This is a genomic window from Geomonas azotofigens, assembly GCF_018919395.1.
Classification (GTDB): Bacteria; Desulfobacterota; Desulfuromonadia; order Geobacterales; family Geobacteraceae; genus Geomonas; species Geomonas azotofigens.
Window position 1 is genome coordinate 460,354 of record NZ_JAHLME010000003.1, and the last position, 115,343, is coordinate 575,696.

A 115,343-nucleotide genomic window follows, 5' to 3' on the forward strand; every position below is an offset into this window, starting at 1 on the left:
GCGCTCCTCGTCGGGGCGGTAGAGCAGGGGAGGGGGATGGCCGGCGTTACTGTAGCGCAGTCGGCCGGAAGTCCTGTGGTAGCTCAGGTAGGACATGGTGATGAAGAGTTCGGCGCGGGAGAGGTCGTCGTGCAGTATCTCGTTTAGGGCCGCCACCACCTGTGCCGGACCGTCCAGGGCCGGCATCTGGGCCCGCAGCACGCTGCGCGTCTCGACCATGATGAGGGCCGCCCCGACGCTGTGGCCGGAGACGTCGGCGATGACCAAGTCGAGCCGTTCGCCGTGGAGCAGTATGTCGTAGTAGTCGCCGCCGATGTGGCTGGCCGGCACGCAGCGGCCGGCGCAATCGATTCCCGTCAAAAGCGGCGGGGCGGCCGGCAGCAGCGAGAGCTGGATCTGCCTGGCGATCTCCATCTCCTTGCGCATGCTGGTATTTTGCAAAAGCGCCTGTTCCGCGACCTTGCGCTCGGTGATGTCCTGCTTGATGCAGATGAAGTGCCTGATGTGGCCGTCCTGGTCGAGGACCGGCGTGATGGTCTGTTCCTCGGGGTAGAGCTCGCCGTTCTTGCGCCGGTTCACCATCTCCCCCTGCCAGGTCTTGCCGGCCATGATGGTGGCCCAAAGGTCCTGGTACAGTTCGGGGCCGTGCTGGTCCGATCTCAGAAAGCCCAGGTCGCGCCCGACAGACTCCTCGAGGGTGTAGCCGGTCATCCTGGTGAAGGCCTCGTTGACCGAGAGCACGATGCCGTCACTGTCGGTGATGACGATGGCGTTGGCCGCCGCCTCCAGCGCGGCGCTTTGCACCCGCAGCGATTCCTCGGCCTGCTTGCGCTCGGAGATGTCCGAGATGAGGCCGTCGTAGGCGATCAGCTCTCCCTGTTCGCTGTAGCGCGGCACCACGGTGTTGATGACCCAGCGCAGCGAACCGTCCTTGTGCCGGATCCTGTGCTCGACCGAAGGGATCTCCTTGCCGGCGCGCAGCTCCTCGGTCAGGCTGGTCACCGCCGGGCGGTCCTCCTCGTGGATCATCTGGTACCACAGGAAGGGGTTTTGCTGGTACTCCTCGTCGCTGTAGCCGGTGACCGAGAGGCAACCCGGGCCGTGGGAGGTCTTGACCACGCCCCCCTCGCTGATGGTCACCGTGTAGATGTAGTCGGTGACCGCCGCCACGAGCCTCTTGTAGCGCCGCTCGCTTCTGACCAGCGCCGCTTCCGCCTCGCGCTTCTTGCGCCGCACCTGCGCTTCCTGCATCTCGCGCTCGATGGCCGGGATCAGCCGCGAGGTGTTTCCCTTGATCAGGTAGTCGTTGGCCCCTTCCTTCATGGCGCCGACAGCCGTGTCCTCGCCGATCTTGCCGGAAACGATGATGAAGGGGATATCCAGGCCCGACTCGCGCAGGACCTGCAGGGCTTCCAGACCGGTGAAACCGGGGAGGACGTAGTCGGAGACCACCAGGTCCCAGTCCTCCTCCTCCAGCGCCCTGCGCATGGCCTCGGCGGACTCGACCCGTCTCGAGACCGGCGCGTAGTTGCCGCGGCGCAACTCGAAGATGAGGAGCAGGGCGTCGTCCTCGGAGTCCTCAACAATCAGCACGCGGAGCGGTTTACCCATGAAAACACCTTCTATGGCAACTACATTATCCGCCGGGGTGGTCGGTGGTGCCGTGTCGTGCAAAATGCCCAGTGAGGCTGGGCGCTTACAGTATAGCACACTTCCTTGGCGGGAAAGGGGCGGGAATCTAATTAGATGGGGCGGGGGTGTCCGAAGCGTACTCGAGGCTGAACTCGCGCAGCCAGCTCTCGAAGATGCGCACCTTTTCCTCTCCGAAGCGGAGCAGGTCCGACCTGACCTGGTCCGTGCTCTTCTCTCGATCCAGTTCCCCCCCCTTCTTGGAATAGAAGAGGTCGGCCAGGGCCACGATCCGCTCGCAGTCGGTCACCGGCGACATCTCGCGCAGCGGCAGGCGCAGCCTCTGTTCGGCGATGTCCAGGGCGGTGAGACCAACACCGATGTGGCGTTCGCACACCAGGGCGTGCTGGAAAAGCCCCTCGGACTCCAACATCTGCCGGCCGATGAGGCCGTGGCAGATGTAGGGTGCCTTGCCGAAGCAGTTGAGCTTGGGGGCGTAGGTACGGGCGACGCCGATGTCGTGCAGCAGGGCCGCCTCTTCGATGAACAGCAGTTCCGAGTCGTTTCTGCCGGCGCGCTCGGCGATGGCGAGGGCCTTGTCGGCCACCTTGCGGCTGTGCCGGTAGACGATCTCGAGCCCCTGCTCGTTGTCGTGGAAGTACTTCTCTAGGAGAGCTCTAGGATTCACGATGCGCCTCCGAATGGATGTGGTCCGACTCAATGGTATAGATTATGCTGATTCGTCCCCGGATTGCAACCGTTCCGAATTCAGCATTTTCGAAGCGAGCCAAGAAAGAGTTGAATATCGGTTCGCGAGCGGATATGATGTGAAACCTTTAAATAGATACTTCTATCCTGGAAGGTGAGATGACAGCCAAAACAACGACACCACAACGCACCCTGCTCGTGGACGACGAACCCGGTATCCTGACCGAGGTGTCGCTGCTGCTCGCCTCGAGCGACATTCCGGAGGTGGCCACCATATCGGATAGCCGGCAGGTGATCCCGTACGTGCGCGAGCACAGGGTGAATGCGGTGATCCTCGACTGGGTGATGCCCAACGTGACCGGGGCCGAGATTCTGCAGAGCCTGACCGTGGAGCACCCGGAGATCCCGGTGATCGTGATGACCGCCATGGGTGACGTCGAGACGGCGGTGACCAGCATGCGCCAGGGAGCATTCGATTTTCTCACCAAGCCGGTGGACCCCAACCGCCTGGTGGCGAGCGTCAAGAAGGCGCTCCAGGTGAGCGAGCTGGGACAGCAAAACCGCAAGCTCAAGGACTACCTGCTGGCGGACACACTCGGCAACCCCGACGCCTTCGCCGGGATCATCACCACTTCCAAGAAGATGCGCGGCATTTTCCAGTACATCGAGGCGATCGCCAGTTCGCGGCTGCCGGTCCTGATCACCGGCGAGACCGGCGTCGGCAAGGAGCTCCTGGCGCGCGCGGTGCACGACGTATCCGGCGTCCCCGGCCCCTTCATCTCGTTGAACGCCGCCGGGCTCGACGATTTCATGTTTTCCGACACCCTCTTCGGCCACAAGAAGGGGGCCTTCACCGGCGCCGACAGCAAGCGTGACGGACTCATCAGCGCGGCCGCCGGCGGAACCCTCTTTCTCGACGAGATCGGGGACCTGAACCTCGCCTCCCAGATCAAGCTGTTGCGGCTATTACAGGAACGCGAGTACTATCGGCTGGGGTCGGACCTGCTTTTGAAGAGCGACGCTCGCATCGTGGCCGCCTCCAACATGGATTTCGCCGCCCTGCGCGCCGCCGGGACGTTCCGAAACGACCTCTACTACCGTCTCTGCGCCCACGAATTCCGCGTCCCTCCCTTGCGGGAGCGCCTTGAGGACGTGGAGGCACTGGTCGAATATTTCGTTGGGCAGATCGCGTCGCAGCAGGGGAAACCGGCTCCCAAGGTGCCGCAGAACGTGATCGCGGCGCTCAGGCAGTGCAGGTTCCCCGGCAACGTGCGCGAGCTCTACAACATGGTGCACCACGCAGTCACCTGCAACGAGGGGGCGCCCCTGTCGGTCGACGACTTTCCCGGGGTCGCGGCGGCGCCGGTGCGGGCGGCGCAGCCCGTGGACTGCGCCAACCCGTTGTTTTCGCTGTTCGGGAAGTTTCCGACCGTTTTGCAGGTCGAGGAGTACCTGATCGCCGAGGCCATGAAGCTCACCAGCGGCAACCAGACCCAGGCGGCGGAGCTTTTGGGACTGACCCGGCCGACCCTGAACAAGCGGCTCAAGCAGGAGCGTCAGTAGGAGGGTGCCGCCGGCTGGGAGGCAATGCCCTGCGTGACGACCTTTTTCCTGGAGGAAAGGTAGGTGAGGTTCTGCAGCACGGTCTTTTCCAGGGTGGCGTCGTAGAACTTGCGTCGACAGTCCACCTCGGTCAACGCCTTGCCTTGCAGCTTCATGACGAAACGGCAGCCGCCGAAGCAGAGCGGGAGATAGCTGCACTCCAGGCAGGTGTCCACCTGCCAATTCCCGATCCCGTGAGAGGCCCGGTAGTCCTTCAGTCCCTCGGACAAACTGCCGACGCTCAACTCTTGCGTGCCCATGAATGCCGGGCACTTGTAGAATCTCCCCGTGCAGTCCACCACCAGGTTGTCCTTTAGTTCCACGATGCACGCAGACGGCTTTAGGGTAGGGGCGCGGTAGCCCCGGGCGAGCGTGGCCTCGCGCAAAAACGGGACCGCCTCCATGAGCCACGGTTCCTCGGACAGCGCGCAGCCGGAGTTGACGTCGGAGCAGCCGCCCGCGGAAACTACGGGCGTGAACATCACCACCGCGAGCTTGTCGGGGGTGATGCCGTAGCGGGGGAGCTGGTCCAGCAGCCGTGGGAACTCGCGGTAGTTTTCCGGCCGGAAGTTCGCCCCCAGCTGGATGGAAATGAGGTCGCACACCTGCACCAGGTTGTCCACGATGATGTCGAAACTGCCGGCGCCTGACGCGTACGGACGCTGGACGTCGTGAATCTCCCTGGGGCCGTCCAGGGTGAACTTGGCGCCAAGCAGCCCCAGGGGGAGCAGCTGCAGGGCCGTGTTGCGGTCCAGCAGCGTGCCGTTAGTGACCAGGTTGAAAGCGTACGTGACCCCGTGGCTTTGGGCCGCGGCCCGCAGCGGTTCCGAGATGCGCCGGATCAGGTCCTGGGACAGCAGCGGCTCCCCGCCGTAAAACGATATCGTGACATCCCACCCCTGCGCGATCCTCTCCCGTATCAGTGCCTGCACCAAAAGGTCCGCGGTCGCCTCCGACATGTAGTGCCCGCAACGGAACTCTCCTTCGAAGCAGTAGCCGCAGTCCAGGTTGCAGTCGAGGTTCAGCACCACCGAGATCTTGAAGTGGCGTGCCTCGCCGTTGGCGCGCGTGATGAGGCCGCGTAGCTGCTCTTTCTCCAGGTCGGGATCCTGAACCACGATGCCGATCCTGGCCAGTGCCGCGCACTCCGCCTCGGGGAACGTGCCGTCTTGCAGCGCCGAAAGTTTTTCGAGAGGGACCGATGCCACCGAGCCGCGCAAGGTTGAGTAGAGGATGAAGTGACCGGGACGGTCGGGGGAGGGGAAGACCTTCAGGTAACGCGAAAGTTTCATGGGATGGTACCTATGGTGAGACCACTTGTTGTCGCAGTCATACTTGTCATGGGTAACGGATCTACTTTAGTGTCGCCTTCCCGGCTGCTGGAAAGGCGACACTCGTTCCATGTCATATCTTGCTTGCCCAGAGGTACACGTAGATACAGCAGCCAAGTCCATCCATGTCTTCCATGCCGGTTCCTTCATCAAGAATTTCCAATGCCACGTTTTCTTTTGCCATTGCGCTCTCCTCCTTTGGGTTGGTGAAAACCTTGGACTTTTTTAACAGGCCGTGGTACATTAGCATAACCTTATTTGGCCCGCAATGATAAATTTGTTTTTTTTTATGAGGAGGGGGTGTGAGGAAGACGTCCGCAGTTATGTCAGTGTATGCCACAGTCAGATTGATGCTGTTGACTGTGGCGCTCTGCATGCTGACAGTGGGGCCGGCGAGGAGCGACGACGACCTGAGTTCACTGGAGCTGTTCAGCGGGGAAGGGGCTGAGCTGGTCTCCGCGAGCCGGTCCCCCCGTCCCGCCTCCCAGACAGCGGAAAATATAACGGTTGTCACGGCTGAAGAAATCAAGGCGCTGAACGCGCACACCCTGCCTGATATCCTTTACGCCGTCACCGGCATCCAATCGGAGGTGATCGGTACCCCCGGCACCATCACCAACATCGAAATACAGGGCTCGGACTTCGACCACGTACTGGTCCTGATCGACAACGTCCCAGTCAATAGCCTATCCGACAATTTTCCTGACCTGGCCGCCATCCCGGCGCAGATCATCGACCGGATCGAGATCGTGAAGGGGGCGGCATCCAGTTCATGGGGGAGCGCCCTGGGTGGCGTCATCAACGTGATTACCAAGATGCCGCAGCAGGACCGCGCCATCGACGGCACCGTGACCGGCTCCTATGGGACCAGGGAGACGGCGGACGGTCGAATCGAGGCGACCGGCACCGTGGACCGACTGGGCTATTACCTGACTGGAGGCACGCTCAGTTCGGACGGCCTACGCAGCAATAACCAGTCCGATCTCAAGAACCTTTACGGCAAGCTGCACTATGAGCTTCCGGTACGGGGGGGCGTGACCCTCTCCACCCTTTACAGCTACAAAAAAACCGGACTTCTTGCCCTTCCCGGCATCGACATCAATGACCAAAAGCACGAGCTCGTCTCGTCGCTCGCCCTGCAACTGCCGCTGGACAACCGGGTCACCCTGGACGCCGCCCTGCGGACTCGACAGAGCGACACGGAGATGTTCGTAATCCGCAAACCGGATGCAGCCCTCCTGCAAAGCGCACTCGAGGAGGACCACAGCAGCGGCGGAAGCGTCAAGCTTTCGTGGCTGGGCGAATGGCAACTGGTCGTGGCCGGCGTTGACTACGACCACGTCAAGGTGAAGCTGCGGGGAGGCGCGTCACCAGGCGAGGAGTCTAAAGGCGCCGACCGCCTCGGTGTCTACCTGAACGACACCTTCACTGCCGGCAACTTCGCGATAACCCCCAGCGCCCGTTTCGACTGGACCGGCTTCGGGGGAAACCGTTTCAGTCCCAGCTTCGGCATCACCTACGCCTTGAGCGAGAACAGCCTGCTGCGCGGCTACACCGCCCGGGGCTACAGCCTCACCTCCCTGAACCGGGCCGACTCCACCGAGAAGGTGTGGACCTCTCAAATTGGCTACGAGTCCGGGGAAATCCCCTACCTCTGGCTCAAGGCGACCCTCTTTAGAAACGACACCTGGGACGTCATCAGCAACGAGTTCAGCACCATCGTCAAGAAGAGACAATTAAAGCAAGGCGGCGAATTCGAACTGCGCACCGTTCCCGTTTTCAACACCTCGCTCTCCACCGGCTACACCTACATTTACTCTACCGATGGGGGGGATGGGGCCGCGCTCAATTCGGTACCGAAGCACACCCTCAAGCTCGGGGTGCGCTACCGGGACCCGTCACGGCTGCAGGCGCAAATCACGGGACACTACATCGACTGGAACGCTACTGACGGCAGGAGCAGGGGCATTCTCTGGGACCTGCACCTGAGCAAGACCTTCGAGTATTCCGAATTCGGGTCGGTCGAGCTCTTCGGCTCGCTCAGGAACATCTTCGACGGTCAGCAGTACCTTTCCGAACTGTACAAGAACACGGGGCGCTGGGCGGAAGTGGGGGTGAGATGTCACTTCTAAAACTTCTGCTGCTGGTGCTCTTCACGCTGACACCGACGCTCGCCCTGGCCTACGACGTCCTCTTGCTCCAGTCCATGCACGACAAGGGGTACGACGAGGCGGTGCGCGGCTTCAAGCGCGACTGTCGCGGCTCGGTGCGCCGCATCGTCCTCGCCGATTACGCCGAGCTCGACCTCACCCGCATCACCCGCGAGGAACACCCGAAACTGATCGTGGCGGTGGGGGACCGGGCCCTGGAACTGGCGCAAAAGCAGCACGCCACGCCGGTACTGTACATGATGGCGCTTAACGCCAAGCCGCGCGGCGCCGTGGGCGGCGTCAGCATGCTGCTTGACCCGGGGCGCTACCTCTCCGTGTTCGGGGAGATGGGCGCGGAACGGGTGGGGGTGCTCTATGACCCGGCCAGAAGCGGGGGGTACGTGAAACGCGCGGTCGCCGCGGCCGCGCGCTGCGGAGTGAAGCTCGTGTTGCGCGAGGTGCATGCCCCCAAGGAAACGCCGGCCATGCTCGCCTCCTTGAAGGGTAAGGTCAACGCGCTCTGGATGCTCCCCGACACGACCGCGGTATCCCCGGGCTCCACCGAAGCCTATTTCCTCTTTTCCCAGGCGGAGCGGGTGCCCGTGGTCACCTTCGCCGACGTCTACCTCTCCATGGGAGGGGCCGTCGCCCTCACCATCGACCGCTACGACATCGGGCGTCAGGTCGCCGAACTGGCGCAGCGCGTGCTGGATGGGAACCCGCCCGAAGAGGGGGGGGAGCCGCCCAGGCGCGCGATCACCAGGAGCAACGACAGCGTGGTGCGCCAGTTGAAGCTGAACGGCGCGGTGGGGCACTGACATGAGAAGAAGGAAACTGCGACTCCCCCCCTACGCGAAGAGCTTCCGGTTCCGGCTCTACCTGATTTTCACCGTCACCATCGCGCTGCTCACCGCCGCCTTTGTCACCTTCTACGTCCTCACCGAGCTGAACGCCTTCCGCTCCAACATGGAGCGGGAGGGGAAGCTCCTCGCGACCGTCCTGGCCCAGAACGCGCGCCTGCCGCTCTTCGCGGAAAACAGGGAGGCGCTGGACATCCTGGCCGACGGGACCGCGCGCTACCCGTCGGTGCTTTCCGTTTCCATCGTGGACCGGGAGGGGAGGCTTCTCGCCCAGCAGGTGAAATCGCAGACGGTGCCCGGTGACGTGATCGACATGCGGGTGCCCGTCAGCTCTCCCAGCGGGGTACTCTCCCCGGAGTCGGCGCTGCTTGGGCAGCCCCAGGGGAACGAGCAGCGGGTCATCGGGGAGGTGCGCCTGAAGCTGGACACCTCGGCGGCGCGCGAACGGCTGGTCGCCCTGGTGGCGGCCTCGCTGGCCATCGGCATCCTGTTCTGGATCCTGGTTTCCCTTTTGTGCTACCAGATCCTGAAGAGGGTCACCAACTCATTCAACCTGCTTCTGGGCGGTATCGAGAAGATCGGCAACGGCACCCTCTCCGCCCGGGTGGGCCTGGACGGCGACGACGAACTGGGACGTGCCGCCAACGCCATCAACGCCATGGCCGCCTCGCTGGAGCTGCGCGAACTGGAAAACCAGGCGCTGCAGGATGAGTTGCTGCGCGCCATGCGGCTGGAGGTGCAGGAGGAGAAAAAACAGGTCATGGCGCGGCTGATCCAGACCAACAAGATGACTTCGCTGGGTCTGCTCCTTTCCTCCATGGCGCACGAGATCAACAACCCCAACGCCTCGATCCGTTTTTCGGGGCACATGATCGGCAAGATGCTCGCCGACGCCCTCCCCCTTCTGGACGGGGTATGGCAGGAAGAGGGGGAGTTCTACCTGGGGGGGGTGCCGTACCAGAAGGCGCGGCTGGTGCTCACCGAGAATGCCGGCAAGATCGTCGAGAATTCCGAGCGCATCGCCCAGGTGGTGCAGGGACTGCGCGATTACGGGGTAGGGGGAGGGGGACAGTTGCGCCAGAGGCTGGAGATAAACGGCGCCGTGTCGGCGGCCCTGTCGGTGCTGGCCTGCCAGATGAAACGGGACGTGCAGCTGCACACATCCCTGGGTACCTCGATCCCGGCCGTCGCCGGGAGCCAGCAGCAGATCGAGCAGGTGCTCATCAACCTGATCCTCAATGCCATGCAGTCCTGTGCCGGCCGCAGCGGCGAGGTCCATCTCAGCACCCGCCACGACGTCGCCAAGGGGGAGGTGGTGGTCGAGGTGCGCGACAACGGGGTCGGCATCACTCCCGAGACCAAGGAGCGGCTGTTCGAGCCATTCTTTTCCACCAAGCTGGAACTGGGCGGCAGCGGGCTTGGACTGTACATCTCGCAGTTCATCGTGTCCGAGCACGGCGGCCGGCTGCAGCTCGACTCCACGCTCGGCAAGGGTACCGTGGCGACCGTGGTGCTCCCGGTCGCCCCTGCCTCAGTGGTGGGCATGCTCCCCGCCCAGCTCGGTCAGCATGCCGCCGATCCGCTCCATGAGGTCGGTTAAGGCATCCCCCTGGGAACCCTCGCCGCAGATCCTGCGCATCTGGTTCAACAACCCCTCGAAAACGTCCTCTCCGCAGGCCCCCGTTACCATGTCGTTGGTGAGCCTGTCGTTCAAAAGCAGCCGCTTCATCTGGATCAGCTGAATCTCCACGCGCAGCTTCTTGATGGTGGGCAGGTCGCTTTGCTTGAGCAGCTGGAGGCACTGGTTGATGATGCTGTACTGGTGGTCCATGGTCTTCTCCCGATCGCGTTGACATTGAAACTAGATACGCTGCTTCCAATATCCGTGCCAAGTCTGGCGGGGAAAAGCGATGCAAGATCCGGCACTTATGCCACATCGATGTGGCGGGCGGGACGGGACGGAGTGTGCATTTTTTTACAGTTTCCGAAGCGCCGCGCGAAAAACGCCGGTGGCGGGAGACTTTACCGGCGCTTTGTAAAAAAAGGAACTGTTCGTTTTTTTACAGGTGGGCGCCGCCGCCTCACCTGCCCAATGCGGCGCTCACCGCCGCGGTGATCTGTTCCGGCGTGAAAGGCTTCAGGATGTAGCCGTTGGCCTTGGCCTCGTCCACCAGCTGGCGCATCTCGGCTTCGCTCTTGGAGGAGAGGAGCAGGATCGGGATGTCGCGGCTCACCTCGTTCTCCTTCAAAAGCTTCGCCTTCTTGTTGCCGTCCAGCATGGGCATCATGATGTCCATGATGATCAGGTCGGGCCTGTCCTTGGAGAAAATGAAACGGTTGGCCTCTATGCCGTTGGTGGCGGTGACCACCTGGTAACCGGCTTGATCAAGGGCGTCCTTGGCCATGGCTAGTACCAGTTCGCTGTCGTCGATGATGAGGATCTTTTCTTTCAAGGCACGTCTCCTTTCTGGGGTTGATGTTGCCGCGGATGAACGCCGGTCCCGGCTGCGGGGCGTTCCGCCACGAACAGTTCGTCCAAAGCGGCGGGAATGAGGTCCAGGGGGACCACCTGGTCGGCCGCGTCGAGGGTGATGGCGGCCTTGGGCATGCCGAACACCGCGCAGGAGGGCTCGTCCTGGACGATGGTGGTCCCGCCGGCCTCCCTGATATGCAGCATCCCCTGGGCGCCGTCGCGCCCCATCCCGGTCAACAGCACGGCCACCACCTGGTCGCAGCGCTGCCGCGCCAGCGAATCGAAGAAGACATCGATGGAGGGGCGACAGCAGTTTACCGCAGGGGCGTCGTTGAGCAAGGTGACACCGTCGGCGACGGTGAGGTGTCTGCCGTCGGGAGCCACGAGCGCCTCGCCGGCGCGGAAGGGGGCGCCGTCACGGGCGAGCCTGACCGGCAGGGCGCACTCCCGGTCCAGCCAGTTGGCGAAGCCGGCGGCGAACCCCTGCGCGATGTGCTGGACCACGAAGACCGCCCCGGGGAAGTCCGCCGGCAGGGCCTTCAAAAGCCGCATCACCGCCTTGGGGCCGCCGGTCGAGGCTCCGATGGCGAGGATGCTGTGTCCGGGGCCGCCGGGGAGCGTGGCGAGCGGCTCGTCCGGGCGCGGTTTGCGCCGGGGGTGCCGGATGACCCGGATCCTTGCGAGGAAAAGGACCTTCTCCCGCAGCGTGGCGGCGAACTCCGCCAGCGCCCCGGCGCCGTCCAGTCTCGGCTTCTCCATGACGTCCAGCGCCCCCCTCTTGATGGCGACGAAGGCGCGGTCCACCTCGCTGGCCTCCACCGCCGCCGAGAGGACCAGCACCGGGGTAGGGTGGAGGGCCATGATCTCCTCGATGGCGTCCAGCCCGTCCAGCACCGGCATCAGCAGGTCCATGATCACGAGGTCGGGCTTGAGCGCCTGGACCAGTTCGACCGCCTGCCTGCCGTCGCACGCCTCGCCGACCACGCGGATGTCGTGGCTTTCCTGCAGCATGTCCTTGAGCACCTGGCGCGCGAGGAGGGAATCGTCGGCCAGAAGCACCCTCGTGGTCATAGCAACTATCCTTCCTTTGCCTTCCTCGGCACGGCAACGGGCGTGCCGGCGTGAAGACGGTTTCTCAGCCGATCAGCATCTGCACCGTTTCCAGCAGCAGACCCTGGTCGAAGGCGCCCTTGACGATGTAGGCCTGCGCCCCGGCCTGCAGCGCCTGGCGCTTGTCCTCGTCGCGCGACAGCGACGAGACGATGATCACCGGCGTTTCCCGGTAGCGCTCCGAGGCGCGCAAGGCCCGGGTCAGCTCGAAGCCGTTGATCCCCGGCATCTCCACGTCGGAGATCACCAGGTCGAACTGCTCCTCGGCGCTCTTCTCCAGGGCGTCCTCGCCGGAGACCGCCGTCACCACCGCGTACCCCTGGCTGACCAGGATACTCTGCTCCATGGTGCGGGTGGTGATGGAGTCGTCGACCACCAGCACCTTTGGGCGGCGCTTCGCCGCCTGCGCCTCATCGGCCGAGAGGGTGGCGCGCTGCACGCCGCGACCGGACTCGAACAGGTCCGGGACGTTCAGGATCAACGCGGGATTGCCGTCCCCGAGGATGGTGGCGCCGAACAGGAACCTGACGTTTCGGAACTGCTTGCCCAGCCCCTTGACCACCACCTCGCTGTAGCCCAGGTGGGCCTCCACGGTGCAGGCGATGCGCTGGTCGCAATGCTTCAAGACCACCGCCGAGAGCGGCGCGTCGCCGGCATCGCGGCGCTCGGGGAGCCCCAGCATCCCCGGCAGACTGTACAGCGGCGTGGTCGCGCCGCGCACCTTGATCACCTCGCCGCTGCCGAGCGTGTCGATCTCGCTGGCGCGCACCTTGACGATCTCCTGCAGGTAGGTGGTGGGGATGGCGAAGGTCTCGCCGCCGCAGGCGACGATCAGCGCGTCCAGGACGGAAAGGGTGAGCGGAAGCTGCAGGGTGACCTGGGTGAAGCTCCCCGGCTCGCTGGCCAGGGTCACGCTCCCCTTGACCCGCTCGATGTTCTTCTTCACCACGTCCATCCCCACCCCGCGCCCGGAGATGTCGGTGACGATCTCGGCCGTGGAGAAGCCGGGACGGAAGGTGAGGTAGAGCGCCTCCTCGTCGCTGATGCCGTCCGCCTCGCGCGGATCGAGCACGCCGCGCGCGACCGCGGCCGCCCTGATGCTGGCCGGGTCCATGCCCCGCCCGTCGTCGCGCACCTCGACCAGCACCGAGTTCCCCTCGTGGCGGGCCGAGAGGAGCACGGTGCCCCGGCGCGGTTTCCCTGCGGCGGCGCGCGCCTCCGGGGCCTCGATGCCGTGGGAGAGGGCGTTGGTCAGGAGGTGGATCAGAATCGGTTTGAGCCCCTCCAGGAGCACCCGGTCGATCTCGATGGCCTGCCCGATGATCTGGAACTGCACCTCGCGCCCCAGCTGCTGCGCCAGGTCCCGCACCAGGCGCTCCAGGCCGTCGGAGATGGTCCGCAGCGGCAGCATGCGCAGCCCCATCGCCTTGCCGTGCAGCTCCTGGATCAGGTAGTCGAGGTAGAGGACGTCCTCCTCGAGCTCGCCCCGGAAAGTCGTCAGCGGCGCGCTGTGCTCGGCGGGAAGGGCGCAGGCGATCTCCTTGAGCTGCGCAAGCTTCGCCTCCAGGCGCTTCTTGTTGATGATCAGCTCCCCGACCAGGTTCACCAGGTGGTCCAGGGTCTTCACGTCAGCCCGCACCGTGTCCGAAGCCGCCTCGGGCTGGTGCTCCTTGGGCTCGGCGTGCAGGTGCTGCCCCAGCTCGCCCCGCTCGTACTCGGCGACGAAGCGCTCCACGTCCAGTTCCGGCGCCTCGCCGCGCACCAGCGCCGACGTGATCAGCGCCACCGCGTCGGCGCCGCGCAGAAGGAGATCGATGGCCTGGGCATCCACCTTGCGCTCGCCCCGCTCCATCCCCTTCAACTGCTCCTCCATGGTATGGGTGATGGCGCTGATGTCGGCGAGCCCCACCATGCGGGCGGACCCCTTCAGGGTGTGCGCGTTGCGCAGCAGCTCGTGCAACAGGTCGGTCCTGGCCGGATTTCTCTCCAGCACCAGCAGGCCGCTCTGCAGCGAGGCCAGGTGCTCCTCCGCCTCGCGGCAGAAGATCTCCAGGTAACGGTTCGCCATCTAGGCCTCTTCCTCGGTGATCTCCTTGAGGCGCTCGGCGAGCTCCAGGATCTCGGCGATGGCCTTCTCGGTCTCGTGCGCCGAGAGTGCCACCTGCTGCGCCACGTCGCGCACCTCGGTCATGGTCTCCGCCATCTGCTCGCAGGCGGAGGTCTGCTGCTGGGTCGAGAGGGTGATCTCCTTGGCGGTGCGGGCGGTCTCGTGGGCCGTGGACATGATGGAGGCGAAGGAGAACTGCACCTTGTCCACCAGTTGCGAGGCGGCGTCGACCGCCTTGGTCCCTTCCTCGGTGACCATGATGGTGTTGTTGGTGGCGCGCTGGATCTCGCCGATCAACCCCTTGATCTGGCGGGTCGCCTCCACGGTGCGGTCGGCCAGGCGCTTCACCTCCTGGGCCACGATGGCGAAGCGCTTGCCCGCCTCGCCGGCGCCCGCCGCCTCGATGGCGGCGTTAAGGGCGAGGAGGTTGGTCTGGTCGCTGATCTCGTCGATGATCTCCACGATGCCGCCGATCTTCTGGCTGTTGTCACCGAGTTCCAGCATGCTCTTGGCGATGCTCTGCACCTGGCTTCTCACCTGTCCCATCCCCTCGATGGCGTTGGTGACGTCCTCGCGCCCGCTGTTGCAGTTCCTCGTGGTGTCCTCGGCGACCGCCTCGACGCTCTTCGAGTTGCCGGTGATCATCTTGGCGGTGATGGCGATCTCCTCGCTGGTGGTGGTCACCTCCTGGACCGCGCTCGCCTGCTGGGTCGAGCCCGACGCCTGCTGGGCGCTGATGGCCATCATCTCGTTTGCGGCGCTGGAGAGCTGGATCACCGCCTCCTTCACCGAGGCGATCAGGCGCCCGGAGCGGCCGATCTCGTCCTTGAGGTCCCTGACGATGACCGTGGTCATCACGTTGAAGGCCTCGGCCAGTTCGCCTATCTCGTCGTTACTTTCCACGGGGATGGTCTCGTCGAGGTCGCCGCCGGTGATCTTGTGCGCTTTCTCGGTCAGCTTTCGTAACGGCTGTACCGCGCGACTCACCACCACCAGGATGGTGATGCTGGCCACGAGCAGCATGACCGCCATGCTCCCCACGATCTGGTTCCTGAGCTCGGCTCCCTTTTGCTCGGTCTTCACCATGGAGAAACCGATCCGGAAGGAGCCCCAGTGTTTCCCCTTCACGTAGACCGGGGCGGAGAGGTCCCACATGGTCTCGCCGGTGTCGCGCTGGTAGACCTGCTTCAGTATCGGCTCGGTGTTCTTTGAGGCCGCGACCCCCACCGGATCGCTGAAGATACGCTTGGTGCGGTTGTTCAGTTTGTCCTTCTCCCGGTCACCGGTCAGGGGGACCGAGTACCTGGTATTGTGAGTCGCGATGTAGCCGTTTCTATCGGTGAGGACCGCGAAGACGATCTGGTCGTCCTTCAGGAACTCGTCCTCCAGCGCCTGCACCGCCTGGTCCATGAAACGGTCGAACTGGGTGTGAAACTTCTGCGGCTCCGTGTTCGGGATCGGGATGTAGTGCTCGTCGAAGAGCTGCTCCTGGGTGAGGGTCCCGTTGGCCACCGCCTCCTCGAGAATCCGTTCCATGGACCGGGCGCCGGTCTGCGCCAGGATGCGCCCCTTGGAGAGGAGTTCCTCCTCCATGTTGGCGCGGCGCGAACGGACGAAGTACACCGAGAAGGCGGTCATGATGACCACCATGACCATGATCAGGACGCTGACGATCTTTACCGATAGCTTGTTGGACATGTCGAAACCCCAGTATCTAGTTTATGTTCGTAACTTCCTACTCTCTTCCAAGGCCCAGCGCCCGCCTCACAGCTCGCCCGCGACCAGCTCGGGGTCGGCCAGCAGCGCCTCCATGTCGAGCAGGATCACGCTTCCCTCCTCGACCGCGAAGTGCCCCCGGACGAAGGGGGCCTTGATGCCGGAACCCGTCGCGACCGGCTCGAAGCTGTCGAAACAGAGCCCCTGCACCCCGTGCGCCGCCTCGGCGAGGATGCCGGTGGCGAAGTTGTCGCCCCGCACCACGAGGATCCTCCCCGTCGGACCGATCTCGGGCTGGGGGAGCCCCAGCATGGGGCGGATGTCGATGGCGGCGGTGATCTCCCCGCGCAGGTTGAAGATCCCCCGGATCAGGCTCTGCACCGCGGGTACCCGCACCAGTTTGGGGACCCGGATCACCTCGCAGGCGTAGTGGGTCTCGAAGGCGTAGCGTTTCCCCCCCAGCGTGAAAACCAGGCACTCCAGCGTTTCCCTCGCCTCGCTCTCCTCCTCGGCGAGCGCCAGCCAGTAATCTTCCCGCATCTGGGTCAGGATGGTGCGGATGTCGTAGCTGTTGTCGTCTCCCATCTAGAAACCTCTCGTGGCTGGTTCGGCCGGCCTAGGCCACCCGTGCCAGCGTGCTCTGCAGTTGCAGCATGCAGACCGCCCTGGTGAGTCCCCCGGAGAAGGGGATGGTCTCCTCGTCGCGGCAGCGCGACAGGATCCTGATGCTGTTTCTGATCTCCCGCGTCCCCTCGGCGATCCTCCCCTGGCGCAGGTGCAGCCGCCCCATGTGGTAGCGCGGCATGATGAAGTCGTGGTCCAAAAGGAGCGCCTTGCGGTACTCGCCGGCGGCCTCGTCCAAGCGGTCCGCCGCGTCCAGGAGCACCCCCTTCAGGAAGTAGGCCTCCGGGAGGAGGTCGTTCAGGGCGAGCACCCGTTCGCTGGTCTCAAGCGCCTGCTCCAGCGCCCCCTTGCCGGCCAGGATGAACCCCTTGAGCACCAGGGCGTCCGGGAAATCGGGACGGCACCGCAGCACCAGCTCCAAAAGCTCCAGGGCCGGCTCGAACTCCTCACGGTCGAAAAGCTCCCGCGCCGCCTGCAGCAGGTCGGCCGCGTCCGACGCGCCGGCGGCGGTCGCGGCGGTCGCGGCGGTCGCGGGCTCAGCGGGCTCAGCGGGCTCAGCGGGCTCAGCGGGCTCAGCGGGCTCAGCGGGCGCCGGTACACCCCCTCTCCCTCCGGGAGAGGGGCGGGGTGAGGGGCGCCCCGGGCCAGCGGTGCCGTCCGCCCTCTGCGGCTCGGCGTCACCCTGCCACGGCGTCTGCTTGCTGAGCCACTCCGCCGCCAGCCGGAGCTGCTCCGCGCTCAGGGCATCGCCATCCTCCCAGGCCGGCGCCGCGGCGTCGCGGGGGGGGGCGGCGGCCGGTTCGCCGACGGTGCCCCCCTTCACGTAGTAAAAGCTTCGCTCCTTGCGCCTCAATTCGAGGTCGAGGCCGCGCTGCAGCAGGGTCTCCGAGTGCCCCAGGAAGAGCAGGCCCCCAGGCTTCAGCGCCTGGGTGAACCGCTGCAGCATCCCCGCCGCGGTCTCGGGGGTGAAGTAGATCAGCACGTTGCGGCAGAAGATGGCGTCCAGTTCGCGCAGCTCGTCGCAGACCGGCTCCCGGCAGGGGATCGAGAGGTTCAGGTGGGAGAACTGCACCAGCCGCTTCACCTCGTCCCGGATCAGGAAACTTTCGCCGACCCGCCTGAAATAGCGCGCCGACTGCTCCGGCGTCGCGATCCTCATCGACCACGGGGAGTACACCCCCTCGCGCGCCCTTTTCAGGGACCGGTTGTTGATGTCGGTGGCGATGATCCGGATGTCGCGCTCCCTCCAGTCGGGGAGCGTCTCCATCAGGGTCATGGCGATGGAGTAGGGCTCCTCGCCGGTGGAGCACCCCGCCGACCAGATCCGGATCGGGCAGGCGCTGGCATGGTGCTGGGCGAAGCGCTCCCTCAGGACCTCGAAGTGGGCGGGGTAGCGGTAGAAGTAGGTTTCCCCGACGGTGAGGAACTGCAAAAGCTTCTGGAGCTCGTGACGGTCCTCGCCGTGTTCCTTGAGGTACTGCAGGTACTCCCTGAAGTCGGTCAGGCGCAGGGCCGCCATTCGTTTCAGCAGCCCGCGCGTCAGCGCCGCCCGGTTGCGCTGGTCGAAGTGCAGCCCGCTGCGGGACAGGATGTGCCGGGAAAAGGCGGCGGCCAGCGGTGCGTCGAGCTCCTGGTCCTGGGGGGGCACTTCCTTTCGCAGCGCCACCGCGGTGACGTCTTCCAGCAGGCGCTTCACGTCCAGGGGCTTGCCGATGAAATCGAAAACCTGCAAAAGCTCCGCCTCGAGTCTCAGGCACTCGGAAATGACGATGACGGGAACCGAGCGGGGCCCTGACGGCGTCTGTACCCTGTGCTCGATGGCGAGGGGGGCGATCTTCGACGCCTCCAGGGCGAGGATGATCAGGTCCGGCTTCTGCCGCCTGATGGCGGGAAAGGCTTCCTTTTCCTGGGCGACGGAGCGGGTGATATGCCCGGCGCACTGCAACAGTTCACCCAGGTAGGTGGTGAAGGATTCGTTGTCGCTGATGATGAGGATTTGCAGTGGCAAGTGGCTGTCCCTCTTACTTGTATATCTTGGTAACAGGCTCGAAGCGTGACAAGTGGCGGTGAAACCTGTGTACGACAAAATAAAACGCTCTGGTAAAAGGTAATCAGCCGAAATCACATCAATACTATTGGTTTAGCCTGCGTAGGTCAACTAAAATTAATTTCATCCATAAAATCCTGTTTTGATGAATTCTCACCCTGCGGGATCAGGAGCGATTGCAATCGCCGGTGTCAATGTTAAAAACTTACAATGTTTTGCGGACCCCAATAAACCCCGGCTGCAGCCCCGCAACTCCCCGTCACCGCGGGCTGCTGATCGACGAGGAAGCCATGAACGTCCTGCTGGTTGCCGGTGCCAGACCCAATTTCATGAAGATAGCTCCCATCTACCGCGCCTCGCTCGCCTGCCGCTCCGTGCGCTGCAGCATCGTGCACACCGGCCAACACTACGACCAGGAGATGTCTGGCACCTTTTTCGAGGAGCTGGAGATCCCGCAGCCGAGCTACTCGCTCAACGCCGGTTCCGGCAGCCATGCCGCCCAGACCGCCACCGTCATGGTGGCCTTCGAGGAGGTCTGCCTCCGGGAGCGTCCCGACCTGGTCCTGGTGGTGGGGGACGTCAACTCCACGCTCGCCTGTTCCATCGTGGCCAAGAAGTGCGGCATTGAGGTTGCCCACGTCGAGGCCGGGTTGCGCAGCTTCGACCTCGCCATGCCCGAGGAGATCAACCGGATGGTGACCGATGCCATCTCGGACCATTTCTTCGTCACCGAGGAGAGCGCCGTCGACAACCTGCTCCGCGAGGGAAAGCCCGCGGGGAGGATTCACGCGGTGGGGCACGTCATGGTGGACAATCTCCTGCACCAGGTCGAGTGCCTCGCGCGCGAGGACCAGACCCGGCTCGATCGGTTCGCCATGAAGGAGCAGGCGCGCCCCTACCTGTTCCTCACCCTGCACCGCCCCTCAAACGTCGATTGCCGCGAGACCTTCTCGGGCATAGCGCAGGCGTTGAACCAGCTCGCCCAGAGCCGGACCATCTTTTTCCCGGTGCACCCGCGCACCAGGAAGATGATGCAGGCACACGGCGTGCACCTCTCGGAGAAGGTGGTTCTGCTGCCGCCGCTAGGCTACCGCGAGGCGCTGTTTCTGTGGAAGGATGCGGAAGCCGTGTTGACCGACAGCGGTGGTCTCCAGGAAGAGACCACCGCCCTGGGCGTTCCCTGCGTCACCATCAGGGAAAACACCGAGCGCCCCATCACCGTGGAGATCGGCAGCAACGTGCTTGCCGGCACCTCGCCGCGGGGGATCCTCGCGGGCTTCGAGCAAAGCCTGGCCAAGAAAAACAGCGCCCGGGTCCCGCCCCTTTGGGACGGACGAGCCGCGCAACGCATCTGGCACGTGCTGACCGAGGGGGAGGGGGCGTGATCATCCCTTGACATGGAGGTATCGCGGCTATAGTATATGCGAAAGTTTGCATATAAAAGAACGAGGAGAGCTGCCATGCCCATTTTTGAGTACGTTTGCAAGGAGTGCGGTACCCGCTTTGAGAAGCTGCAAAAAGGGGGCGCGACCGACGAGTGCAGCTGCCCGACCTGCGGTTCAGCGGCGGTGAACAAGGCGCTCTCTACCTTCGCGGCGGGGAGCGCGTCGGAACAAAAGTGCCACAGCGGCGGCTGAAGGTTTTAACCGGTCGCCCAGTTGGGCGCAGCATTAAAGCGAGAAGAGGGGGCCCCTGGCGGCCTCCTTTTTTTTGCTTGTTCTCCCGGCTGGGCCCCCCTCCGAGGGCCTCGATGCTGTAAACGGAGGAATTAGCTTGACATGCAAAAAGTCGAATGTGTATTGTGCGGTTGCGGCGCCTGACGCGTGAGAGTCCGGGGCGGCGCGCCTTTTGGGGAGGACGATGTGGAAAAGCTGAAACTGCCGGGATACGGGGTCCTGATTCCGGTCGCAGTGCTGCTCGGTTTCGCCCCGTTCGTTCCCGAGCCGCACCTGGTGGGCAAGGCGAGGATGCTCCTGTCGGGCACCCTGGTGCGGCCTTTGGATATCTTCGATCTTTTCTGGCATGCCTGGCCCTTCGCGCTCCTGGCCTGCCGGGTGGCCGTGGATATTCGTGACCGTGGGGGCGCCCGTGGCCGGTCGTGAGACGGCGTGATGCCAAAGCGCGACGCCGTCGGCCGCTGGAGGCCTCGCGCGGAGCGCAGAGACGAGACTCTGGAGGAGATGATGAACAAGAGGATAGTGGTGATCGGCGCCAACGCCGCCGGGGCCAAGGCGGCCGCCAAGGCCAGAAGAACCGATTCCCGGGCCGAAATCGTCGTGCTCGACCGCGGCAACTTCATATCGTACGGCGCCTGCGGCATCCCGTACTACCTGTCCGACATGGTCAAGGACCTGAACGAACTGATGAGCACCCCGGTCGGGGTGGTGCGCGACCGCAACTTCTTCAGCAAGGTCAAGGGGGTGTCGGTGCGGACCGGCACCGAGGTGACCGGCATCGACCGGCAGCGCAAGGTGATCCGCCTGCGTGAGGGGGACGGCGCCGAGAGCGAACTCCCCTACGACACGCTGGTGCTCGCCACCGGCAGCTCCCCCCTGGTGCCTCCCCTCGAGAACGTCTCCCTGCGGAATATTTTCACCGTGAAATCGATCGAGGATGCCGAGCTGCTGAAGGAAAAGGCGGTTCCCGGTGCGGTGGCCTGCATCATCGGCGCGGGCCTGATCGGCCTTGAGACCGCGGAAGCGCTGCGGGGCAAGGGGATGCAGGTGACCCTGGTCGAGATGCGGGACCAGCTCCTGCCGGGTGTGCTCGACCCCGAGGTCGCGTCGGTGGTGGAGAAACAGCTGAAACTGCAGGGGGTGACCGTGCTCACCGGCTGCGCGGTCACCGGTTTCGCCGGCGAGGGAAGGGTGCGGCAGGTGATCGCCGGCGGCCACGAGATCGCCGCCGACCTGGTGGTGCTCGCCCCGGGGGTGAGGCCCAACGTGGCCCTCGCCCGCGAGGCCGGGCTCGCGATCGGGGTGACCGGCGCCATCGCGGTGGACGAGCGACAGACCACGAGCGACCCCGACATCTACGCCTGCGGCGATTGCTGCGAAACCACCCACCTCGTCACCGGGAAGAAGGTGTTCATCCCGCTCGGGAGCACTGCCAACAAGCAGGGACGGGTCGCTGGGATCAACGCGGCCGGCGGGGTAGCGACCTTCGCCGGTGTCGTCGGCACCAGCATCCTCAAGGTGTTCAACGTCAACGCCGGGAAGACCGGCCTCACCGAGAGCGAGGCCCGTGCCCTCGGGTTGGACGTGGAGACGGTGCTCTCCCCGGCGCCGGACCGCGCCCACTTCTACCCCGGCGCCAAGCCGATCCTGCTGAAGCTGGTCGCCGAGCGCGGCACCGGCCGTTTCCTCGGGCTGCAGGCGGCGGGGGAGGGGGCGGTGGACAAACGGCTCGACGCGGCCGCGGCCGCCATCACCTTTAGGGCCAGCGTGGAACAGCTGTCCCAGTTGGACCTCGCCTACGCCCCCCCTTACAGCGCCGCCATGGACAACCTCATCGTCGCCGCCGACATCATGAAGAACAAGCTTGCCGGCCACGCCCGGGGCATCTCGGCGCGGGAGGTGAAAAGAAAGCTCGACGACGGGGACGACTTCATCCTGCTCGATGTCCGCTCCCCCGCCGAGCACGGCGAGATCGGCATCGCCGGCGCCAAGCTGATCCCGCTGGGAGCGCTGCGCGAGCGGCTGGAAGAGCTCCCGAGGGACAAGGAGATCGTCGCCTTCTGCAAGGTGAGCCTCAGGGGGTACGAGGCACAGAAGATTCTCGACGCGGCCGGCTTTGGCGACGTGAAGTTCATGGATGGCGGCATCATGGCCTGGCCCTACCGCCTCCGGGACCAGTGACGGCAAGCCACGTCGCCCGCTCGACCACGGGGACCGCCTGAGCGCGGTCCCTTTTCTTTTGGAGGCGGCTTCAGCGGGGAGTGAATCTGCTCCCTGCGGAGGGGCGGGGACGCCCGCCACCTGTAGGGGCGAATAATCATTCGCCCGTCCACTGTCCACGCTCCCCTGCGGAGATGGCGGCTGCCGAATATTCCGCAGTCTCAGGGAATATTCTCCACCGCTCGGAGCTGCCTTCGGAATCACGGCCGCTGAAAAGTGTCTTCCAATCAGCTGGTTAGCGGGGGGCGGCAAGGCAGGCACGCAACTTGATACTGGCTACTCGGCCGGCGCGGCACATCCTCTTTGATTGGAACCACGAGTGACACGCTACTTCCTATTCATCCTGACCATGCTTCTCTGCGGCGCACCGCTTCCCGTGCTGGCCGGCGCCTCCCTACCCGTGGACGGCGTGGTGACCTCGGGCACCGGCTGGCGGCTCGATCCCTTCGGGAGCGGCAAACTCGCCTTTCACCGCGGCATCGATATCGCGGTCCCGACCGGCACCCCGGTACGGGCGACGCGCGCCGGGACGGTGACCTTCGCCGGCGAGCGCCGCGGCTACGGCGCCACGGTGATCGTCGAACACGACAACGGCGACCGCACCCTGTACGGACACAACTCCAGGGTGAACGTCCATTCAGGCGAACTGGTCGAGGCGGGAGCGGTGCTGGCCTTCTCCGGCAACAGCGGCAGATCGACCGGCCCCCACGTGCATTACGAGCAGATACCGAGCGGCCGCCCGGTGGCTGGAGAGAGCGGGGAGGATGCGGAGGTTGCGGCGACCGCGCCGTCGCCGTCCCGCGGCATGAGCGCGGAGACGCGCCGGATCCTGGAAGAGCGGCTCGACGAATCGCTGCGGTCCCTGTTGCAAAACATCAAGTCCGATATCAACGGCGGCTAAACGGTGTTATTGGCACACCCCTTCAAACCTCCTCCGGGGTGTGCCCTTTTTTCGCCAAGCTGCGCAAACATACGAAAAAGGCCCGCCCCCTCACCGGGGCGGGCCTTTTTCTTTCAGGACCAGCGGTTGCGCCTCACCTTTTCGCGTTGCAGCTTCTCGGCGGGAAGGGGCCTTGGCTGTTCCGCGGGATGACCGATCCCCAGGATGCACTCGACCTTGACCGTATCGGGCAGTCCGAGCAGCGCCTGCACGTGCTGTTCGGCGCTCGATTGGGCGTTGTGATTGCGCTCGCGGATCTGCGCCCAGCAGCTCCCAAGCCCCAGCGACAGCGCGGTGCACTGGATCAGGATGGCCGCGATGGAGCAGTCCTCGATCCAGACGTCGGACTTGGTACTGTCGGCGCATACCACGATGGCGAGCGGGGCGCGGGCCACAAACTCGGAGCCGTGCTGTTTGGCCGCCGCCAGTTGCCGCAGCAGCTCGGGATCGTCCACGACGACGAACTGCCACGGGTTCAGGCTGCGCGAGGCGGGTGCTCTCAGGGCGGCTTCGATCAGTGTCTCGACGGCCTCGGCGGATACCGGCTCATCGGTGAATTTTCGGATGCTGCGGCGTTTGCGTAACAGTTCGATCATGGCGTTCCCTTCTTAAGTGAGATGGTCGGCTTTGTTGTGACAGAGGGGCAAATCTACTCCAAATCCTTTTCCCAGTCAAACCCGCTCCGGTGAGTGCTGCGCGCCGCCTGGTGCTTCATCTTTACCTGTTTTTAATCGTTTTTGCCGTTTTGACTTATTGACAGCAACAAACGGGGGGCATATAAAGGAATGAACGGTCATTCCGCACAAGGGGAAGAAGATGGAAAAAGCAGAGAAGTGTGACAAGCCTGACAAGTGCGCCGAAAAGCGTGAAGCTATCATCCAGGCCGCGCTGGAACTGGTGGCCGAGCAGGGGTTCCACGGCGCCCCCATGGCGATGATCGCCGAGAAGGCCGGCGTCGGCGCCGGTACCATCTACCGCTACTTCGAGAACAAAGACGACCTGATCCGCTGGATCTACAAGAACGTCGAGGAGCGGTTCGTCGAGGTGATGATGCAGGGGTACCCCGAGCAGGGGCCGGTGCGCGAGCGCCTGGTGCATATCGGCACCGCGCTGGTGCGCCACCTGATCAGCGAGCCGCTGCAGTTGCGCTTCGTCGAGCAGTTCCACAACTCACCCTACGGCGTCGACCACCGCAGGGAGAAGCTCTTCGGCGAGACCAGAAAGGACATCATCAGCGACCTGTTCCAGGAGGCGGTGACGCAGCAGATCTTCAAGCCGCTGGAACTGGCCATTCTCTTCTCGCTCTTTTTCGGTCCTTTGGTCGATATCTGTCGCGATCACATCCTGGGCTTCATCAAGCTGGACGATGCGCTGATCGAGCAGGTGGTGGGGGCGTGCTGGGACGCGCTGCGCCGCTAGCGTTGACTGATCATTCATTCCTAAAGTAACGCGAGGTTTTTCCGATGCTGATGAAACTCTGTCTGATTCTGTGCGCCCTGACCTGGGGCGGCATCGTCTTGATAGTTACCTTTAAACGCAAATAACGGGGCGGGCCGCGAGGCGCCGCCTGTACCTTTTTCACGGCAGCAACCAACCAAACGAGGTGTTTTCATGCAGATCAAGTACAGGGCACAGTTTTTATCCGTCGTGGCAGTTCTCAGCGGCTCCCTGCTTCTCGCCGGGTGCGGCAAGAAACAGCAGCAGGCCGGCGGCCCGCCGATGGGTCCCCCCGAGGTGGGTGTCATCGAGGTGAAGCCCCAGCGCATCGCCCTGACCACCGAACTCCCGGGGCGCACGTCTCCCTACCTGATCGCGGAGGTCCGTCCCCAGGTGAGCGGCATCATCCTGAAGCGGGTCTTCACCGAGGGGAGCGACGTCAAGGCAGGCCAGGTGCTCTACCAGATCGATCCCGCGACCTACCAGGCCGCCTACGCCAGCGCCAAGGCCAGCGAGGCCCGCGCCGAGGCCAACGTGCTCCCCGCCAAGCTCAAAGAGGAGCGCTTCCGCGAACTGGTCAAGATCAACGCGGTCAGCAAGCAGGATTACGACTCCGCCTACGCCGCGCTCAAGCAGGCCGAGGCCGACGTCGCCTCCGCCAAGGCCGCCGTGGAGACCGCCCGGATCAACCTGGCCTACACCAAGGTGACCGCCCCCATCTCCGGCCGCATCGGACGCTCCACCGTGACCGACGGCGCGCTGGTTACGGCGAGCCAGGCAACCGCCCTGGCCACCATCCAGCAGCTCTCCACCATGTACGTCGACGTGACCCAGTCGAGCTCGGACATGCTGAAGCTGAACCGCAGCCTCGCCACCGGTCTTTTGAAGCGTGACCAGGCCGGCCAGGCCCGCGTGAAGCTCCTGCTCGAGGACGGCACCGCGTACCCATCGACCGGTACGCTCAAGTTCTCCGACGTGACCGTGGACCAGAGCACCGGCTCCATCACCGTGCGCGCCGTCTTCCCGAACCCGAAGCAGACCCTGCTCCCCGGCATGTTCGTGCGCGCGGTACTCGAGGAGGGGATCAACGAGGCGGCGATCCTGATCCCGCAGCGCGGCGTGACCCGCAACGCCGCCGGCCAGGCCATCGTGCTCGTCGTGGGCGCCGAGAACAAGGTTGAGCCGAGGCCGATCCAGGTCGCCCGCACCGTGGGTGACGCATGGCTGGTCAGCTCCGGCCTGAAGCCGGGCGAGAAGGTGATCCTGGAGGGGCTGCAGAAGGCGCGTCCCGGCACCCAGGTGAAGGTGGTGCCGTTCCAGTCTCCCGAAGGTCAGGGCGGCCCGGCAGGTCAGGGTGGTCAGGCCGCGGCAGGGCAGGGCGGCCAGGGGGGCGCGGGCGCCAAGCCGGCAGCTTCGGCTGCGGCGGCCCCGGGCGCACCCGCAGCACCCGCGGCTGCGGCACCGTCCCAGAAGAAGTAATTGGCGAACCAACACAGGCGCACACAGCGGACGTCCGCGTAGCACGTCGAACACAGAACGCAGAACGTCGCTTTCAGATTTAAGGAGCTTATTCCATGTCCAGGTTTTTCATAAACAGACCCATCTTCGCCTGGGTCATCGCCATCGCGGTCATGCTGGGCGGCCTTCTGGCGATGAAGTCGCTGCCGGTCTCGCAGTACCCGCCCATCGCGCCGCCGCAGATCTCGATCAACGCCATGTACCCCGGCGCCTCGGCCCAGACGGTGCAGGACACCGTAACCCAGGTGATCGAGCAGAAGATGAACGGCATCGACAACCTGATCTACATGGCCTCCACCAGCGATTCCGCGGGTGCGGTCTCCATCAACCTGACCTTCAGGGCCGGGACCGACCCCAACATCGCCCAGGTGCAGGTGCAGAACAAGCTGCAGCTCGCCACGCCGCTTTTGCCGCAGGTGGTGCAGAAGCAGGGGATCCAGGTGGTGAAGTCGACCCGTAACTTCCTGATGATCGTCGGCATCGTCTCCGAGGACGGCAGCCTGAACCGCTACCAGTTGACCGACTACATGGTGTCCAACGTCCAGGACATCGTGAGCCGCATCGAGGGCGTGGGCGAGGTGACCGTGTTCGGTTCCCAGAACGCGATGCGCATCTGGATGAACCCCGACAAGCTGAACAACTACAAGCTGACCCCCAACGACGTCACCAACGCGCTGCAGGCCCAGAACGCGCAGGTCTCCGCCGGCCAGTTCGGCGGCATGCCCGCCATGCAGGGGCAGCAGCTGAACGCCACCATCACGGCGCGTACCCTCTTGCAGACCCAGGAGCAGTTCCAGGAGATCGTGCTGCGCACCAACCCCGACGGCTCCACCGTGAAGCTCAGGGACGTGGCCAAGATCGACATCGGCACCGAGAACTACGACACCCTGGCCCGCTACAAGGGGAAACCTGTCGCCGCCATGGCGCTGAGGCTTGCCGCCGGCGCCAACGCGCTCGACACCGCGGACCGCGTCAAGACCAAGATGGCCGAGCTGGAGAAGTTCTTCCCCGCCGGTGCCAAGGTGGTCTATCCCTACGACACCACCCCGTTCGTGAAGATCTCGATGGAGGAGGTGGTGAAGACCCTGATGGAGGCCGTCTGCCTGGTCTTCATCATCATGTTCCTGTTCCTGCAGAACATCCGCGCCACCCTGATCCCGACCATCGCGGTACCGGTCGTTCTCCTGGGCACCCTCGGCGTCCTCTTCGCCGCGGGATTCTCCATCAACACCCTGACCATGTTCGCCCTGGTCATCGTCATCGGCCTCTTGGTCGACGACGCCATCGTCGTGGTCGAGAACGTGGAAAGGATCATGACCGAGGAGGGGCTCTCGCCGCACGACGCGACGGTCAAGTCGATGGGGCAGATCACCTCGGCCCTCTGGGGCATCGCGACGGTGCTCTCCGCCGTCTTCATCCCGATGGCCTTCTTCGGCGGTTCCACCGGCGTCATCTACCGCCAGTTCTCCATCACCATCGTCTCGGCGATGATACTGTCGGTTTTCACCGCCCAGATCCTGACCCCGGCTTTGTGCTCCACCCTCCTTAAACCGGTCGTCAAGGGGCACGAGCCCTGCGAGTCCGGCTGGTTCTGCGGCTTCTTCCGCTGGTTCAACAGGGTCTTCGACAAGGCGCGCCACAAGTACGAGTCCATCGTGGGCAACTCCTTCGGGAAGCCCTTGCGCTACCTCGTCTTCTACGGCTGCCTGGTCGGCGCCATGGCCTTCTTCTTCCTGCGCCTCCCCACCGCGTTCCTGCCGGACGAGGACCAGGGCTTCATCGTCTGCCAGATCCAGCTCCCCGCCGGTGCAACGCAGGAGCGCACCATCAAGATGCTGGAGAAGGTCGAGAAGCACTTCCTGGAGAACGAGAAGAAGAGCGTCGACTCCCTGATCACGGTGGCAGGCTTCAGCTTCGCCGGCCGCGGCCAGAACATGGGTCTCGCCTTCGTGAAGCTGAAGGACTGGAAACTGCGTCCGACCCCGGATCTCAAGGCACCGGCTGTCGCCGGCCGCGCCATGGGCGCCTTCTCCAAGTTCAGGGACGGCATGGCCTTCGCCTTCTCGCCCCCTGCGGTCGTCGAGCTCGGTCAAGCCAACGGCTTCGACTTCCACCTGCAGGATCGCGGCGGACTCGGTCACCAGGCGCTCATGGACGCCAGGAACCAGCTCCTCGGTATGGCAAGCCAGAACAAGAAGCTGATGGCGGTGCGCCCCAACGGCCAGGACGACACGCCGCAGTTCAAGCTGAACATCGACGACGTACGGGCCGGCGCGCTGGGCGTATCGCTGGCGGACATCAACAACACCCTGGCCACGGCCTGGGGCTCCTCCTACGTCAACGACTTCCTGCAAAACGGCAGGGTCAAGAAGGTGTACCTGCAGGCGGACGCGGCCTACCGCATGGTCCCGGAGGACATCAACAAGTGGTACGTGAAAAACGACAAGGGCGAGATGGTGCCTTTCTCGGCCTTCGCCACCGCGAAGTGGGAGCACGCATCGCCCCGCCTTGAGCGCTACAACGGCATTCCGAGCACGGAGATCATGGGCAACGCGGCCAAGGGGGTCTCGACCGGCGAGGCCATGGCCGAGATGGAGGCCATGGCGGCCAAGCTCCCGCCGGGAATCAGCTACGAGTGGACCGGCCTTTCCTACGAGGAGAAGGCTGCCGGCAAGCAGGCGCCGGCCTTGTACGCCATCTCGCTCCTGGTCGTCTTCCTCGCCGTCGCGGCGCTCTACGAGAGCTGGAGCATTCCGTTCGTCAACCTGCTCATGCTCCCCTTGGGTCTCGTCGGCGCGGTCACCGCGGTGACGCTCAGGATGCTCCCGAACGACATCTACCTGCAGATCGGTCTCTTGACCACCATTGGTCTGTCGACCAAGAACGCGATCCTGATCATCCAGTTCATCAAGGACCAGATGCACCAGGGGCATGAACTGGTCGAGGCGACGCTGACCGCCGTCAAGATCAGGCTGCGTCCGGTCATCATGACCTCGCTCGCCTTCTTCTTCGGTACCCTGCCGCTCGCCCTCACCAAGGGGGCGGGGGCCGGCGCCCAGAACGCCATCGGCACCGCGGTGACCGGCGGCCTCCTGTCGGCGACCTTCATCGACCTGATTTTCATCCCGTTCTTCTTCGTCATGGTGACGAGGACGTTCTCCAAGAAGCACGGCTCGGCCAAAAAGGCCGTTGCCGCCCCCGCTGCGGAGGTGCACTAGCATGACACGCACGATAGCTAAACCGATTGCCCTGGCCGCCTTCCTGTTCCTTTCAGGCTGCGCCTCCATGGCACCCAAATACACCCAGCCGGCGGCTCCGGTCCCCGGCAACTGGCCCGCCGGCCCCTCCTACAAGGCGGAGCAGGCGGCGCAGAAGCCCTTGGCCGAGATCCCCTGGCAGGAGTTCTTCGTCGAGCCGCAGTTGCAAAAGCTCGTCATGCTCGCGCTGGACAACAACCGTGACCTCAAGGTGGCGGTGCTGAACATGGACCGCTACCGCGCCCTGTACCAGATAAAGCGCGCCGACCTCTTCCCGACGGTCACCGGTGACGGCGCGTTTTCCGTCAAGAAGACGGCCGACGACCTGGCCCAGAACGGCAACGGCGGCGTGGGGCACTCCTACAACGTCTCGGTCGGCCTCAGCTCCTACGAGCTCGACCTCTTCGGCAGGATCAGGAGCCTCAAGGACCAGGCGCTTGAGCAGTATCTCTCCACCGAGCAGGCCAGGCGCAGCGTGCAGATCACCCTGGTTTCCCAGGTGGCCAACGCCTACCTGACCCTCGGCTCCGATCTCGAGCGCCTCCAGCTTGCCAAGGACACCCTGGCGAACCAGCAGGAGTCCTACCGGCTCAGCAAGAGCCGGTTCGAGGCGGGTGTCGCCTCCGCGCTGGACCTGCAGCAGGCCCAGACCAGCGTAGACTCCGCCCGGGTGGACATAGCCCGCTATACCACCCTGGTGGCGCAGGACCTGAATGCCCTCGTCCTGGTGGTCGGTTCCGACGTCCCGCAGGACCTCCTGCCCAAGTCGCTGACCGAGGCACTCACCGCGGTGAAGGACGTGGCGCCTGGGCTTCCCTCGGACGTGCTCCTCTCCCGCCCGGACATCCTGCAGGCCGAGTACAACCTGAAAGGGGCCAACGCCAACATCGGTGCGGCCCGGGCCGCCTTTTTCCCGCGCATCGCCCTGACCACCAGTGTGGGCTTTGGCAGCGACCAGCTCACCAGCCTGTTCAAGGGGGGAAACCTCGCCTGGAGCTTCGCTCCGAACATCTCGGTCCCGATCTTCGAGGGGGGGCGCAACAAGGCGAACCTCGAGGTGGCCAAGGTGGACCGCGACATAGCGGTGGCCCAGTACGAGAAGGCGATCCAGACCGCGTTCCGCGAGGTGGCCGACGCGCTCGCCCAGCGCGGCACCATCGACGAGCAGGTGGCGGCGCAGCAATCACTGACCGGCGCCACCGCCGAGACCTTCCGCCTCTCCCAGGCCCGCTACCAGACCGGGATTGACAGTTACCTGAATGTCCTGGACGCCCAGCGCTCGCTGTACGCGGCCCAACAGAACCTCATCACCACCCGCCTCGCGCGCCTGAACAACATGGTGACCCTCTACAAGGTGCTGGGGGGCGGCAGCAAATAAGGCAGAAAACATCCCCGGGCCGGCAACGGCCCGGGGAATCAGTGACGGGGCAGGGGGACTCACTGTGTCGAACTCCCTGCAGCCGAAAGGAGCCCCGTTGTCCAGAGCACGCATCACCCTCTACAGTTGCATCGCCGCCGTCACTTTGATCATCGCATACTACCTCCTTACTCCCGAGCCTCTTCCTGACTGGCCGGTCAACCTAGTCCATTTTCTCCTCAAGCACTAGAGAGCCGGTGCCTGTTCAGGTAGCACCTGCCAACATCGACCGTCGACGTTTGCCACCGCCTCCGCTGTGTTTGCGCGAAAAAATGGTATAACATAGGCTTGTTGTTCAAACCTGCTTCACGGGGGGCTCCCTATGCATGTTTGTCCACCGGTCGCGCGCTTCCTGGCGCTCCTTGCTGTTTCCTCCTTACCGCTTGCACCTTCCCGTCTTCTTGCAGCCCCGCTGCAATCCTTCACCATCTCATCCGGCACCACCACCAGTTCCTACTACGCCGCGGCGAGCGCCACCGCCAAGGTCTTCAACAAGAAGAGCGCGGTTTACGGCGTGAGGCTCGCCACGCTCGCCTCGGCCGGGTCGGTGGCCAACATCGACGCGGTCGCCGGGGGGAAGGCGGCGTTCGGCATCGCCGAGACCGAGCTTTTGAAGCGGGCGGCGCAGGGGGTACGACCCTGGGAGGGGAACGCGAAGGGGCAACTGCGGGCCGTGCTCGGGCTCTACCCGGCAACCGTCACCATCGTTGCCGCGGTGGACAGTGGCATACAGCGCATCGCTGACCTGAAAGGGAAAAGACTTAACATCGGCGCTCCCGGCTCCATTGACAACACCTACGCCAGCGCGCTGTTGCAGATGTCCGGGCTCAACCCCGCGGAGGTGATCACCTCCGGGCACTCTACGGCCATCGCCCCGGAACTGCTGCAAAAAGGGGATATCGACGCCTACCTCTGCATTGTCGGACACCCGAACCTGACGGTGCTGGAGGCGAGTGCCGGGAAACGCAAGGTGCTCCTGGTCCCGCTCGAGGAGAGCTTGATCAGGCAGGTGACAAGCAACAACCCGCTCCTCGCCCCGGTCGTCATCCCCATGCGGTTTTACCCCAAGGTGCAGGCGACCGGTACCGTCCAAAGCCTGGGCGTCCGTACCGTCTTGTTCACCTCTGCCGACCAGTCCGACGACTCCGTGTACAGTATCGTGCGCGAGATCCTCGGCAACCTGGACCTGTTCCGGCGCCAGCATCCGATCCTCCAGGATCTGACACCGGAGCAGGCGGCACGAGTGACCGTGATTCCGCTGCATCCGGGAGCTGCACGCTACTTCAAAGAGTCTGGCCTGGTACCGTAGCGGCCGGCCGTAGGGAGGTTTCCATGAAACGTTTACTGGCGCTTGCTCTGCTGCTTCTTTCCTTCATCGCCGTCGCACCTGCCGCCGCGGCGCCACCGCAATCCTACTTCTACCCCTTCGTGAACCCCTACGAGGCGACGGTGATGGAGCTCCCGAAGGAATTCGAGGTCAGGCTCCCCGACAAGGTCCCGATCTACGAGTTCGTGGTCCGCCCTTTCCCGAAGCGGGAGATTCCGGAGGTCTTCTGGTACGAAAACGGGCTGATCTGCTCCCTGGTGTACCAGGATCACAAGGCCCCCCTGGTCTTTCTCGTCGCAGGCTCCGGTTCCCGTTTCGACGTGCCGCGCATGTTGAAGTTGCAGAAAGTGCTGTACCAGGCCGGCTTCCACGTCATCTCGGTCACGTCGCCGACCCACATGGATTTCGTGGTGAATGCGGCCAGCGGCCTCCCCGGCATCGCCACCGATGACGCCAAGGACCTGTACCGGGTGATGGATCTCGCCTACCAGAAGGTTCGTGACCGGGTAGATGTCTCCTATTTCCTGCTCGCCGGTTACAGCCTGGGGGGCTTCGATGCCGCCTTCGTCGCCAAACTCGACGACCAGCAACATCGCTTCAACTTCAGGCGCGTGCTCCTGATCAACCCGCCGATCTGCCTGTACGATTCCGTCTCCGCACTGGACCGGTTGCTGGTTGATAACGTTCCCGGGGGCATGGACAACTTCGACAACTGGTTCCGCGGCGTTTTCAGCCAGACGATGCACCTTGCCGAGGCCTGGGAGCCTGGCGGCCTGAGCGGCGAATCGATGTACCGCACCTACAAGCGGATGCAGCCCAGCGAAAGCAACCTGGCGGCGTTGATCGGTCTCACCGCTCGCATGAATGCCGCCGACATGATCTTCACCGCGGACGTCATGAACGGCGGCGGCTACATCGTGCCCAGAAACGTACGCCTCACCTCGACGACCTCGCTCACCCGCTATGCTATCGTCGCCTACAAGACCAGCTTCGTCGACTACTTCGAACAGTGGCTTTTCCCGCACTACCAGAAGATGGAGCCGGGGCTTACCCGCGAGGACCTGCTGCGGCGGGAAACCCTGCGGGCGCTCGAAGGGTACCTGAAGGGGTCCAAGAAGTTCGGGCTCATCCACAACGAGGACGACATCATCCTGGTCTCAGGGGACATCGAGTACCTCGAGCGGGTCTTCGGCGACCGTGCCTGGATCTTCCCCAGCGGCGGGCACATGGGCAATATGTTCCACCCCGACGTCGTCTCCGCCATCACCGGCTTTCTCAAAGGGAAGGAGGAGTGATCATGAAAAAGCACGCCGATCACATGCCCTGTTCGATGTCGCGCGTAAAAGGAAAAGGGAACCCCATCATGGCGAAGGGTGCCGGCCTGCGGCTTCTGATGCTGGTGCTCATCGGTCTGTCGCTCTCCGCCTGCAGCACCGCGCCCAGGGTGACCGGCCCGGTGGAGCCGCCGCTTAGGCGCTACGAGGATTTCGTGAAGCCGGGCCAGCCCAACATGCTCGACGTGAAGGACTCTGTGGAGGGGTTCAATCGCGGCAGCTACCGGTTCAACTATTACTTCGACGAGTACTTTTACCTTCCCGTGGTGCGCGGCTACGAGTTCATCATGCCCAACTACCTCGAGGGGCGCGTCTCGGACGCCATCGACAACATGGGTGAAATTAGGAACTTGACTAATAACCTTCTCCAGTTCAATCTCAAGGCCGCCGGCATCACGGTGAGCCGCTTCGTCATCAACTCCACCATCGGCGTGGGCGGCCTGTGGGACCAGGCCAGGAAGATGGGGCTCAAACGCCAGACCGAGGATTTCGGGATCACGCTCGGCCACTACGGTACCGGGAGCGGGACCTACCTGATGCTCCCGGTGCTGGGGGCCTCCAACGTCCGGGACACCACCGGCTTGGTCGCCGATCTCGCCACCTCGAACTACCTGGGCCCGGTGGCCTGGATCAACGACAGCACCTTCACCTACGCCTATTCCGGGATCTACGCCGTGGACCGCAGGCACCGCACCCCCTTCAGGTACCGCCAGACCGGCTCGCCCTTCGAGTACGAACTGATCCGGACCCTGTACACCATGAAGCGCGATTTCGACATAGAGCAAAGCAAGGAGAAACGGTAACTTCGGAGGTAACAGTTGCTGAGGTTCTTACAATCAATCTTCCGGCGCGGCACCAAAGGCGGTGCCGTCCCCGACTCCCTGGTCAACAAGGCCATCGAGCGCGCCGTTGACGGCACCGATCCCTGGATCCGTGCCGTTTTCGCCTACAAGAAGAAACTCCGCCCCGCCGTCCTGCACGCCATCGACCACGTGGTGTCTCTGGTCGACGGCACCGGGCCGGCCCTGCCGCTCGACCTAAGCGCCTACGACAACGATCCCAACCTGCGCACCTACTTCATGACGGCCTCGGAACTGGGCGACTTCCTGGAGCGTGAACCGAACATCGCCCAGTTGCGCGGCAAGCGCGGCAGCCTGCAGCACGGGGCGACCGGCCTTCTCCTCATGGAAAAGCGGGAACGGCTCACGCTCGGCGCGGAACTCTCCGGCGACGTGGTGCTGCGCGACGTGCCCCAGGTGACGGTGAGCTTCGAGGCGCACCGGCTCATGGACCTTTACGGCAACGAGGAGGAAACCCGCTACCAGCTGAAACGCCGGGCCTACGACCACCTGCTGCGCATTGCCCTGGGGAGGATCACCGAGATGAAGACGAGGCGGGGCAACCTGGAGAAGCACCGCACGCTCTTGGGCTCCAAGCTCACCCTTTTGCGACGCGGCGGCTTCGGCTTCGATCCCCGCACGGGAGCGGCAACGGACGTGGCCGCCCTGGAGAAGAACCTGGCCGACATCGAGGCGCAACTGCTGGCGATAGGGAAGGACGACAAGATGCTTGAGGTCTACCTGGGCGTGGTAGCCGACGTCTTGGGGCGGGCCGAGGAGCACCTGTGGGTGGGGAGGGAGACCCTGATCGTGGACCGGATGGGGATCAAGCGCAAGGAACCCGGGCCGGACGCCCGCGAGGTGACCTTTGACGTCTTGTGCGACGCCGAGGGAAGAAGGCTGGTCGCCTCCCTGGTGAACATCCCGGCTTAGCCGGAAGGGGACTCGCTCCGTCAGGTGCCTCTCCCACTAAAAGGCAACGATGACATCCATGCCTCCCGCGGCATCGCCGCGGGGGGCTTTCTTATGCCCGTTCCTGTTCTGGGTCGAGGACCACGCAGCGCAGCCCCAACCCTTCCAGTGCCGGTCCGCAGCACCCGTTGCAGGAAATGCAGACGGACATACCGTGGTCTCCCTGGTGCCATCTCCTGACCAGGTCGGGCTCTCCGATCAGTGGGCGGCTCAGCGCCACGAACTGCGCCTCTTCCCGCCGCACCAACTCCTCCGCCACCTCGAAAGAACGGATGCCCCCAACGAGGATGAGGGGGATACGCACCATTTTCTGGTACTCCTGGGCGGCGCCGTGGTAGTAGACCTCGTGCTCCTTGCTGGTCAGCTCGCCGGGGCGCGCCGGGATGAGGTCGTTGGAGAGTGGGGTGCCGCCGGAAAACTCGATGGCGTCGACCGAAGCCCGCTCCAGCATTTCGGCGACCCGGAGCGCCTCGTCCGCCGTCATGCCGTCCTCGAGGAAATCGTCGGAATTCATCTTCACCAGGACCGGGTAGTCTTCGCCTACCCGCAGCCGCACCCCGCGAACCACCTCCAGCAGCAGCCTGGCCCGGTTCTCCAGGGACCCCCCGTAGCAGTCCTCGCGCCGGTTGAAAGCGGGGGAGAGGAACTCGCTCAGCAGGAAGCCGTGCGCGGCGTGCAGTTGCACCGCGTCGAAGCCGGCCGCTTTCCCCCTGGCAGCCGCGTCGGCGAAAGCGGTGATCAGCGTCTCCAACTCGCTACCGGTCAGGGCCTGGTTCAGTGGTCCGTCGGCGGAAGGGACTCGCGGTCGCTCGCCGGTCAGCTCCTGCGAGGAGAAGCGTCCGGCGTGCACCAACTGCAGCGCGATCTTTCCGCCGGCGGCATGGACTGCCTCCGCCATGTCGCGCAAGCCAGGAAGGAACCGGTCGTGCCACGCCGCCAGCTGCCATGGGGTGGATTGTCCCCCCTTGGTGACGAAGGCGTAGCCCGAGATGATGAGACCGACCTCGTTTCGCGCCAGTTCGACCATCATGTCGATGAGCCGCTGGGTAACCGAGCCCTCCTGGTCAGCCAGCCCCTCCCAGGTCGCCGAGCGCACCAAGCGGTTTTTCAGCCGCAGTTTCCCTATGCGACCCTCCTCAAAAAGTTGTGCCATCTTCCGCTCCTTGGTCCCCGTGCCGGTCCTCGGTGAGGCCGCTTCAACCACAGCCTCTCCAGCGGGATATCTTGCCGAATAAGCCACTGGTGTTGTCGACTATTCTCTAATACAGGTCCGCGTGCCGATGCCGACGTCGAAAAATCAGCCATTTGCGACTTGGCACGTGTGATGCTCTTAGTCAAGGCAGACGCGCGATGAAGCGCGCAAAAAAAACTCTCGATCAAGGAGGATGTAACGATGAAAAAGAAACTCTTGGTGCTTATGGCGGTATCCCTTTTCGCGGCGGCAACCCCGGTACTGGCTGACGAAGCCGCCAACCACGGCAGCATGCACAAAGCCGGTGACGCGCAGTGCGAGAAAGAGTGCGCGATGCTCCTCAAGGATTGCAACAACCAGGTCGACAGCATCCAGGACAAGATCCGGAAGCTCCAGGTTGCCATCAATGAGCAGGGCGCCAGCACCTATACCGTCGACGAACTGAAAATCCTCAAGAAGAAACTGCAGGAGGCCAACGACACGCTTCGCGCGCTGAACAGGCACTAGTCGTGACCTGCCGCACCCGTGCCTCGGCCAGGTGCGATGGCGACAAGGAAAGGGCACGCCCCCATGGTGGCGGGCCCTTCTTTATTTCAGTCACTGATGCTCCCCGCGTCGCGGGTCATTTGATGGTGAAGCCACCTTCCTGGTTTGGAGTGATGGTGGCGTCCAGGTACTGGACCTGGTAACCCTTCTCCTTCAGGATGGTGTAGGCCATCTCGGCGCGGGTGCCGGTGTTACAGTGCAGCACGACCTTCTTCTCCCTGGATATCTCTCCCAGTCGGTCGACAATCTCGTCGGCCGGGATGTTGACCGCGCCCTTTATCATCCCCGTTTTGGCGGCTTCGTCGGCGCCCCGCACGTCCAGCAGTTGCACCCCGACCGGAATTGCGCGGGCGAAGGCCTGGAACTCGTTGACCGGTATGGTGCCCGGCTTTGGCTTGGGAACGTAGACGACCTGTACGGCCGGTTTCCCGGTGGCGGCCTGATAGCCGGCCCCCTTCCAGGCGGCGTAGCCGCCGGTGAGGACGCGGGGACCCGGATAGCCGGCCTTGATCAACCTGGCCGCGACGCGCTCGGCGCTGCCGTCGCCGGTGGCATCGTAAAGCACCACCGGAGGCTTCAGTTCCCGCTTCGGGAAGTTCGCCAGGGCCTGATCCAGTTCCCGTTCCGGCACGTTGGTGGCGCCCGGTATGAAGCCTTGTGCCGCCTGTGACTCGGGGCGGACATCGAGGAGCACGAACGAGAGGCCTTTGTCCAGCCACCCCTCCTTGAGGGCCTGGGCGCTCACCACGGTGAAGTTGCGGCTGTTCCATTCGGGGATGCCATCGTGGAAGATCTTTACGTTGCTGTAGCCGAGTTTCTCCGCCTCACGGGCGGACGAAGGGCTGAGCGCTCAAGTGACGCCGGCGCAAAAGTAGACCAGCAACTCCGCCTTGTTCTTGGGGAGTTTGTCCAGATTCTTTTGGAACGCGGGGTAGGGGATGTTGATCGCGGTCGGGATGGTCCCTTCCTGGAACTTCGCGGCCGGTCGCGCGTCGACGAGCGTGTATTTCTCCTTACCGGTCAAAAGCTTTTCCACCTGTTCGACCTTCAGCTGCTTTTCGGCGGGGACCTTCATCGCCGGCTTGATGGATATCTCGCTGATCTTCTTGATCCCGTTGAGTCCTTCCTGGTACGCCACCCGCACCTCGTGCCCCTTCTTGATGGCTCGCAGCGACTTCTCGAGGTTACCCGGGACCGTGGCGTTGACGATGCTCAGGGTGTCCTTGTCGAAGGCGACCACCTCGGCGCCGTCATCGAACCGCAGCTGGATCGTTTGCGATTTCATAGCGACGCTGTCGAAAAATGCCCGCAGTTGTCCCTCCGCGGGTTTGTGACAGACCGCGCACGATTTGACGTCTCTCGCCTTGTTCTTTGCCTGTGCGGCCTCGCCTGCAACTACGCCGTGCGCTGTGAAGAGCGCGACTACTGACAGAGCGGCTAGCGAACAGCTGGTTATTCTAAGCGACATCACTTTTTCCTCCTTTGGGAATGTCATAGCGTCGGAGCCGGGGGGGCTTGTACTACGTATCGGTATAACTTTCCTGAGTTATAGCAGTTTCTCGCTCCAAAGCCAATGCGATGAGTGAAAGGTGGATGTCACAAAGAAAAAGAGGAACTACCCGATACCGGATAATTCCTCAGTGCGGTCTGAAGGTCGAGAGGGCTATGTCGTCACGCTCACCACCGAACTCGTCTGGGTACTGCCGGCGTCGACGTACTTTGAGAGCGATTCGATCATGCCAGCACCAGCGCGCAAAGCAGCGCCAGCGGCTTCATTCTAACCGCTCCTTCCGACCCTTCAGTTAAGACCTGTGGGAGTGGTGTAAAGTTTTGTAAAAAATGAGATCCCCTGTCGTTTCAATTCTTTACAACGCGTTCCCACCGTAATGGCTATACTGGCTCCAGCTTGACTAGCAACGCAATACTTCGAGGAAAAGATGAAGATTTCAACGCTCGCCCGTGTGCTTGTCGCCTGCGCAGGTCTGGGCCTTGCCGGCTGTGCCACGGTCGGCCCGAATTACGTGACGCCGGAGCTCAAGGCGCCGACCGCATGGCGGCACATGGATGGCAACGGGGCGACGCAGACCACCGCCGCGGAGAACGATGACCTCGGCAGCTGGTGGCTCACGCTGAAGGATCCGCTGCTATCCGAGCTGATCGAGAAGGCGGTCACGGCGAGCCCGGACGTGCAAAGCGCCCAGGCGAAGCTGCGCGAGTCCCGCGCCCGCGCCACCGTCGCCGCTTCCGGGCGCCTCCCTGGCATCACGGCTTCCGGTAGCGCCTCCCGTAACCGTTCCAGCGCGAAGTCCGGCAGCGGTGCGACGACCAGCCTGTTCAGCGCCGGGTTCGACGCGAGTTGGGAACTCGACCTCTTCGGCGGCGTTCGGCGCGGCGTTGAAGCGGCGGAGGCGGACCTGGAGTCGAGCCTGGCGACCGTGCAGGGGGCGCAGATCACCCTTGCGGCCGAGGTGGCGCAGAATTACCTGGAGTTGCGCACCCTCCAGAAAAGGGTCGCCATAGCCCGCGACAACCTGGCCAGTCAATCCGAGACGCTGCAGCTGACCGAGTGGCGCGCGCAGGCAGGGCTCGTGGCCACCCAGGATGTGGAGCAGGCCCGCAGCAACCGGGAGCAGACCAGGGCATCGGTCCCGACCTTGGAGACGAGCCTTACCGAGGCGGAGCATCGCCTGGACGTTCTCCTGGGCGAGACGCCGGGGACGCTGCACCAGCGGCTGTCGGCCGTGAAGGAGCTGCCGTCCCTGCCTGAGCAGGTTGCCGTCGGCATTCCGGCGGAAACCTTGCGCCAGCGTCCCGACCTGCGGGCGGCGGAGCGCAAGCTGGCGGCGGAGACGGCGCGGGTCGGCGTTGCGCAAGCCGCCCGCTACCCCTCGTTCACGCTCTCCGGCTCCATCGGGTTGGAAGCCCTGACTGTGGGTGGTCTGGCCGGCGCCTCCGCTGCAAGATCCTCGCTTCTGGGCGGGGTCACCGCCCCCATCTTCGACGCGGGGAAGCTGGCTAGCCAGGTGGAGATCCAGGACGCGGTGCGGCAGAAGGCCGAGATCGCCTACCGGCAGTCGCTGCTGACGGCCCTGCAGGAGGTGGAAAACGCCCTGGTGTCGCTGTCTAAAAGCCAGCAACGGGGCGAGGCGTTGCAAAGTGCGGCTGCCTCCGCGCGCAACGCGGCGGTACTGGCGCGACAGCGCTACAGCGCCGGCTTGATCGATTTCCAGTCCGTGGTCGATACCGAGCGAAACGTGCTGAGCGTCGAAGACGGCCTGGCCGCGACACGGGGCGATACGGCGCTGGCGCTGGTGACACTCTACAAGGCATTGGGTGGCGGTTGGCGCCACGAAGGAGAATCGCACTAGATGAGTGAAAATGAAATCGAACACGTCGAGGGCGTGTCCCTGGACAAGCTCCTGAAGGCGGAACCGGTCGGGTTCCTCGGCAAGCGCAAACCCTGGATCATCCTCGCCGTGGTAGTCGCGGCGCTCGCGGCCGCGGCCACCCTGCGTCCCGCGGAGAAGGAGTCCGGCCCGAGTTTCGCCACCGAGGCGGCCGAGGTCGGCACGCTGGTGGTCAAGGTCTCCGCCACCGGCAACCTGCAGCCGACCAACCAGGTCGACGTCGGGAGCGAGCTCTCCGGGATCGTGGACAAGGTGCTGGTCGATGACAACGACCGGGTCAAGAAAGGGGAGGTGCTGGCCCTCCTCGATCTCTCCAAGCTGACGGACGCCGTGGTCAAGTCGCGGGCGAGCCTGGTCGCGGCCCAGGCGCAGGTACAGCAGATGCAGGCCACCTCCGCCGAGGCGCGCGCCGCCCTGGCCCGCTACCGCCAGGTGGCGCAACTCTCGGGCGGCAAGGTCCCCTCCAAGGCGGAGATGGACACAGCCGAGGCCAACCTGAAGCGGGCCGAGGCCAACGAGGCCAACGCCCGCGCCGCGGTCACCCAGGCGCAGGCGAACCTGCAGTCGGACCGGACCAACCTGGCCAAGGCGACCATCCGCTCGCCGATCAACGGGGTGGTGCTGAAGCGAAACGTCCAGCCGGGCCAGACCGTGGCTGCCTCCTTCACCGCGCCCGTGCTCTTCACCCTGGCCGAGGACCTCTCCAAGATGGAGCTCCAGGTGGACGTTGACGAGGCCGATGTCGGCCAGGTCAAGGTGGGGCAGAAGGCGGTCTTCACCGTGGACGCCTATCCCGGCCGCAAGTTCGACGCCCTCATCACCCGGGTGAGCTACGGCTCCCAGACCAAGAACAACGTGGTCTCCTACCTGACCGTGCTCCAGGTGAAAAACGACGACCTGAGCCTGCGCCCGGGGATGACCGGGAGCGCCGAGATCACCACCATCACCCGGGACAAGGCGTTGTTGGTCCCCAACGCGGCCCTGCGTTTCGCACCTCCCACCGGGGAGACCGCTCGCCAGAAGCCGGGTGGCGTGATCGGCGCCCTGATGCCGCGGCCGCCCGCCGCGCAGCCAAAACAGGTCGCCGCCACCAGTAAGGACGGCGCGCACCAGGTCTGGGTGCTGCAAGGGGGCAAGCCGGTAGCCCTCGAGGTGAAAACCGGCGCCAGCAACGGCAAGGTGACCGAGATCGTGGCGGGCGCGCTCAAGCCGGGGATGCAGGTCATCACCGAGACCCTGGAGGCGAAGCAATGAACGACGCCCCCCCGTTGATCCGCCTGTCCGGGGTCACCAAATCCTATGGGCGCGGGCACGCCGAGTTCCAGGCCCTGAAGGGGATCGACCTCACTATCGGTTCCGGAGATTTCGTCGCCGTCATGGGGCCGAGCGGCTCCGGCAAGTCAACCACCATGAACATCCTGGGCTGCCTCGATACGCCGACGAGCGGCAGCTACCAGTTCCAGGGGGTGCACGTGGAGCGACTGGAGCGCAACCAGCGGGCACTTTTGCGTCGCCACTACCTGGGCTTCGTGTTCCAGGGGTTCAACCTGCTGGCCCGGACCACCGCCCTGGAGAACGTCGAGCTGCCGCTCATCTACCGGGGGGAGCCGGCGGCGGTGCGGCGCGAGGCTGCGCGCGCCGCGCTGGAGCAGGTCGGGCTCAAGGGGTGGGAGTCGCACACCCCGGCGGAGCTCTCCGGCGGCCAGCAGCAGCGTGTCGCCATCGCGCGCGCCATCGTGACCCGCCCCGAGGTGCTCCTGGCCGACGAACCGACCGGCAACCTCGATACCCGCACCAGCCACGAAATCATGGAACTGATCACGTCCCTGAACGAGCGGCTCGGCATCACCGTACTCATGGTGACCCATGAACCGGACGTCGCCTCCTATGCCCGGCGGGTGGTGCACTTCGTGGACGGGCTGGTGGAGAGCGACCGGCGCCACGGGGAGGAGAGCTGATGCTTTGGAACACGCTGCTGCTCTCCCTGCGCGCCATCCGCCGCAACCTCATGCGCTCCTTTCTCACCGTGCTCGGCATCGTCATCGGGGTCGCCGCCGTGGTCATCATGGTCACCTTGGGCAACGGCGCCACCAAGTCGGTCTCCGACCAGATCTCCAGCATGGGGAGCAACCTCCTCATGGTGATGCCCGGCCAGCGCTTCGGCCCCGGCTCGGACGCGGCGCCCAGCTTCAAGAGCGCCGACATCGAGGCCATCAGGAGCCAGATATCCAGCGCCGAGTGGGTGGCGCCGGTGGCCGGCAAATCCGTCACCACGGTCTACCAGTCCCGCAACTGGCCCACCGTGGTGAGCGGCACCAGCAACGACTACTTCCACGCCGGCAATTGGGAGCTGGCCGCCGGGCGCATGTTCGGGGAGGGTGAGGAGAGGGGCGGGAAGGCGGTCTGCGTCATTGGCGAGACCGTCCGCAAGAAGCTCTTCGGCGGGCAGAACCCGGTGGGGTGCGAGATCCGCGTCAAGGACTTCTCCTGCGAGGTGGTGGGGGTGCTGAAATCCAAGGGACAGTCGGGGATGGGATCGGACCAGGATGACAGCATCATCATGCCCCTGAAGACCGTGCAGCGCCGCCTGACCGGAAACCAGGACGTGAGCCGCTTCACCGTGTCGGTGCGCAAGGGCGCCTCCATCGACGCGGCCACCAGGCAGCTCACCCTCCTTTTGCGCGAGCGGCGCAAGATCGGCGACAACGAGGAGGACGACTTCCGCGTCATGGACACCCGGCAGATCGCCCAGACGCTGACCAGTACCACCAAGATTCTCACCATGCTCCTGAGCGCGGTGGCGGCGGTGAGCCTCCTGGTCGGCGGGATCGGGATCATGAACATCATGCTGGTCTCGGTGACCGAGCGCACCCGCGAGATCGGCATCCGTCTCGCCATCGGCGCCCTGGAGCGGGAGGTGCTGCTGCAGTTCCTGATCGAGGCGGTGGTCCTGGCGGGGATGGGGGGACTGGCCGGCATAGCGCTTGCCACCGGCGCCTCCATGGCGCTGGCGCGCGCCATGAACATACCGTACCTCTTCGATCTGAAGATCAACCTGCTATCCTTCTTGTTTTCTACGGCCATTGGGGTTATCTTCGGTTTTTTCCCGGCGCGCCGGGCAGCCGGCCTCAACCCCATCGACGCCCTGCGTCATGAGTGAGGCCCGCTGAACAGAACCGAAGGATGGGCTCTTTTGTCGGCAACCAACCACGTGCCACGCCTGCTGAAGCTGGCGGGCCCCATGATACTATCCACTTCCGCCATCACCCTGATGCAGATCGTGGACGCCATCGTGCTGTCGCGGTATTCCAGCGCCGCGGTGGCGGCCATCGGTCCCGCCGGGCTTGCGGTGATCCTGTTCCAGGGCTTTCTCTTTGGCACCGCCGGGTATGCCGGGACCTTCGTGGCCCATAACCACGGGCGCGGCGACGCGGCCGGGGTGCGCAAATCCGCCTGGCTCGGCATCCACACATCGCTCGCCTCCGGCGTCCTCGCGCTCGCCATGGCCTGGCCGATCGGCCTGCTCTTCCGCTTGGCGGGTCATACACCTGACGTCGCCGCCGACGAGATCAGCTACTTCACCATCTGCATGGCGGGTTCGCTTTTCCCGGTACTGAATTCCGCGTTGGCAGGCTGGCTCTCCGGCATCGGCCGCCCGGCCATCGTCACCGCGGTGACCTTTTTCTCCTTCATCATCAACGCGCTGCTCGCCTGGGGACTCGTCCTGGGCACCTGGGGCTTCCCGCGCCTGGGGATCACCGGTGCCGCGCTCGCCACCGTCTCCGCCCAGGCCGTGGCCGCGCTTCTCTACGTCGCCATCTTCGTCGTCGGGCGCGGCTTATCCGACCGCCGCGCGAGACGCCTGGACCGGGTGGAGCTCTCGCGGTTTCTGAAACTCGCCATGCCCATGGGGCTGCGCATCAGCGGAGAGTTGCTGGCCTGGACCCTGTTCCTGGTGGTGCTTGGCCGGCTGGGAACCATGGAACTGGCAGCCTCCAGCATCGCGTTCCGGATCAACGGCATGGCCTTCTTTCCGGCCCTCGGCCTGGGCCAGGCGGCGGGCATCCTGGTGGGGCACGCACGCGGGGCAGGGGAGGACGACGAGGTCACGGCCATCGCGTCGCAGTCGCTGCTGGTGTGCGAGGTCTGGATGCTGGTGATGGCGGTCCTTTTCGCCACCTGCTCGGCGCCCCTCATCTCCGTGTTCGCCGGCCACGGCCCGGAGAGCGCCCGCATCGTCGAGACCGGCTCCATCATCATGAAGTTCGTCGCCTTTTACTGCCTCTTCGACGCCGCCAACGTCATGACCGGCTGCGTGCTCTCCTCCGCCGGCGATACCAACTGGGTCGCCCGCACCTTCGTCTATTCCTCCGCCGGGTTCCTGCTGCTTTTGTGGCTGATCGACAGCTTCATGCCCAGCCTGATCGCCGAGTGGACGCTCGGGACCTGCTTCGTCCTCTTCACCGCTGTCATCTGGTCGTTGCGCTTTCGCTCCGGCGCCTGGAGGACTATCCGGGTGCTGCACGACTCACACTAGGCTGCCCCGGATAGTCACCGCCATTCCCCACTGACTCTGCTGTAGTATCGTCTTCTGTCTTTATTCTCTCCGCCTTCTGTCACCGTAGTATATGTCCCGGCACGGCGTCGCTGCTGATAGCGCGACTCTTCATCTTGTTGCATATAATCGGTATCTTACGGCATGGATCTTTTTCCGGTTGTCACCGGCAAAAACTAGCCAATACAAAAACCTACCATTTAGCTGTGTAATTAGGATAAATTTTGTTGACTGTTTTGGTTGAATAAGCTAAAACGGCACACAAGCTTGGATCGGGGTTTTTATAACGACTACCGATCGTGGAAACCGAATCGCATCTGGAAAGGAAGCCCCAATGAACGCTGTGCCTAAAGTACCCGCCAACGCAACCGCCCAGGATATCCTTCGTCTCGGCCTCGCAGCCGCGCAAGGGCCGGTCAAACTCGCCTGCTCCTTCTCGCTGGAGGACGTCGCCATCATCGAACTAGCCCAGGAAGCGGGCCTTGAGATCGGCGTCTTCGCGCTGGATACCGGCAGGCTCAACGAGGAAACCTACGAGGTGGCCGACGCCCTCACCGAACGCTACCGGATCAAGATCGACTGGTATTTCCCCAAGCACGAGGCGGTCGAGCAGTTGGAGCGCGAGAAGGGGCTCTTCTCCTTCCGGGAATCCCTGGATAACCGTCACGAGTGCTGCCATATCCGCAAGGTGGAGCCGCTGGGGCGCGCGCTGCAGGGGCTGGCCGGCTGGGTCACCGGCATGCGCCGCGAGCACAACGTCACCCGCACCGACTTGAAGGCGATCGAACTGGACCAGTTGAACGGCGGCATCCTGAAGCTCAACCCGCTGCTGGACTGGAACGAAGCGCAGCTCACCGAATTCGTGGAACAGCGCCGCCTGCCCCAGAACCGCCTCTTGAAGCAGGGGTATCGCTCCATCGGCTGCGCCCCTTGTACCAGGGCCGTCCAGCCGGGCGAAGACGCCCGCGCCGGGCGGTGGTGGTGGGAGAACCCCGAGCACAAGGAGTGCGGTCTGCACCGCAGGTAACGGGGGAGAGGACGACGCGACCGGCGCTGTTGCAGCTCCGGCACACGAAGATCGATACGGGATAATGCCATGAAGAAAAATCTGACCCATCTGCAGCAACTCGAAGCCGAAAGCATCCACATCATCCGCGAGGTGGTGGCCGAGTTCGACAACCCGGTGATGCTCTATTCCATCGGCAAGGACTCCGCGGTGATGCTGCACCTGGCCCGCAAGGCCTTCTACCCGGCTCCGCCGCCGTTTCCGCTGTTGCACGTCGACACCACCTGGAAGTTCCGCGACATGATCGAGTTCCGCGGCCGCATGGCCCAGGAGTCCGGCATGGAACTGCTGGTGCACGTGAACGAGGACGGGGTGAAAAAGGGGGTATCTCCCTTCACCCACGGCTCGGCGCTCTACACCGACGTCATGAAGACCGAAGGGCTCAAGCAGGCGCTCGACAAGTACAAGTTCGACGCGGCCTTCGGCGGCGCGCGCCGCGACGAGGAGAAATCCCGCGCCAAGGAGCGCATCTTCTCCTTCCGTAGCGCAAACCACCGCTGGGACCCGAAGAACCAGCGCCCCGAGCTCTGGAGCCTCTATAACACCCGCGTCAAGCCGGGTGAGAGCATCCGCGTCTTCCCGCTCTCCAACTGGACCGAGCTGGACATCTGGCAGTACATCCACCTGGAAGAGATCCCCATCGTCCCCCTGTACTACGCGGCGGTGCGCCCCGTGGTGGAGCGCGACGGCATGCTGATCATGGTTGACGACGACCGGCTGGAACTGAAACCGGGCGAGCAGGTCGAGTACAAGTCGGTCCGCTTCCGCACCCTGGGCTGCTATCCGCTTACCGGCGCGGTCGAATCCGAGGCCGACACGCTTCCCGAGATCATCCAGGAAATGCTGCTCACCCGCACCTCCGAGCGCCAGGGGCGCCTGATCGACCACGACCAGGCCGGTTCGATGGAGAAGAAGAAACAGGAAGGGTACTTCTAATGGCACATCAATCAGAACTGATCGAGAAAGATATCCTTGCCTACCTGAAGAGCCAGGAGGAGAAGTCGCTGCTCCGCTTTATCACCTGCGGCAGCGTGGACGACGGTAAGAGCACCCTGATCGGGCGCCTGTTATGGGATTCGAAGATGGTCTTCGAGGACCAGTTGGCGGCGCTCGAGGCGGACAGCAAGAAGGTGGGGACGCAAGGGGGTGCCATCGACTACGCGCTCCTTCTGGACGGGCTGCAGGCGGAAAGGGAGCAGGGAATCACCATCGACGTCGCCTACCGCTTCTTCTCCACCGACCGCAGGAAGTTCATCGTCGCCGACACCCCGGGGCACGAGCAGTACACGAGGAACATGGTCACCGGTGCCTCGACCGCCAAGGTCGCCGTGATCCTGGTCGACGCGCGCAAGGGGCTTCTGACCCAGACCCGCCGCCACAGCTTCCTGGTTTCCCTGGTGGGGATCAAGCACATCGTCCTGGCCATCAACAAGATGGACCTGATCGGCTACGACCAGGAGAAGTTCAACGCCATCGAGGCCGATTACCGCGAGTTCGCCGCGCCGCTGGGCTTCACCAGCATCACCGCGCTCCCTATTTCCGCGCTGAACGGCGACAACATCATCGAAAAGAGCAGCGAGACCCCGTGGTACCAGGGGCCGCCCCTGCTGAATTTCCTGGAGACGGTGCAGGTCGAGGACGATCGGGACGAGCAGCCCTTCCGCCTCCCGGTGCAGTGGGTCAACCGTCCCAACCTCGACTTCCGCGGCTTTTGCGGCACCGTCGCCTCCGGCACGGTTCGTCCTGGAGACGAGATCAGGGTAGCCTCCTCGGGGCAGACCAGCAAGGTCGCCCGGATCGTCACCTTCAATGGTGACCTGGAAGAGGCGGTGGCGGGGCAGGCGATCACGCTCACCCTGGAGGACGAGATCGACATCAGCCGCGGCGACATGCTGACCCGTCCCGAGGCGCCGCCGCTCTACACCAGGCATCCCGAGGCGCACCTGGTCTGGATGCACGACGAGCCGCTGCAGCCCGGCCAGCTCTACCTGGTGAAGACCGCCACCGGTGTCACGCCGGGCCGGGTGACCGCGGTGCAGTACGCGGTGGACGTCAACACCCTGGAGCAGAAGCAGGTGACCACGCTGGGACTGAACGAGATCGGTCTGGCCCGCATAGAGCTGGACCGCCCGGTTTCCTTCGATCCCTACGGCGCCAACCGCGATACCGGCAGTTTCATCCTCATCGACCGGTTCACCAACGCGACCGTGGCGGCGGGCATGGTGCTGAACGCTCCCGACGAGTCGCAGCGGGCGCACCTTTCGGCAGGGGAAAGCAACCCGTGGGCCCCGAGGCTCATCACCCTCGACGCGGTGGCTGCGACCAACCTGAACCTGGTCGACCTGACCGAGGAGAAGGGGCTCTTCATCCTCGATCTCGCCCAGAGTATCCACGACTACCTGGGCAAGGGGAACCGCATCCTGATCAGGCTGCGCGATCTCTCCCAGTTGGAGCCGGTAGCGCAGCTCGCCTACGACAACGAGCTCGCCTTCGAGTTCGACCGCAACGGCGACGGCGTCAGCATCCTGCTCTTCAAGCGCGGCACCACCCCCCTCAAGGGGTACGGCGACGACGGCACCGGCATCTAGCAACGCCAACGAAAAGGCCAAGGTCGGCAGTTACTGCCTCCTTGGCCTTTTTTTTATTGGATCAGTCGGACGTTCGACCAGCTGCCGAACAGCGGCAATTCTCCAGGAGGGCATCTATGAATCCCATCTACCTCGACTACAACGCCACCACCCCGGTCGACCCGGCTGTCGTCGATGAGCTCCTTCCGTTTCTCACCACACACTTCGGCAACCCGTCCAGCAACCACCCGTACGGCAGGGCAGGGAAGGAGGAGGTGGAGCTGGCGCGGGGGAGGGTGGCGGCGGCGCTTGGCTGCACCCCCAACGAGGTGATCTTCACCAGCGGCGGCACCGAATCCGACAACCAGGCCCTGATCGGTACCGCCTTCTCCAACCGTGAGCGCGGCAACCACATCATCACCTCGGCGGTGGAACACCCCGCCGTGCTCAAGCCGCTCAACTGGCTGGAGGAGCAGGGCTTCACCGTCACCTACCTAGATCCGCGCCTCGTGACGGCTGTGCCCGTGCTTCGCAGTCGCTCGCATCAAAAACAGCCGGGCATCGCGCCGAACCACCCTTTACAGTCTGGTGAGATAGGCGTCCCTGGTGAGCCAGAGTTCTTCCATCCGGTACATGTGCCAGTGGTCGTGCATGAGGATGTGCCTGGTCAGGATGTACAGGGAGTACGCCTCGTATTCTGGATGGGTCCCCGTTCTGCGCCACGTTTTCTCGTCCAGCCCTTTCAGCAGTTCCAACTGCCTCATCCGATACGTCCTGAACCGCTCCAAAGCTGTTGTCATCTCCAACCGCGCCGGAGTGTCCGGTTCCTCTTCCCCCTGGCCCGGAAGGTACGGGATGAACTCGGGGTGCACTTCCTTCAGGAAACGCCCGATTCTCTGTAGCAGCATGGGCTGCACCGCTGCCAGGTGGCTCACATGCTCGGCTATGGTCCAGAACCCGTCACCCCTCCGTAGCTCCAGTTTCTCCTCCGGAATGCTCTCCACGAATCGGGACAGGATGCTCGGCGCCCTTTTTAGGCAATCGAGCAGATCGGGGATGTCACGCATTGCTGCCTCCTTTTTCTACGGTTTGATATCGCGTGCCGTACTGCGTGCTGTTTCCGCGCCTAAAACATTGACTTTGACTTGGAAAGGTACTAGATAGTGTCGCTGTGAGCAACTGTGTTGTGCATTGAACGATCAAGGAGAATGCGATGAAATGGATTGTTATGACGGCTGTGTTTGCCGCCCTGACAGGAGTTGCCTGCGCCGGCGTTAACGACCAAATGGAGTTTCGCAACAAGAAGGGTACCGTCTTCTTCTCACACAAGAAGCACGAAAAGCTGGCCTACATGGACTGCGGCGTCTGTCATGAAAACGAGGTCGGTGCCATCAGGACCTTCGGCAAGGCCTACGCCCACCGGGTCTGCATCGGCTGCCACCAACCCGAGGCCGGCAAGATGGAAGGGCCGATCACCTGCGAAGGGTGTCACCAGACCTCCTGAATCCTGCAGTAAACCAAAAAGGATCGAATTGATCTTTTTTGTATTGACTTGTAACGCCGCGTCGGTGTATGAATAGATAACTTCTATTTCGGGAAAGGAGATCATGGCAATGTGGACCTCTAAGTTTGCTATTCGCCCTGTATCGCACTGCAAAGAAGGTTGCAGTATTTAGCCCGTCTTTAGCGAGACGGGCGTCCCTTAACCAAAAAGCCCCGGCAGCGATGCCGGGGCTTTTTTTGTTTGCGCTCCAGGTAACGCGTCACGCGATCCCGATCGCCAACAACGCGGCCAGGGTTACGCCGCTTACCGTGAGCCAGAGCGTCACACCTTGCAGCATCGGACGCAATCCCACTCTCCTGAACACTTCCCTGCTCAACCCCAGTCCCACGAGGAACAGCGCAATCTTCAGGCAATGGGTGGCCAAAAACGCGACCTGGTCCCACCGGGTCGCATATGCCGGTAGAGCGCTCCTGAGGGTCGCCGCAACAAGAAAGCCGATTATGAACAGGGGGATGCTGAACCTCTCCCTCGATCCTCTCAACAGCGCGAAGCCAAGGACGACCGGCGTGATCCAGATGGCGCGGGTCAGTTTGACGGTGGTACCGATCTTCAAGGCTTCGGCTCCGTAGGCGGAGGCGGCACCGACAACGCTGCTGGTGTCGTGGATGGCGAGGCCGGCCCAGGTGCCGAAGACGTCCTGCGGGAGGTCGAGCAGGCGTCCGACGAGAGGGAAAACGAGCAAAGCGACAGCATTGAGGGTGAAGACGGTACCAAGGGCGACCGCCGTCTCGTCGTCCCCGGCGTCCAGGACCGGGGCCATCGCTGCTATCGCACTGCCGCCGCAGATGGCCGTTCCCGCGGAAATGAGCATCGAGGTGTTGCGGTCGGTGCCAACCAGCTTACCCAGCAGATACCCCGCGCTGAGGGTACAGCCGATCCCGACGATGGTGTAAAGCAGGCTTTCCTTCCCTGTCCGCAGTACTTCCCCTATCTCCAGTCCGAAGCCAAGCCCCACCACGGAAAACTGCAGGGTGATCCTGCTCAACCGTGCCGTGCGCTGCAGCCACGGGTTCCCGAAGGTCAGGGCATAGGCTATCCCCAGCGCGAGGGCGAGCCCTGTACCACTCCATGGTGTGGCGGCCGCCACCAGGAACAATCCCAAAACAATTTTCCGAATATCTACTCTCTGCATTTTCCCCTCCCATATGTGGAAATCATGCTCGGAGCATATCCCTCTTGCTATATAAATAAAAATTCGTAATATAAATTTTCAGCATCAATATGATTTATGTATTGGGGGCACTGTGGCAATAACGCTGAGGCAGTTGGAGATCTTCGAGAAGGTTGCGGTCTGCGGGCAGGTGACCCAAGCGAGCAGTCAGCTGCTGTTAACCCAGTCGGCCGTCAGCATGGCGCTCGCTGAACTGGAGCGGTTGGCGGGGGCACCCCTCTTCGAGCGCTCGGGGCGGCGGCTCTTTTTGAACGACCGCGGGCGACAGTTGCTCCCCGAGGCCCGGGAGGTGCTGGCAAGGGTCCACAGGATAGAGCAGTTCCTGGAGGAATCGATCGGGACGCCGGTGGGCTCGTTGGTGGTAGGTGCGAGCACCACGATCGGCAATTACCTGCTCCCTGCCATGGTGGGGCAGTTTTCCCGCCTATACCCCGGTGCCAGGCCTCATTTGCAGGTGGGTAACGCGCTGCAGATCGAGCAGGGGGTCGAGGCGGGCGAACTGGACCTTGGCATCATCGAGGGACTGCAGCACCTCCCGTCCCTGCTTGCCACCCCTTGGAGGCGCGATGAATTGGTGCTGATCGTGGGGAAGGATCACCCCTGGGCATCGCAGGGGCGAGCAACGCCGGACATGCTCAAGGACGCGGCCTGGATCATGAGGGAAAAGGGGTCCGGAACCCGGGAGATTTTCGAGACTGCCATGGAGAGGGCAGGGGTAAGTTACGCGGTGGCTCTCGAGTTGGGGCACACTGAGGCGATCAAGAAGGCCGTGGAGGCCGGGCTAGGGGTGGGATGTATTTCGCGCATGGCCGTGCAACGTGAGCTCGAACAGGGGTGGCTGTACGAGGTGGAGAATCCGGTCGACATGCAGCGGACCCTGTTGATCGTAACCAGGAAAAACGACTATCGCAGCGCCTTGTTCAAAGCGTTCCTGGACCTGCTGGAAACCAAAAAGGAGCTCTAGAAGTCAAAACACGGCGCCGGTCCCGGTCCAGCTGCACCGGGATTGCCGGCGCGAGCCAACGCTGCTGCCACCGGACCTTTCAAGGCAGGGAAAAATAGAACGTGGCGCCCTTGCCCGGTTCGCCTTCGGCCCAAACCTCGCCTCCGTGCCGCTTGATAATCCTCTCCACCGTCGCGAGCCCGATACCGAAGCCTCCCGTCCGTTGTGCTCCCGGCAGGCGCCGGAAAGGGACGAAAATCTCCTTGGTCTGCGCCATGTCGAAGCCGATGCCGTTGTCCCTGACGTAGAATACGCTCCGCCCCTCACGCCGGGTGCAGCCGAACTCGATGGCCGTCTCCTCTCGACCCGCCGTGTATTTCCAGGCGTTGCCCAGCAGGTTCGAAAGAACGGCCCTGAGCAACTGGCTGTCCCCCTGGGCTGACTGACCCGGCGCGATCGTGAAGATCGCCTGCCGCTGCGGATCCGACCGCCCCAGCTCGGCCGCTATCTCCTCCGCTTCCCGGCTGAGGTCCACCGTTTCCTGCCTTGGTTCCGCGTGCGCCATTTCCGCGAATTCGAGCAGGGCGTTGACCAGCTTGTTCATCTTCACCGTTCCCTCGTAGGCCTTTTGCAGGAAGTCGCGGCAATCGTCGCTGAGCAGGTTCCCGCAGGTCATGCTGACGGCCTGGCAGTAGCCGCTGATCAGGTTCAAGGGCTGGCGCAGGTCGTGGGCAACCGTGTAGTTGAACGCGGTGAGGTCGCGGTTGGCGCTCTCCAACTCCTCCGCCCTCGCCGACAGGGCGCGGTTCAGATCGGCGATCTTTCCCTCCAGGAGCTTTCGCTCCGTTATGTCGTCGACGATGGCAACCATGAAGACGTCCTCGCCGGAGCGGTCCCGCACCATGGAGACGGTCAGCGAGGCCCAGACGATGGCATCGTCATGCACGTAGCGCTTTTCCAGGGAGTAGCTCCGCTGCTTTCCTTCCAGCAGACCCTCGTGGTGCGTGCGGCACACCGGCAGGTCGTCGGGGTGGGTGAAGTCGTAGATGGTGACCGGGACGCTGCCGCTCTTGCACCCCGCTATGTCGCAGTACTTGTCGTTGATGCGCAGGAAGGTGCCGTCCAGTGCGACGTGTCCAACCCCGACGGCGGCCTGGTCGAAGGTGGCCTGGAGGCGCTGCTCGCTTATTCGCAGCAGCTCGTTTTGCTCGCTGAAGCGGTGCTTCAACTCCCTCACCTTGATGATCCTGGTGAGCGCCGTTTGCAGTTTCGAGAAGTTGACCGGCTTGAAGACGTAGTTGCTGAAGCCGAGTTCGATGGCGCGCACCAGGAAGCTGGTGTCGCTGTAGGCGCTGACCGCTATCAGGTCGACATCCGGGTCCATGTCCCTGATGTGACCGGCCATGGTGAGGCCGTCCATGACGGGCATCCGGATGTCCGTCACCACGACCTGCGGCCGGTGCTCCTTGAACAGGGTGAGTCCTTCGCCTCCGTTTGCCGCAATGATGATCTTGAGGTGCGGGTGCTCCTCGGTCAGCAGGTTCCCGATCAGATCCCTGGCCTCGGCCTCGTCTTCCACATACAGGATGCTCGTTACCCGTTCTCTGGCAGTTGGCATGTCATACCTCGATTCTGAATTCCGCGCCGTCACCGGTGTTTTCCACCGTCAGTTTGCCGCCCATGCTCTTCTCTATGATGGCCTTGGACATGAACAGGCCGATCCCGGTCCCCTTGCCCGGTTCCTTGGTGGTGAAATAGGGTTCGAAGATCTTATCCAGAACGTCTGGCGAAATGCCACCCGCGTTATCGGAGATGGTCACTACGCTTTTGTCGCCAACCCTGCTGATGGTAATGGAAATCCTGGCATTGGTGACCGGCTTGTCGCGCAGCGCATCGCGTGCGTTGACCAGGATGTTGATCACCACCTGCGCATACTCGTTGCGGAATCCCTCCACCAGCACCGGCTCCTCCGGGGCGTGCACGGCCACCTCGATCCCATGCAGGGTTTCCCTCACCATCGACAGCGCCTTGTCGATCACCTCGCCGACGTTGAAGGAGAGCTTGATCTTGTCCGGGTTTAGATACGCGGAGAAGTCTTCGATGGTCTTGGACATGTGTTCGATGAGTTCCGTGCCGCGGCTGACGCTTTTGCGCACCACCTCGACGGACAGGGTGCCCCGCTCGTAGATCCGGGCCAGGTTCTGCAGGATCAGTCCCAGCACGTTCAGGGGCTGGCGCCACTGGTGCGAGATGTTGACCAGCATCTCACCCATGGCGGCCAACCGGTTTTGCTGCATCAGCATTTGCTCCCTGACCCTGAGTTCCTCGACCGCCCGGATCCGCTCCTCGGTCTCGCTTCCGAGGTGTTGCAGGGCGCGCTTTAGTTCCTCGGTCCGTTCCTGCACCCGCAATTCCAGGCTGCTTCTGGCTTGGCGCACCTCCTCCTCGGCTTTTTTGCGCTCCGTGATGTCCAGGACGAAACCGACCCCTTCCTCGGGGGCCTCCGGCAGGGTCGCGGCGCCTATGATGATGGGGACCCTGGTGCCGTCGCTGCGGAAAAACTCCTTTTCATACGGCGTGTCCAGGCCCGTGGCCCGTAGTTCGTCCAGGGCATACTGGTCCAGCGCGTCGAATTCGGGCGGAGTAAGGTCGCTCCACTTGATCGCCCCCGCGTCAAGTTCCGAGCGGCTTCTCCCGAGCATCTGCAGGAAGGCGTCGTTGGCGTCCAGGATGTCCCCCTTCATGTTCCAGTAAATCAGGCCGATCATGCCTGAGTCGAAGATCCGGCGCAGTCTTGCTTCCGCCTTTTTCGGTTCGGTGATATCGAGGGTGGTTCCGATCACCCGTGTGGGCCCTCCGGCTGCGTCGAAAAACACCTGTCCTCGCGCCATCAGCCAGCGTTCTTTGCCGTCCTCGATACCGACGGCCCGGTACTCCGCCTGGTACAAACCGTCGCCGCCGGGCTGCAGTGCTCTCTTGAGCGCCTCCTGTGCCTGCACGCGGTCTTCGGGGTGGAGCGCCGACAGGAAAAGTTCGTAGCTTTCCGTTGCCTCAGGTCTCAGACCGAAGTTTCTTTTCGCCTGCGCCGAGAAGGTGAGCTTGCCGGTGCGCGGCTCGAATTCAAAGGTGCCCAGGCCCGTGGCGTCGATGGCCATCTGCAGGGTGGCCTCGCTGTAGCGCCGTTTCTCCTCGCTGCGTGCCAGTTCCTCCGAGCGTTTCAAGAGCTCCCGGCTTTTTTCCTGCTCCCTGCGCGCCAGTTGCACGTAATCGGAAAGGAGACCGAACAGCATGACCAGTGCGCCGATGACGACGATGTTGCGGCCGAGGTAAAAGGGGAGGTTGAACCAGTTCGCCCCCAGCGCGTTCATGGCGACCGACGAGGTCGCGGCCAGCTGCGATAGCGCGGTGTAGGCGAAGAGACGGTCCCCGGTATCGAGGTAGGTGGCGGTGGCGACGACGGCGCTCGCGAAAAGCATCGCTGCCAGGAACAGCAGCAGGGCGACTTCCGCCTCCGTGAACCGCCCGGCCACCACCATGACGGGAAGGGAGCGATCCAGCTTCACCACGGCAACGGCTGCCAAAAAAACGGCTGCGACGGCAGTTGCAGCCAGTATCCACGCGGCACGCCTGTCACGTGGGACCGGGGTGAAGGGGGAGATTATGACGCAGGTGGCCAGGGTCGCCATCTGCAGGTTCACCAGCCAGGGCGATGCGCTCGGCAGGGTCTCGATGATGCCTCGATTTCCCGGCAGCGTCGGGAACACCAACAGGCGGAAAATGGAGAAGATGGACTGAGCGAGATACGCGATTGCTATCCAGAACGGGGCGGGATGCCTGAGGACCTGGTGTCGCCCGAGGGCGAGGAACGCGACACAGAAGGAACAAAGGGCGACAAAGGCATGAACCGTGGGCAGATACCACAGCACCACTTCGAACCGGGTCGGCGGTGAAAAGAAATAGACAGCCACGTTGAGTAAGCCGAGAGAGGCGGCTACAACGACTATCACCGCGTAAAGGGGGCGGTCGGGGTGATGGATGATATGCCTGCCGTGGGTCACAGAGTGCCACCCTTATGGTCATGGTACCTAGCCGCTGATTGCAAACCTTCCCGACGAGCTACATTAGAGCCCGATAATTATATACAGGCGGAGGGGGGAGGCAACTCTCAGGGTAAAGGGTGAGAGGTCCGCGCCGTCGCGATGAGCTGGGGTGGGAGATTATGGTAGCGGTGATGACTTGATGCAGGAGTGGGAAGGAGTGTCGCAAAAAGCGGGACCGCTTCGAATGAGGCGTCCCGCTTGGGCGACTTATCTTCTACCTTTGTAAGTCGAGATCGCGGCTGGCGGACCCTCCGTCGGATCACGCTCGGCGGTGTGCTGTGCCCACCGCTCATGGGAAGGGGATGTCAACGCGACGTCCGGACCCTCAGCAGGATCGCGGCCCGGTGTGAAATCCTCGTGACTGCCCTGGCTGAGGCTGGAATAGGTATCCTCTTTCGAGATCCTTCCGGCACTTTCCGCAACTCGCAGACCACTTATCGCCCCCTGGTGCTGTCGGTCAAGTTCCGCAACAGGGTCGGCGTGTCTGAATGTTTGATGTCCATGCTTTCTCATGATGGACCTCCCTGGTTTGCCTCCTGTTAACATACCTCGAGCAGGTCATCTCATCGCCATTCCTTATTTTACGCTGATCGTGGCCATGGCTGGGCGAATACTTCATGGCAGCGGGAAAGAAGCTATCTCCGGCTGATATGCCGAGCGGGATGGGGGGGGAAGTGGACGGGTGTGGGGGGATGCTGGTCCGGGGGCGAAGGAGAGGAGGGAGCAGAAACGAAAACGGGGTCAGGCGAATTGCCTGACCCCGTTTGGATCGATGGTGGAGCTGATCAGGATCGAACTGACGACCTCTTGAATGCCATTCAAGCGCTCTCCCAACTGAGCTACAGCCCCATTGTCTCCCGCGGATCGAAGGAAGAAAAAAGAGGTTAGGCTAACGCCCAACCTCTTGATCTTATGGTGCCGAAGACTGGAATCGAACCAGCACACCCTTGCGAGTACTAGAACCTGAATCTAGCGCGTCTACCAATTCCGCCACTCCGGCTTGCGAGAGACCTACTTATAGCAAAGGAGCCCTTCCTGTGCAAGAAAAAAATGGCTGAATGATTAACTTTTTTCGGGCGGCCGCCTAAATTATTAAAAAAACGACGGAAGCAAAAAGGGGGGCTCACGCCCCCCTTCGTCTTGCCGTATTTACTAGATCTAGGACTATTCCCTGACGTAGGTGTCCATGTCGGATTCGTCCACCATGGCCATGATCCGCGCGTACTCGGCCTCGATGGTCAGGAAGTGGTTGTGGGTCTCGTTGGCGTTCCACAGGAAGATTTCCTTGATGCCGGGGTCGGTGATTCTCCCGGCGGTCTCACGCAGGGCGTTCTCCAGGTGGGTCTCCTTTTCCATCGCGTACTCGAGGGCCTTCTGCTCGGTGAACTCGGAGTCAATGGCCTTCTGGATCGAGGTCACCCAGAGCGCCTCGTTTTGCGGCGGGGCAGTGATGAACTCCTCGAAGGAACCGAGGTCGTTGCCGTGATAGGCCTTGAAGAACTGTGCCGCGTGCTCTTTCTCTTCGCGAGCCAGTTGCTCGAACAGCCGCTTGGCTTCCGCGTCCTTCATATGCTGTGCGCCGATCTGGTAGAAGTTCATCGCGTTCTTTTCAGTTTGAATGGCCTGTTTCAGTGCGTCTTGCAAGTCTTTCATTCACACCTCCTGTTTCCTTGAATATCATTAAAGTCGTCGGTGTAAACATTATATGGGGTGTTGTTTGGTTGTCAACCGGAGTACCTGAGCCCCGCAATGCCAGTGGGGAAGGGGAACCGGGCGGCGAATAAGCAAGATGAGTGGCGTGTAATGCGTGGGGTGCCGAGATCAAACGTGAAGGGGGTGTGCTCTGTTGCGGGTGTAACTTGGTAGCGGCGTTCAGTGCCAGTTGCTCAGAGAAAGGTACGCGCGAAAACAAAAAAGCGCCCCGGCTGTAAAGCTGGTGCGCTGTGTTGGTGTGGTGCCGAAGACGAGACTCGAACTCGTACAGGCTATCGCCCGCCACCCCCTCAAGATGGTGTGTCTACCAATTCCACCACTTCGGCAAGAAGAACCCAGTTTTTATCATCTGCTGCGGTTGAAGTCAAGAACTAAGAGGCCGGTATGACACTTTTTTTCAGGAGTGGCGTCGCCGGGGAAGGAGGGGCCCGCCTTGCAGCCGGAACGAAAAAAGCGTCCTGGCTCATGGAGCAGGACGCTTTCGATGTTTAGCTGGTGCCGAAGACGAGACTCGAACTCGTACAGGCTATCGCCCGCCACCCCCTCAAGATGGTGTGTCTACCAATTCCACCACTTCGGCAAGAAGAACCCAGTTTGTATCATTAGACGGCAGAGATGTCAACAGCAAATCTCTAATTAACTACTTTGCCGGAGCTGCGGGTGCAGCCGGAGCTGCGGGCGCGGCAGGAGCCGCTGCGTTGCCGGGTGCCGCCGGTTTGATCGGTTGCTGCAACGGCATGCCGCCCATCGGTGCCGGCTTGGCCTTGGGTGCCTTGGACATGATGGAGGAGCCGCCGCCTTTGCCGGACACGAAGGCCAGGGAGAGGGAGGTCAGCATGAAGATGATCGCTGCGTACGTGGTCAGTTTGCTCATGAAGGTGTTGCCGCCGCCCGCGCCGAACACGGACTGGCTGCCGCTGGCGCCGAAGGATGCGCCCATCTCGGCCCCTTTGCCGGACTGCAGCAGGACGACAACGATGAGAGCGAAACAGACGATGACGTGCAGGGTTACCAGTAAAATAGTCATTAAAAACCTAACCTCCGAGAGTGTTCGAGAGACTGCCAAAGAGACTGTTTAGCATATTTGCAAAAAATAACCAAGTCTTTATTCGCCGTAACGGACGATCGAGGCGAAAGAGGCTCCCTTGAGACTGGCGCCGCCAACCAGGGCGCCGTCTATGTCAGCGCAGGACATGAGTCCTTTGACATTGTCGGGCTTCACCGATCCGCCATAGAGTATCCTCACCTTGTCTGCCGCGGTCGTGCCGAACATCTTGGCGACCACGCCGCGCACGAAGGCGTGTGCTTCCTGCGCCTGCTCGTCGGTGGCGACCTTGCCGGTGCCGATGGCCCAGACCGGTTCGTAGGCGATGATCACCGGCGCGAACTGGGTCTCGGTGAGACCCTCCAGGCCTCCCTGCAGTTGGCGCTCCAGCACCTTGAAGGTGTCACCGGCCTCGCGCGCCTCGAGCGTCTCGCCGATGCAGAAGATCGGCACCAGCGCCCCCTTGAGGGCCGCCTTGATCTTCTTGTTCACGGTCTGGTCGGTTTCGCCGAAGTACTGCCGGCGCTCGGAGTGGCCGATGATGACGTGGCTCGCGCCGGCGTCGAGCAGCATGCGCGGCGAGACCTCGCCGGTGAAGGCACCTTCCTCCTCCCAGAAGACGTCCTGGGCCGCCAAGCTGATGCTGGTGCCGGCGAGCGCGGCGGGGAGGGCGGGGAGCACGGTGAAGACCGGCGCCACCACGACCTCGACGTTGTTCACCCCGGCGACCAGCGGCGCCAGTTCCTCGATCAGGGCCAGCGCCTCGTCCTTTGTCTTATATAGTTTCCAGTTCCCTGCTATGACCGGCTTGCGCATCTAATCCCTCCTAAAAGACAGGTTAAGGTTGAGGTTGAGGTCGAGGAGAGGCAAAAAACGCGGCGCTTTTCTCAACCTCAACCTGCTTTCCAACGTTGAGGTCAAGGTCAAGGAGTGGCAAAAAACCGGGGAGGTTTTCTTAACCTCAACCTTAACCTCAACCTGCTTCTTACTTGTGCCCCTTGTCTTCCAGCACCTTGATGCCCGGCAGTTTCTTACCTTCCAGCAGTTCCAAGAAGGCGCCGCCGCCGGTGGAGATGTAGCTGATCTTCGCGTACTCGCCGGCACGGTGCACCGCGACGTCGGTGTCGCCCCCGCCGACGATGGTGAGCGCGTAGGAGTTGGCCACGGCGGAGACCATGGCGAAGGTGCCGCGGGAGAAGGCGTCCATCTCGAAGACGCCCATCGGGCCGTTCCAGACGATGGTCTTCGCGTTCTGCAGCGCCTCGGTGAAGAGGGCCACGGTGGCGGGGCCGATGTCGAGGGCCATCCACCCTTCCGGGATCTCCTGAATCGGGCAGACCTTGGTCTCGGCGGCGGGGTTGAACTGGTCGGCGACCACGCAGTCGACCGGCAGGTAGAACTTGACCCCCATGGCGCGAGCTTTCTCGTAGGTCTTCATGGCGGTCTCGATCAGGTTGTCCTCGACCAGGGACTTGCCGACGTTGTAGCCCATCCCCTTCAGGAAGGTGAAGGCCATGCCGCCGCCGATGATGATCTTGTCCACCTTGTCGCACAGGTTCTCGAGCACCTCGATCTTGCCGGAGACCTTGGCGCCGCCCAGGATGGAAACCAGCGGGCGGATCGGGTTCTTCATCGCCTTCTCGAAGTAGTTCATCTCGTTCTTCATCAAAAAGCCGGCGGCCACCACCGGGAAGAAGTCGGTGATCGCCTCGACGGAGGCGTGGGCGCGGTGGGAAACGGCGAAGGCGTCGTTCACGTACACCTCGCAGTCGTTGGCCAGCGCCTTGGCGAAGTCGACGTCGTTTTTCTCCTCGCCGGCGTAGAAGCGGACGTTCTCCAGCATGACCACGTCGCCCGGCTGCATGGCGTCGATCATGGCGCGCACGTCGTCACCGATGCAATCGGAGGCGAGCTTCACCTCCTTGCCCAGGAGCCTGGAGAGGCGCTTGGCGGCGGGCGCCATCGAGTACTTCTCCTTGCGCTCGCCCTTGGGGCGGCCGAGGTGCGAGGCGAGCACGATCTTCGCCTTCTGGTCGAGCGCGTAGTTCAGCGTCGGCAGCACGGCGCGGATCCGGGTGTCCTCGGTGATGTTCTGGTTGTCGTCCAAAGGCACGTTGAAGTCGACGCGCATGAACAGCTTCTTCCCGGCAAGGTTTTCGATCTCATCGATGTAACGAATTGACATGACTCCTCCTAGGCGCAAAAAAATAAACGAGGGGGGAGATGGCTCCCCCCCCGCAATATGTATTCAATTTCGTTCCTTCTTACAACAGGATTTTCATCAAGCCGACCACCCTGCTCGAAAAGCCCATCTCGTTGTCGTACCAGGAGATGACCTTCACCATGTTGCCGTCGATGACCTTGGTGCAGGACGCGTCGACGATCGAGGAGAGGGTGTTGCCGTTGAAGTCGCAGGAGACCAGCGGCTCCTCGCAGAAACCGAGTATCCCCTTGAGCGGCCCGTCGGCCGCGGCCTTGAGGGCTGCGTTGACCTGCTGGGCGTCGGTCTGCTTGGAGAGGGTCGCCACCAGGTCGACCACGGAGACGTTCGGCGTCGGCACGCGGATGGCCATGCCGTCCAGTTTCCCCTTGAGGGCCGGCAGCACCAGGGATACCGCCTTGGCGGCACCGGTGGTGGTCGGGATCATGGAGAGGGCGGCGGCACGGGCGCGGCGCAGGTCCTTGTGCGGCAGGTCCAGGATGTTTTGATCGTTGGTGTAGGAGTGGACGGTGGTGACGAGGCCTTTCTCGATGCCGAAGCTGTCCTGCAGGACCTTGGCGACCGGCGCCAGGCAGTTGGTGGTGCAGGAGGCGTTGGACACGATGTGGTGCTTGCTCTTGTCGTACTCCTTGTCGTTGACGCCGAGGACCACGGTGAGGTCGGGGTCGGTGGCGGGTGCGGAGATGATGACCTTCTTGGCCCCGGCGGTCAAGTGCTGGGCGGCCTTATCGCGCGCGGTGAACAGGCCGGTCGACTCGAGCACGATGTCGACCTTCAGGTCTTTCCAGGGGAGCTCCGACGGGTTTCTCACCGCCAGAACCTTGATGGCCTTGCCGTTGACGATGAGCTGGTCGCCGTCTACGGAAACTTCACCGGGGAATTTCCCATGAACCGAATCATACTTTAACAGGTGCGCCAGCGTTTTAGCATCGGTGAGGTCATTGATTGCAACAAATTCGAAATCTTGCGACTGTGCAGCAGCTCTGAGTACACAACGTCCTATACGGCCGAATCCATTAACAGCTACTCTTAAAGCCATGTCCCCCTCCTGTTAATTAAGTATTCCTTCACAATTGAGGATACTAACAGCCGAACCGGTGCCCGTCAAGATTTTATTCAAGCTTTTCCCGGTATGGTCGATAGCGACAATGGGCGTGTGCAGCGACTGTTTCGACGCTGGTTCGCGTGCTTGAGACAGGAAGCTTTGTCAGTGAAAAAATCCACATAATAATTGACTTTCAGTTGATGTATAAATTATGCTGGCGTGGCCCATGATGCGCATTCCTTTCCTCCACGCCGTTGCTGGAAATAGATATAGATGAAAATGACACTGGAAAAACGCATCTTATTGTTCTCCTTCCTGATCCTCTTCCTCACCATCTTCATTGGTTCCGGTATGGACATAATGGCGTTGCGCAAGGACCAGGTGAACGCGCTCAACCTGCGTTCCAAGGGACTTGCCGTCGCCCTCAAATCCAACATCGAGAAGGTCATCAACCTCGGTCTGGAATTGAAAGACATGACCGGCGTGTCCGAGAAGTGCCGCGAGATCATCGAGGGGAACCCGGACATCGCCTACTGCGTGGTGACCGAGCTCACCGGCAAGGTGCTCTTCGCCAGCGATCCCCGTTTCATGACCCTCCCCATCCAGGAATCCCAGAAGGAGGAGGCGCGGGTCGGCGAGGAACCGGTCTACAAGCGTCGCATCACCATGAAGGTGAACGGTTCCACCAACACCTATTACGACAACGCCGTCATGGTGCTGAGCCCCTACGGCAAGCCGGTCGCCCAGGCGCACGTCGGCTTCAGCGAGCAGGTCGTCTTTGACAAGATGAAGGGTATGGTGCTGAAAACCCTTTTCCTGCTGGCGATCTCCCTGGTGACCTCCTTCACCCTCATCATGCTGTTCATGAAGCGCTACGTGATGCAGCCCATCTCGTTGCTGCTCAAGGGGGTGAAGCAGATCTCCGAGGGGGCCTTCGACACCCACATCGGCGAGGTGCAGGTCTACGAGTTCAACGAGCTGGCCCGCAACGTCAACATCATGTCCCAGTTCCTCAAGAACAGGGACGCCGAGATCAAGAAGAACTACCAGGACATGGAGCGCACCTTCGACGAGCTGCAGGCCTCCTACCGCAAGCTGGAGAAGCTCTCCACCGATCTCGAGCGCTCCGAGGAGCTGTACAAGTCCCTGATGGAGGACGCGAGCGACGCCATCGTGGTGATCGGCGCCGACGAGTCCATCCGCATGGTCAACAAGATGGCCGAGGAGTTTTTCGGCTACGAGGCCAAGGAACTGGTGGGGCTGCCGCTCACCAAGATGCTCCTGCTTTTGAACATCGGCAACATCCCCAAGGTGCACCGGATCTTCCGGGAGGCGGCCGAAGGGGCCCACATAGCCGAGGAGATGCAGCTTTCCAGGAAGGAAGGGGGCGCCATGGTCGCCATGCTGCACGCCTCAAGCATCAAAAGCGGATCGGAGACGCTGGTGCAGGCGATCTTCCGCGACGTGACCCGCGAGCGCGAGATCATCCTCAACCTGGAGAAGAGCTCCGCCGACCTCGCGCGCCTGAACCGGATGAAGGACTCCTTCCTCGGGCTCGCCTCGCATGAGCTGAAGACCCCGCTCACCGTCATCATGGGGTACTCCGAGCTGATCACGACCGACCTGGCCGACAAGGTGGACAAGACCGTCCTCGAGATGGTGGTCAACATCGCCAACGCGGCGTCCCGCCTGGACAACATCATCAAGGACATGGTCGACGTCTCCATGATCGACGAGAAGCGGCTGCAGCTGAAGGTCGAGGACATCCAGCTGAACCGCCTGATCGAGGCCTCGGTGAACGAGCTGCGCTTCTTCTTCTCCATGAGAAAACAGGAGGTGGTGCTCAACCTGGACGAGTCGCTTCCTTCCATACGCGGCGACGCGCTGCGCCTCATGCAGCTTCTCTCCAACATTCTCGGCAATGCCATCAAGTTCACCCCGGACGGCGGCCGCATCACGGTCTCCAGTTCCGCGAAGTACCTGCTGCGCGGCCCCTCAGGCAGCGGGGAAGGGCGCGAACACCACCTGTTCCTGGAGATCACCGTGACCGACACCGGCATCGGCATCGATCGCGAGGACCAGTTGCGCGTCTTCGACAAGTTTTACGAGGTGGGGAACATCCAGGAGCATTCCAGCGGCAAGGTGGCCTTCAAGGCCAAGGGGGCGGGGCTCGGCCTCTCCATCGCCAAGGGGATCGTCGACATGCACGGCGGCGAGATCTGGGTCGAGTCCACCGGCTACAACCCGGAGCGTTTCCCCGGCTCCACCTTCCACATCCTGCTCCCCGTGACCCCCGGGCTGAACGAGGGGAGCACCGACTACAGCAGGCTTTTGCGTTAATCAAATCTCAGCAACTTCATCTTGAATCTGCCAACCAATTCCTGTATAAAAATAAGGTTTTTCTGCCGTTCATGAGTCCCCGTCGCTGGGGTGATTCGCGCTAGTTTGGAGGGATGCATGAGGCTCAGCCTCTTGGCAAGTGGCAGCAAGGGGAATTCCCTGTTTCTGGAAACCGATTCCTGCCGTTTGCTGATCGATGCCGGCCTCTCCGGTCGGGAGACCACCACCCGGCTCGCCTCCATCGGGGTCGACGCCGCCACGCTGGACGGCATCCTGGTCACCCACGAGCACACCGACCACATCCGCGGCGTCGGAACGCTTGCCAGGCGCCTCAAGATCCCGGTGCTCGGCTCGAGCCGGATGCTGCAGGCGGCGCACCACGTGATCGGCAAGGCGGAGTTCATCGAGTTCGAGGCGGGCGCCCCGTTCGTCTTCAAGGGAGTCTCCATCGATCCTTTCCCGGTCACCCATGATGCCTGCGACCCGGTCGGCTTCCGGATCGAAAGCGGCGAGGGGTGCATCGGCTTCGCCACCGACCTCGGCATCGCCACCCGGCTCACCCAGGAGAAGCTCAAGGGGTGCCGCGCGCTGGTGCTGGAATTCAACCACGACGAGCGGATGCTTCAGGACGGGCCGTACCCCTGGCACCTCAAGCAGCGCATTCGCTCCCGCCACGGGCACCTCTCCAACGCCGAGGGGGCGAACCTTTTGGAGGAACTTCTGCACGGCGACCTGCAGGGTGTCTTTCTCTCCCATCTCTCCGAGGTGAACAACGACCCGGCGCTGGCGCTCGACGCCGCGCGCGGGCTTTTGAGCCGCCAGAACCTGTGCGGACCGGACCTCTTCCTGGGGTGCCAGCACCAGGTGAGCGGCGTATTCTCTGCGTGATTCTCGCACCCCCCGTTAAGGGGACAGGCTACTTTTCGGAGCCTCCCTTGGTAAAGGGGACAGGCACCTAGCGGAGCCAGTCCCCTCGATTGGGGGATGCACCTGTTTTTGCCATAAAAAAATCTGACAATTCAGCAAGGGGGAAGAATTCGTGATCGAACGTTACAGCCGTCCTGAAATGACCCGCATCTGGGAACCCGAAAACCGCTATGCCAAGTGGCTCGAGATAGAGATCTACGCCTGCGAGGCGCACGCCGAGATGGGGCGCATCCCGAAAGAGGCGGTCTCCCGCATCAGGGCCAAGGCGAGCTTCGACGTGGCGCGCATCGACGAGATCGAGCGCACCGTAAAGCACGACGTCATCGCCTTCCTCACCTCCGTTGCCGACTACATCGGCGACGACTCCCGCTTTGTTCACCTGGGCCTCACTTCCTCCGACATCCTTGACACCTCCTTCGCCATGCTCTTGAAGGAAGCCGGCGAGCTGATCATCTCCGACATCAAGCGCCTCATGGCCGTGATCAAGACCCGCGCGTACGAGCACAAGATGACCCCGCAGATGGGTCGCTCGCACGGCATCCACGCCGAGCCGGTCACCTTTGGCCTGAAGATGGCGCTCTGGTACGACGAGATGGCCAGGAACCTGAAGCGCATGGAGTCGGCGCTGGAGACCATCTCCTACGGCAAGATCTCCGGCGCCGTCGGCACCTTCGCCAACATCGACCCGCAGGTCGAGGAGTACGTCTGCAAGAAGGCGGGCTTGAAGCCGGCTCCCTGCTCCACCCAGGTGCTGCAGCGCGACCGTCATGCCGAATACTTCACCACCCTCGCCATCATCGCTTCCTCGATCGAGAAGTTCGCCGTCGAGATCAGGCACCTGCAGAGGACCGAGGTGCTCGAGGCCGAGGAATTCTTCAGCAAGGGGCAGAAGGGCTCTTCCGCCATGCCGCACAAGAGGAACCCGGTCCTGTCCGAGAACCTGACCGGCCTGGCCCGCCTGATCCGCGGCTACGCCCTTTCCGCCATCGAGAACGTGCCGCTGTGGCACGAGCGCGACATCTCCCACTCTTCCGTCGAGCGCATCATCGGGCCGGACGCGACCGTCACCCTGGATTTCATGCTGAACCGCGCCATTGGCCTCATCGAGAACCTGGTGGTCTACCCGGAAAACATGATGCGCAACCTGAACCAGATGCGCGGCCTGATCTTCTCCCAGCGCGTGCTTTTAAAACTCGCCGAGGCGGGTGCTTCCCGCGAGAAGGCCTACGCCCTGGTGCAGAGAAACGCCATGAAGGTGTGGGAAGAGGGGAAGGACTTCCAGACCGAGCTCTTAAACGACGAGGAAGTGACCTCGTTTCTCCCCGCCGAGGAGATCAAGGAAGCCTTCGACCTCGGTTACCACATGAAGCACGTCGACACCATTTTCACGAGGGTCTTTGGTGGATAGCCTCCTCTACTACCTGAAACCGGACGAGATGGATCCCTTCTATCTCTTCTGGGGCAAACAGGCGCTGATTTCCGTCGCCATCATCGTCGTCTTCTACCTCCTCTCGAGGCTCCTGCAGGTGCTGATCGCCAAGATCGGGACCCGCCTGTGCGCCGCCACGGAGACGGAACTCGACGACAGGATTCTTGAGCGGGTCTCCGGACCCGCCATGCTCCTCGTCAACTGCGCGGGCCTGTACCTGGCCATCAAGCGCCTGCCCTTGCACGACAAGGTGGGCGTCGCCGCCGCCGGGCTGTTGTTCGTGGTGAACATCACCATCCTCACCGTGATCGCCTACCGGGTGCTGGACGAGCTCCTGAAGGCGTACGGGGCGCGCGTGGCCGGGGCCGACGTGAGCCGCCAGATCATGCCGCTGGTGGAGAAGCTCTGCACCATCTTCCTGGTGGTCACGGCGCTCATCATCACGCTCAAGCACTTCAACTACGATATCCTGTCGCTGGTCACCGCCCTGGGCGTCGGCTCTTTGGCCATCGGCCTCGCCGCCAAGGACACCCTGGCCAACATGGTGTCCGGCTTCACGCTCATGATCGACCGTCCCTTCCGCATCGGCGACCGGATCCAGCTCGGGACCCAGGTCGGGGACGTCATCGACATTGGTCTTCGGAGCACCAAGATCAAGGGGGCGGACAGCACCTTCCTGATCATCCCGAACTCGGAGCTGTGCAACTCGACCCTGGTCAACATGGCCTTCCCGGACGTCAGGGTGAAGGGGCGGGTAAACATCGGCATCGGCTATGAAAGCGACGTGGCGCGCGCCAAGGAACTGATGGTGCAGACCGCGCTCTCGGTGCCTGACGTGCTCAACGAGCCCAAGCCCGAGGCCTTCTTCATGAACTTCGGCGACAGTGCGCTGAACCTCTCGCTCTTCTTCTGGGTCGCCGACTACACCCACACCGTGTCGGCCACCGACCAGATCAACAGCGCCCTGCTGCAGTGCTTCCAGGACAACGGCATCACCATCCCGTACCCGACGCGTACGGTTATCCATGAAAAGGACACCAACAATGCCCCACAGGATTGAGATCACCCTTAAGGACGAGGTTCGCGACCCGCGCGGTGAGCGCATCAAGCGCGAGATCGAGCACTTCCTCCACCTCGAAGTGGCCGACGTGCGCACCATCGACGTCTACACGGTCGACGCGGCACTCTCCGCCGACGAGTTGACCCAGGTTGCCGCCGGTCCCTTCAGCGACCCGGTCATCCAGAACTACTCGATCGACAAGCCCGCAGCGGCAGGTTTCGATTACCTGGTCGAGGTCGGCTTCCGTCCCGGCGTCACCGACAACGTCGGCCGCACCGCCGGCGAGGCGATCGGTTACCTGCTGGGCCGCCCGCTGGCGGTAGGGGAGGGAGTGTACACCTCCGTGCAGTACCTGATCTCCGGGAAGCTCTCCCAGGCCGACGCCGAGAAGATCGCCACCGGCCTTCTGTGCAACACGCTGATCCAGCGCTACCAGATCCTGGACGCGGCCACCTTCAAGGCCCAGGGGGGCGTCGCTCCCTTCGTTCCCAAGGTGCAGGTCGAGGCGAAGGCCGAGGTGAACACCATCAACCTCGAGGTCTCCGACGAGGAACTGATGCGCATCAGCCGCGACGGCGTGCTGGCGCTCACCCTTGACGAGATGAAGATCATCCAGGCGCACTACCGCGACCCGCTTGTGGTCGAGAAGCGCAAAAGCTTAGGCCTTGGCGCGGCTCCCACCGACGTCGAGCTGGAGGCCCTGGCCCAGACCTGGTCCGAGCACTGCAAGCACAAGATCTTCTCCGCCGACGTCACCTACGACGACGGCACCGGCAAGACCGAGAAGATCAACTCGCTGTTCAAGAGCTACATCCAGAAGACCACCGCCGACGTGCGTGCGGCGCAGGGGGACAAGGACTACTGCCTCTCCGTGTTCAAGGACAACGCGGGCGTCATCAAGTTCAACGACGACTGGTCCCTGGTGTTCAAGGTGGAGACCCATAACTCCCCGTCCGCGCTGGATCCCTACGGCGGGGCGCTCACCGGCATCGTCGGCGTGAACCGCGACCCGTTCGGTACGGGGAAGGGCGCGAAGCTCATCTTCAACACCGACGTCTTCTGCTTCGCCGATCCCTTCTACGAGAAGGAGCTCCCCAAGCGCCTGCTGCACCCGCGCCGCATTTACGAGGGTGTGGTCGAGGGCGTGGAGCACGGCGGCAACAAGAGCGGCATCCCGACCGTTAACGGTTCGCTGGTGTTCGACGAGCGTTTTGCCGGTAAGCCGCTGGTATTCTGCGGCACCGCTGGGCTCATGCCTGCCACCATCAAGGGTGAGCCGTCGCACCAGAAGAAGATCATCCCGGGCGACCTGATCGTGATGACCGGCGGCCGCATCGGCAAGGACGGCATTCACGGCGCCACCTTCTCCTCGGAGGAGCTGAACGAGAACTCGCCGGTGTCCGCGGTGCAGATCGGCGACCCGATCACCCAGAAGCGGATGTTCGACTTCCTGATCCGCGCCCGCGACAAGGCGCTGTACCGCTTCATCACCGACAACGGGGCAGGGGGGCTTTCCTCCTCCATCGGCGAGATGTCCGAGGAGTGCGGCGGCTGCCAGCTCGACCTCTCCAAGGCGCCGCTCAAGTACCCGGGTCTCGCTCCCTGGGAGATCCTGATCTCCGAGGCGCAGGAAAGGATGAGCCTCGCCGTGCCGCCCGAGAAGATCGACGAGTTCATGGAGATGGCCAAGCGCTACGGCGTCGAGGCGACCGTGCTCGGCACCTTCACCGATTCCGGCATCTTCCACATGCTCTACGGCGACAAGACCGTGGCCTACCTGCCGCTTTCCTTCATGCACGCGGGCCTGCCGCCGATGCAGATTCCGGCTCGCTGGGAGAAGCCGGTGCACGAGGAGCCGAAGCTCGCTCCGGCCGCCGATTACACCACCGACGTCAAGGCGCTCCTCTCCTCCCTTAACATCTGCTCCAAGGAGAGCGTGGTGCGTCGCTACGACCACGAGGTCCAGGGCGGCTCCGTGGTGAAACCGTTCACCGGCGTGGACAACGACGGCCCGTCCGATGCGGCGGTGGTACGCCCGATCCTCGATTCTTTCGAAGGTGTCGTAGTCGGCCACGGCATCTGCCCGCGCTACAGCGACATCGACGCCTACGACATGGCGGCCAACGCCATCGACGAAGGTCTTAGGAACTACGTCGCGGTGGGCGGCTCGCTTGACTTGGTCGCCGGCCTTGACAACTTCTGCTGGTGCGACCCGGTCCTCTCCGAGCGGACCCCGGACGGCCCGTACAAGATGGCCCAGCTCGTGCGCGCCAACAAGGCGCTCTACGACTACTGCACCGTCTTCTCCATGCCGCTCATCTCCGGCAAGGACTCGATGAAGAACGACTTCTACGACGGCACCACCAAGATCTCCATCCCGCCGACCCTGCTCTTCTCGGTCATCGGCAAGATGGAGGACGCGCGCCTTGCCGTCACCATGGACGTGAAGCGCGCCGGCGACCAGGTCTATCTCCTGGGCGCCACCGCCAATGAGCTGGGCGCCTCCGAGTACCTGGCGCAGAAGGGCTTCATCGGCAACAACGTGCCCAAAGTAGACGCACAGGCGGCGCTCGCCACCTACCGCGCCTACGGCGCCGCGCTCAAAGCAGGGTTGGTTGCTTCCTGCCACGACCTCTCCGACGGCGGCCTCGCGGTTGCCGCGGCCGAGTCCGCCTTTGCCGGCGGCTTCGGCATGGAACTCGATCTGGCCAAGGTGCCGTTCAAGGGTGACGCGGGGGACAAGAGCGACATCGTGCTCCTCTTCTCCGAGTCCGCTTCCCGTTTGCTGGCGACGGTGCGCGCCGAGAAGGCCGCCGAGTTCGAGAAGGCGATGGCCGGTACCGCGTTCGCCAAGATCGGCGCCGTCACTGCGGATCCGACCCTGAAGGTGAAGGGGATCGCCGGCAACGTGGTGGTGAACGCCGCCAACGCCGAACTGAAGGCCGCTTGGCAGGAACCGCTGAAGGACCTGTAGATATCGCGAATCTTTTATATGCAGAAAAAAAGCGGGTTGTGCAATAATGAGGACCGTTGTGCCCCGCTACCAACCATCCGATAGAGGACTTATTGATGACCAAGGCTAAAGCGCTTGTCATAACAGGCAACGGCACCAACTGCGAAACCGAGGCGGCCCACGCCTGCAAGCTGGGCGGCTTCGACGAGGCGCGCATCGCCCATATAGCTGAGCTTCTCACCGGCGAGGTGAGCCTGGACGATTACCACTTCCTGAACCTGACCGGCGGCTTCCTGGACGGCGACGACCTGGGGAGCGCCAAGGCCCAGGCCAACCGCCTGCGCTACGCGGCCGTGGAAGGAAAAGAAGAGCGTCTGGTGGACCAGATCACCCGCTTCATCGCGGACGGCAAGCTGATCCTCGGTGTCTGCAACGGTTTTCAGCTCCTGGTGAAGATGGGGATGCTCCCGGCACTCTCCGGTAACTACCTGAACCAGACTGCGACCCTGACCTACAATGAAGGCGGCCGTTTCCAGGACCGCTGGTGCTACTTGAAGGTCGATGCCGATTCGCCGTCCCTGTACACCCGCGGCATCGAGGGGGGCGTCTACCTCCCGGTGCGTCACGGTGAGGGTAAGTTCCTGGTGGACGATGCCAAGACCCTGGAGACCATCGAGGCGAAGCATCTCTCCTGTCTTAAATACTCCGACAAGAACTACACTGCGCCGACCATGGATTTCCCCGAGAACCCGAACGGGTCGGTGAACGCTATCGCCGGCATCTGCGACGAGACCGGCCGTATCATGGGGCTCATGCCGCACCCCGAGGCGTTCGTGCACCGCACCCAGCACCCGCGCTGGACCCGCGAGGAACTGCCGGAAGAGGGCGAAGGCCTGATCTTCTTCAAGAACGCGGCCAAGTACGTGAAAAAGAACTTCTAACATTCCCGCCCCCGGAGGGGGAGGGTCAGGGAGGGGGAGCGAAGCGGCTTGTACCGGCAGCTTCCCCCCTCCTGACCTCCCCCCTCCGGGGGGAGGGAATGGTGAACAGCCCTTCGGGGAATACAACAAGGATCGACAGGTAAGCAGTTCTTTTATAAGGAGCAGTCGTGGAAGAAATGATGATGCGCAGGCCCGAAGAAGAGTGCGGCATTTTCGGTGTATTCAACCACCCGGAGGCGTCGAACCTCACTTACCTTGGGCTCTACGCCTTGCAGCACAGGGGACAGGAAAGTTGCGGCATCGTCTCCTCGGACGGAAGCAGTCTGCACGCGCATAAAAGCATGGGGCTGGTAGCCGACGTTTTCGGCAACCCTGAAATCTTCAAGACTCTGCCCGGCCGTTCCGCCATCGGCCACGTGCGTTACTCGACCACCGGTTCGTCGGTGATCAAGAACGTCCAACCCATCAATGTGGACTACTCCCGCGGCTCCATCGCGATAGCCCACAACGGCAACATCGTCAACGCCCAGATCATCAAGGACGAGCTGGAGGCCTACGGTTCCATCTTCCAGACCACCATGGACACCGAGATCATCGTCCACCTGCTCGCCACTTCCAAACAGAACTCGCTTCTGGACCGCATCACCGACGCCTTGACCCGCATCCAGGGCGCTTACTGCCTCCTGTTCCTGACCGAGAGCCGCATGGTGGCGGTGCGCGACCCCAACGGCTTCCGCCCGCTTTGCCTGGGTCGCCAGGGAAGCGCCTACGTGATCGCCTCCGAGAGCTGCGCCCTCGACCTCATCGATGCCGAGTTCATCCGCGAGATCGAGCCGGGCGAGGTGATCGTCATCGACAAGAACGGCCTGACCTCCTTCTTCCCGCTCAAGAAGGTGCAGCCCACCCCGTGCATCTTCGAGTTCGTCTACTTCGCGCGTCCCGACTCCCACATCTTCGGCAAAAACGTGTACCAGGTGCGCAAGGAGCAGGGGCGCCAGCTGGCCCGCGAGCACAAGGTCGACGCCGACATCGTCATCCCGATCCCTGACTCCGGCGTCCCCGCCGCTCTGGGCTATGCCGAGGAGTCTGGCATCCCGTTCGAGCTCGGCCTGATCCGCAACCACTACGTCGGCCGCACCTTCATCGAGCCGCAGCAGGCGATCCGCCACTTCGGCGTCAAGATCAAGCTGAACCCGGTGCGCGAGGTGCTGAAGGGCAAGCGCGTGGTGGTCATCGACGACTCCATCGTGCGCGGCACCACTTCCAGGAAGATCGTCAAGATGATCAGGAATGCCGGCGCCGCCGAGGTGCACGTCCGCATCTCCTCGCCGCCGACCAGCTATCCCTGCTACTACGGCATCGATACCCCGAACCGCAAGGAGCTGATCTCCTCGTCGCACTCCATCGACGAGATCCGCCGCTACATCACCGCCGACTCGCTCGGCTACCTTTCCGAAGAAGGTCTCATGTCTACCGTCGGCGCCGAGAACGCCGGTTTCTGCACCGCATGCTTTACCGGGGGATACCCGGTTAAATTCCCGCGTCTGATGGACCAGCAAGAGCCGCAGATGGGACTATTCGAAAAGGAGACTGCCGAGCAATGACCGAAAAGGAAAGACTGAAGAAGATCATCATTGAGCTGTCCTACGAGAAGAGGAACGTGACCTTGGCTTCCGGTCGTCAGAGCGATTTTTACTTTGACGGGAAGCAGACCACGCTGCACCCCGAGGGCGGTTATCTGACCGGCAAGCTTTTCTTCGAGGCCATCAAAGACGTGGAAGGTGTGGAAGGGGTAGGCGGGCTCACCTTGGGTGCCGACCCTATCGCCACCGCGACCTCTGTGGTCAGCTTCCTGGAAGGGAAACCCGTCCCGGGCTTTATCATCCGCAAGGAGCCCAAGGGGCACGGCACCGGCGCGTGGCTGGAAGGGCGCAAGAACCTGAAGCCCGGCGCCAAGGTGGTCATCGTCGAGGACGTCGTGACCAGCGGCGGTTCCTCCCTGAAGGCGATCAAGCGCGCCGAAGAGGAAGGGCTGGTGGTTCTGGGTGTGGTCACCTTGGTTGATCGTGAGGAAGGCGGCCGCGAGAACATCGAGGCCGAAGGGTACTGGCTGAAGTCCATCTTCACCAAGGCCGAGATTCTCGCCTAGCAGCAGAAAGATACTGTGCTTACCGAAGGCGGCAATAACTCTATTGCCGCCTTTGTTTTTTAAACCCGGAGCTCAGAGGACCCGGAGCTGCACTGAGGTCTCAGATGGAAATCTTGTGAAAGGTTTTTTTCCGCCTCGTCCTGTTTTTTCTCCGTGTCCTCCGTGGTCCTCTGTTACCTCTGTGTTCCAGCTTTTGCCTTAGGTTGTTATGGAAGAAATTCTCAAACGAAATCGCGAGTTGCTGGGGCAGGTGGACGACTGGTTCGCCCGCTGCATGGCGGCCTACCCTGAGCACATTGCCTGCCAAGGCGGCTGCTCGGGTTGCTGCCGGTCGACCTTCGACATCACGCTTTTGGACGCGTTCTACTTGAAGCTCGGGTTTGACGCGCTGCCGCAGGACGCCAAGGAGCGTGTGCTGGCGAAGTGCCGGGAGCGGCTCGCGCTGATGAGGGAGCACTGGCCCGAGTTCGACCACCCTTTCGTGCTCAACTACCGGGACGAGGCGGACTGGGAACTGCTCATGCCGGACGAAGATGAGACCCCCTGCGTGCTGCTGGGGGACGATGGCCGCTGCCTGGTCTACGACTACCGCCCCATGACCTGCCGCCTGCACGGCATCCCGATGGTCGACACGGAAGGCGAGGTGATGCACGACGAGTGGTGCACCATGAACTTCACTGACGTGGACCCGCTCCAACTTCCCGCTCTTACCGCGCCCTTTGATGCCATCCTTCGCGCGGAGGTGGCGCTCTTTCGCGATTTCACCGAGAGGTTCCTTGGACGCAGGATGAGCGAGCTGGATACCTTGATCCCTACGGCGCTTTTAATCGACTTCGATGGGTTCGACTGGAAATGCTGGGCGGGGGAGGGGGGCGAATAAACCGCCCGCTGTAGGGGCAAATAATCATTTGCCCAGCGCGGCTGCCTGGACCAACGCCGCTGCCGAGAGAGGCAGCGACCGCGATTGAGGGGGGCGAATAATTATTCGCCCCTACAGGACGTAACGCGTCTATTTCCGCTGTAGGGGCAAATAATCATTTGCCCAGCTGGACATTTAACATGTGAAAAGGAATTACTGATGGCCCTGCCTTCGACCATTTACCGCGCTTCGGTGCAACTCTCTGATCTGGACCGCCAGATCTACGCCGACCTCCAGACTACCGTCGCCCAGCATCCCTCGGAGACCGCGGAGAGGCTGCTGACAAGGCTTTTGGCCTATGCTCTCTGCTACGATGAGGAACTGGCATTCACCAAGGGGGTCGGTTCCGGCGACGAGCCTGATATCTGGAGCAAGGGGCCGGACGGGCGGGTCAAACTTTGGGTCGAGGTGGGACAACCGGATCCGGAACGGCTGGCCAAGTCCTGCCGCCACGTCGAGCGCGCTTTCCTGTTCACCTTCGGCGCCAACGTGAGCCGCTGGCTCACCCAGCATCAGCAAAAGCTGGCACAGGTCAAGAACCTGACCGTGATCTGCATTGATTTCAAATTCCTGGGGCAGCTTTGTGATAAGCTGGAGCGGGTGATCAACTGGTCGATAACAGTCACTGAAGGGAATGTCTACTTGACCTTTGACGGTCGGACCATCGAGGCAAGCCTCGAACACATCTGCGGCCCTCCTCGCTAGTCCTTTGTTGGGGAGAGAAGAGGAAGACACCATGGCAACTTTCAGACACCTTCTTGGTTCACTGTTCCTGCTGCTCCTCCTCGTCCTCTCTGCTTCAACTTGCGCCTTTGCCGGGTCCTGTCCGCCGACACCTTGGGACGAGATTGGACCCTTCTACCGTCCCAACGCGCCAGTGCGCGGCAGTATTGGCAAAGGTTACCTCCTGAGCGGTACGGTCCGTTCTTCCGCCGATTGCTCCCCCATCCCCAACGCCCGCATCGAATTCTGGCAGGCTGGTCCCGACGGCCGCTACGACGATGCCTATCGCGCCACCGTTTACTCCGACAGGAAAGGGCACTACCGCCTGCAGACCATTCCGGCCGTGCCGTATGCCAACCGTCCGCCGCACATCCACATTCTGGTGGACGTGAAGAATTTCGAGGGGCTGGTCACGCAGCATTATCCCAAACGCCTTGCCAAGGGGGCTCAACTCGATCTGGTGCTGGTGCCGGAAGGGAAGGAGGCGGGGAAATCAGGCGGCCGGGCCGATGAACTGATCCGGCCCGGCAAGGGGAGCAGGTAGAGTCACTCTTTGTCGTGCGGTGCCTGGAGCATGGTCGCCAGGTCCCTCGCGTTTTGAGGGGCGGCGCCCCCCATGTCGTTGTTGAAGTAGATATAGACATCCAGGCCGCGGCTCAAGTACTTCCTGATCCTCGCCACGTCCTTCTCCAGTTGTTCCTTCGTATAGAACCCGTTGTAGCTCCCTTCCATGCCATGCCGCCTGATATAGACGAAGTCTGCCGTGATCGGCGGCGCGTCGATGAATACCGGGTGGTCCGCCATGCACAGTGACACGTTGCGGTCGCGGCACAGGCTTACCACCTCGTCGGTGAGCCACGTTTCATTCCTGAACTCCAGGGTCTGCCTGCCGTGGTACGGTGCGACCTGGTCCAGAAAGCTCTCCAGTCTCTTCAGATCCACCTTGAACTGCGGCGGAAACTGCCAGAGCACGACCTGCAGTTTCTCCTGCAGTTCCCGGGTCGGCGTGAAGAATCTCGACAAGGCCGTTTCGATATCGTGCAGCCTCTTGATGTGAGTGATGTAGCGGCTCCCTTTCACCGCGAAGGAGAAGCCGGGCTCGCTCTCGTCGTGCCAATGCTTGAAGGTGGCCGCGGTCGGGGTCCGGTAGAAGGTTACGTTGAGTTCAACCGTATCGAAGACGGAACGATAATGTTCGAACCACTCCTTGGTCTTCAGTTCCGCCGGATAGAAGTTGCCGCGCCAGTGGTTGTAGCTGAAGCCGCTGCAGCCGAGATAGAGCTTTGCCATGATGATCCCCCCCTACACGAGTTGTGGGATGCGAGGTGGCCTGATGAATGATTAATGTTTTTGAACTTGCCAAGTATACCCGATGCAACGGCACGGGCTAGTCCTGGAGGAGGAGGCCGCCAAAATCGTAACCAAGGCCATTTACAAAATTCTTTACAGGCCCGGAGGAGGGGAGACAGCCTTCGTTAAATTTAGTACGGACACGTTGCAAACTTGTAAGGACACGTTGCAACTTTGCACGGGGACCTTGCAACTTTGCACGGGGACCTTGCAACTTTGCACGGGGACCTTGCAACTTTGCACGGGAACCTTGCAACTTTGCACGGGAACCTTGCAACTTTGCACGGGAACCTTGCAACTTTGCACGGGAACCTTGCAACTTTGCACGGGGACCTTGCAACTTTGCACGGGAACCTTGCAACTTTGCACGGGGACCTTGCAACTTTGCACGGGGACCTTGCAACTTTGCACGGGGACCTTGCAACTTTGCACGGGGACCTTGCAACTTTGCACGGGGACCTTGCAACTTTGCACGGGGACCTTGCAACTTTGAACGGGGACGTTGCAACTTTGAACGGGGACGGTGCAACTTTGCACGGGGACGGTGCAACTTTGCACGGGCAGGTTGAAACTTTGCACGGGCACGTTGCAAGCTTGCACGCGCACATTGCAAATTTGTACGGGCATATGGCAATTTACTACCATCGTGTTTGAGCATAAAAAAAGGCGGGACCTTTCGGTCCCGCCTTTGGTGTTCATCTGGTGCTGCCTGTTACATCTTATGGCACTTGTCGCAGTCGCCGTTGGAGGTGAAGGCGTCCTTACCGTTGTGGCAGGCGCCGCAGGACATACCTTTCTCCATGTCGCCCATGGTGTGGTGCTTGGCACCGGCCTGCATCGGGAAGATCTTGTTGTGGCAGTCAGCGCACTTGTAGGCTTCCAGGTGGAAGTCGTGGCTGAACTTAACTTCGCCGCCTTCGTTCTTGAAGATGACGTTGCCCGGCTTGTAGCCCTTGTGGCACTTGTTGCAATCGCCGGCTACGGAGAAGGCCTCTTTGCCGTTGTGGCAGCCGCCGCAGGACTTGCCTTTGTTCATCTCGGCCATGGTGAAGTGCTTGGCGCCGGCCTTGAAGGCGAAGAGCTTGGTGTGGCAGTCTTTGCAGCTGAAGGCTTCGAGGTGGAAGTCGTGGCTGAACTTGGCGTCGGTCACCCCTTTGGCTTTCCAGGTGATCTCGCGCGGCTTCATGCCGGCGTGACACTTGCCGCAGTTGCCGGCGACGGTGAAGGCCCTCTTGCCGTTGTGGCAGGCGCCGCAGGTCTTGCCTTTCTCCATCTGGGCCATGGTGACACGGCCTTCTTTGCCGGTGATCACGGTGCCGTTGTGGCAGGCCTTGCAGCCGTCACTGACTTTGGCCAGGTGGACAGAGTGGTTGAACGTAGTCTGACCCAGACCTTTGATCTTGAACTCTACGTTACGCGGTTTGCCCTTGTGACATTTGACGCAGCTCTTTTCATCGGCTACGCTAAAAGCCTTGATGCCGGTGTGGCAGGCACCGCAAGACTTGGTCTTTTCCATTTCGGCCATGGTGAAGTGGCGCTTCGCCTTAAGATCGAAGATAGCGTTGTGACAGATCCTGCAATTGTTGTTATATTTCAGCAGGTGCACATCGTGACTGAAGACAACGGCGTCCCCGTTCTTAAGAGGAAACTTGACGTCTTTGGTCTCCTTGGCAAAAAGCGCAACCGGTGACGCGCAGACGATAAGAACCATAAGCAAGGCGAGGCGAAACTGCATGGTACACTCCTTCTGGCTGTTTATTTGCTACCACTTTAGGGCAATAGCCGGGATAATATACACATCGCAAAGCGCATCGTCAATTCAAAACTATTGATTGTTTTTTATGTTTGGCCGCTTAGGCCCTGTAATAGGAGGGATGATGAAAACGATTTTGCTCTCCCTTTTGCTGCTTTCTCTTCAGGTCCCCTCCCTCGCCCGCGCCGCTTTCTACCAGTGGACCGACGCCCAGGGTGTCGTCCACTTCACCGATAACCGCAATAACATCCCGAAACAGTATCGCGACAAGGCTCACCGCGTGGACGTCACCGATTCCGCGCCGGTCGTCGTGTCTCCCCGGGGGGAGTCCGTCTCCAGTCCGGCTCCTGCCGCGACGATGCCTGGCGGGCATGACCAGCGCTGGTGGCAGGACCGCTTCAAGGCCTTGCGCACCGAGCTGAAGGCTTTGCAGGACCAGCGTGCCGGTCTGGAACAGCAACTGATCGAGCTGCGGAGAAAGCGCACCATCTTCCAGCGCGCCCGGGATCGGGAGGCGATCAACGCGATGGAGGCCCAGGTTTCCGCCACCGATGCCAAGATCAGCGAGATGCTCAACCGGATCGCCGCGCTCGACCTCGCCGCCGCCCAGGCGGGGGTGCCCGTAGAGTGGCGTCAGTAGCTTGCTGGCAAGCTTTATTAGCGGTTGCGGGGCCAGTTAAGCTGTGTTATAAAAAAATGCCGCTTAACTCAGGGAGAACACGGATTATATGAACCAAATCGATAACATAATTGACAACGCCCTCGCCGAGGACATCCACACCGGCGACATCACCACGCTCTCGGTGCTTACCAAGCCGCGCCGCATGCGCGCCAGGCTGGTCGCCAAGGAGGAGATGGTCCTTTCCGGTATCGACGTGGCTCGCCGCGTCTTCGCAAGGCTCGACTCCGACATCGTTTTCACCGCCCACTTCGAGGATGGCGCCCGGCTGACAAAGGGTGACATCATCGCCGTGATGGAGGGGAATGCCGCGACGCTTTTACAGGGGGAGCGGGTTTCTCTGAACCTGTTGCAGAGGATGAGCGGTATCGCCACCCAGACCGCCGCCTACGTCAAGGAACTGGAAGGGACCGGCGCCCGCGTCGTCGACACCAGAAAGACCACCCCGGGGCTGCGCGTCCTGGAGAAGTACTCGGTGAGGGTGGGGGGCGGCACCAACCACCGCACCGGCCTCTACGACGGTGTGCTCATAAAGGAAAACCACATCGCGGCCGCAGGCGGCATTGCCGAGGCGGTGCGCGCCGCCCGTGCCTACATCCCGCACACCCTGAAGATCGAGGTGGAGACCGAGACGCTGGACGAGGTGCGGCAGGCGCTCGAGGCTGGTGCGGATATCATCATGCTGGACAACATGTCCCTGGAGCAGATGACCGAGGCGGTGCGGACAATAAATAAGAGGGCGCTGGTCGAGGCGTCCGGGGGGGTGAACCTGAAAACGATCAGGTCCATAGCCCTGACCGGTGTGGACATCATATCGGTCGGAGCGCTCACCCACTCGGTACGCGCGACCGACATCTCGATGCTGATGGAGGGCGTTTGAAAGACTCCGGGGTCGACGGCAGGATAATCGAGCTGTTCCGCTCCGGCGGCGGGGTGGTCTCCGGCGCCGCGCTGAGCCGCCTCCTGGGGGTGTCGCGAACCGCAGTTTGGAAGCACGTCAAGGGACTCCGCGCCAGCGGGTACCTGATCGAAGCCGTCCCCTCCAAGGGTTACCGGTTGATCTCCTCACCCAAAGTTCTCACCCAGTTGGATCTCTCTGCAGGCCTTGAAACCAAGAGGGTCGGCTCCAGCATCATCTGTCTCAAGGAAACCGAGTCCACCAACCAGGTCGCCTTCAAGTTTGCCGAGGAAGGCGCCGCGGAAGGGACCGTGGTCATCGCCGACGCCCAGACCGCCGGCAAGGGGAGGCTTGGGCGCATCTGGCTGTCGCCCCCCGGCGTCAACCTGTACTGCTCGGTGGTGCTGCGTCCCGCCATCGCGCCGATGGCCGCCTGCCAGCTCACCTTCCTCTCCGTGGTCGCCGTGGCCCGCGCCATCGAAAAATGCACCACGCTGAAGCCGCAGATCAAGTGGCCCAACGACATCCTGATCAACGGCAAGAAGGTCGCGGGGCTTCTGAACGAGATGAACGCGGAGACCGAGAAGGTGAACTTCGTGGTGCTCGGCATCGGGGTGAACCTCAACCTGGACATGTCCTCGATATCCGAGTCGCTTTTGCGCCACCCGGCCACCTCGCTGTTGCAGGAGGGGGGCGTGGAGGTGGACCGGCTGGTCTTCACCCGGGCGCTCCTCTTCGAGTTGGACCGGCTTTACGACGTGTTCCTGGCCGAGGGGGAGGGGCCGGTGCGTGCCGAATGGCTGGAGCGTTCCGCCATCAAGGGGCGCAACGTCAAGGTGAGCCAGGGTGAGCGCGAGTTCGTTGGCATGGTGCAGGGGGTGGACTCCTTTGGCGCCCTGTTGGTGCAACTGTCCGACGGCAAGGTCGAGACCGTGCTCTCCGGCGACGTCGCACTCGTTTAAGATCAAAAGGAAAAGGCATTGTTTAACGCAAAGACGCAAAGACGCGAAGAAACACTACCCCTTTTAAGGTCTTAATGCTTTTGGAGTTCGGTTCCAGCTTCTGGTTTTCTTTGCGCCTTTGCGGCTTTGCGTTAAAACCACGGTTTTGGTTTCAGGAGGTTTGGCTTGCTTTTGGTGATCGACGTCGGGAACAGCAACATCGTTCTCGGGATTTACGATGAGGAACGACTGGTTCAGGATTGGCGGGTTTCCACCGACAAGTCCAAGACCATCGACGAGTACGGCATCCTGTTCCACGACCTGTTCCGCCTGTCGGGCATCGTGTTCTCGGACGTGAAGGACATCATCGTCTCCTCGGTGGTGCCGACCCTGACCGGTGTGCTGGAAAAACTGGCGCGCCAGTACTTCAAGATCACCCCCTACGTGGTCGGACCCGGCATCAAGACCGGCATGCCGATCCACTACGACAACCCGAAGGAGGTGGGGGCGGACCGCATCGTGAACGCCATCGCCGGCTTCGAAAAGTACCGTTCGCCGCTCATCATCGTCGACTTCGGCACCGCCACCACCTTCGACTACGTCAACAAGAAGGGCGAATACTGCGGCGGCGCCATCGCCCCCGGGCTCGCCATCTCCATGGAGGCGCTGTTCCAGAAGGCGAGCAAGTTGCCGCGGGTGGACATCGCCCGGCCGCCCAGCATCATCGCCAAGAACACGGTCAACTCCATGCAGGCCGGCATCTTCTTCGGCTACGTGGGACTCGTGGACGGCATCGTGCAGCGCATGAAGGCCGAGGGGAAGGAAAACGTCAAGGTGATCGCGACCGGTGGCCTCGCCTCGCTGATCGCGCCGGAATCGAGCACCATCGAGGAGGTGGACGAGTTCCTCACCCTCGAGGGGCTGCGCATCATCTACAAGAGGAACAAGCCGTAAAGGGCGGGACGGATCCAGCTTGCTAATCCCCCCTGCCCCCCCTTCGCAAAGGGGAGGACGTGAGGCTCGGGCGGCACATCGGGCCTCGCCTCAAACTCAAAAGGCCTGCTCACGAGGGTAGGTCGCAACCAGTTTGTGGAACATCACGTTTTTTGTTGATATGAAGAGTTGGTTCACGCGCCTTAGCGGCGGGTGAGGGAGGTACGCGACAATCCATTGAGGGGTCAGCCAGGTAGTTGGTAGTTCGTTGTTTGTTTCGTCTGCTTTGCTCAAGTCGTTTCTCGTTGAAGCGTAGGTCATTGATGATCTTCATTCTAAAGGGAGGGCGTTATGGGAAGGTATGAAACGGCAAAACTGCGTAACCTCGGTATTGTAGCTCACGGCGGTGCCGGCAAGACCTCGCTGGCTGAGGCGATCCTGTTCGATACGGGCATGATCGACCGGCTGGGGAGGGTCGACGACGGCAGCTCCACCATGGATTTCGAGCCCGAAGAGATCAAGCGCCGCATCTCGATCACCTCTTCCCTGGACCACTGCGAGTGGAAAGGGCACTCCATCCACATAGTCGACACCCCGGGCTACGGCAACTTCATCGCCGACACCCGCGCCTGCATGAGGACCCTCGACTGTGCCGTCGTGATCCTCTCCGCCATCTCCGGCGTCAAGGTCCAGACCGAGGAGGTCTGGCAGTGGGCCAACGAGTTCGAGATCCCGCGCATCGCCTTCGTCAACAAGATGGACCGCGAGCGCGCCAGCTTCCTGCGCGCCATCGACGACATGGAGAAGGCGCTGGGCGCGCGCGGCGTCGCGGTACAGATGCCGCTGGGCGCCGAGGAGAACTTCGAAGGGGTGATCGACCTGGTGCGCATGAAGGCGTACCGCTACCAGAAGGACCTCTCGGGCAAGTTCACCGAGGGTGAGATCCCGGCCGAGTACCTTGACGAGGCGAAGCGCCTCAGGGAGATGATGGTCGAGACGGTGGCCGAGGCGTACGACGCCCTCACCGAGAAGTTCCTCGACACCGGCGAACTCTCCGAAGAGGAGATCCTGGACGGCATCCGGGTCGGCACCATGCGCAGCACCTTCACCGCGGTCTTCTGCGGGTCGGCCGCCATGAACATCGGCGTCGCGCAGCTTTTGGACGGCATCTGCGATTTTCTCCCTTCGCCGCTGGATCGCACCAAGGCGGTGGGGATGGATCCCAAGACCGAACAGATCATCGAGCGCGCCCCGTCCGAGAGCGAGCCGTTCTCGGCGCTGGTGTTCAAGACCACCTCGGACCCTTACACCGGCAAGATCACCATCTTCCGCGTGTACTCGGGCGTGCTCAACTCCGACTCGCTGGTCTACAACTCGACCAAGGGGGTGCAGGAGCGTATCGGCCAGATCTTCGAGCTGGAAGGAAAGAAACAGCACCCGATCAAGCAGGCGGTGGCCGGCGACATCGTCGCCGTCGCCAAGCTGAAGGAGACCGTCACCGGCGACACGCTCTGCGACGAGGGTAAGCCGATCGTCTACGAACCGGCCCAGTCGCTCCAGCCGGTGATCTCCTACGCGATCGAGCCCAAGACCAAGAACGACGAGGACAAGATCCACAGCGCCCTGCAGCGCATGATCGAGGAAGACCCGACCATCGAGAGCCACCGCGACCCGCAGACCCGAGAGTTCATCATCTCCGGCATGGGGCAGGTGCACCTCGAGGTGGTGGTCGAGAAGCTGAAGCGCAAGTTCGGCGTCGACGTCATCCTGAAGACCCCGAAGGTCCCGTACCTGGAGACCATCCGCGGCTCGGCCAAGGTGCAGGGGAAATACAAGAAGCAGTCCGGCGGGCGCGGCCAGTACGGTGACTGCTGGATCGAGCTCTCCCCGCTGCCGCGCGGCGAGGGGTACAAGTTCGAGGACAAGATCGTAGGGGGCGTCATCCCGCGCCAGTACATCCCGGCGGTCGACAAGGGGATCCAGGAGGCCGCCAAGGAGGGCTTTCTGGCCGGCAACCCGGTGGTCGACTTCAAGGTCGCCCTCTTCGACGGCTCCTTCCACACCGTCGACTCCTCGGAGATGGCCTTCAAGGTGGCGGGCTCCATGGCCTTCAAGAAGGCGATGGAACAGTGCAAGCCGGTCCTTTTGGAGCCGATCGTCAACATGAAGATCACGGTCCCGGATGAGAACATGGGCGACGTGATCGGCGATCTCAACTCCAGGCGCGGCAAGGTGGTCGGGGTCGAGCCCAAGGCGAATTCGCAGATCATCAGGAGCGTGGTGCCGATGTCGGAGGTGTTGACCTACTCCAACGACCTGCGCTCGATGACCAGCGACCGCGGCATGTTCACCTCGGAATTTTCCCACTACGAGGAGGTTCCGAGCCACCTGGCCCAGAAGATCATCGCCGAGGCGCAGGACCAGAAAAACAACAACCACAAAAGCGCCTAACCGAAGTTTTACATAGGCTGCCCGGCAGGCCCCACGAAGCCCTGGCGAAGTGGGGAGGCCGGGCGCGCCTGATTCAAATGACATGACGAGGGAGGATGAGCCAGATGGCGAAGCAATTTACACCCGATGAAGATGAAACTGTAGACCACAAGAAGAGTTCGCAACAACGGCTTCTTCTGCTTCTGCTGGTGCTCATCGCCCTTTTTGCCTACCTTTATTTTTTCACCGGGCTGATCAAGCCGCGCCCCGAAGCGGCCGCGCCTCCGCCGCCCGCGCCCGCCCCGGCCTTGGTGAAAAAGCCGCTGCCGCCGCGCTCCCCCTCCGCCGAGGCTCCGACCTCCGCCAAGGCTGCGGCCGGCAAGCCTGCTGCTGAAACTCAGGTCAAGCCGGCTGCCCCTGCCGCAGCGCCGGCCAATACTGGTGCTCCCGCTGCCAAACCCGGGGCTCCTGCCGCTAAACCTGCGGCGCCCGCGGCCAAGCCTGCGGCGCCCGCGGCCAAATCTGCGGCGCCCGCGGCCAAACCTGCGGCGCCCGCGGCGAAACCGGGCCAGCCTGCCTCGGCTCCCGCAGTTGCAGCCAAGGAAGCGAAACCCGCAGCGGCGAAAGAAGCCAAACCCGCAGCGGCGAAAGAAGCCAAACCCGCAGCGGCGAAAGAAGCCAAACCCGCCGGGAAAGATGCCAAACCTGCCGCCAAGGAAGCCAAAGCCCCGGCAGCAGGCAAGGAAGCGAAACCTGTCGCCAAGGAGGCCAAAGAAGCCAAACCGGCCAAGCCGGTGGCCAAGGCCGCTGCCAAGGCCAAGGCCAAACCGGGTGCCTTTGCCCTCGAGCTCGACAGCGAGGTCGCCGAGAGCGAAGTTCCCTCGGTTACGGCGAAGCTCAAAAAGGCCGGCGTCGCACCGGTGGTTACCACGAAAACCCACAAAGGCGAGCCGATGCACCGCTTGTTCCTCGCCGATTTCGCCAGCCGCGACGAGGCATCCGAAGAGCTTGGGCGCCTGAAAGGGGTCGCCCCCAACGCCTTCATGCTCAAGGAGGGCGGGCGCTACGCGGTCTACGCCGGTTCCTTCATGAGGGAAGGGAAGGCTGCCGTGGAGCAGGACCGTCTCTATGACAAGGGGGTCCGGCTGGTGCTCAAGAAGGCGAACATTCCGGTGACCGTGGTGAAGGTGCGGGGCGGCAGCTTCGCCGATCCGAGCAGCGCCGAGAAGGCCGCGGCGAATCTCAAGAAGACGGGCCTTTCCGCCAAGGTCGTCAAGGCGGGGAAATAGATCTGACGTGTCAGCGAAGGTAACGTTCAGGATTTCAGCGGCGGCGGCCCCGTACGTGGGGGCCGACAAGCCCAGGGAGAACCGGCTGCTGGCCGCTTCCGGCCGGGTGCCGCTTCCGCCGGGCGACCTGGTGCTGCTTCTTTACTACCTGTGTCATGATCCCGACCAGGAGGTGAAGCGGCAGGCGATGGGAACGCTGCGCTCCCTCGATCGCACGCAGTTGGAACGGATCCTCTCCGACCGCGAGCTCCACCCGCAGATCCTGGATGCCCTGGTGCAACTGCACGGCAAGAAGCCCGATATCGCGCCCCTTCTTGCCGGGCACCCGAACCTGAGCGACAAGGCCGCCGCCTTTTTGCACGCGCAGGGCTTCGCCGCCGCGACTCCCCAGGCCGCGCCGCCGCACGCGGCGCCCCACAAGGAACACGACCTGGAGGAGGTCGACGAGACCACCGGGCCGGACGACGATGAGCCGATCGACGAGGAGGAATACCAGTCCAAGTACCAGTTGGCCCAGTCGATGGGGGTGAGCGACAAGATCAAGATGGCCATGACCGGTGACAAGGAGTGGCGCGCCCTCCTGATCAAGGACAACAACAAGCTGGTCTCTGGTGCGGCCATCAAGAATCCACGCATGACGGAATCAGAGGTGCTCACCATCGTCAAGTCCCAGATCCAGAACGACGAGGTGATCCGCGTCATCTGCGCCAACAAGGATTGGATCAAGAACGCCCAGATCAGGAAGGCGTTGGTGGAGAACCACAAGACGCCCCTCCCCAACGCGCTGCGCTTTTTGGGGACCCTGGGGGAGAAGGATCTCGCCAACCTCGCCAAAAGCAAGAACATCAACACCATCATCGCGAACCAGGCGCGCAAGATTTTGCTGAGCAAGAAGGAAAATAGGTAATTCAGGGGGATCTCGAATGGCTCTGGTGAACCAGGCAAAGCGTGAAATCAACGCCAAGATAGTCTTCTTCGGCCCCGGTCAGGCAGGTAAAGGTACCAGCCTCAGGCACGTCTTCAATAAACTCAAGCCCGAGTTCCGGGGCGCATTGAAGGTGATGAGCGTGCAGGGCGCCCGCATGCTGTTCTTCGACTTCACCCCTCCCGGCGACGGCAACGTGGACGGGTTCCGGGTCCGCTTCCACCTCTACACGGTTTCGGGGCCGCTGGTCGACCCGGCGGCCTGGAAGATGGTGCTGAAGGGTGCCGACGGGGTGGTCTTCGTGGCGGATTCCGCGCCGCAGCGGCTGGCTGACAACCAGGCCGCGCTTGGGCAACTGGTCGAGTACCTGAAGGGGTACGGCCAGACCCTGACCACCATCCCCACCATCATCCAGTACAACAAGAGCGACCTCGCCGACCCGGCGGCCCTTGCCGAGCTGGAACGGCAGCTGAACCCGTCGCGCCTGGTCAGCTTCAAGACCAGCAGCCAGAGCGGCGAAGGGGTCTTGCAGGGGCTCATGGCGCTGGTGAAGAGCGTCCTGACCGGCCTGCGCGCCAATGGGACCGACGCCATAGCCAGCGGCGAAGGGCTGCAGCAGATGGTGGAACCCCCGGCACCCGCCGCGGCTCCGGCACGCCCCGTCGCGGAAGCGCCCCCCGCAGCGCCCGCGTCCACTCAGCCGAGCGCCGCACCGGCGGCCGTGCGGTCCCCGGTCGCACCGGCGGCGGCCAAGCAAGCGGCGCTGTCACTTGAGATAGCGGGTGACCCGGTGGCGGCCGGCGATCTGATCCGGGTGCCATTGACCATCCGCAGCGGCGACCAGGAGAAGACCGTGGTACTGACCCTGTCGCTCGGCCTTTCCGAGGAGTAGCGCTTGGGTCCCGACTTCGATATCTACCTGCTGTGCCGGTTGCTGCTCGCCTCGTTCCTGGGCGGGCTGATCGGCCTTGAACGTGAGATCCACGGCCGTCCCGCCGGGTTCCGGACCCACCTGTTGGTCTCGCTCGGCTCGTGCCTTTTCACCCTCACCTCGATTGAGATCTACCGCATCTTCGGCAACTTCACCGGCGGGCCGGTCGGGGTCGACCCGGGGCGCGTGGCCGCCCAGGTGGTCACCGGCATCGGTTTCCTCGGGGCGGGCGCCATCATTAGGGAGCGGGCCTCGATTCGCGGGCTCACTACCGCCGCCTGCCTCTGGGTCGCCGCCGCCCTTGGCATCGCCTGCGGCATCGGCCTCTTCTGGCTCGCGGTTTCCGTCACCCTGGTGGCCCTGGCGAACCTCCTGCTGCTCAAGGAGGTGGAGAAGAGGCTCACCCGCGATACCTATGTGCTGGTCAAGGTGTGGGGAGAAGACCGCGCCGACTTCGTCACCCGCGTCTACCAGGCGCTCAGCGGCGCCGGGATCGAGAGGGTGGACGCCAAGTTGCAGAAAGACATCGAGCACGGTGTCATATTCATCGAGTTCCAGGTTAAACAGCCCAAAAAATCGAGTTCGGCGGACCTCATGGCGCGCCTGAGCGTAGTGGAAGGGGTCAAGAGGATCGGAATCGACTGATCCTGGGCAGTCCCTTTTTTAGAGCAGGTAACAAAGGAAAGGAGAACAGAGCATGGCGGAACTTAAAGGAAGCAAGACAGAGAAGAACCTTCAGGAAGCGTTCGCCGGCGAGTCCCAGGCGCGCAACAAGTACACCTACTACGCGGCGGTGGCCAAGAAGGAAGGGTACGAACAGATCGCGGCACTGTTTCTCGAAACGGCTGAGAACGAGAAGGAGCATGCCAAGCTGCATTTCAAGGCGCTCTCCGGGCTCGGCGACACCATCACCAACCTGAAGGCGGCTGCGGCAGGCGAGTACGCCGAATTCGTCGACATGTACCCGCGCATGGCCAAGGAGGCCCGTGAAGAGGGTTTCACCGCCATCGCGGCCATGTTCGACGGCATCGCCGCCATCGAGAAGGCGCACCAGGAGCGCTACAAGGCCTTGCTCGCCTCGATAGAGGAGGGAACCGTGTTCCAGGAAGACGCGCCCACCAGCTGGAAGTGCCGTAATTGCGGCCACATCCACGAGGGTAACGCCGCGCCGGACATCTGTCCGGTCTGCCATCACCCCAAGGCGCACTTCGAGCGTCTCGCCGAAAACTACTAACCTGCCGGGGTGGGGGAGAGCCGGCTCTCCCTCGCCCCTGTTCCGCTTCATCCCCGTCTGGCCTGCCTCCACGCTGCGTGCAGTTCATCCAAGACAGCAAAATTCCTTGTATACGGCAGACTTTACGTGCTATGATGCGGCGGTTTCTCATTAGCAAAGGAGGCATGCATGGCAATCATCACAATTTCCAGGGAGATGGGTACCGGCGCCTACGCCATTGCCAAGGAACTGGCAAAGAAGCTCAAGTACACCCTCGTAGACCGGGTAAAGATCGAGGAATTGGCCCCCGCGTATGGCCTGACCCCCGAGATCCTGGAAAGGGTGGACGAGAAGCCGCCGTCCTATCGGACCGCCGAAGACCGCCTCCAAGCCGCGCATCTCGCCACCATGGAGCTCATCCTGCTGGACTGCGCCAAGAAGGGGAACGTGATCCTCTACGGAAGGGGGGCGCAGGATCTCATCAAGGTGCTGACCAACGTGCTCAGGGTCCGCTTCATTGCGCCCTTCGAAGACCGGGTGGAAAAGTTCGCCGAGAGGGAATGGATCGATCCGGACCTGGCCCGCGAGCTGATCAGGAGGAGCGACCACCAGTTGGGCGGCTTCATCCATTTCTATTTCGACCGCGACTGGAACGATCCGCTGGCCTACGACCTTATCTTCAACACCAAGTCTTCCAGCCAGCATGCCATGATAGAGTCGATCATCGCCGCGTCCAAGGATTCCCGCCTCAAGGAAGGGGAGGATGAGTCCATGGCGCTGCTTGAAGACCTGATCGTCGCCAAGAGGGTCGAGGCCGAACTGCTCAAGTCGTCGCTGGCCCGCGCGCTCAAGTTCTGCATCAGCTGTGAGGATGGCGTGGTCACGCTGGCCGGCCACGTGCAGAGCGAGGAGGAGATCGAGGAGGCCGTCGAACTGGCCAGGTCGGTCGAGGGTGTCACCGACGTCGAGAGTGAGCTGGATGTGCTGAGCTACAAGCCGGTGAAGGATTAGAGGCAGGGACTAGGGACTAGGGACTAGCGCTGATAAATAAGAAGGGGCTGGGAGCGTAGGTGCGGGGGGCGGAAACCATTCGGTGTTTCCAGCCCCCGCCCCTAGCCCCTGGCCCCTTTGCTTTTCTAGCTTCTTTGTTTTTGCGCCCGCTTCAAGCCTTCCACGCAGCTGTAGGGGATGGCCATGCCCCCCTTGCCGGTACCCATGTTGATTCCTTCCTCGATGCCGTGATAATCGGAGCCGCCGGTCCAGATCAGCCCCTTCTTCTCGGCGGTGGCAACGAGGAATGCGCTTTCCTGGTCGTTGCAGACGTTGTTGAAGGCCTCGACACCGGCAAGTCCCATGGCGCAGAGCTGGTCGATGATGCGGTTCAGCGTGTCGCGGTCGTTGGTGATGGTGGTGGGATGAGCGAGCACCGCCACCCCGCCAAGCCTCTGCACCGTCGCCAGTGCCTCTTCCATCGGGAAGTAGCGCTTGGGGACATCGCAGGGGAGCAGGTAGCGCACGAAGGCGTCCTGCATGTCGCGGACGTACCCCTTGCCCATCAGGACCTGGGCGATGTGGGGGCGCCCCAGTGCCCCGCCCGCCAGGGCGGCCGCCTCGGCGCTGGAGATGGGAGCTCTCCCTTCGGTGGTCAACTTCTCGTTGATCCGTCCCACGATCGCCTCGCCGCGGGCCTCCCGCCGGTCACGGAACTCCTTGAGAATCGAGTGCAATTGCGGATCGTGGTGATCGAGCAGGTATCCGAGCAGGTGGACGTCCTTGAACGAGTCGTACGCGACGGAAAATTCGATGGCGGGAAGTACCTCCACGCCGGCGGCAGCGCCTGCCGCGAGTGCCTCATCGATGCCATCCACCGTGTCGTGGTCAGCCAACGCGATCGCTTTGAGTCCGAGCCCTTTGGCCATAGCCACCAACTCCGTCGGGGTGCGTACCCCGTCGGAAAACGTGGAGTGCAAATGCAGGTCTACCAGTTCTTTCATGTATCTCCCTCGATTTTGATCAGGTCATTATAGGGTTTTCTCACGTTTGTGCAACCGTTAAGGACGCACTTAGCAGTTGCCTTGACCAGTGCCATCTTGTATAAGGAAGCATTACTTTTTTCAGGATGAACAGAGGTGTGTGTGGCAAAGACGAAGGGGATGGCAGGAGCGGTATTCGCACTGTCGACGTTCATCATAGGGGGGCTTCTCACTTTCACAGGTTTGGGGCTGATAGCGTTCATGAAGAACCAGGACCTGCTTGGCTGGGGAGAGGGGCGCAGCATCGGCATCTTGTTAGTATGCGTTGGGCTTCTTGCTTCCATCATGGGCGTTCTGGTAATGCGTGTGATCACCAACAGGTTGTAGCATGAGGGACGACCAGGTCCACCAGGCGATAGCGATCCTCACCGAGGCGGTCAAGGCGTGGGTAAGTCCCGCGGTGACTATCGTCGCCACCCAGGGTAAGGATCCGTTCAAGGTGCTGGTCTCCTGCATCCTGTCGCTGCGGACCCGCGACCAGACTACCGCCGAGGCTTCGGCACGTCTCTTCGCGCTGGCCGATTCCCCCGAAAAGATGGTGCGCCTGGACGTGCAGCGGATCGAAGCCGCCATCTACCCGGTCGGCTTTTACCGCGTGAAGGCCGAGCAGATTCTCGAGATCTCGCGCTCGTTGTGCGGGCTGTACCGGGGAGTTGTCCCGGATGACCTCGAGTCGCTGTTGAAGTTCAAGGGGGTGGGGCGCAAGACCGCCAACCTGGTCCTTACCCTTGGTTTCGGCAAGCCCGGTATCTGCGTCGACATCCACGTGCACCGGATCTGCAACCGCTGGGGCTACGTCAAAACCCGCACGCCGGAGCAGACTGAATTCGCCCTGAGAGAGAAACTGCCGGCCGAGTACTGGATCATAATCAACGATCTTCTGGTAACTTTCGGGCAGAACCAGTGCACTCCGCTTTCACCGAGGTGCTCAACCTGTCCGTTGATAGATCTTTGCGACAGGGTCTCAGTAACCAAATCAAGATAAAACAGTGTTGCAGAAACTCGCTCTTTGAGTATAATGGGGCCTTGAGTTTTTGAGCTAAGCAAAAATGCTATCCGCTGGTGTAAAGCATCAGCCACTCTGGGGGGATTATGCTTAAAAAGATAGGTTTTGTCGGTCTGGGCACCGTCGGTGTTCACATGGCAGCTAACCTTGCCAAGTCGGACTATCAATTAACGGTGTTTGACCAAGACGAAAATGCGATGGCTGAATTGGCCAAGCTGGGCGTGAAAGTCGGCGATTCGCCGATGGCGACCGCCAAGGGGCAGGACCTGGTCATCGTGATCGTGCCGGAGAGCAAGTACCTGGTCTTTGGCGAGAACGGCGTCCTGGAAGGGATCGATCCCGGCACCATACTGGTCGACATGGGCACCCACTGCCTGGAGACCATCGAGCGCATGGCCGAGGAAGCGAAAGCGCGTCGCGTCATGTTCCTGGAGGCGCCGGTCTGGGGGAGCAAGGAGCACGCGGCCAACGGTCTGCTCACTATCCTGGCCGGTGGCGACGAGGCGCTTTTGGGCCGTTGCCGTGAGCCGTTCTCCTATTTTGGCCTCAACATCATCCACATCGGCAAGATCGGCGACGCCACCCGCATGAAACTGATCGTGAACCTGCTGCAGGCCGAGATGATGCAGTCCCTGTCCGAAGGTCTCGTTTTCGGCGAGAAGATGGGCTTCAAGCCTGACAAGATCCTCGAGGTGCTCGACTCCGGCGGGGTTGCCTCGCCGCTGTTCCACTCCAAAGGGCGTTCCATCGCGCGCGGCGACTTCAGCCGGAACCTGGCGCTCAAGTACGTCGAGTCGCAGATGCGGCGCGTACTGGAAATGGCCGATAAACTGGGACTCGATCTCCCCGCCGCCAAGACCGTCTCCGCCATCTTCGATCAGGCCGTCCAGGACGGCCGGGGCGAGGAGGATTTCTCCGCCATCGTCAAGCTGCTGCGCAAGTAATCTCGGTTCCGACACCGTTGACAAAAGAGGCACCCCAAAAGGTGCCTCTTTTTTTTGTTCGCGTGCCCCCCTTTGCGAAGGGGGACAGGGGGGATTTGCCTTTTGCTCTCCCGCTGCTGCGAAAAATAAATCTCCCGCCATCCCTTCCGCATCTCCACCCGATTGCTCTCCTTCATCTCATGTGTATGAAAAAAAATTGTGTGTACAAAAATCTTAGCGATGCAGTAAAAATAGATATTCAATTTTGTAAAAAAACATGTTCGATTGCTTTTAGCCGGTGCTAATTATTATTTGTCTCATGTAAAACGATAAGCACATTTAACTGTTACGTTTCAATTGACTGTATATAGAATTTGTTGGACCGTAACATTAGTACTACTACGGTAGTAATGGGAGAACTATGGGGAACACGAGAAACAAGAAGCTTATGTTGTTGGGTCTGTCTTTGAGCTTTTTGGCCGTCGCAGGTTACGGCTTCTATTCCTGGCAACAATCACACGCGGACACTAGCAGGCAGATAAGCTACACCACCTTCATCCAGAAAGTTTCGGCCGGCAACATAACCAAAGTGAGGATTGTCGGCGACGAGATCACCGCCCACGCCAAAAACGGCGAGAAATTCAACCTCTTTCTCCCGGCGGGCGCCTACCTGGGCGATCTGCTTATCGCCAAGAAAGTCGACTTTTCCTCGACACCTCCTTCCGGCGGACCCAACTGGTTCGAGATCGGCTTCCTGGTCGCCATCGGCATCTTCCTGTTTGTCATCTTGAGGCGTTTTACCGGCATGGGGAGAAGCCGTGCCCGCGTGGTCGACAACTCCGAATCCACCACCCGTTTCAGCGACGTGGCGGGCGCCGAGGAGGCCAAGGCGGAACTGCTGGACACGGTCGAGTTTCTGAAGGACCCCGAGAAATTCTCCACCCTTGGCGGCAAGATGCCGACCGGCGTGCTCCTCGTGGGCCCTCCGGGAACCGGCAAGACCCTGATCGCTCGGGCGGTCGCGGGTGAGGCCGACGTTCCCTTCTTCTCCATCTCCGGCTCGGAGTTCGTCGAGATGTACGTTGGCGTGGGCGCCTCGCGGGTGAGGGACCTGTTCGCGCAGGCGAAGAAGGCCGCGCCGTGCATCGTCTTCATCGACGAGATCGACGCGGTCGGCCGCAAGCGCGACGCAGCCGCCGGCGGCGGCGCCAGCGACGAGCGCGACCAGACCCTAAACCAGTTGCTGGTCGAGATGGACGGCTTCGAGGTGAACTCGGGCATCGTGGTGCTGGCCGCCACCAACCGCCCCGAGATCCTCGACGCGGCGCTGCTGCGCTCCGGGCGTTTCGACCGCCAGGTCACCGTGGGCTGCCCCGATATCAGGGGGCGTGAAGCCATCCTCAAGGTGCACGCGAAGAACGTCCCGCTGCACGACGAGGTCGACCTGATGGTGATCGCCCGCGGCACCCCCGGCTTCTCAGGCGCCGACTTGGCCAACGTGGTCAACGAGGCCGCCATCCTCGCCGCGCGTTGCAACAAGGGCGCGGTCGAGATGATCGATTTCGACCTGGCCAAGGACAAGGTGCTCATGGGGGCCGAGAAGAAATCCATGGTCCTCTCGGACAAGCTGAAGCTTTCCACCGCCTATCACGAGGCGGGCCACGTGCTGGTGGCGAAACTGACCCCGGGTTCGGACCCGGTGCACAAGGTGACCATCATCCCCCGGGGACGGGCGATGGGGGTGACCGTGCAGATTCCCGAGGACGACATCTACTGCTACACCAAGGAGATGCTGGTCGCCCACCTCAAGGTGCTCATGGGGGGACGCGCGGCCGAGGAACTCATCTACAGCACCACCACCACGGGGGCGGGCAACGACCTGGCCCGGGCCACTGACACCGCGCGCAAGATGGTCAGCGAGTGGGGCATGTCGCGCGCCTTCGGGCCGGTAGCCTTTGGCCACAACGAGAACACGGATAACGGCGGGGGGGGCAAGAAAGGCTTCAGCGACGTTACCGCGCGGGAGATCGACAACGAGATCCGCTCCATCGTCAGCGGCTGCTATTCGGACGTGGTGGCCCTGCTGAGCGAGAACATGGATGCCCTGGAGCGGCTGACCCGGGAGCTGGTCGTCAAGGAAACCCTCGACGCCGGCGAGATCGATGCGATCCTCGGGTTCGGGGACGACGGCAGCGACGAGCCCGTCTCCGCCGCAGCCTGACCACTCCCGCCTGAAAACACCACTTGGGGACCGGCGCTCTTCGCAAGGCGCCGGTCCCCTTACTTTTCCCGCCAGCAGCAAAAGCTTGCCCGTCCCGCCGATCGATGTTATGAAAGAGCCTGGCCCAGGCCGATTCGAGCAGAGGAGCACCCCATGACCAATAACGACGTCTTCCGCAGACTGCGCTACGCGCTGAACCTCAACAACCAGGCTGTTGTCGAGGCTTTCCGACTTTCGGGCATGAAGATGGGGCAGGCGGACATCACGAGCTTGGTCAAGAAGGACGACGAGGAAGGGTTCCGCGAGTGCGGCGACGAGGTGCTGCAGGCGTTTCTGGACGGAGTGATCGCGTTGAGGCGGGGCAAGCGCGAAGGGGCCGATGACAAGGCGGCACCGTCCCCGGAGCAACTGACCAACAACGACATTCTCAAGAAGATCCGCATCGCGTTGAGCCTGAAAGAGGACGATATGCTGGCGATCTTCAAGCTGGCCAAGTTCCCCGTCTCCAAGTCGGAGCTGAGCGCGGTGTTCCGCGCCAAGGGGCAGGAGAACTACAAATCCTGCGGCGACCAGATGCTGCGGAACTTTCTCAAGGGACTCACCATCAAATATCGGGAAGGTGCCGAGAATTAAAGGCTGAAGGGAGGTTCGCTTGGACCGTCACGAAGTCGAAGGGGCCGCCGTCGCGGCCGAAACTGCCGAAGCTTCCAAACCAGCCGGAGCTTCCAGCACGGGCGAAGGTGAAGAGACCGTCGCAGCCATGGACCCGGCTGTCATCGCCAGCGGTTTGGCCGCGGTACGCAAGCGGCGCTGGTGTCTCTGGATCGTCCTCATCGTTTATCTCCCCACCATGTACCTGACCCAGAAGATTACCCACTCCTTCAGCGGCTCGATGCCGGTGTTTTTCGCCTGGTTCGCCGTGCTGCTCTGCGTCATGTTCTACTCCGCCACCGCCCGTTGCCCGCGTTGCCGCAACTACTATCACATGCAGGGGATGGCGCTGCTGTACCTGCGCAGGTGCCTGCACTGCCAGCTCCCCCTCGACGCGGACAAGAGGGGCAAGCTCTAGGGCGCCGTCCCCGCTTTTCCCTGCGCAGTTTCGCTGTACGCCCGCTGCGCCCTGTCCACCGCGGACAGTTCCGCTTCCAGCTCGTACAGGAGGTTGTCCCCGTCCACCTCGCTCCTGCGCATGAATATCGCCATATCCCTCACCCCTTGCTCGCTCAACTCCCGGGACAGGTGTTCCTCTATGGCGTCGATATCGAATTGAAAGGCGCGGTACGCGCGCTGTACCTCCTGCCCCAGTTCGGCTATCGGCTCGAAGGCGTCGCCCAACTCCATGCGTGGCATCCGGGCGCTCCGTGAGAGCCGTGGGTAACGACACTCGCCTGCGGACTTCTCCGCCTCCACCAGGTACGCGTTTCCCTGGTAGTGCATCCCGTTGGCGTGCCGCACCAGCCTCTCTCCCGCTCCGGTCATGGTGTTCACTTCCTCCCGTAACGCACGATACGCCCGGGGGAGGTCGGCTTCGTAGGCGAACCTGACGTCATCCAGCGCCTTGCGCGTGTCGCGGGTTTTTAGCTCCGCGTAACGCAGGTCGTCCTGGACCGTCTGCAGGGAGGCGCTATTTTCCTCCCGCCATCCGGCCCGCCACGACGAGCATCCTGACAAAGATATCCCAATGAGGAGTACCTCCAGCCAGGCGAGGGAACGTCGTGAGTTCGGTTGTCTCATGACAGGCTCCTGTTATGCTATTGCGATTGGATGATTGTACTTAATGTGCTGCTGGTGTCAACGCGGCAGCCGGAACAATATCCGTCATTGCCGGCTGCGCGGCGTTCACAACGAATGGTCCAAGATGGCGCTGCCGCCGGCTCCGGATTTTGGTAAAATGACCGTACTTGGCTCTTCTGTTAATGAGTCAGCAACGGGTCCAATGAGAGTTGCGTTTACCCTATTCATTGGCAAACCGCAGCGTGGGGGAGATCATGAAAAAGTACCTTTTAGCATTGATGATGACGCTGGCGGCGCAAGGAGCTGGCGCCGCCGTGGTTGGCCATAACGTCGAGTACCGCCAGGGAGACACCGTCCTGGAGGGATACCTGGCCTATGACGATGCCATCAAGGCGAAGCGTCCCGGCGTGCTCGTCATCCACGAGTGGACCGGCGTGAGCCCTTATGAAAAGATGCGTGTCGAGCAACTCGCCAAGTTGGGGTATGTCGCCTTTGCCGCCGACATTTACGGGAAGGGGGTGCGCCCGGTCGGTCCGGAGCAGGCCGCCAAGGAAGCGGCCAAGTACCGGGGCAACGACCGAAGCCTGATCCGTGCGCGCGCGGCGGCGGGGCTGGAGAAGCTGACCGGGCTACCCCAGGTCGATCCCAAGCGGCTGGCGGTGATGGGATACTGCTTCGGTGGCACGGCCGCGCTGGAGTTGGCCAGAAGCGGCGCCGACGTTCTGGGTACGGTGAGCTTCCACGGCGGTCTCAGCACGCCCAATCCAGCGGACGCGAGGAACATACGCGGCAAGGTGCTCGCGCTGCATGGGGCCGACGACCCGTACGTGAAGCCGGATGAGGTGGCCGCGTTCCAGAAGGAGATGCGCGACGCCAGGGTGGACTGGCAGATGAACCTGTACGGCAACGCGGTGCACAGCTTCACCAATCCCAAGTCCGGCAATGACAACAGCAAAGGGGCCGCCTACAACGAGAAAGCCGACCGGCGGTCGTTCGAGGCCATGAAGATATTCTTCAACGAGATCTTCGCAACTCGCTGACCTGTGTCGGTCACCGGTGGCGCTCCAGCGCCTTGTCCTCCGGGCGCTATAGGGGCAAATAATCATTTGCCCAGCCACCGGTGCCCCACCGCCGCTGACGGCAGGAGCGGCTTCTGGGCGACAAGGGGACGAATCAATATTGGTCCGACGGCTGGAGCCTGGACGCGGAGCCGCCGAGCCTTATTCCCTGCGGGCCCGTCCCGGCGCGCCGGTCGCCACACCGACCACCTGGGAGGAACTGGTCGCCGGGGCGAAGCCGGCTCCCTATGACCTGCGCAACCTCCACGAGCGCCTCGCAGGACTGCCGCGGGAGCCGTGGCCGGGGTGCTTCGAGTTGCGACAGAAGTTGCCAGGTGAGAGAGCTTGACTTGCCACCGCGCGCGGCGTTATACCTGTGCAATTCCTTTTCCCGGAGCATCCATGCCCGTTCGCTTCATCCACACCTCCGACATCCATCTCGGCAAGACCTACCGCGCCTCAGGCTGTGACGCTCAGCGTTACCAGGACTTCTTCACCACCTTCGCCGCCATCGTGGTCGACGCGGTGCGCGAGCAGGTCGACTTCGTCCTCATCGGCGGCGACCTCTTTCATACCGGCCAGATCCTCCCCAAGACCTTCGCCAAGACCATCGAGATCCTGCAGCCATTGAAGGATGCCGGCATCCCCTGTCTCGCCGTCGAGGGAAACCACGACTGGATCCACCGCCGCGACAGCGTCTCCTGGATGGAAGCACTCTCGCAGTTGGGTTACATCTCCCTGCTGCGTCCCTCCAGGAGCGGCGACGGCGGCTACCTTTTCGACCCCTTCGACCCGGAGCAGGGGAGCGGCGGGCATATCGAGGTCAAGGGAGTGAACATCTACGGCCTCGGTTACATCGGCTCCCAGGCCGGCAACCACGTGCCGCGCATCTGCGACGCCCTTTGCACCACGCGCAACATCCTGCTCTTTCACGTCGGGGTCTGGACGTACTCTCCGGTGGAGATCGGCAACATCAAGCCCGAGGAGGCGCAGCCCTTGGCGGCATGCTTCGACTACGTGGCACTGGGGCACGGGCACAAGCCCTACATCGTCACCGACGCCGACGGGCGCCCCTACGCCTTCAACCCTGGCTCGCCCGACTGCGTCAACTTCGGGGAGGAGCGCTACGACAAGGGATACTATCTGGCCGCGCTGGATCCGGACGGCACCGTGCGGCATGAATTCCGCCGCACCTCGCCGCGGCCGATGCTCGTCGTCACCGCCAACCTGGACGGAGCGGGCAACGCCACGGACGCCCTGGATCTGTTCAAGGCCCAGATGGCACAGAAGGTTGCCGGCTGCGGGGGGGACCGGGCACCGCTCATCGAGGTTCGCCTGGTGGGCAAGGTTGGCTTCCACCCCTTCGAGCTGAGCCGCGACCGCCTGCGCGCGTCGCTGTGCGAAATCTGCGAGCCGCTGCACCTTGAGATCAAGAACCACCTCTCGCTCGTTGCCGGCGGGGGAGGGGAGGAGAAGGTCAAGAAGAGCCTCGCGGAGATCGAGCGTGATGTGCTTGGCGAGCTGATCGGTGCCAATAGCCAGTACCAGGGGCGCGTGGACGAACTGACACGCCTGAGCCTGGCGCTGCGCGACCTGGTGCTCAAGGGGGACGTGGAAGGCGAAGAATTGCTGAGCCTGCTTTCCGCGGGAGGTGAATCGTGCGCATAGTCTCGGTCCATCTCAAGAACATCAAGTCGCACCGCGACAAGGAACTGGTGTTCTCGCCGGGGATCAACGTCCTTTCCGGCGCCAACGGTTCCGGCAAGAGCACCATCTTCGAGGCCATCGGCTACGCCCTTTTCGGCGTCGACGCCAAGGACTTCGTCTCAAACGCGGATCGCTTCCTCACCATCGGCACCAAGCGCGGTGAAATCGGCGTGGTCTTCGAGCCGGCGCCGGGCGAGCTGTACCGGGTGACCCGCACCGTGGGCACCGCCGGGAAGTGGCTCCTGGCCAAGGAGGTGGGCGGCGAATTCGAAGTCGAGGAACATGCCAACATGGAGGAGACCGAGGCGCGCATCGCGCAACTGCTCGGCCTCTCCGGCGGACGGCCGTTGTCGGAGCAGTTCAAGCTGGTGATCGGCCCCTTCCAGAACGACTTCCTCGGTCCCTTCGTGATCAAGCAACCCGCCAAGCGCCAGGATGCCTTCGACGAGATCCTCGGCATCGATGCCTGGCGCAAGACCCAAGATAAAACGAAGGTTTTGACCAGCACCATTAAGGCGAAGCTCGACGTGCTGCAGGCCGAGGTCGATAGCAAGTCCGAGCAGGTCGCCGTCCTTCCCGCCAAGGAAGAGGAACTGGCCGCTCTGCTGGCGCTGGGGGAGACCAAGCGGGCCGAGTTGGTGGCCAAGAACGCGGACCTTGAGCGTGCCACGGCGTTACTGACCGCGCTCGAGACGAAAAAAGAGGCGATCCAGTCGGTCCAGCAGGAGGTCCAGGGGTTCGAGGAGCGCGCCGACTCCGGCAAGAACTACGTCGCCAACCAGCAGCTTTTGGTCGAACAATCCCGGCAGGCGGCGGCGCAGCTGGCCGAGGCGGCTGCCGGAAAGCAGGGGTACGACGCGGCAGAGGCAAGGCTCAGGGAACTGCGCGAACGGCAGCAACAAAAGCACCTGCTGGAAAAGAAGCTCGCCGACCTGGAAAAGGAACAGGGGAGCGTGCAGGCCATGCTGGACGCGGAGAGCCGCGAACTCGAGCTCGCCAAGGCGTCCATGGACGAGGAGCGCAAACGCCTCACGGTCGACCTGGAGGCCCTGGCGGCCGCCCTGGCGGAGCAGAAAAATCGTGAGGCCGTGGCGGCGCAGGGATTGGCTGCGGCGGAGCAAAGCCGAACCGCGTTCCGCAAACTCCCCATGCACAACATGGAGGGCACGCTGCCCTACCTCAACGTCGCCCTCAGCCGGATCGAGGAGATCGACCGGCAGATCCGGGAACGTGAGAGTGTCCTGGCCGGTACCGCCCCCCTCAAAGCTGAGGCGGAGCAACTCGCCGCGCGCCAGGCACGGTTGGAGCAGATCCAGACGCGCCGGTCCGAGTTGGCGGGGCGCAGGCATTCACTGGTCGAGGGGCGCGACAAGATCGGCGCAGGCGCGTGTCCCTTCTTCCAGGAGCCGTGCCAGAACCTGCAGGGAGCGGACCCCGCCGGTCTCTTCGAAGTCCGCATCGCCGCCCTCGATGACGAGATCGCCGGGCTCGACGGCGAGGCGGTCGAACTGGCTGCCCAGGTCGGTTCGGCGCAGCAGGCCGCTCGCGAACTGGCGGGCATGGAGCAGGTCGCCCTTGAGCTCACCAAGGCCGGGCGGGAGCGGACCAAACAGGAAGAAGAGTTCGGCCGCAATTACGCGCAGATCGCTGTTCCCGCGCTTCGTGCGCCGCTTGAAGAGTGGCTGGCAACCGCATGTATTGGCACCGTTTCGCTCTCCAGCTTGCCGGTTGCGGAACTCGACCTGGCGGCGGCCCCGCAACAGCGCCGGGACGCGCTTGCCCAAACGACGGACGCTTGGCAGCGGGTCATCACCACGTTGGAAACGGCACTGGAAGAGCGGGTCAAGCTGGCGAGTGAGCCGGTTCAGGAATGTGCCCGCAAACTTGCCGAGCTGTCCGCACGGGGGGAGGTGCTCGAACAAAAGGAGCGCGAACTTGCCGCCGCACAGGAACGGACAGCCCTGCGCGAACAGTCCGTGGCGAGGCACAGCGGGCGGCTTGCCGCGCTCGTGACGGAGGTCGGCGCCCGGAAAGCCGAGATCGCCGCCTTTGCCGACGTTGAGCGTGGCGTGAAGGATGCGGAGGAGGAAATGGTCCGTTTCCAGCCGGCACGCGACAGCTACATAGCCAACCAGAAGTCGGCGGAAGAGTTGGGCAAGCGCCAGGAGATGCTGGAGAAATACCAGGCGCGCCTGCAAGAGGTAAAGGCATCGCTGGCCGCCAAGCAGGCCGAGCTGGGTGGGCTGGTTGCGGATTACCGTGCCGAGCAGCACGAGGCGGTGAAAAACGAGCGCGAACAGCTGGTGATGACGGCGACGAGGCTCACCTCCGAGCTAGGTGCCATCGCTGAAGGGGTAACCCGGCTGGAGGGAGAGACCGCCGCGCTGCGCGCCGTTGCCGCCGAAATTCAGCAGAAGCTCTCTGCCATCGACAAACTGAAGGAGCAGGCCGACCTGGTAAAGTTCCTGCGCAACCAGGTGTTCAAGAACGTCTCCGCGCAGCTTTCCGAGCGTTTCCGAGAAGAGATCAGCTTCCGGGCCGATCGCATCTACCGCAGCATCTGCGAGTCCGACGAGGAGCTCCTCTGGGGCGACAACTACCAGATCGTCCTGAAGGACATGGTGGACGGCGCCATGAGGGAGCGCAGCGATGACCAGCTCTCAGGGGGGCAGATGATGAGCGCGGTGGTGGCCCTGCGGCTGGCCCTGCTGCAGACCATCGGCGCCCGCATCGCCTTCTTCGACGAGCCCACCTCGAATTTGGACGCCGAACGGCGCGAGAACCTGGCCAAGGCGTTCCGCGCCATTGACGTCGGGCAGGAGGAGGTCACCGAACACTGGTACGACCAGCTCTTCCTGGTAAGCCACGACCTGAGTTTCACCGAGATCACCGATCAGACCATTCAGTTGGATTAGCCAACTTCTCCCCCTCCCTTGACGCGCCTGCGCCGCAGCGCTTCGGTCCGCGCAGGCGGAAGGGGACCTAGCCATTTGCGAGCCCACGAGCGGGCAACTTACCCCACCCCCTGCCCCCCTCCCGCAAGGGGAGGGGGGATAAGGATTTATATTCATGAATAACACGCATCGTGGAGCCTGGTTCATCGTCGCCTCGGCGGCTGGATTCGCCACGCTCGGCATCCTCATAAAAAGCGCCTTCACCGGCGGCGCCAATATCAGCACCGTTCTGGCGGGGCGTTTCCTCCTTGCCGGTGTCTTCCTCTTCGGCATCCTGCGCGCCCGCGGCATCAACTGTGCGCTTGACCGCAGGACCGCGCTGCAGCTCATCCTCATGGGAGCCGTCGGCTATGGCGGCATGTCCGGGCTCTACGCCAACGCCATCCACTACCTCCCCGCATCGCTTACCGGAATGCTCCTTTACACCTATCCCGCCCTGGTTACGGTCCTCGCTCTCATCGTGGGCGACGAGCGCTTCAACGCTCCCAAGGGGATCGCGCTCGTGGTCTGCTCGGTAGGGCTCGTCTTGCTGCTGGGGGCCTCGTTCGAGGGGGCGCAACTGGCGGGGGTGCTTTCGGTCCTTGGTGCGGCGGTGATCTACAGCTGCTACATCATCATCGGCAACCGGATCCTCAAGAACATCGACCCGATGGTGACCTCGCTCTGGGTCTGCACCGCCGCCGGGCTTGCCTTTCTCTGCTATGGCACCGCCAAAGGCGAACTGGTCCTCGACCTCAGCCCGCGGGGCTGGCTTTCCATCGTCGCTATCGCCGTGTTCCCGACCCTTTTTGGCGTCATGGGGTTCTTCGCCGGCCTGCGCCTGATCGGCGCCACCAACGCCTCCATCATCAGCATGCTGGAGCCGCTTATTACCGTGCTTCTGTCCATGATCCTGCTTGGCGAGCGGATCACCCCCCTGCAGGGTTTCGGCGGCGCGGTGCTCCTCTTTGGCGGGCTCATCCTGCAACTATGGGGACACGAGGCACGGCACGAGACGGTGACAGAGGTATGAGGAGGGGACAGGCACCTAACGTAGCCTGTCCCTTCTGCCGCACGATGCTCCCTTCCAATCGCCTGCTATCGTTGACTTTCAAAGAGCGATCTGCTAGAGACATAGGGCTTGTAGCTAACCCGGCTTAAAGGAAGACATGGAAGAGTTCTTCATCAAGTTGTCCATCATGCTGGTTCCCGCGTTGATGGCAATTACCTGCCACGAGGTGTCGCATGGCTGGGTCGCCGACAGGTTCGGTGACAACACGGCGAGATACCTGGGGCGCCTGACGCTCAACCCACTGAAACATCTCGACATCCTGGGTACGCTGATGATCTTCGTGGTCGGGATCGGGTGGGCCAAGCCGGTGCCGGTCAATTTCGGCAACCTGCGTCATCCCAAGAGGGACATGATCTGGGTAGCCGCCGCCGGCCCCATCACCAACTTCTGCCTGGCGACCGTCTCGGCCGTCGCCATGCGCGCCGTCATAGCCGGCACCCAGGGCGCCGCCGAGGGATCCATGATGGCCGCCTTCGCCGATCCCATCACCCTGATGCTGGCGTTCTCGGTCTACATCAACCTGATGCTCGGCGTGTTCAACCTGATCCCGATACCTCCCCTGGACGGCGGTCGGGTCGCGGTCGGGGTGCTGCCCTACAGCCTGTCCATGGCGCTCGCCAGGGTGGAGCCCTTCGGCATGATCATCATCATTGCCTTGGTGTTTTTCACCAAAGCTTTCAGCTATGTTATTGCACCCGCCCTCAATTTCGGCGTGCACCTCTTGGCCGGTCCTTACGCGAACCTGGTCTTCGGTGTCACCAAGCTCATGATGAAAGGGTAGGGGAGCAGAATCCAAAAAGGAGTTCGATTCTATGAGCAACAACCGTATCGTTAGCGGCATGAGACCTACCGGAAAGCTGCACCTGGGGCACTACCACGGGGTTCTGTCCAACTGGATGGAATTGCAGCGCAACTTCGAGTGCTTCTTCTTCGCCGCCGACTGGCACTCGCTGACCACCGAGTACGCCAGCACGGACGGTATCCAGGACAGCATCAACGAGATGGTGCTCGACTGGCTCGCTTTCGGGATCGACCCCGAGCAGAGCGTGATCTTCAAGCAGAGCCGGGTGCCGCAGCACGCCGAGCTGAACCTGATCCTCTCCATGATCACCCCGGTCTCCTGGCTGGAGCGCAATCCGACCTACAAGGAGATGCAGGATAACCTGACCACCAAGGACCTCTCCACCTTCGGCTTCCTGGGCTACCCGGTGCTGATGGCTTCCGACATCATCGTGTACAAGGCGGCCCGCGTCCCCGTCGGCCAAGACCAGATTCCGCATCTCGAGATCACCCGCGAGATCGCCCGCCGCTTCAACTACCTCTACGGCGAGGTGTTCCCGGAGCCGGCGGCGCTTTTGACCGAGACCCCCAAGGTGCTCGGCATCGACGGGCGCAAGATGAGCAAGAGCTACGGCAACGCCATCTTCCTTTCCGACGACGCCGAGGAGACCAGGAAAAAGGTCATGTCCATGGTCACCGACACCTTGCGCCCCTTCAAACGCGACCCGGGCGAGCCCGACCGCTGCGTCGCCTTCACCCTGCACTCCCTCTACGTCGATGCCGACAAGCGCGCCGAGATCGTGGAAGGGTGCCGTAGCGCCCAGCTTGGCTGCGTCGACTGCAAGAAGATCCTGGCCCAGGCCATGGTCGACACCCTGGCGCCGTTCCGCGAGAAGCGCGTGGAACTGACCGAGAAGCCGGGTCTGGTCGATGAAGTGCTCGCCGAGGGGAGCCGCAAGGCGGAAGTCGTCGCCAAGCAGACCATGGACGAGGCCCGCGCCGCGCTGAAGGTCTAGAAGATGTTCTACGTTCTATGTTCTAGGTTCTGCGTTTGAACCTTTGAGATGCGAATTGTGTCGCGGTGGCAGGCTCTGCCGTGAATGTTTCGGCTGGTAACGTAGAACATAGAACGTAGAACATAGAACAGTTTTTAGGTTTTAGGAGTTTTTTTGTCCCTGGAAGAGATGCAAAGCAACCTTTTCTCCGAGGCACTGGAGCAGTCTTACCGGGTGCAGATCGAGGAGTTCGAGGGACCGTTGGACCTCCTGCTCCACCTCATCAAAAAGAACGAGGTGGACATCTACAACATCCCCATCGCTGCCATCACCAGGCAGTACCTCGACTACATGGAGATCATGAAGGAGCTGAACCTGGACATCGCCGGGGAGTTCCTCGTCATGGCGGCGACGCTGCTGCAGATCAAGTCGCGCATGCTCCTGCCGGCGACCCCGGAGGAGGATGGCGATGCCGAGGTGGAGGACCCCCGCGCGGAACTGGTGCGCCGCCTTCTGGAGTACCAGCGCTACCGTGACGCCTCGCAGATGCTCAACTGCCGCAACCTCCTGGGGCGCGAGGTCTTTGCCCGCAAGTTCGATTCTCCCGAACTGGGGGAGCTGGAGCCGGTTGATGAGCCGGCCGATGTCGAGCTCTTCGAGCTGATCGAGGCTTTCCAGAAGGTGCTGGCCCGTGTCTCGGTCGATACCTTCCACGACGTGGTCGCCGACGGCATCTCCATCGCCGACCGCATCGGCGAGGTGCTTTCGGTGCTGCATGCCGAGAAGACCGTCTGCTTCGACTCCCTCTTCAACACCGGCATGACCCGCGACCTCCTCGTGGTCACCTTCCTTTCCATCCTGGAACTGTGCAAGCTGAAGCTGATCAAGGTGGTGCAGATGGAAAACCACGGCTCCATCTGGCTCCACCTCGCTGCCAGCGAGGAAGAAGAATCTGACGGTGAAGGTGAAGGTGAAGCCAAGGCGGAAGCAAAGGGCGCTGATGTTGAGGATGGCAACAACGACCTGTAGGGGCGAATAATCATTCGCCCGCTTTTGTTTTTTAGATTTACGGAGGCATCTGTTGTCGGGAAAGTCGCTAAAAGGAATTGTTGAAAGCATCCTGTTCGTCCACGATCAGCCGCTCACCTTGGACCGTCTGGCCGGCATCCTGGAGGAATACGACCGCGCCGACCTCCGCGCCGCGCTTGATGAACTGATCGAGGATTACGACACCGCCGAGCGCGGCATCGTCCTGATCCAGGTTGCCGGCGGCTACCAGCTGAGAAGTCGCCCCGAGCACGGCGACTACATCCGCCGCCTCAACAAGACCAAGGGGGTCAAGTTCAGCCAATCAGCCCTGGAAACCCTCGCGATCGTCGCCTATCGCCAGCCCATCACCCGCGCCGAGGTGGAATACCTGCGCGGCGTCGATTCCGGCGGGGTCATGAAGAGCCTCCTGGAGAAAAAGCTGCTGCGCATCATGGGCAAGAAGGACGTCCCCGGCAAGCCGCTCATCTACGGCACCAGCCGCGAATTCCTGGAACTCTTCGGTTTGAAGGACCTGAACCAGCTCCCGAGCCTCAAGGAGATCCAGGAACTGGTGCCCCCCGATCCCTTCGCCGACCAGCCGGCGCTCCCGCTGGGCTCGGCCGTTACCACCGACTCCGCGCCCGTCGCCGATTCTGTGCCACCTGTTGAATCCCTTGATTCCATTGACTCCCCGGAATCGATTGAAGGGTAATCGCTGCTGAGTTAGAATATTGCCTGGCGCGCTGTTCATTAGCATTTCCGCAAAAGGAGGCTGGTATGGTACGGCAACCCGCAGTAGCTGGTAAGTTCTACGCCGGCGACCCCGATCGGCTTCGCCGGGAGCTCGCGGAGATGGTGCCCCCGGGTGAGGCGCAAAAGGTCATCGGCATCATCGCCCCGCACGCGGGCTACGTCTATTCCGGCAAGGTCGCCGGCAAGGCCTATGCCGCGGTCGAAGTCCCCGACACCGTGCTGATCCTGGGGCCGAACCACACCGGCGTCGGGGTGGCCGCCGCGCTCGCCCCCGAGTCGGAATGGCTCACGCCGCTGGGTTCGGTGCCGGTGAACCGGCGCCTGTCGCACCTTATCCTCGAACACGCCCCGCTGGTCCGCGAGGACCCGGTGGCGCACCGCTTCGAACACTCCCTTGAGGTCCAGGTTCCCTTCCTGCAGTACCGCAATCCCGGGGTCTCCATCGCCGCCCTCTGCCTCGCGCTCCCCGACTTCCCCTCGATCGCCCAGGTGGGCGAGGGGATCGCCCGGGCCATCGCCGCCTACGGCGAGGACGTGCTCATCGTCGCGAGTTCCGACATGACCCACTACGAATCCGCCGCCGCTGCCAAGGCGAAGGACGACCAGGCGCTGGCCCGCCTTGCCGAACTTGACCCGGAGGGGCTCTTGAAGGTCTGCCGCGAAAAAAACATCACCATGTGCGGCGTCATCCCGGCCACGGCTCTCCTGGTGGCGGCCAAGATCATGGGAGCCACGTCCTGCCGACTGGTCCACTACGCCACCAGCGGCGAGGTGAACGGCGACCTGCATAGCGTCGTCGCCTACGCCGCACTCACGGTTTCCTGATGGAGATAATCACCACCCACGTCAACGCCGATTTCGACTGCATCGGTTCCATGGTAGCCGCCAAGAAGCTGCACCCCGATGCGGTCCTGGTGTTTTCGGGGGCGCAGGAAAAGGGGGTGCGCGATTTCTTCCAGAAGGCGCCCCACCCGGAATTCGAGTCCGCCCGCATCAAGGACATAGACTTCTCCACCGTCACCCGCCTCATAGTCGTCGACTGCCAGCACTCCACGCGGCTCGCCAAGTTCGGGGAGTTGGCCCAAGGTGGCGCGGTAGAACTCATCATCTACGACCACCACCCCATCACCTCCGGCGATCTCAAGCCCGATGGCGGCATCATCCGCCCCTGCGGCTCCACGACCACCATCCTCGCCACCTTGCTCATGCAGCGCGGCATCGAGGTGACCCCCGCCGAGGCCACCTTGATGATGCTCGGCATCCACGAGGACACCGGCAACCTCACCTTCCCCTCGACCACCGCCGAAGACTACGCGGTCGCCGCCTGGCTCCTGGAGCGCGGCGCGCAGTTGAACGAGGTCGCCGACTCGATCGGCCGGGAGTTGACCGTGGAGCAGGTCTCGCTGCTGAACGACCTGCTCACCTCCCTGAAGACCAGCTCGCTCAAGGGGGTGGACGTCTCGGTGGCGCACGCCTCGGTCGATCGCTACATCGGCGATATCGCATCGCTGGCGCACATGATCCGCGACATGGAGAACCTGCAGGTCCTCTTCCTGGTGGTCGGGATGCAGGACCGCGTCTTCGTGGTTGCCCGCAGCCGGATCCCCGAGGTGCGGGTAGGGGAAATCCTGCGCGAACTGGGAGGGGGAGGGCACGCCACGGCCGCGTCGGCCACGGTGCGCGGGCTCACCCTGATCCAGGTGCTCGAGCAGTTGGATCAGGTGCTGAAAAAGCGGGTCGACCCCATCCGCGTCGCCCGCAGCATCATGTCCTCGCCGGTCAAGACCCTTCCTCCCGACTGCGCCATCGAGGAGGCGCGCGAGCGGCTGGTGCGCTACAACGTGAGCGCCATGCCGGTGCTCTCGGGCGACCAGGTCCTGGGGATCATCTCCCGCAAAACCGTCGAGAAGGCGCTCTACCACAACCTCAACACGGTCCCGATTTCCGACTACATGCACTCCGAGTTCTACGCCGCCACGCCGGAGACACCCATCAGCGAAATCCAGAGCTACATGGTGGGGGGAGATTCCCGCCTGGTGCCGGTCCTCGACCAGGGGCGACTGGTGGGGGTGATCACCCGCACCGACCTGCTGCGCTACAGCCTGGGTAGCGAGGCGATCTACGACCTGTCGCGCGACGCCATCCAGGTGAAGAACCGCGAGGTCGAGGGGATGATGAGGCGCTACCTCCCGAAGAGTTCGGTCGAGATCCTGCACAACCTGGGGCGGGTGGCGGACGGGCTCGACCTCCCGCTCTACGCGGTGGGGGGCTTCGTGCGCGACCTGCTGCTTGGGCGGCGCAATTCCGATGTCGACGTCACCGTGGACGGTGACGGCATCATCTTCGCCGAGGCCTTCGCGGCGGAGTACGGCTGCCGCGTGAAAAGCCACGAGAAGTTCGGCACCGCGGTCATTGTCTTCCCCGACGGCTTCAAGATCGACGTCGCCAGCACCAGGCTCGAGTACTACGTCTCGCCGGGAGCGCTCCCCACCGTGGAGCGTTCCTCGCTGAAAATGGACCTCTACCGCCGCGACTTCACCGTGAACACCCTGGCCATCGCCCTCAACAGCCAGTCCTTCGGCAAGCTGATCGACTACTTCGGCGCCTACCGCGACTTGCAGGCCAAGGTGATCCGGGTGCTGCACAACCTCTCCTTCGTCGAGGACCCGACCAGGGTCTTCCGCGCCATCCGCTTCGAGCAGCGGCTCAACTTCAAGATCGCCAAGCACACCGAGGACCTGATCAAGAACGCGGTGAAGATGGACTTCCTGGTTAAGCTCGGGGGGAGGAGGCTCCTCTCGGAACTGGTGCAGATCCTGCGGGAAAAGGAACCGCTGCAGGGGATCGCCCGCATGGCGTCGCTGGGGCTTTTGCGCTTCATCCACCCCTCCATCGAGCTGACGCCAGAGCTGCAGGCCGCCCTCGAGGAGGTGCGCTACGTCGTCTCCTGGTTCGATCTCCTGTACCTGGAGCGCCCCTACGAGCGCTGGGCCGTGTATTTCCTCGCCCTGTGCGAGGTGCTCTCGCCCGAGCAGTTCTGGGCCACCTGCACGAGGCTCGCGGTCGGCGAGCACCAGCGGGACCACCTGGCCGAGATGCGGCTTCAGGGCGATGAGCTGATCGGCGCGCTGGAGCGCAAGCTGGCGCGGCAGGAGCGTTTGGAGAATAGCGAGATCTACTTCACCCTGCGCGGGCTGAGCGTCGAGATCCTGCTCTACCACATGGCCAAAAGCGGCAACCCCGAGACCAAGCGCTGCATCTCCCTTTACTTCACCAAGTTGCACGGCATGGAGCCCCTGGTCGGCGGCGAGGACCTGAAACGGCTCGGCATCAAGCCGGGCCCGATCTACCGGGAGCTGTTGGACGCGGTGTTGAGCGCCAGGATGAACGGAAGGGTTTCCAGCAAGGACGATGAAATCCGGCTGGTACGCGAGCTGCAACCCTGACTGTTGCGTTTTTGCCACACCACCGCCTTTTCGCGGTGGTGACGTAAAATGCCGGGAAATAACGTTTTTCGTCACAAGCCCCTGTGATGTGAGGCGTTTAGAGCACATTAAAGGACTTCCCCCCGCTCTTCTCATTGGTTCCCTCCCCACGGCACTTGACCGTTTTTCTCGTGGATTCGGTAGGTTGCCCCCTCTGTGGCCTCCGTCATCATGTTTTGGCCCCTGATTTGCACGGTAGACGGCGACTCACTGCAAAAACCGGAAAAGGGGATCGTATGAAGAACCTGAAGCGCGCCGTGGCCATCGTGATAACCCTCCTCTCAATGGCAACTCCCTGTCTCGCCGAAGAAAACGCCATGAAGACCATCTTCGAGGATTCTCTGTACGGCGGCCTCGCCGGCGGACTGGTCGGTGCGGCCATGCTTGCTTTCACGGACAAACCTGGCGACCACCTGCAAAACGTCGGCATCGGCGCGGGCATCGGTGTCATCGTCGGAGCGGTCTACGGTGCCATCACCACCTCCAAGTCCCTGGCCGAGTACGAAAACGGCAAGGTGAAGTTCGCGATCCCCACCATCCACCCGGAATTCAGGGAAGGAAACGTCAAGGGGCAGAGCAACATCGTGGCCATGGCCGAACTGCTGCGCGGCAAGTTCTGACCCACACCTTTTCACATCACACCCAAGGGAGGCTCCGGCCTCCCTTTTTTTTTGCACCCGCGCCGGGCGTGGGATAAACTTCACGGGTTTGCAGCTCACCAACCGGGGGTGCCCATTGGCGGAAATTGAAACTCGCTCCGATTTGCTCGCCTATACCGATGCCATGCTCACCTGGGTCAGCGGCCGGGGACGCATTCTCATCGTCGTGCACGACAATCCCGACCCCGATTCGCTCGCCTCCGCCATGGCGCTCAGACACCTGTTCGCGGTCCGGCTGAACCGCGAGGCGGTGATCGCCTTCTCCGGCATGATCGGCAGGAGCGAGAACCTCGCCATGGCCAAGCTGCTGCAGATCCCGCTCACCCCGTTCCCGCTGATCGACTTCAAGGCCTTCCCCGTGATCTGCCTGCTGGACACCCAGCCCGGCACCGGCAACAACTCGCTTCCCCCCGACGTGCGCGCCGATATCGTCATCGACCACCATCCCATGCGCGAGCGAAGCGCCTCCTGCCGCTGGGTTGACATCCGCCCCAACTACGGCACCACCGCCACCATCCTCTACGAATACCTGAAGGTGCAGGGGGTCTCGGTAGGGACCAAGCTCGCCACGGCGCTCTTCTACGCCATCAAGTCGGAAACCCAGGACCTGGGGCGGGAGGCGACCCGGCCGGACCGCGAGGCCTACCTGGTTCTCTTCCCCCTGGCCAACAAGACCCTGTTGAACAGCATCACCCGGCCCAACCTGCCGCGCGAATACTTCATCGCGCTGCACAGCGCCCTGGAGCACGCAAGCCTCTACGGCAACGTGCTGGTCGCCTCCCTGGACGGGGTGCAGTTCCCGGAGGTGGTGTCCGAACTGGCCGACCTCCTGGTGCGGCTGGAAGGAACCGAGACCGTTTTGTGCCTTGGGCACTACAGCCAGGAACTGGTCCTCTCCATCCGGACCACCAGTGAGGAGATCAACGCCGGCGAGCTGATCCGGAAGCTCGTGGCGGGGATCGGCACCGCCGGCGGACACGGCATGATGGCGGGTGGGAAGATCGACAACGTGGCCATCGGCAGGGTGGCCGAACTCGAAGCGGTGCTCACCGAGAGGTTCCTGTCCGAGCTCGGCGTGACCGATCCTCCATTAGCCTTAGTCCCGTAAACAATTCATGAAAGCGGTTGCCAAAGCCCCCTTAAAATGCTAGTAAATACGGTATGTCCGTATTCCTAGATAACGCAGCGACTTCATTCCCAAAACCGGATGCCGTCTACCAGGCGATGGACGCTGCCATGCGGGAAATCGGTGTCGCTCCGGGCAGGGGAGGGTACCGCCAGTCGCTCGCCGCCGCCCGTATTGTCTACGAAACACGCTCCGCGCTCGCCCGCTTTTTCGGGGTCTCGGACTCCTCCCGCCTCGTCTTCACCCACAGCGCAACCGAGTCGATCAACATCGCGGTGTTCGGACTTTTGAAGCCCGGCGACCATGTGGTCTCCACCAGCGTCGAGCACAACGCGCTGTCGCGCCCGTTGCACCTGGCGGCCAAGCGCGGCGTCGAGGTGACCTTCGTGGCCTCGGACGCCCGCGGCGTGGTGTCCGAGCACGACATCGCCCGCGCCATGCGCCCCAACACCAAGCTGGTCGCTCTCGCGCACTGCTCCAACGTGACCGGCGCGGTACAGCCCATCGCGGAGATCGCGCGGGTCGCCCGTCAGGGGGGCGCACTCTTCCTGGTGGACGCGGCGCAAAGCGCCGGTTTTTTCCCCATCGATGTCGAGCAGACAGGGATAGACCTCCTGGCCGCGCCCGGCCATAAGGGGCTTTACGGCCCTCCCGGCACCGGCATCCTCGCGGTCGCCCCCGGCGTAACCCTGGAGCCGCTTCAGGTCGGCGGCACCGGCGGCAGCGCGAGTAACCCCGAGCCCCCGGAGCAGATGCCGGAGCGGCTGGAGAGCGGTACCATCAACACCCCGGCCATCGCCGGACTGAAGGCGGGGCTCGAGTTCATCGAGGCGACCGGCCTCGACGTGATCCGCGCCCGGGAGACCGCCCTGGTCGACCGGCTCCTTGAAGGGCTCTCGGGCATCGCCGGTGTCCGGCTGTACGGCCCGCTCGGGGGGGAGCGGGGCGCCGCCGTCTCCTTCAACGTCGAAGGGCACGACCCGGCAGCCCTCGGCTACCTCCTCGACAGCGAATACGACATCAGCGTGCGGGTCGGCCTGCACTGCGCGCCGGACGTGCACCGCAGCATCGGCAGCTTCCCCGAGGGGACCGTGAGGGTCAGCCCCGGCTTTTTCAACACTGAAGCGGATATCGACTTTTTTATTAAGGCGCTGCGTGAGATACTATCATGAGCGTTCCGCCCGCTCATTAGCGGCGGGCATCCCATAAGCACCCGGCAGCCGGTATAGCTGCGAAGGGTGCCGGTGGGACGGGCGAATGATGATTCGCCCCTACAAATTACGAGCAATAGACGGCGATCGGGCCGTGGAAGGGGATACTACGAAAAGTTCAGCTTTGTTGGTCAGGGATGAGGAATTCGGTATATCTGAAGGCAGCAACGTACAGGGAGTGGATATGAAGAAAATCTATGTTCTTGATACAAATGTACTTCTGTACGACCCGCAGGCTCTTACCAAGTTCGAAGACAACTCCATCATCATACCCATCACGGTTATCGAGGAAATCGACCGGTTCAAGAAGGACATGAACGAGACCGGCCGCAACGCCCGCCAGGTGTCCCGGCTCATGGATGCCTTCCGCAAGGAGGGGTCCCTCTCGCAGGGGCTCGACCTGGAAAACGGCGGCACCTTGAAGATCGAGATCTACGAGGAAAAGGTGATGAAACGGCTCCCGCCGGAGCTGCGCGAGGAGAGGGGCGACAACCGCATCCTGGCGGTGGCCGTGGACCTCATGGAATCCCAGAAGGAGATGCCGGTCATCCTGGTCACCAAGGATACCAACCTGCGCATCAAGGCCGACGCCCTCGGGCTTGCGGCACAGGATTACGAGTCCGACAAGGTCGCCATCGACGAGCTCTACACCGGCTGCGCCACGCTCGAGGCCGGTGCCGATGTCATCGACCGCTTCTACAGCCAGGGATGGCTCGACATGGACAATAACGGCTACCTCCCCAACCAGTACCTGCTTCTCACCGAGACGGGGAACCCCTCCCACAGCGCGGTGGGGCGCTTCGACCACGTCTCGCGCAGGATGGTGCCGCTGGTCAAGCTGGACAAGGAAGGGGTCTGGAGCCTGTTCCCGAGGAACCTGGAGCAGTCCCTGGCGCTCGACGCCCTTTTGGACGACAACATAAAGATCGTCACCCTGGTGGGGAAGGCGGGCACCGGCAAGACCCTGCTCGCCATAGCGGCCGGCCTGCAAAAGACCGCCGAGGAGAACATCTACAACCGCCTGCTGGTATCGCGCCCGGTATTCCCGATGGGGCGCGACCTCGGTTTTCTTCCCGGCGACATCGAGGAGAAGCTCTCTCCCTGGATGCAGCCGATCTTCGACAACGTCGAACTCCTCCTGAGCGGGCACGAAGGGGAGAAGCGCCACAGCAAGGGGTACAAGGAGCTGATGGCGATGGGGATCCTCGAGATCGAGCCGCTCACCTACATCAGGGGGCGCTCCATCCCGAACCAGTACATGATCGTCGACGAGGCGCAGAACCTGACTCCGCACGAGATCAAGACCATCGTCACCCGCGCCGGCGAGGGGACCAAGATCATCCTGACCGGCGACCCGTACCAGATCGACAACCCCTACGTGGATGCCGAGAGCAACGGCCTCACCT

At 62.7% G+C, this 115,343-nt stretch carries 98 protein-coding genes, 4 tRNA genes and 1 pseudogene (2 of these 103 only partly in view); 73 read left to right on the forward strand and 30 right to left on the reverse strand.

The genetic code is table 11. The features are described 5' to 3' along the window. Positions 1 to 1,611 carry the 5' portion of a SpoIIE family protein phosphatase gene (locus KOL99_RS11830; RefSeq protein WP_216510673.1) on the reverse strand. Its footprint begins 303 nt before the window's first position, so only the first 1,611 of its 1,914 coding nucleotides appear in the window; it begins with the start codon at positions 1,609 to 1,611; its stop codon lies off the left edge, out of view. Between the two features lie 127 nt (positions 1,612 to 1,738). Further along, positions 1,739 to 2,317 carry an HD domain-containing protein gene (locus KOL99_RS11835; protein WP_216510674.1) on the reverse strand — a complete coding sequence of 193 codons (579 nt, stop codon included), beginning with the start codon at positions 2,315 to 2,317 and terminating at the stop codon, positions 1,739 to 1,741. A 179-nt stretch (positions 2,318 to 2,496) separates the two neighbouring features. On the opposite strand from KOL99_RS11835, the gene KOL99_RS11840 reads away from it, so the two are divergent. After that, on the forward strand, positions 2,497 to 3,900 hold the full coding sequence (locus tag KOL99_RS11840) for a sigma-54-dependent transcriptional regulator (RefSeq protein WP_216510675.1): 1,404 nt from the start codon (positions 2,497 to 2,499) through the stop codon (positions 3,898 to 3,900). On the opposite strand, the gene gptM is transcribed toward KOL99_RS11840, so the two are convergent. Beyond that, positions 3,894 to 5,231 carry a geopeptide radical SAM maturase gene (gene gptM / locus KOL99_RS11845; RefSeq protein WP_216510676.1) on the reverse strand — a complete coding sequence of 446 codons (1,338 nt, stop codon included), beginning with the start codon at positions 5,229 to 5,231 and terminating at the stop codon, positions 3,894 to 3,896. The genes KOL99_RS11840 and gptM overlap by 7 nt on opposite strands. 413 nt (positions 5,232 to 5,644) lie before the next feature. Between gptM and KOL99_RS11855 the strand changes: the two genes are divergently transcribed. Genes KOL99_RS11855 through KOL99_RS11865 form a run of 3 tightly spaced genes read left to right on the forward strand, consistent with a single transcriptional unit; the run spans position 5,645 to position 9,880 of the window. Next, positions 5,645 to 7,402, forward strand: a complete 1,758-nt coding sequence (locus KOL99_RS11855) for a TonB-dependent receptor plug domain-containing protein (RefSeq protein ID WP_236026066.1) — start codon at positions 5,645 to 5,647, stop codon at positions 7,400 to 7,402. Then, complete coding sequence (locus KOL99_RS11860) at positions 7,390 to 8,238, forward strand: ABC transporter substrate-binding protein (protein ID WP_216510679.1); 849 nt, start codon at positions 7,390 to 7,392, stop codon at positions 8,236 to 8,238. Before KOL99_RS11855 ends, KOL99_RS11860 begins: the two co-directional genes overlap by 13 nt. A 1-nt stretch (position 8,239) precedes the next feature. Beyond that, the gene (locus tag KOL99_RS11865; protein ID WP_216510680.1) at positions 8,240 to 9,880 is read left to right on the forward strand and encodes an ATP-binding protein; all 1,641 of its coding nucleotides are present in this window, start codon (positions 8,240 to 8,242) and stop codon (positions 9,878 to 9,880) included. Here the strand turns inward: KOL99_RS11865 and KOL99_RS11870 are convergent. The 7 genes from KOL99_RS11870 to KOL99_RS11900 all read right to left on the reverse strand — a co-directional run bounded on the left by KOL99_RS11870 (position 9,812) and on the right by KOL99_RS11900 (position 18,318). Next, the gene (locus KOL99_RS11870; protein WP_216510681.1) at positions 9,812 to 10,111 is read right to left on the reverse strand and encodes a hypothetical protein; all 300 of its coding nucleotides are present in this window, start codon (positions 10,109 to 10,111) and stop codon (positions 9,812 to 9,814) included. The genes KOL99_RS11865 and KOL99_RS11870 overlap by 69 nt on opposite strands. 250 nt (positions 10,112 to 10,361) lie before the next feature. Then, positions 10,362 to 10,733, reverse strand: coding sequence for a response regulator (locus KOL99_RS11875; RefSeq protein WP_216510682.1), 372 nt, complete (start codon positions 10,731 to 10,733; stop codon positions 10,362 to 10,364). Beyond that, positions 10,730 to 11,824: a chemotaxis-specific protein-glutamate methyltransferase CheB gene (gene cheB / locus KOL99_RS11880; protein ID WP_216510683.1), complete on the reverse strand. Its 1,095-nt coding sequence runs from the start codon at positions 11,822 to 11,824 to the stop codon at positions 10,730 to 10,732. The genes KOL99_RS11875 and cheB overlap by 4 nt, the downstream gene beginning before the upstream one ends. Positions 11,825 to 11,888: 64 nt before the next feature. Next, positions 11,889 to 13,931 (reverse strand): hybrid sensor histidine kinase/response regulator, encoded by a 2,043-nt coding sequence (locus KOL99_RS11885; RefSeq protein ID WP_216510684.1) that lies wholly within the window; start codon positions 13,929 to 13,931, stop codon positions 11,889 to 11,891. Then, positions 13,932 to 15,668 (reverse strand): methyl-accepting chemotaxis protein, encoded by a 1,737-nt coding sequence (locus tag KOL99_RS11890; RefSeq protein WP_216510685.1) that lies wholly within the window; start codon positions 15,666 to 15,668, stop codon positions 13,932 to 13,934. Positions 15,669 to 15,734: 66 nt separating this feature from the next. After that, complete coding sequence (locus KOL99_RS11895) at positions 15,735 to 16,271, reverse strand: chemotaxis protein CheW (protein WP_216510686.1); 537 nt, start codon at positions 16,269 to 16,271, stop codon at positions 15,735 to 15,737. A 31-nt stretch (positions 16,272 to 16,302) separates the two neighbouring features. After that, positions 16,303 to 18,318, reverse strand: a complete 2,016-nt coding sequence (locus KOL99_RS11900; protein WP_216510687.1) for a CheR family methyltransferase — start codon at positions 18,316 to 18,318, stop codon at positions 16,303 to 16,305. Between the two features lie 329 nt (positions 18,319 to 18,647). Here KOL99_RS11900 and wecB point away from each other — a divergent pair, with 329 nt between their 5' ends. The 5 genes from wecB (at position 18,648) to KOL99_RS11925 (ending at position 23,154) form a co-directional block, all read left to right on the forward strand. Then, complete coding sequence (gene wecB / locus KOL99_RS11905; protein ID WP_216510688.1) at positions 18,648 to 19,742, forward strand: non-hydrolyzing UDP-N-acetylglucosamine 2-epimerase; 1,095 nt, start codon at positions 18,648 to 18,650, stop codon at positions 19,740 to 19,742. Positions 19,743 to 19,817: 75 nt separating this feature from the next. After that, on the forward strand, positions 19,818 to 19,994 hold the full coding sequence (locus tag KOL99_RS11910; RefSeq protein WP_216510689.1) for an FmdB family zinc ribbon protein: 177 nt from the start codon (positions 19,818 to 19,820) through the stop codon (positions 19,992 to 19,994). Positions 19,995 to 20,219: 225 nt separating this feature from the next. Beyond that, positions 20,220 to 20,459, forward strand: a complete 240-nt coding sequence (locus tag KOL99_RS11915; RefSeq protein WP_216510690.1) for an RND transporter — start codon at positions 20,220 to 20,222, stop codon at positions 20,457 to 20,459. A gap of 81 nt (positions 20,460 to 20,540) precedes the next feature. Then, complete coding sequence (locus tag KOL99_RS11920) at positions 20,541 to 22,214, forward strand: FAD-dependent oxidoreductase (RefSeq protein ID WP_216510691.1); 1,674 nt, start codon at positions 20,541 to 20,543, stop codon at positions 22,212 to 22,214. Positions 22,215 to 22,572: 358 nt separating this feature from the next. After that, entirely contained in the window at positions 22,573 to 23,154 is a 582-nt protein-coding gene (locus KOL99_RS11925) for a M23 family metallopeptidase (RefSeq protein ID WP_407931853.1), read from the forward strand. Positions 23,155 to 23,267: 113 nt separating this feature from the next. Here the strand turns inward: KOL99_RS11925 and KOL99_RS11930 are convergent, their stop codons facing one another. Further along, positions 23,268 to 23,789, reverse strand: coding sequence for a nitroreductase family protein (locus KOL99_RS11930; RefSeq protein WP_216510692.1), 522 nt, complete (start codon positions 23,787 to 23,789; stop codon positions 23,268 to 23,270). 220 nt (positions 23,790 to 24,009) lie between these two features. On the opposite strand from KOL99_RS11930, the gene KOL99_RS11935 reads away from it, so the two are divergent. The 9 genes from KOL99_RS11935 (at position 24,010) to KOL99_RS11970 (ending at position 35,255) form a co-directional block, all read left to right on the forward strand. Then, positions 24,010 to 24,612 carry a TetR/AcrR family transcriptional regulator gene (locus KOL99_RS11935; RefSeq protein ID WP_216510693.1) on the forward strand — a complete coding sequence of 201 codons (603 nt, stop codon included), beginning with the start codon at positions 24,010 to 24,012 and terminating at the stop codon, positions 24,610 to 24,612. Positions 24,613 to 24,804: 192 nt separating this feature from the next. After that, positions 24,805 to 26,109 carry an efflux RND transporter periplasmic adaptor subunit gene (locus KOL99_RS11940; protein ID WP_216510694.1) on the forward strand — a complete coding sequence of 435 codons (1,305 nt, stop codon included), beginning with the start codon at positions 24,805 to 24,807 and terminating at the stop codon, positions 26,107 to 26,109. Between the two features lie 95 nt (positions 26,110 to 26,204). After that, positions 26,205 to 29,366 (forward strand): efflux RND transporter permease subunit, encoded by a 3,162-nt coding sequence (locus tag KOL99_RS11945; protein WP_216510695.1) that lies wholly within the window; start codon positions 26,205 to 26,207, stop codon positions 29,364 to 29,366. A 1-nt stretch (position 29,367) separates the two neighbouring features. After that, entirely contained in the window at positions 29,368 to 30,783 is a 1,416-nt protein-coding gene (adeC, locus tag KOL99_RS11950) for an AdeC/AdeK/OprM family multidrug efflux complex outer membrane factor (RefSeq protein WP_216510696.1), read from the forward strand. 97 nt (positions 30,784 to 30,880) lie between these two features. Then, the gene (locus KOL99_RS21800) at positions 30,881 to 31,012 is read left to right on the forward strand and encodes a hypothetical protein (RefSeq protein WP_268898928.1); all 132 of its coding nucleotides are present in this window, start codon (positions 30,881 to 30,883) and stop codon (positions 31,010 to 31,012) included. 132 nt (positions 31,013 to 31,144) lie between these two features. Next, positions 31,145 to 32,131 carry a TAXI family TRAP transporter solute-binding subunit gene (locus KOL99_RS11955; RefSeq protein ID WP_216510697.1) on the forward strand — a complete coding sequence of 329 codons (987 nt, stop codon included), beginning with the start codon at positions 31,145 to 31,147 and terminating at the stop codon, positions 32,129 to 32,131. A 23-nt stretch (positions 32,132 to 32,154) separates the two neighbouring features. Next, positions 32,155 to 33,444, forward strand: coding sequence for an alpha/beta fold hydrolase (locus tag KOL99_RS11960; RefSeq protein WP_216510698.1), 1,290 nt, complete (start codon positions 32,155 to 32,157; stop codon positions 33,442 to 33,444). A gap of 2 nt (positions 33,445 to 33,446) precedes the next feature. Next, a complete protein-coding gene (locus tag KOL99_RS11965) occupies positions 33,447 to 34,286 on the forward strand; it encodes an MlaA family lipoprotein (protein WP_328760197.1) in 840 nt (279 codons plus the stop codon). Positions 34,287 to 34,301: 15 nt separating this feature from the next. Further along, on the forward strand, positions 34,302 to 35,255 hold the full coding sequence (locus tag KOL99_RS11970) for a hypothetical protein (protein ID WP_216510699.1): 954 nt from the start codon (positions 34,302 to 34,304) through the stop codon (positions 35,253 to 35,255). A gap of 91 nt (positions 35,256 to 35,346) precedes the next feature. On the opposite strand, the gene KOL99_RS11975 is transcribed toward KOL99_RS11970, so the two are convergent. Next, positions 35,347 to 36,447, reverse strand: a complete 1,101-nt coding sequence (locus tag KOL99_RS11975; protein ID WP_216510700.1) for an NADH:flavin oxidoreductase — start codon at positions 36,445 to 36,447, stop codon at positions 35,347 to 35,349. A gap of 240 nt (positions 36,448 to 36,687) precedes the next feature. On the opposite strand from KOL99_RS11975, the gene KOL99_RS11980 reads away from it, so the two are divergent. After that, positions 36,688 to 36,993, forward strand: coding sequence for a hypothetical protein (locus KOL99_RS11980; RefSeq protein WP_216510701.1), 306 nt, complete (start codon positions 36,688 to 36,690; stop codon positions 36,991 to 36,993). A gap of 115 nt (positions 36,994 to 37,108) precedes the next feature. Here KOL99_RS11980 and KOL99_RS21915 read toward each other — a convergent pair whose 3' ends face one another. Next, a complete protein-coding gene (locus KOL99_RS21915; protein ID WP_407931854.1) occupies positions 37,109 to 38,527 on the reverse strand; it encodes a DUF7283 family protein in 1,419 nt (472 codons plus the stop codon). Between the two features lie 442 nt (positions 38,528 to 38,969). On the opposite strand from KOL99_RS21915, the gene KOL99_RS11990 reads away from it, so the two are divergent. From KOL99_RS11990 to KOL99_RS12030, 9 genes and pseudogenes are all read left to right on the forward strand, one after another. Further along, positions 38,970 to 40,400 carry an efflux transporter outer membrane subunit gene (locus KOL99_RS11990; RefSeq protein WP_216510703.1) on the forward strand — a complete coding sequence of 477 codons (1,431 nt, stop codon included), beginning with the start codon at positions 38,970 to 38,972 and terminating at the stop codon, positions 40,398 to 40,400. Further along, on the forward strand, positions 40,401 to 41,693 hold the full coding sequence (locus tag KOL99_RS11995; protein ID WP_216510704.1) for an efflux RND transporter periplasmic adaptor subunit: 1,293 nt from the start codon (positions 40,401 to 40,403) through the stop codon (positions 41,691 to 41,693). Then, entirely contained in the window at positions 41,690 to 42,397 is a 708-nt protein-coding gene (locus tag KOL99_RS12000) for an ABC transporter ATP-binding protein (RefSeq protein ID WP_216510705.1), read from the forward strand. Before KOL99_RS11995 ends, KOL99_RS12000 begins: the two co-directional genes overlap by 4 nt. Next, positions 42,397 to 43,599, forward strand: coding sequence for an ABC transporter permease (locus tag KOL99_RS12005; protein WP_216510706.1), 1,203 nt, complete (start codon positions 42,397 to 42,399; stop codon positions 43,597 to 43,599). Before KOL99_RS12000 ends, KOL99_RS12005 begins: the two co-directional genes overlap by 1 nt. A 33-nt stretch (positions 43,600 to 43,632) precedes the next feature. After that, positions 43,633 to 44,976: an MATE family efflux transporter gene (locus tag KOL99_RS12010; RefSeq protein WP_236026069.1), complete on the forward strand. Its 1,344-nt coding sequence runs from the start codon at positions 43,633 to 43,635 to the stop codon at positions 44,974 to 44,976. A gap of 352 nt (positions 44,977 to 45,328) precedes the next feature. Continuing rightward, entirely contained in the window at positions 45,329 to 46,021 is a 693-nt protein-coding gene (locus KOL99_RS12015) for a phosphoadenylyl-sulfate reductase (RefSeq protein ID WP_216510707.1), read from the forward strand. A gap of 69 nt (positions 46,022 to 46,090) precedes the next feature. After that, positions 46,091 to 46,996 carry a sulfate adenylyltransferase subunit CysD gene (gene cysD / locus KOL99_RS12020; RefSeq protein WP_216510708.1) on the forward strand — a complete coding sequence of 302 codons (906 nt, stop codon included), beginning with the start codon at positions 46,091 to 46,093 and terminating at the stop codon, positions 46,994 to 46,996. Beyond that, positions 46,996 to 48,648, forward strand: coding sequence for a sulfate adenylyltransferase subunit CysN (gene cysN, locus KOL99_RS12025; protein WP_216510709.1), 1,653 nt, complete (start codon positions 46,996 to 46,998; stop codon positions 48,646 to 48,648). The genes cysD and cysN overlap by 1 nt, the downstream gene beginning before the upstream one ends. A gap of 116 nt (positions 48,649 to 48,764) precedes the next feature. Continuing rightward, positions 48,765 to 49,067, forward strand: a pseudogene (locus KOL99_RS12030) (aminotransferase class V-fold PLP-dependent enzyme); the annotation flags it as partial. Positions 49,068 to 49,205: 138 nt separating this feature from the next. Here the strand turns inward: KOL99_RS12030 and KOL99_RS12035 are convergent. Further along, complete coding sequence (locus tag KOL99_RS12035) at positions 49,206 to 49,694, reverse strand: DinB family protein (RefSeq protein ID WP_216510710.1); 489 nt, start codon at positions 49,692 to 49,694, stop codon at positions 49,206 to 49,208. A 146-nt stretch (positions 49,695 to 49,840) separates the two neighbouring features. Between KOL99_RS12035 and KOL99_RS12040 the strand changes: the two genes are divergently transcribed. Beyond that, positions 49,841 to 50,131 carry a cytochrome c3 family protein gene (locus KOL99_RS12040; RefSeq protein WP_216510711.1) on the forward strand — a complete coding sequence of 97 codons (291 nt, stop codon included), beginning with the start codon at positions 49,841 to 49,843 and terminating at the stop codon, positions 50,129 to 50,131. A 259-nt stretch (positions 50,132 to 50,390) separates the two neighbouring features. On the opposite strand, the gene KOL99_RS12045 is transcribed toward KOL99_RS12040, so the two are convergent. Beyond that, positions 50,391 to 51,323, reverse strand: a complete 933-nt coding sequence (locus tag KOL99_RS12045; RefSeq protein WP_216510712.1) for a YeiH family protein — start codon at positions 51,321 to 51,323, stop codon at positions 50,391 to 50,393. 112 nt (positions 51,324 to 51,435) lie between these two features. On the opposite strand from KOL99_RS12045, the gene KOL99_RS12050 reads away from it, so the two are divergent. Then, positions 51,436 to 52,326 carry a LysR family transcriptional regulator gene (locus KOL99_RS12050; RefSeq protein ID WP_216510713.1) on the forward strand — a complete coding sequence of 297 codons (891 nt, stop codon included), beginning with the start codon at positions 51,436 to 51,438 and terminating at the stop codon, positions 52,324 to 52,326. Between the two features lie 79 nt (positions 52,327 to 52,405). On the opposite strand, the gene KOL99_RS12055 is transcribed toward KOL99_RS12050, so the two are convergent. From KOL99_RS12055 to gap, 11 genes are all read right to left on the reverse strand, one after another. Next, positions 52,406 to 53,923, reverse strand: coding sequence for a sensor histidine kinase (locus KOL99_RS12055; protein ID WP_216510714.1), 1,518 nt, complete (start codon positions 53,921 to 53,923; stop codon positions 52,406 to 52,408). 1 nt (position 53,924) lies between these two features. Beyond that, positions 53,925 to 56,363 (reverse strand): PAS domain-containing sensor histidine kinase, encoded by a 2,439-nt coding sequence (locus KOL99_RS21645; RefSeq protein ID WP_216510715.1) that lies wholly within the window; start codon positions 56,361 to 56,363, stop codon positions 53,925 to 53,927. Between the two features lie 815 nt (positions 56,364 to 57,178). Then, positions 57,179 to 57,254, reverse strand: a tRNA-Ala gene (locus KOL99_RS12065). 64 nt (positions 57,255 to 57,318) lie between these two features. Beyond that, positions 57,319 to 57,405 (reverse strand) — tRNA-Leu (locus KOL99_RS12070). 164 nt (positions 57,406 to 57,569) lie between these two features. Next, complete coding sequence (locus tag KOL99_RS12075; RefSeq protein ID WP_216510716.1) at positions 57,570 to 58,058, reverse strand: ferritin-like domain-containing protein; 489 nt, start codon at positions 58,056 to 58,058, stop codon at positions 57,570 to 57,572. Positions 58,059 to 58,357: 299 nt separating this feature from the next. Then, a tRNA-Leu gene (locus KOL99_RS12080) sits at positions 58,358 to 58,444 on the reverse strand. Between the two features lie 167 nt (positions 58,445 to 58,611). Further along, positions 58,612 to 58,698, reverse strand: a tRNA-Leu gene (locus tag KOL99_RS12085). A 60-nt stretch (positions 58,699 to 58,758) separates the two neighbouring features. Further along, complete coding sequence (secG, locus tag KOL99_RS12090; protein WP_216510717.1) at positions 58,759 to 59,145, reverse strand: preprotein translocase subunit SecG; 387 nt, start codon at positions 59,143 to 59,145, stop codon at positions 58,759 to 58,761. Between the two features lie 78 nt (positions 59,146 to 59,223). Next, positions 59,224 to 59,979: a triose-phosphate isomerase gene (gene tpiA, locus KOL99_RS12095; protein WP_216510718.1), complete on the reverse strand. Its 756-nt coding sequence runs from the start codon at positions 59,977 to 59,979 to the stop codon at positions 59,224 to 59,226. Positions 59,980 to 60,148: 169 nt separating this feature from the next. Then, positions 60,149 to 61,348 carry a phosphoglycerate kinase gene (locus KOL99_RS12100; RefSeq protein WP_216510719.1) on the reverse strand — a complete coding sequence of 400 codons (1,200 nt, stop codon included), beginning with the start codon at positions 61,346 to 61,348 and terminating at the stop codon, positions 60,149 to 60,151. 79 nt (positions 61,349 to 61,427) lie between these two features. Next, positions 61,428 to 62,423: a type I glyceraldehyde-3-phosphate dehydrogenase gene (gap, locus tag KOL99_RS12105; RefSeq protein WP_216510720.1), complete on the reverse strand. Its 996-nt coding sequence runs from the start codon at positions 62,421 to 62,423 to the stop codon at positions 61,428 to 61,430. A 279-nt stretch (positions 62,424 to 62,702) separates the two neighbouring features. On the opposite strand from gap, the gene KOL99_RS12110 reads away from it, so the two are divergent. The 11 genes from KOL99_RS12110 (at position 62,703) to KOL99_RS12160 (ending at position 76,414) form a co-directional block, all read left to right on the forward strand. Then, positions 62,703 to 64,769, forward strand: coding sequence for an ATP-binding protein (locus tag KOL99_RS12110; RefSeq protein WP_216510721.1), 2,067 nt, complete (start codon positions 62,703 to 62,705; stop codon positions 64,767 to 64,769). Between the two features lie 117 nt (positions 64,770 to 64,886). Then, positions 64,887 to 65,657, forward strand: a complete 771-nt coding sequence (locus KOL99_RS12115) for an MBL fold metallo-hydrolase (RefSeq protein ID WP_216510722.1) — start codon at positions 64,887 to 64,889, stop codon at positions 65,655 to 65,657. 151 nt (positions 65,658 to 65,808) lie between these two features. Beyond that, a complete protein-coding gene (gene purB / locus KOL99_RS12120; protein WP_216498944.1) occupies positions 65,809 to 67,104 on the forward strand; it encodes an adenylosuccinate lyase in 1,296 nt (431 codons plus the stop codon). Further along, positions 67,097 to 68,185: a mechanosensitive ion channel family protein gene (locus KOL99_RS12125; RefSeq protein ID WP_216511128.1), complete on the forward strand. Its 1,089-nt coding sequence runs from the start codon at positions 67,097 to 67,099 to the stop codon at positions 68,183 to 68,185. The genes purB and KOL99_RS12125 overlap by 8 nt, the downstream gene beginning before the upstream one ends. Next, on the forward strand, positions 68,169 to 71,159 hold the full coding sequence (locus tag KOL99_RS12130) for a phosphoribosylformylglycinamidine synthase subunit PurS (RefSeq protein WP_216510723.1): 2,991 nt from the start codon (positions 68,169 to 68,171) through the stop codon (positions 71,157 to 71,159). The genes KOL99_RS12125 and KOL99_RS12130 overlap by 17 nt, the downstream gene beginning before the upstream one ends. Before the next feature lie 95 nt (positions 71,160 to 71,254). Continuing rightward, positions 71,255 to 72,079, forward strand: coding sequence for a phosphoribosylformylglycinamidine synthase subunit PurQ (locus KOL99_RS12135; protein WP_216510724.1), 825 nt, complete (start codon positions 71,255 to 71,257; stop codon positions 72,077 to 72,079). A 176-nt stretch (positions 72,080 to 72,255) separates the two neighbouring features. Then, entirely contained in the window at positions 72,256 to 73,683 is a 1,428-nt protein-coding gene (gene purF, locus KOL99_RS12140) for an amidophosphoribosyltransferase (RefSeq protein ID WP_216511129.1), read from the forward strand. Continuing rightward, a complete protein-coding gene (gene pyrE / locus KOL99_RS12145) occupies positions 73,680 to 74,228 on the forward strand; it encodes an orotate phosphoribosyltransferase (protein ID WP_216510725.1) in 549 nt (182 codons plus the stop codon). The genes purF and pyrE overlap by 4 nt, the downstream gene beginning before the upstream one ends. 208 nt (positions 74,229 to 74,436) lie before the next feature. After that, on the forward strand, positions 74,437 to 75,108 hold the full coding sequence (locus KOL99_RS12150) for a YkgJ family cysteine cluster protein (protein WP_216510726.1): 672 nt from the start codon (positions 74,437 to 74,439) through the stop codon (positions 75,106 to 75,108). A gap of 198 nt (positions 75,109 to 75,306) precedes the next feature. Then, entirely contained in the window at positions 75,307 to 75,852 is a 546-nt protein-coding gene (locus tag KOL99_RS12155) for a YaeQ family protein (RefSeq protein WP_216510727.1), read from the forward strand. Between the two features lie 31 nt (positions 75,853 to 75,883). Further along, a complete protein-coding gene (locus KOL99_RS12160; RefSeq protein ID WP_216510728.1) occupies positions 75,884 to 76,414 on the forward strand; it encodes a dioxygenase family protein in 531 nt (176 codons plus the stop codon). 2 nt (positions 76,415 to 76,416) lie between these two features. On the opposite strand, the gene KOL99_RS12165 is transcribed toward KOL99_RS12160, so the two are convergent. Both KOL99_RS12165 and KOL99_RS12170 read right to left on the reverse strand, forming a co-directional pair. After that, a complete protein-coding gene (locus KOL99_RS12165) occupies positions 76,417 to 77,160 on the reverse strand; it encodes a DUF72 domain-containing protein (protein ID WP_216510729.1) in 744 nt (247 codons plus the stop codon). Positions 77,161 to 77,932: 772 nt separating this feature from the next. Then, the gene (locus KOL99_RS12170; RefSeq protein WP_216510730.1) at positions 77,933 to 78,955 is read right to left on the reverse strand and encodes a cytochrome c3 family protein; all 1,023 of its coding nucleotides are present in this window, start codon (positions 78,953 to 78,955) and stop codon (positions 77,933 to 77,935) included. 142 nt (positions 78,956 to 79,097) lie between these two features. Between KOL99_RS12170 and KOL99_RS12175 the strand changes: the two genes are divergently transcribed. The 11 genes from KOL99_RS12175 to KOL99_RS12225 all read left to right on the forward strand — a co-directional run bounded on the left by KOL99_RS12175 (position 79,098) and on the right by KOL99_RS12225 (position 90,223). Then, positions 79,098 to 79,613 (forward strand): DUF4124 domain-containing protein, encoded by a 516-nt coding sequence (locus KOL99_RS12175; protein ID WP_216510731.1) that lies wholly within the window; start codon positions 79,098 to 79,100, stop codon positions 79,611 to 79,613. Positions 79,614 to 79,701: 88 nt separating this feature from the next. Then, entirely contained in the window at positions 79,702 to 80,532 is an 831-nt protein-coding gene (nadC, locus tag KOL99_RS12180) for a carboxylating nicotinate-nucleotide diphosphorylase (RefSeq protein WP_216510732.1), read from the forward strand. Then, positions 80,529 to 81,512: a biotin--[acetyl-CoA-carboxylase] ligase gene (locus KOL99_RS12185; protein WP_216510733.1), complete on the forward strand. Its 984-nt coding sequence runs from the start codon at positions 80,529 to 80,531 to the stop codon at positions 81,510 to 81,512. Before nadC ends, KOL99_RS12185 begins: the two co-directional genes overlap by 4 nt. A 165-nt stretch (positions 81,513 to 81,677) precedes the next feature. Beyond that, on the forward strand, positions 81,678 to 82,445 hold the full coding sequence (locus tag KOL99_RS12190; protein ID WP_216510734.1) for a type III pantothenate kinase: 768 nt from the start codon (positions 81,678 to 81,680) through the stop codon (positions 82,443 to 82,445). A gap of 330 nt (positions 82,446 to 82,775) precedes the next feature. After that, positions 82,776 to 84,875 (forward strand): elongation factor G, encoded by a 2,100-nt coding sequence (gene fusA / locus KOL99_RS12195; protein WP_216510735.1) that lies wholly within the window; start codon positions 82,776 to 82,778, stop codon positions 84,873 to 84,875. 104 nt (positions 84,876 to 84,979) lie between these two features. Next, positions 84,980 to 86,143 (forward strand): SPOR domain-containing protein, encoded by a 1,164-nt coding sequence (locus KOL99_RS12200; RefSeq protein ID WP_216510736.1) that lies wholly within the window; start codon positions 84,980 to 84,982, stop codon positions 86,141 to 86,143. Positions 86,144 to 86,150: 7 nt separating this feature from the next. Then, complete coding sequence (locus KOL99_RS12205) at positions 86,151 to 87,050, forward strand: hypothetical protein (RefSeq protein WP_216510737.1); 900 nt, start codon at positions 86,151 to 86,153, stop codon at positions 87,048 to 87,050. 16 nt (positions 87,051 to 87,066) lie between these two features. Then, complete coding sequence (locus tag KOL99_RS12210) at positions 87,067 to 87,960, forward strand: GTP-binding protein (protein WP_216510738.1); 894 nt, start codon at positions 87,067 to 87,069, stop codon at positions 87,958 to 87,960. Between the two features lie 3 nt (positions 87,961 to 87,963). Then, complete coding sequence (locus KOL99_RS12215; protein WP_216510739.1) at positions 87,964 to 88,644, forward strand: MgtC/SapB family protein; 681 nt, start codon at positions 87,964 to 87,966, stop codon at positions 88,642 to 88,644. A gap of 52 nt (positions 88,645 to 88,696) precedes the next feature. Further along, positions 88,697 to 89,233, forward strand: coding sequence for a rubrerythrin (rbr, locus tag KOL99_RS12220; RefSeq protein ID WP_216510740.1), 537 nt, complete (start codon positions 88,697 to 88,699; stop codon positions 89,231 to 89,233). Positions 89,234 to 89,401: 168 nt separating this feature from the next. Beyond that, the gene (locus KOL99_RS12225; RefSeq protein ID WP_216510741.1) at positions 89,402 to 90,223 is read left to right on the forward strand and encodes a cytidylate kinase family protein; all 822 of its coding nucleotides are present in this window, start codon (positions 89,402 to 89,404) and stop codon (positions 90,221 to 90,223) included. Positions 90,224 to 90,348: 125 nt separating this feature from the next. On the opposite strand, the gene KOL99_RS12230 is transcribed toward KOL99_RS12225, so the two are convergent. Further along, positions 90,349 to 91,206 (reverse strand): PHP domain-containing protein, encoded by an 858-nt coding sequence (locus KOL99_RS12230; protein WP_216510742.1) that lies wholly within the window; start codon positions 91,204 to 91,206, stop codon positions 90,349 to 90,351. 141 nt (positions 91,207 to 91,347) lie between these two features. Between KOL99_RS12230 and KOL99_RS12235 the strand changes: the two genes are divergently transcribed. The 6 genes from KOL99_RS12235 (at position 91,348) to KOL99_RS12260 (ending at position 96,464) form a co-directional block, all read left to right on the forward strand. After that, positions 91,348 to 91,572 carry a hypothetical protein gene (locus KOL99_RS12235; RefSeq protein WP_216510743.1) on the forward strand — a complete coding sequence of 75 codons (225 nt, stop codon included), beginning with the start codon at positions 91,348 to 91,350 and terminating at the stop codon, positions 91,570 to 91,572. A gap of 1 nt (position 91,573) precedes the next feature. Further along, on the forward strand, positions 91,574 to 92,230 hold the full coding sequence (locus KOL99_RS12240; protein WP_216510744.1) for an endonuclease III domain-containing protein: 657 nt from the start codon (positions 91,574 to 91,576) through the stop codon (positions 92,228 to 92,230). Between the two features lie 107 nt (positions 92,231 to 92,337). Then, entirely contained in the window at positions 92,338 to 93,195 is an 858-nt protein-coding gene (locus KOL99_RS12245; protein WP_216510745.1) for an NAD(P)-dependent oxidoreductase, read from the forward strand. A 400-nt stretch (positions 93,196 to 93,595) separates the two neighbouring features. Continuing rightward, on the forward strand, positions 93,596 to 95,395 hold the full coding sequence (ftsH, locus tag KOL99_RS12250) for an ATP-dependent zinc metalloprotease FtsH (RefSeq protein ID WP_216510746.1): 1,800 nt from the start codon (positions 93,596 to 93,598) through the stop codon (positions 95,393 to 95,395). 153 nt (positions 95,396 to 95,548) lie between these two features. After that, positions 95,549 to 96,028: a YehS family protein gene (locus tag KOL99_RS12255; RefSeq protein WP_216510747.1), complete on the forward strand. Its 480-nt coding sequence runs from the start codon at positions 95,549 to 95,551 to the stop codon at positions 96,026 to 96,028. A gap of 19 nt (positions 96,029 to 96,047) precedes the next feature. Beyond that, positions 96,048 to 96,464, forward strand: coding sequence for a hypothetical protein (locus tag KOL99_RS12260; protein WP_216510748.1), 417 nt, complete (start codon positions 96,048 to 96,050; stop codon positions 96,462 to 96,464). Here KOL99_RS12260 and KOL99_RS12265 read toward each other — a convergent pair. Continuing rightward, positions 96,461 to 97,129: a hypothetical protein gene (locus KOL99_RS12265; protein WP_216510749.1), complete on the reverse strand. Its 669-nt coding sequence runs from the start codon at positions 97,127 to 97,129 to the stop codon at positions 96,461 to 96,463. The two genes, KOL99_RS12260 and KOL99_RS12265, sit on opposite strands and share 4 nt — an antisense overlap. 254 nt (positions 97,130 to 97,383) lie before the next feature. Between KOL99_RS12265 and KOL99_RS12270 the strand changes: the two genes are divergently transcribed. From KOL99_RS12270 to KOL99_RS12340, 15 genes are all read left to right on the forward strand, one after another. Next, on the forward strand, positions 97,384 to 98,169 hold the full coding sequence (locus KOL99_RS12270; protein ID WP_216510750.1) for a dienelactone hydrolase family protein: 786 nt from the start codon (positions 97,384 to 97,386) through the stop codon (positions 98,167 to 98,169). A 139-nt stretch (positions 98,170 to 98,308) separates the two neighbouring features. Next, entirely contained in the window at positions 98,309 to 98,536 is a 228-nt protein-coding gene (ligD, locus tag KOL99_RS12275; RefSeq protein ID WP_216510751.1) for a non-homologous end-joining DNA ligase LigD, read from the forward strand. A gap of 53 nt (positions 98,537 to 98,589) precedes the next feature. Beyond that, entirely contained in the window at positions 98,590 to 99,855 is a 1,266-nt protein-coding gene (locus tag KOL99_RS12280; protein ID WP_216510752.1) for a metallophosphoesterase family protein, read from the forward strand. Further along, positions 99,846 to 102,809 (forward strand): AAA family ATPase, encoded by a 2,964-nt coding sequence (locus tag KOL99_RS12285; RefSeq protein WP_216510753.1) that lies wholly within the window; start codon positions 99,846 to 99,848, stop codon positions 102,807 to 102,809. Before KOL99_RS12280 ends, KOL99_RS12285 begins: the two co-directional genes overlap by 10 nt. Positions 102,810 to 102,963: 154 nt before the next feature. Continuing rightward, positions 102,964 to 103,860, forward strand: a complete 897-nt coding sequence (locus KOL99_RS12290; RefSeq protein ID WP_216510754.1) for a DMT family transporter — start codon at positions 102,964 to 102,966, stop codon at positions 103,858 to 103,860. Positions 103,861 to 103,996: 136 nt separating this feature from the next. Beyond that, positions 103,997 to 104,680, forward strand: a complete 684-nt coding sequence (locus tag KOL99_RS12295; RefSeq protein ID WP_216510755.1) for a site-2 protease family protein — start codon at positions 103,997 to 103,999, stop codon at positions 104,678 to 104,680. Between the two features lie 31 nt (positions 104,681 to 104,711). Next, the gene (trpS, locus tag KOL99_RS12300; protein WP_216510756.1) at positions 104,712 to 105,695 is read left to right on the forward strand and encodes a tryptophan--tRNA ligase; all 984 of its coding nucleotides are present in this window, start codon (positions 104,712 to 104,714) and stop codon (positions 105,693 to 105,695) included. Positions 105,696 to 105,848: 153 nt separating this feature from the next. Continuing rightward, a complete protein-coding gene (locus tag KOL99_RS12305) occupies positions 105,849 to 106,703 on the forward strand; it encodes a segregation and condensation protein A (protein ID WP_236026071.1) in 855 nt (284 codons plus the stop codon). Positions 106,704 to 106,755: 52 nt separating this feature from the next. Continuing rightward, entirely contained in the window at positions 106,756 to 107,415 is a 660-nt protein-coding gene (gene scpB / locus KOL99_RS12310) for an SMC-Scp complex subunit ScpB (RefSeq protein WP_236026073.1), read from the forward strand. A gap of 65 nt (positions 107,416 to 107,480) precedes the next feature. Further along, a complete protein-coding gene (amrB, locus tag KOL99_RS12315; RefSeq protein WP_216510757.1) occupies positions 107,481 to 108,281 on the forward strand; it encodes an AmmeMemoRadiSam system protein B in 801 nt (266 codons plus the stop codon). Beyond that, positions 108,281 to 110,902 (forward strand): CBS domain-containing protein, encoded by a 2,622-nt coding sequence (locus KOL99_RS12320; RefSeq protein ID WP_216510758.1) that lies wholly within the window; start codon positions 108,281 to 108,283, stop codon positions 110,900 to 110,902. The genes amrB and KOL99_RS12320 overlap by 1 nt, the downstream gene beginning before the upstream one ends. A 275-nt stretch (positions 110,903 to 111,177) precedes the next feature. Further along, entirely contained in the window at positions 111,178 to 111,561 is a 384-nt protein-coding gene (locus KOL99_RS12325) for a hypothetical protein (protein WP_216510759.1), read from the forward strand. Between the two features lie 163 nt (positions 111,562 to 111,724). After that, positions 111,725 to 112,708, forward strand: a complete 984-nt coding sequence (locus KOL99_RS12330; RefSeq protein ID WP_216511130.1) for a DHH family phosphoesterase — start codon at positions 111,725 to 111,727, stop codon at positions 112,706 to 112,708. Positions 112,709 to 112,761: 53 nt separating this feature from the next. Further along, positions 112,762 to 113,898: an aminotransferase class V-fold PLP-dependent enzyme gene (locus tag KOL99_RS12335; protein ID WP_216510760.1), complete on the forward strand. Its 1,137-nt coding sequence runs from the start codon at positions 112,762 to 112,764 to the stop codon at positions 113,896 to 113,898. Between the two features lie 223 nt (positions 113,899 to 114,121). Further along, positions 114,122 to 115,343: the 5' portion of a PhoH family protein gene (locus KOL99_RS12340; RefSeq protein WP_216510761.1), read on the forward strand. It continues 101 nt past the right edge of the window; only the first 1,222 of its 1,323 coding nucleotides appear in the window; its start codon is at positions 114,122 to 114,124; its stop codon lies beyond the right edge, outside the window.

Bases quoted from the DNA above. Each gene is read 5' to 3' on its own strand.
- KOL99_RS11840 (WP_216510675.1), top strand. From the start codon at position 2,497: ATGACAGCCAAAACAACGACACCACAACGCACCCTGCTCGTGGACGAC.
- gptM (WP_216510676.1), bottom strand. From the start codon at position 5,231: ATGAAACTTTCGCGTTACCTGAAGGTCTTCCCCTCCCCCGACCGTCCC.
- KOL99_RS11855 (WP_236026066.1), top strand. From the start codon at position 5,645: ATGCTGACAGTGGGGCCGGCGAGGAGCGACGACGACCTGAGTTCACTG.
- KOL99_RS11860 (WP_216510679.1), top strand. From the start codon at position 7,390: ATGTCACTTCTAAAACTTCTGCTGCTGGTGCTCTTCACGCTGACACCG.
- KOL99_RS11865 (WP_216510680.1), top strand. From the start codon at position 8,240: ATGAGAAGAAGGAAACTGCGACTCCCCCCCTACGCGAAGAGCTTCCGG.
- KOL99_RS11870 (WP_216510681.1), bottom strand. From the start codon at position 10,111: ATGGACCACCAGTACAGCATCATCAACCAGTGCCTCCAGCTGCTCAAG.
- cheB (WP_216510683.1), bottom strand. From the start codon at position 11,824: ATGACCACGAGGGTGCTTCTGGCCGACGATTCCCTCCTCGCGCGCCAG.
- KOL99_RS11885 (WP_216510684.1), bottom strand. From the start codon at position 13,931: ATGGCGAACCGTTACCTGGAGATCTTCTGCCGCGAGGCGGAGGAGCAC.
- KOL99_RS11890 (WP_216510685.1), bottom strand. From the start codon at position 15,668: ATGTCCAACAAGCTATCGGTAAAGATCGTCAGCGTCCTGATCATGGTC.
- KOL99_RS11895 (WP_216510686.1), bottom strand. From the start codon at position 16,271: ATGGGAGACGACAACAGCTACGACATCCGCACCATCCTGACCCAGATG.
- wecB (WP_216510688.1), top strand. From the start codon at position 18,648: ATGAACGTCCTGCTGGTTGCCGGTGCCAGACCCAATTTCATGAAGATA.
- KOL99_RS11910 (WP_216510689.1), top strand. From the start codon at position 19,818: ATGCCCATTTTTGAGTACGTTTGCAAGGAGTGCGGTACCCGCTTTGAG.
- KOL99_RS11920 (WP_216510691.1), top strand. From the start codon at position 20,541: ATGAACAAGAGGATAGTGGTGATCGGCGCCAACGCCGCCGGGGCCAAG.
- KOL99_RS11930 (WP_216510692.1), bottom strand. From the start codon at position 23,789: ATGATCGAACTGTTACGCAAACGCCGCAGCATCCGAAAATTCACCGAT.
- KOL99_RS11935 (WP_216510693.1), top strand. From the start codon at position 24,010: ATGGAAAAAGCAGAGAAGTGTGACAAGCCTGACAAGTGCGCCGAAAAG.
- KOL99_RS11940 (WP_216510694.1), top strand. From the start codon at position 24,805: ATGCAGATCAAGTACAGGGCACAGTTTTTATCCGTCGTGGCAGTTCTC.
- KOL99_RS11945 (WP_216510695.1), top strand. From the start codon at position 26,205: ATGTCCAGGTTTTTCATAAACAGACCCATCTTCGCCTGGGTCATCGCC.
- adeC (WP_216510696.1), top strand. From the start codon at position 29,368: ATGACACGCACGATAGCTAAACCGATTGCCCTGGCCGCCTTCCTGTTC.
- KOL99_RS11955 (WP_216510697.1), top strand. From the start codon at position 31,145: ATGCATGTTTGTCCACCGGTCGCGCGCTTCCTGGCGCTCCTTGCTGTT.
- KOL99_RS11960 (WP_216510698.1), top strand. From the start codon at position 32,155: ATGAAACGTTTACTGGCGCTTGCTCTGCTGCTTCTTTCCTTCATCGCC.
- KOL99_RS11965 (WP_328760197.1), top strand. From the start codon at position 33,447: ATGAAAAAGCACGCCGATCACATGCCCTGTTCGATGTCGCGCGTAAAA.
- KOL99_RS11975 (WP_216510700.1), bottom strand. From the start codon at position 36,447: ATGGCACAACTTTTTGAGGAGGGTCGCATAGGGAAACTGCGGCTGAAA.
- KOL99_RS11980 (WP_216510701.1), top strand. From the start codon at position 36,688: ATGAAAAAGAAACTCTTGGTGCTTATGGCGGTATCCCTTTTCGCGGCG.
- KOL99_RS11990 (WP_216510703.1), top strand. From the start codon at position 38,970: ATGAAGATTTCAACGCTCGCCCGTGTGCTTGTCGCCTGCGCAGGTCTG.
- KOL99_RS11995 (WP_216510704.1), top strand. From the start codon at position 40,401: ATGAGTGAAAATGAAATCGAACACGTCGAGGGCGTGTCCCTGGACAAG.
- KOL99_RS12000 (WP_216510705.1), top strand. From the start codon at position 41,690: ATGAACGACGCCCCCCCGTTGATCCGCCTGTCCGGGGTCACCAAATCC.
- KOL99_RS12005 (WP_216510706.1), top strand. From the start codon at position 42,397: ATGCTTTGGAACACGCTGCTGCTCTCCCTGCGCGCCATCCGCCGCAAC.
- KOL99_RS12015 (WP_216510707.1), top strand. From the start codon at position 45,329: ATGAACGCTGTGCCTAAAGTACCCGCCAACGCAACCGCCCAGGATATC.
- cysD (WP_216510708.1), top strand. From the start codon at position 46,091: ATGAAGAAAAATCTGACCCATCTGCAGCAACTCGAAGCCGAAAGCATC.
- cysN (WP_216510709.1), top strand. From the start codon at position 46,996: ATGGCACATCAATCAGAACTGATCGAGAAAGATATCCTTGCCTACCTG.
- KOL99_RS12035 (WP_216510710.1), bottom strand. From the start codon at position 49,694: ATGCGTGACATCCCCGATCTGCTCGATTGCCTAAAAAGGGCGCCGAGC.
- KOL99_RS12040 (WP_216510711.1), top strand. From the start codon at position 49,841: ATGAAATGGATTGTTATGACGGCTGTGTTTGCCGCCCTGACAGGAGTT.
- KOL99_RS12045 (WP_216510712.1), bottom strand. From the start codon at position 51,323: ATGCAGAGAGTAGATATTCGGAAAATTGTTTTGGGATTGTTCCTGGTG.
- KOL99_RS12055 (WP_216510714.1), bottom strand. From the start codon at position 53,923: ATGCCAACTGCCAGAGAACGGGTAACGAGCATCCTGTATGTGGAAGAC.
- KOL99_RS12075 (WP_216510716.1), bottom strand. From the start codon at position 58,058: ATGAAAGACTTGCAAGACGCACTGAAACAGGCCATTCAAACTGAAAAG.
- secG (WP_216510717.1), bottom strand. From the start codon at position 59,145: ATGACTATTTTACTGGTAACCCTGCACGTCATCGTCTGTTTCGCTCTC.
- tpiA (WP_216510718.1), bottom strand. From the start codon at position 59,979: ATGCGCAAGCCGGTCATAGCAGGGAACTGGAAACTATATAAGACAAAG.
- KOL99_RS12100 (WP_216510719.1), bottom strand. From the start codon at position 61,348: ATGTCAATTCGTTACATCGATGAGATCGAAAACCTTGCCGGGAAGAAG.
- gap (WP_216510720.1), bottom strand. From the start codon at position 62,423: ATGGCTTTAAGAGTAGCTGTTAATGGATTCGGCCGTATAGGACGTTGT.
- KOL99_RS12110 (WP_216510721.1), top strand. From the start codon at position 62,703: ATGAAAATGACACTGGAAAAACGCATCTTATTGTTCTCCTTCCTGATC.
- KOL99_RS12115 (WP_216510722.1), top strand. From the start codon at position 64,887: ATGAGGCTCAGCCTCTTGGCAAGTGGCAGCAAGGGGAATTCCCTGTTT.
- KOL99_RS12130 (WP_216510723.1), top strand. From the start codon at position 68,169: ATGCCCCACAGGATTGAGATCACCCTTAAGGACGAGGTTCGCGACCCG.
- KOL99_RS12135 (WP_216510724.1), top strand. From the start codon at position 71,255: ATGACCAAGGCTAAAGCGCTTGTCATAACAGGCAACGGCACCAACTGC.
- purF (WP_216511129.1), top strand. From the start codon at position 72,256: ATGATGATGCGCAGGCCCGAAGAAGAGTGCGGCATTTTCGGTGTATTC.
- pyrE (WP_216510725.1), top strand. From the start codon at position 73,680: ATGACCGAAAAGGAAAGACTGAAGAAGATCATCATTGAGCTGTCCTAC.
- KOL99_RS12150 (WP_216510726.1), top strand. From the start codon at position 74,437: ATGGAAGAAATTCTCAAACGAAATCGCGAGTTGCTGGGGCAGGTGGAC.
- KOL99_RS12155 (WP_216510727.1), top strand. From the start codon at position 75,307: ATGGCCCTGCCTTCGACCATTTACCGCGCTTCGGTGCAACTCTCTGAT.
- KOL99_RS12160 (WP_216510728.1), top strand. From the start codon at position 75,884: ATGGCAACTTTCAGACACCTTCTTGGTTCACTGTTCCTGCTGCTCCTC.
- KOL99_RS12165 (WP_216510729.1), bottom strand. From the start codon at position 77,160: ATGGCAAAGCTCTATCTCGGCTGCAGCGGCTTCAGCTACAACCACTGG.
- KOL99_RS12170 (WP_216510730.1), bottom strand. From the start codon at position 78,955: ATGCAGTTTCGCCTCGCCTTGCTTATGGTTCTTATCGTCTGCGCGTCA.
- KOL99_RS12175 (WP_216510731.1), top strand. From the start codon at position 79,098: ATGAAAACGATTTTGCTCTCCCTTTTGCTGCTTTCTCTTCAGGTCCCC.
- nadC (WP_216510732.1), top strand. From the start codon at position 79,702: ATGAACCAAATCGATAACATAATTGACAACGCCCTCGCCGAGGACATC.
- fusA (WP_216510735.1), top strand. From the start codon at position 82,776: ATGGGAAGGTATGAAACGGCAAAACTGCGTAACCTCGGTATTGTAGCT.
- KOL99_RS12200 (WP_216510736.1), top strand. From the start codon at position 84,980: ATGGCGAAGCAATTTACACCCGATGAAGATGAAACTGTAGACCACAAG.
- KOL99_RS12210 (WP_216510738.1), top strand. From the start codon at position 87,067: ATGGCTCTGGTGAACCAGGCAAAGCGTGAAATCAACGCCAAGATAGTC.
- rbr (WP_216510740.1), top strand. From the start codon at position 88,697: ATGGCGGAACTTAAAGGAAGCAAGACAGAGAAGAACCTTCAGGAAGCG.
- KOL99_RS12225 (WP_216510741.1), top strand. From the start codon at position 89,402: ATGGCAATCATCACAATTTCCAGGGAGATGGGTACCGGCGCCTACGCC.
- KOL99_RS12230 (WP_216510742.1), bottom strand. From the start codon at position 91,206: ATGAAAGAACTGGTAGACCTGCATTTGCACTCCACGTTTTCCGACGGG.
- KOL99_RS12240 (WP_216510744.1), top strand. From the start codon at position 91,574: ATGAGGGACGACCAGGTCCACCAGGCGATAGCGATCCTCACCGAGGCG.
- KOL99_RS12245 (WP_216510745.1), top strand. From the start codon at position 92,338: ATGCTTAAAAAGATAGGTTTTGTCGGTCTGGGCACCGTCGGTGTTCAC.
- ftsH (WP_216510746.1), top strand. From the start codon at position 93,596: ATGGGGAACACGAGAAACAAGAAGCTTATGTTGTTGGGTCTGTCTTTG.
- KOL99_RS12255 (WP_216510747.1), top strand. From the start codon at position 95,549: ATGACCAATAACGACGTCTTCCGCAGACTGCGCTACGCGCTGAACCTC.
- KOL99_RS12265 (WP_216510749.1), bottom strand. From the start codon at position 97,129: ATGAGACAACCGAACTCACGACGTTCCCTCGCCTGGCTGGAGGTACTC.
- KOL99_RS12270 (WP_216510750.1), top strand. From the start codon at position 97,384: ATGAAAAAGTACCTTTTAGCATTGATGATGACGCTGGCGGCGCAAGGA.
- KOL99_RS12280 (WP_216510752.1), top strand. From the start codon at position 98,590: ATGCCCGTTCGCTTCATCCACACCTCCGACATCCATCTCGGCAAGACC.
- KOL99_RS12290 (WP_216510754.1), top strand. From the start codon at position 102,964: ATGAATAACACGCATCGTGGAGCCTGGTTCATCGTCGCCTCGGCGGCT.
- KOL99_RS12295 (WP_216510755.1), top strand. From the start codon at position 103,997: ATGGAAGAGTTCTTCATCAAGTTGTCCATCATGCTGGTTCCCGCGTTG.
- trpS (WP_216510756.1), top strand. From the start codon at position 104,712: ATGAGCAACAACCGTATCGTTAGCGGCATGAGACCTACCGGAAAGCTG.
- amrB (WP_216510757.1), top strand. From the start codon at position 107,481: ATGGTACGGCAACCCGCAGTAGCTGGTAAGTTCTACGCCGGCGACCCC.
- KOL99_RS12320 (WP_216510758.1), top strand. From the start codon at position 108,281: ATGGAGATAATCACCACCCACGTCAACGCCGATTTCGACTGCATCGGT.
- KOL99_RS12325 (WP_216510759.1), top strand. From the start codon at position 111,178: ATGAAGAACCTGAAGCGCGCCGTGGCCATCGTGATAACCCTCCTCTCA.
- KOL99_RS12330 (WP_216511130.1), top strand. From the start codon at position 111,725: ATGCTCACCTGGGTCAGCGGCCGGGGACGCATTCTCATCGTCGTGCAC.
- KOL99_RS12335 (WP_216510760.1), top strand. From the start codon at position 112,762: ATGTCCGTATTCCTAGATAACGCAGCGACTTCATTCCCAAAACCGGAT.